The organism is Sphingomonas sp. Leaf231, from assembly GCF_001421995.1.
Lineage (GTDB): Bacteria > Pseudomonadota > Alphaproteobacteria > Sphingomonadales > Sphingomonadaceae > Sphingomonas.
The window spans coordinates 730,861-846,203 of the sequence record NZ_LMLS01000001.1; the positions used below are offsets into that span (position 1 = coordinate 730,861).

Sequence of the window (115,343 nt, forward strand, 5' to 3'; positions counted from 1 at the left end):
CGCTCCGGCCTGACCTACAGGCGCTTCAGCAAGCCTTCCACGTCGTCCATCGACACCACGCTCGATGCCTCGACGTCGGGCGCGATGCGCTTGACCATCGGGGACAGCACCTTCCCGCCGAACTCGACGAACTCGGTCACCCCCGCCTCCACCATCGCCAGCACCGATTCGCGCCACCGCACGCGCCCGGTCACCTGCTCGACCAGCAAGTGCCGGATCGCGCCCGGATCTGCCACCGCCGCCGCATCGACGTTCGCGAAGACCGGGACCAGCGGCGCGCGGAGGTCGGCCTCCGCCAGCGCACCCTCCATCACCCGCGCCGCATCTTCCATCAACGCGCAATGGAACGGCGCGGACACCGGCAGCAGCACCGCACGCTTGGCGCCCATCTCCTTGGCCAGCGCGATCGCGCGCTCCACGGCGAGCCGGTGACCTGAGATCACCACCTGCGACGGATCATTGTCGTTCGCGACAGTGCAGACCAGCGCCTTTCCACCCTCCGCCAGGATCGAATCGACCGCCGCGCCCGCGATCGCCAGCGCCTTGTCGACGTCCGCGCCCAGCAACGCCGCCATCGCGCCTTCGCCGACCGGCACCGCCGCCTGCATCGCCCGGCCGCGCGTCTTCAGCAGCCGCGCGGTGGTCCCGAGGTCCAGCGCCTCGGCGGCGCACAGCGCGCTATATTCGCCCAGCGAGTGCCCCGCGACGAAATCGGCCTTCTCCGCCAGCCGCACGCCCCCCTCGCCGGTCAGCACGCGCAGGGTCGCGATCGCATTGGCCATGATCGCGGGCTGCGCATTCTCGGTCAGCACCAGTTCGTCGGCCGGACCTTCGGCCATCAGCCGCCGCAGGTTCTGCCCCAGTGCCTCGTCGACCTCGCCGAACACCTCGCGTGCGATCGCGGAGGCATCGGCAAGCGCCGCACCCATACCTACCGCCTGGCTGCCCTGACCCGGAAAGATGAACGCGCGCATGATGGCCTCCTTTGTCTCGCCGCGCTGCTAGGCCGCACGCCCTGTGGCGGTCAACCACGCTGGCCAATTCCGGTGATTTCCGGTATGTTCTTCCTATGTTTGCACAACTCATTTTCAGGAACGAGGTGAACCCGGTCGCCACGGGGCAATCCGGAGCGTGACGTGGTGTGAGCTTTGTCAACTTCCGCGCGCGCGCCACGCCGTGCTTGCGCCGCGAACCGTTCTGCGCCATAGCGGCCGGGCTTCGGGCGGAAGGGGTTCACCCTTGCCGCCCTTTGACGTTGGAACGACAGCCGGAGGGGCGTTGCGCATGGGGCGTACGTCAGCGATCGGCCAACATGAAGGTACATGCATGGCTCTGTACGAGCATGTGTTCCTTGCGCGCCAGGATCTGGCACAGGCGCAGGTGGACACGCTGGCGGAAACCGCCACGAAGATCGTCGAGGAACGCGGCGGCAAGGTCGTCAAGACCGAGACCTGGGGTCTGCGTTCGCTGGCTTACCGCATCGCGAAGAACCGCAAGGCGCATTACGTGATGCTCGAAATCGACGCGCCCGGCGACACCGTCGCCGAACTGGAGCGTCAGACGAGCATCAACGAGGACGTGATCCGCTACATGACCGTCCGCGTGGACGAGCATGAAGCCGGCCCGACCGTGATGATGCGCAAGCAGGAGCGCGATCGTGAGCGCCGCGGCGACCGCGAAGGTGGCCGTGGTGAGCGTAGCGATCGTGGAGACCGCGGTGATCGTGGCCCCCGTCGTGACCGTGAAGAGGAGGCCGCATAATGGCGCGTCCGTTTTTCCGCCGCCGCAAGTCGTGCCCGTTCAGCGCCAAGGATGCGCCCCGGATCGATTATAAGGACGTCCGGCTGCTGCAGGGCTTCGTGTCCGAGCGTGGCAAGATCGTCCCGTCGCGCATCACCTCGGTGAGCGCGAAGAAGCAGCGCGAGCTGGCGCAGGCGATCAAGCGCGCGCGTCACCTGGGCCTGCTGCCCTACGTCGTGAAGTAAGGAGAAGGGCAGATGGATATCATCCTGCTTGAGCGCGTCGAGAAGCTCGGCGGCATCGGCGACGTGGTGAAGGTAAAGGACGGCTTTGCCCGTAACTACCTGCTCCCGAACAAGAAGGCGCTGCGCGCCAATGAGGCCAACCGCAAGGTGTTCGAGGCCAACCGCGCCCGCATCGAGTCCGACAACGCTTCGCGTCGCACCGACGCGGAGAAGGAAGCCGGTTCGTTCAAGGACGCGCAGATCACGCTGATCCGTCAGTCGTCGAACACCGGCCAGCTGTATGGCTCGGTCGCGGTGCGCGATCTGATCGAGGCGCTGCAGGCCGATGGTCATAAGGTGACCAAGAGCCAGGTGGTGCTGGATCGCCCGATCAAGTCGATCGGCCTGTACGACGTGCGCGTGCAGCTGCATCCGGAAGTGGTCGTAACCGTCAAGGTCAATGTCGCCCGCTCGCCGGAAGAAGCCGAGATGCAGACGCAGGGCGTCGACGTCATGGCAGCGGTGTTCGAGGAAGGTCGCGATCAGGGCGGCTTCACCGAGGATTACGATCCGAATGCGGAACCCGGCGCAACCGCCGAGACGCAGTCGGAAGACGAACAGGGCTGACGCCCCGATCCGACGCAACCTGCGCCGAATAAAGAAAGGCCCGCCCGGATCGCTCCGGGCGGGCCTTTCCGTGTGACGATACCGCAGGGGGAACGGCATCGTCTTCGGGGGGGAGATCATGGCTCAGTGAGTGGCGAAGACCGCGCCGACGACAGCAGCCAGCGGCAACAATGCTATGGCCACGGGCATGAGGTGCTTGAACATGGCGGCCCTCCCGGCCTTTGTCGACGATGCTGCCTCAATCATCACCAACTCCAAAGGTTTCGCCGGGCTGACCGAATTCGTCGGACACCCGGCCTCCCCTTGCGACGAAACGCGCCCGTGTCGCCGGAACATGGCAGTCGGCCGAAGGTTGTTTTATCACAGTCCGTCAGGGTGTTCCGGACTAGTAAACATATGGGATCGAATCGTGCAGGCCAGCGAGCGGGAGCGGCAGGAAAAAATGGCGGCCTTGGGAGCTGCGTTACGTAACAGCGTTCGTGTCCCGACCGACACCTATATCACCGGCGACATCCCCACCTTGATGACGCGACTGGGTCAGGTGCCTGCGGTGCCCAGGCCCAAATCTCGCTAGCGCCGGTTGAGGCGGCCGGGCGCATACATCTCCACGTCGAGCCCGGTCGGCACGGCGCCGCCCAGCAGCAGGGCGGCGCCGAGGGCGGCGGCGGCGGGCGCGGTCTGGATACCGAAACCGCCCTGCCCCGCGAACCAGAAAAAGCCCGGTTCCGCCATGCCGTATACTGGCAGCCGGTCCGGCGCGAACGACCTTAGTCCTGCCCAGCGGCGTTCGACGCGAACGACCTGCCAGTCGACCGCCTGCTGCAACCGGTCGATCGCGATCGCCACGTCCAGCTCCTCTGCGGCCACATCGTGCGCCGGGACGGGATGCTCGTCATGGGGGCTAAGCCACAGCCGCCCGCCTGTCTCCGGCTTGAAGTAGAAGCCGCCCCGCACGTCGATCACAAACGGCAGGTCGGCGGGTGCGGGCGGATCGGTCAGGAGCTGCACCATCGTCCGGCGATACGGCGTGATGCCCGAACGGGCGACACCGCTGCGCCCCGCCACCTCGTCGGCCCAGCCGCCCGCGGCATTGACGATCGTCGCCGCCGTGAAAGTGCGCCCGTCCTCGGTCGCGATGCGCCAGCCGCCCGCCTGCCGCGTCGCCTCCGCCAGCCGCGCCCGGCTCTCCACCACCGCGCCACCGCGTCGCGCCGCGGCCAGATAGTCGTCGTGCAAGCGCGCCACGTCGATGTAGGAACAGGTCGGCTCGCTGACGCCGAGCGTCCAGTCCGGTCGGAGTCCGGGGATCGCGGCGCGCGGATCGACCTCGGCCAGCGCGACCGGCGTCCCCGCGAACTCCGCCAGCAGCGCCGCGACCGCCGGCTCGTCGGCCGCACGCCCGATATGCACCGCCCCGAGCGGATCGAGATAGCCACCGTCACGCAGCGCCGCGCCGGACGCCGTGGTCAGCGGCTGCACGCCGGGGCCGCCATAGGTCTCCGACCAGAAGGCTGCCGATCGCCCGGTCGCGTGATAGCCCGGCCGGTCTTCTCCCTCCAGCAGCAGCACCCGCGCCCGGTCGCCGATCGCCGCCGCCAGGCTGGCCCCTGCGATCCCCGCGCCGATGATGGCAATGTCGTATGTCATGCCGCGTGTCGTGCCAGGAAATCGTCGATCGCCGCCATGGCGCGACCACGCACCGGATCGGCCTCACGCAGCAATTCGTGCGCCGCCCCTTTGCCGAACTGCACCAGCGTGGCGTCGGGCAGCCGTCCCGCAACCTGCGCCGCCGCTCGCGGGTCGACGAGTCGGTCGTCCTCGGCGACCAGCATCAGCACCGGCGTGGTGAGCGTCGCCAGCGCGGGGTCTGCACGAAGCCGCGCGGTGGCCACGAACGCTTCGTCCAGCCACGCCCAGCTTGGCGGGCCGAGTCGCAGCACGGGGTTCGCGTCCAGCCACCACGCCTCGTCGGCGTAACGCGCGTCATCCGCGGTCAGCAACGCCTGCCGCGCCAGCCTGCCGGGGCGCTCGTGACTCTTCCATGCCGGTCGCGCCGGATCGCCATGCCGCCGCATCGTTCGCGCCACGCGTCCGCCGACCCACGCGCCGACCGGCGAGCGCAGCCCAAGCATCGGCGCCACCAGCACCACGGCATCGGCGCGGATGACGCCGTCGAGCAACGCCCGCAGCGCCAGATAGCCGCCCATCGAATGGCCGACGATCACGTGCGGGCCATCGTGCCTGGCGGTCCACGCCCGCCACACGCCGGCGAGATCGTCGATCCACGGCGCGAAATCGTCACAGTGGCCGACATGCGGGTCCGCGCAAAGCCGCCCCGATCCGCCCTGCCCACGCCAGTCGAAGGCGGTCACCGCCCAGCCGCGATCGTGCCAGTCGCCAAGCGCCTCGAGATACTTCTCGAACACGTCGCCACGCCCGCCTTGGAACATCAAGGCACCACGGCCGGCGCCTGCCCGGGAGAAGCGACGCAGCGGCCAGCCGTCGCTCGCCGCGGGATCGAACGTGATCCGTGCGTCGGCAGGCAGGGTGCGTCGCCTCGCGGCAGGATCGGTCGTCGGCATCGGGGGCATGGTTACGGTTTCTCAAACCATTTCGTCTACCGCCAAGCACCATGGTGTGGGGAATTCTTGGCTGGCTGTTGCCGGGTGTCATGGGCGGGCTGCTGCTGTCGGCAGGCATCCAGGACGTGCGTACCCGCGAGATCGCCAATGCCAAGAATGCGGCGATCGCGCTGCTCGCGCCCTTGTGGTGGCTGGCGATCGGGCTCGATCCGTGGCCCGGCATGGCGATCCAACTGGCGGTGGCGGCGATGGTGTTCGCGCTGTTCGTCGGCGCGTTCGCCCTGGGCCAGATGGGCGGCGGCGACGTCAAGCTGATTGGGGCGCTGTCGCTGTGGCTCGCCCCGCTTCACTTGCTGGACATGTTGCTGGCCATGGCGGTGATCGGCGGCGCGTTGACGTTGACGATGCTCGCGGAGCGTCGTCTCCGCCGCAGCGAGGCGCCGATCGAGGTGCCGTACGGCGTGGCGATCGCGATCGCCGGGCTGCTCGCGCTTCGCGAACCGCTCCTTAACCAATTTACCCAATAACGGCAGTCATATCGGACGCCGGTCGCGTCCACTGGACAAGGTCACTCATGGACAGTCGCAAGCTCATCATGCTGGTCGGGGCGCTCTTCGTGGCGGCGCTCACCGCGTTTGCCGCGCGCTCGATGCTGGCCGGCTCGCCCGCCCCCGAGGCGCAGGCTGCGCCGGTCGCGAAGATCGACGGCCCCGAGGTCCTCGTGGCCACCCGTGCGCTGCCGGTCGGCACGATCCTCGACGCCAGCGCGCTGAAGTTCCAGCCGTGGCCAAAGGATCTGGTCGAGAACGCGTATTATCTGCGTGAGGCGACCGACATGTCGAAGCTGATCGGTACGGTGGTGCGCCTGCCGGTCACCGCCGGTCAGCCGCTGACGCAAGGTCAGGTGGTCAAGCCGGGCGACCGTGGCTTCCTGGCCGCCGCCCTGGGCGCAGGGATGCGCGCGGTGACGGTGCCGGTGTCGGCGCAGACCAGCGTGGCCGGCTTCGTATTTCCGGGCGACCACATCGACCTGATCCTGACCCAATCGGTCGAGGGCGACGGACCGCCGTTGCGCGCCAGCGAGACGGTGATGCGCAACCTGCGCGTTCTGGCCACCGATCAGCGCACCACCGACCAGAAGGACGATCAGGGCAACACGATCGTCCAGACCTTCTCGACGATCACGGTCGAGGCGACGCCGAAGATCGCCGAGCAGATCGCGGTCGCGCAGACGATCGGCACGCTGTCGCTGTCACTGCGCTCGCTGGCGGACAATGCATCCGAGCTCGACCGGGCGATCGCATCCGGCGCGGTCAGCGTCGGCGACGGCAAGGATGCCAAGGCCGAGGAAGCGATGCTCGATCGCCTCGCCAACACGCCGCAGACCGGCAACACCACCTTCGCCGTCGGCGCCGACGTGTCCCGTTTCCAGCGTCGCACGGCCCCGGCGGCGCGATCGCAACAGCCGGCCCCGGCCAATGTCACCACCGCCACCGGCCCGGCAACGTCCGTCATGTCCGGATCGAGGGTTCGCGTCACACGCGGCAATGCCGTCACCGAAGTCTCCGTCGCAGGAAAGAACTGAGATGCGCCCCAATTTTTCACTGGTGCATGGCGCGGCGTTGGCCGTGGCGCTGGCCGCGCTGCCGTCGATCCCGGTCGATGCGGCACCGCGCGCCGCCGGTCGCGGCACGTCCGCCGCACCCCGCGCCCCCGCGCGCCTCGGCATGCCCCCGGTCGGCGTCACCAGGCCGGCGGTCGAGAAATGGCTGTCGGTCGGCGAAGGCGAACTCATCACGCTCCCGGCATCGGTGAACGAGGTCTGGACGTCGAACGCGGAGACGGCCGACGTCTATGTGGCCAATCCGCGCCAGATTCATCTGTTCGGCAAGGCGAATGGCGAAGCGACGATCTTCGCCACCAACCGCGCCGGCGCCGTGATCTATTCCGCGACCGTTCGCGTGGCGCAAAATGCAACGCAGATCGACCGCATGCTTCAGGCCGCGTTGCCGGGCACCGACTTCCGCGTGACCATGGTCGGACAGATCGCGGTCATCAACGGCAACGCCGCCGCTCCCGCCGATGCCGAACAGGCACAACGGCTGGTCACCGGCCTGCTCAACCCCGGCATGGATGCCTCGGCCGAGAACGCGACACTCAAGATCGCCGTAATCAACCGCATCCGCGTCGCCACGCCATTGCAGGTGAACCTGCAGGTCAGGTTCGCCGAGGTCAGCCGGACGTTCCTGAAGAACATCGGCAACAACATCACCACACGGACCCGCGGCAGCAGCAATCCGCTGCTCGGGCTGGGGTTCGGCCGGCAGGGGTCGATCACGAGTGTACCCGCCGGGTCCGACCCGAACCTGCCGACGGGCGGCACCAGTTTCACGCTGCCGGGCGTGACCAGCGGCGGTGGCACGTTCAGCCTGTTCGGGCGGATGCTCGGCACCGACTTCATCAACGCGCTCGACCTGGGCGAAACGCTGGGTCAGGTATCGACGCTGGCCAGCCCGAACCTTACCGCGCTATCGGGCGAAACCGGCACCTTTCTGGCCGGCGGCGAAATCCCGATTCCGATCGCGCAGGCGCTCGGCACCAATTCGATCGAGTATAAGCAGTTCGGCGTCAGCCTCGCCTACACCCCGACCGTGCTGTCCGACGGGCGCATATCGCTGCGCGTCAAGCCCGAGGTGTCGCAGCTGGATTATGGCAACGCCGTATCGGTCGGCAGCGCGCGGGTTCCGGCGCTCACCACCCGTCGTGCCGAAACGACAGTGGAGCTGGGGTCCGGGCAAAGCTTCATGATCGCCGGGCTGATGCAGAACACGCATAACAACAGCTTCACCAAAACGCCCGGTGTCGGCGATATCCCGATCCTCGGCGCGCTGTTCCGTTCCAACGGTTTTCAACGCAACGAAACCGAACTGGTTATCGTCATCACCCCATACCTGGTGCGGCCGGTCAATCCGGCCGACATCAAGCTGCCGACCGACGGGTACAAGGCACCGACCGATCTGGAGCGCGTCTTCCTCGGCAAGCTGGAAAGCGGTGAGCGAGGCGTGGATCGTCCGAAGCCGCAGCTGGCCGCCCCGCCTCCCGCTGCCCCGACACCCGCGGAGGGCCGCAACGCGACGCCGGCTCCCGGCTTTTCGAATTGAGGATGCTCACCATGACCATGCGTCCGCTTCTGTTGACCGCCCTTGCGCTGTCCGTGCCGCTGGCCGGCTGCGGAGAATATCGTGGACTTGAAACCGCACACCAGCCGGTGATTGCGCAGACCGACTATACGCTCGACCTGATCGCCGGTCCCGATGGGCTGGCGGGCGGAGAGGCACAGCGATTGCACGGATGGCTCGACGTGCTAGCCGCCCCCCCCGGCACGACTATCGCGATCGACGACCCCGCTGCGCAGGCAGTCGCCCGCAGCGACATCGCCACGATTGCCGGCGAACATCACCTGCGGCTCGGCGCGACGTTACCGGCCGGTGCCCCGTCGCCGGTTCCCGGCACGCTGCGCGTGGTCGTGACCCGCGCGACGGCGTCGGTGCCTTCCTGCCAGACGCCCGGCCCACGCGACGCTCTGGTCAACTTCGACGCGCATACCAGCAACACGTTCGGCTGCGCGACCAGCGGCAATCTCGCGGCGATGGTGGCGGATCCGCTCGATCTGCTCCGCGGCAAAGTCGATGACGGACGCAACGCGTCGGCAACCGCTGCCAAGGCGATCGGCGCGTGGCGCAAAGCCGTGCCGACCGGTACCGGCGGCACAGTCCTCAAGAGCGAAACGACGGGAGGCCGCTGACGTGAACGCGCCATGGAAAGTCGCCGGCAACGCCGCCCGCGCCCCCTTTCTCGCCTTCTGCTGCGACGATGCCTCGGCTGACACGATGCGCTCCGTCGTCGACGATCTCGGCTGGCCGCAGGAGAACGTCTACAAGGGCGGCCTGCGCGAAGCAGTGCAGACGCTGGCGGTCAGCTCCAGCCCGCAGCTGTTGTTCGTCGATCTCAGCGAAGCCAGCGATCCGCTTGGCGACATCAACGGCCTGGCCGAAGTATGCGAGCCCGGCACGATCGTGATCGCCGCCGGGCAGGTCAACGACGTGCGCCTGTATCGCGACCTGCTCGCCAGCGGCATCCACGATTACCTGCTCAAACCATTGGGCACGAGCGCGGTCCGCGATGCGTTCGCCGCCGCGCAGACGATGCTCAACGCGCCCCGCTTCACCGATACCGCGGCCGAGCAGCCTCATGCCGCCGTGGCGGTGATCGGGTGCCGCGGCGGCGTCGGCGCGTCGACGGTCGCCACCTCGCTCGCCTGGCAGATGAGCGACGTCGGGAAGCGATCGACCGCGTTGCTCGACCTCGACGTCCATTTCGGCACCAATGCGCTGGCGCTGGATCTGGAGCCGGGACGCGGGCTGATCGATGCGATCGACAATCCCAGCCGGATCGACGGCCTGTTCCTCGAACGCGCGCTGGTCCGCGCCTCCGACAAATTGTCGGTCCTGTCGGCAGAGGCACCGATCAGCCATCCGATCGTCACCGACGGCGGCGCCTATTACCAGCTTCAGGAAGAGCTGCGCGGTACGTTCGAGATCAGCATCATGGACCTGCCACGGGCGATGCTGATCCAGCATCCGCACCTGATGGCCGAGGTGAACGCGGTGGTGTTGGTGACCGACCTGACGCTGGCGGCGGCGCGCGACACGATCCGGTTGCTGTCATGGCTGCGCACCAATGCGCCGCAGGCGCAGCTGTGCGTAGTGGCCAATCGTGTCCAGCCGGGCGCGCAGCAGGAGGTGTTGCGAAAAGACTTCGAGGGGTCGATCGAACGCAAGGTGGACGTGGTGATATCCTACGACCACAAGCTGGCGACCCAAGCGGCCAAGCTGGGCAGGCCACTGACCGCCGCGGGCAAGGGATCGAAGACGGTCGCGCCGCTGGTCGAACTTGCGGATCGCCTTTTGGCCGCGACCGGCGAGCACCCCGTGCCGCTGAATGGTGCCGGGTCGAAGGGCGGATCGCTGCTGGCGCGCTTCACCGAGTTCATGGCCAAGAAGCCGGCGCAGAAATGACTATCGCCCCGCCTCTTCGTCCGGAGCCGCCATGTCACCGATGATCCTGCTGTTCATGGCCGCGGCGATGACGCTGGGACTGCTCGTCCTCGCCTTTGCCGGGCCGTCCACGCAAAAGGCCACGGCACGCCGGCTCGCGTCGGTGCGCGAACGACATGTCGTGGTACTTGGCAACACCATCGAGGCGCAGATGCGCCGCATCACCGGGCGCCGCGACACGCGCACCGATCAGGCTATGATGCGTATCCTGCCCAACGAAGTCGAACTGAAGAAGCGACTGGCGATGTCCGGCACGTCTTGGACGGTCGGCCAATACGGTCTTGGGGCCGCGGGTGTCGTCGCCGTCGTGTTCCTCCTGCTGCTCATCAAGGGCTTGCCCGTACTGCTCGCCTTGCCGCTCGGGGTGGTGTCCGGGCTGGCGATCCCGCATCTCACGGTAAAACGCCTTATCAAGCGCCGGCTGGCGGCGTTCACCGCGAAGTTTCCGGACGCGATCGAGTTGCTGGTGCGCGGGCTGCGTTCCGGACTTCCGATTTCCGAGACGATGCAGGTCGTTGGTGCCGAGGTTCCGGGTCCGGTGGGCGAGGAGTTCCGCGCGGTGTCCGACAAGATGCGCATCGGGCGTACGATGGACGTCGCGCTTCAGGAGACCGCCGACCGCTTGTTGACGCCCGAGTTCCAGTTCTTCGTCATCACCATATCGATCCAGCGCGAGACGGGCGGCAATCTGGCCGAAACACTCCAGAACCTTGCCACCGTCTTGCGCCAGCGTGGCCAGATGAAGCTGAAGATCCGGGCGATGTCGTCCGAATCGAAGGCCTCGGCCTATATCATCGGTTCGCTGCCCTTTATCGTCTTCGGGCTGATCTACATGATCAATCCACCATATATGCTGACATTCTTCAGCGACCTTCGGCTGATGATCACCGCCGGTGGCGGGCTGGTCTGGATGGCGATCGGCGCCTTCATCATGTCCCGTATGGTGAGCTTCGAGATCTGATATGCCCATGATCTTCGGTTTCGACCTCCTCACCGTCGCCATTGTCCTGCCGATCTTCGGCGTGGCGGTGCTTCTTGGCCTCTATGCAACGCGGGGGCTGCGTGATCCGATGACGCGCCGGGTGCGTGCGCTCAACGATCGGCGCGAGCAGTTGAAGGCGGGCATCACCGCGTCCACCGCCAAGCGCCGGACCAAACTGGTCCACCAGAGCAACACCGCCGACCGGGTCCGCAATCTACTGTCGTCGCTACGGGTGCTGCAGGACGAGCAGTTGAAGGATGCACAGCGCAAGTTGCTGCAGGCCGGCATCCGCAACAAGGAATGGGCCGTCGCGGTTATCTTTGGCCGGCTCGTCCTTCCGATCGTGTTCGGCGGTTTGATGGTCATCTGGGTCTATCTGCTCGATGCGTTTCCCGAATGGGGGGCGCTGAAGCGTTATGCCTTGGTCGCGTGTACCTTCGTGCTGGCGTACAAGGCACCGGACATTTTTCTGAAGAACAAGATCAGCAAGCGCAGCGACGCGATCCGCAAGGGGCTGCCCGACGCGCTCGATCTGCTGGTGATCTGCGCGGAGGCCGGGTTGACGGTGGACGCCGCCTTCCACCGCGTCTCGCGCGAACTGGGCAAGGCTTATGCGGAACTGGGTGAAGAATTCGCGCTGACCGCGATCGAACTGGGGTTCCTCACCGACCGGCGGCAGGCCTTCGAGAACCTGGCCACGCGCGTCGACCTCGACGCGGTACGCGGTGTCGTGACGACGATGATCCAGACCGAGAAATACGGCACGCCGCTCGCCAGCGCCCTGCGCGTGCTGTCGGCGGAGTTCCGGAACGAGCGGATGATGCGCGCGGAGGAGAAGGCCGCGCGCTTGCCCGCGATCATGACCGTGCCGCTGATCCTGTTCATTCTGCCGGTGCTGTTCGTGGTCATCCTGGGTCCAGCGGCCTGTTCGCTCAACGACTCGTTCATCAATGCCAAGCCGTAGGAACAGCCGCGTCGTCCCGTCGTTCACATGCGAAACGACCGGAGGATCGTCATGCTGTTCAACACGACAACGCAATATATCGCCCTGGCGGTCGCTCTGATCGCCGGTTGGCTGTTCGGGCTGGCGAGCCATCCGGGAGGGCGCAAGTGGAAGACGCGCTACGCCGCCGAGCGGGATGCGCATGCCACCACGGCCAAACGCGTGAGCGAACTGGAGCGCGATCACGACGTCGCGACGAAGCGCACGGTCGAACTGGAGCGCGAACATGGCGTATCGGGCACCCGCGTCGCGGAGCTGGAGCGCGAACGCGACGTCGCCACCCAGCGGGCGGTGGAGCTGGAGCGTCGTGTCGACGACCTGACGCGCGAGAATGACCGGCTCGCCTCCTCTTCCCGCCCGGTGATCGACGACCGGCGCATCCATGACGATCGACCGTTCGGAAACGACCGCTATGTCGAGGACGATCGCCTGCCGCCGGGCCAGCCCCGCGACCGCGGCTTCATCTGACCCGTGCCGCGCCGCCGTCCGTCACCGGCGGCGCGGGCGTGATGTCAGTTCGCCAGCGCTGCGCGGCGCCGCCGTTGTGAAACGCCGACTACCCCGAAGCCGAGCAGCAGCAGCATCCACGTCGCCGGTTCCGGCACGGTCCGCAATGCGAAGCTGTACTGGCTCGACAAGCCGCTTCTGACACCGGCGGGGGCGACCGGCGCAAATGTGTCGTCGATGCGCAATTCGTAACTGCCGGGATCGAGCAGCAATTGCGCCGAGCCGCTTGCCCCGTCACCCAGATCATCGAACCGCAACAACGTGTCGAACGCGCCGCGCAGACCCAGCGACAGCCCTTGCGACGGCGCGCCGCCGCTGGAGGTGATGCCGTAAGCCGCCACACCCCAGTTGACGTCGAACGCGGTCGGCGCGTCGGCGGTAAAGAAATAACGATACCCGGCACTGCTGGACAGGATTGCCGCGCCGTCGCCGACGGTGCCCGGCGCGAGCGTCCGCCGGAACGTCACCCGGCCGCGTTCGGGGCTGGTCAGCGTCGCGATCACGGAGGAACTGCCACGCACCGCCGTTCCGCTGCCGACGCCCGTCACGACTTGCGCCGCCGCGGTGATCGTCCCCGCACGGGACCCGGCATCGCTACCCTCCGACGCCGCGGGGCTATCGTTGATGGTGCCGGTCAATCGCGTGTCGACGATTTGCGTCCCGATCGTCACCGCCGCGTGGGCGGACGTGGCGGCGAACGTCGCGGTGCCGAGCAGCGCGGTCGCGAGGAAGCGGATCATGAGCGGGCCTGCAGCGCAGCCTGCGCCGCCGCCAGTCGCGCAATCGGCACGCGGTACGGAGAGGCGGAGACGTAATCGAGCCCGACCCGCTCGCAAAAGGCAATCGACGCCGGATCGCCGCCATGTTCGCCGCAGATGCCCAGCTTGATATCCGGCCGGGTCTTGCGCCCACGCTCGGCGGCGATCTCGACCAGTTCACCGACGCCCTCGACATCCAGGCTGACGAACGGATCGCGCGCGTAGATGCCCTTTTCGACATAGGCGCTCAGGAATCGGCTGGCATCGTCGCGGCTGACGCCCAGCGTCGTCTGCGTCAGATCGTTGGTGCCGAACGAGAAGAACTCGCCTGCTTCCGCGATCTCACCGGCCCGCAGCGCGGCACGCGGCAATTCGATCATCGTGCCGACCAGATACTCGATCGTCCGCCCGCGCTCGGCGAAAACCGCCTGCGCCGCGGTGTCGACCACCGCCTTCATCAACTCCAGCTCACGCCGGGTGCCGACCAGCGGGATCATCACCTCCGGGATCGGTGCCTCACCCGATTTTTCCGCGACGTCGATCGCCGCCTCGAAAATCGCACGCGCCTGCGTTTCGTAGATCTCGGGATAGGTCACCCCCAGCCGGCATCCGCGATGGCCGAGCATGGGATTGAATTCGTGCAGTTCCGCCGCCCGGCGCTTCAGCTGCTCGATCGCGATCCCGGTTGCGGCGGCGACTTCGGCGAACTCATTCTCCTCGTGCGGCAGGAACTCGTGCAGCGGCGGATCGAGCAAACGCACCGTCACCGGCAGGCCGGCCATCACCTCGAAGATCGCGGTGAAATCGGCGCGCTGTTCGGGCAGCAGCTTGGCCAGCGCCGCGCGACGACCGCCCTCGTCCTCGGCCAGGATCATCTGGCGCACCGCGGTGATGCGGGCGGCGTCGAAGAACATATGCTCGGTGCGGCACAGGCCGACGCCCTCCGCTCCGAATTCGCGCGCGACGCGGCAATCCGCGGGCGTCTCCGCGTTGGCGCGCACCCTCAACCTGCGCACGTCGTCGGCCCAGGCCATCAACGTCCCGAAATCGCCAGCCAATTCGGGCATGATCGTCGCGACCTCGCCCACCATCACCTCGCCGGTCGCGCCGTCGATGGTCAGCATGTCACCCTCGCGAATCTCCCGCCCGGCGACCCGCATCACCTTGTCCTTCGCCGAGATCGACAGCGATCCCGCGCCGGACACGCACGGCCGCCCCATGCCGCGCGCCACCACCGCCGCGTGGCTGGTCATCCCGCCCCGCGCGGTGAGGATACCCTTGGCCGCGTGCATCCCGTGGATGTCCTCCGGGCTGGTTTCGGTGCGGACCAGGATCACCGCCTTGCCATCGGCCGCCGCCCGCTCCGCCGCATCGGCGTCGAACACGACGAAACCGCTCGCCGCGCCGGGCGAGGCGGGCAGCCCCTTGGTCAGCACGTCGCGCGGTGCATCGGGGTCCAGCGTCGGGTGCAGCAACTGGTCGAGCGCTTGCGGGTCGACGCGGGTGATCGCCTCCTCGCGTGAGATCAGCCCCTCGTCCGCCATGTCGACCGCGATCTTCAGCGCCGCCTTCGCGGTGCGCTTGCCCGAACGCGTCTGGAGCATCCACAGCTTGCCGCGCTCGACGGTGAACTCGATGTCCTGCATATCGCGATAATGGGTCTCGAGCCGGTCGAACACCGCCGCCAGTTCGACATAGACCTCCGGCAGCGCCTCTTCCATCGACAGTGGCTTCGCCCCCGCTTCCTCGCGGGCGGCCTTGGTCAGATATTGCGGAGTGCGGATGCCGGCGACGACGTCCTCGCCCTGCGCATTGATCAGGAACTCGCCGTAATACGCGCGGTCGCCCTTGGCGGGATCGCGGGTGAAGGCGACGCCGGTGGCGGAGGTGTCGCCCATGTTGCCGAACACCATCGCCTGCACGTTGACCGCGGTGCCCCAGTCGCCCGAGATGTTATTGAGCCGGCGGTAGACCTTGGCGCGCTCCGACTGCCACGATCCGAACACCGCGCCGACCGCGCCCCATAACTGGTCGTGCACGTCCTGCGGGAACGGCTTGCCCCATTCCTTCTCGACGATCTGTTTGTACTCGGCGACCAGCGCCTGCCAGTCGGCCGCCGACAATTCGGTATCGAGCGTATAGCCGCGATCTTCCTTGGCGATCTCCAGCGCCTCTTCGAACGCGCCGTGATCCAGTTCCAGCACCACGTCCGAATACATTTGCACGAAGCGGCGATAGCTGTCCCAGGCGAACCGCTCGTCACCGCTCGCCGCGGCCAGCCCCGCGACCGTTTCGTCATTGAGGCCGAGGTTCAGGACGGTGTCCATCATGCCCGGCATCGACACCCGCGCCCCGGAGCGGACCGAAACCAGCAAAGGATCGGCGGCGTCGCCGAACCGCTTGCCGGTCACCGCCTCGATATGCGCAAGCCCTTCCGCGACTTCGGCGCGCAGCGAGTCCGGGAAGCTTTCGCCCTCCTCGTAATAGCGCGTGCACATCGCGGTGGAGATGGTGAAGCCGGGCGGCACCGGCAGGTCGATCGACGCCATTTCGGCGAGGTTCGCGCCCTTGCCACCCAACAGGTTCCGATCACCCTTGCCCCCGTCGGAGACGCCGCCACCGAAGCGATAGACGTAACGTTGGGTCATGATTCCAGGTCCCTGATTTCGCAGTGTTTAAAATGACGAATGTTGCGAATGTTGAGACACTGGCGTGCTGCTCTCAACCTTCGATCTTCGAGAAGTCCGCAACATTGTGCACTGCGGCGCGAACGCGCGCCAGTAGGTTAAGACGTGCTTCACGCTTGTTCGGGTCAGCGTCATTTACGATAACGCTATCAAAGAACGTGTCGATCGGGGCGCGCAGCGATGCCAAGGCGGACATCGCCGCGCCGAAATCCTCACGCGCGATCGCATCGGTGGCGGCGGGTTCTGCGGCGTCGAGCGCGGCGACCAGCGCAGCTTCGCTCGGTTCGGGCGTGTAGGACAGCGGTTTCGTCTGCGTCGCCACGGTGGACGCTGCGGCATCGTGCAACCCGCGCCCCGTTTCCACGCCGTAATTGCCCCCGTCCGGCGCGCCGACGCCTTCCTTCTTCAGGATGTTCGCGGCACGCTTGTACCCGGCCAGCAGGTTCGCGCCATCCTCGGTGCCGACGAACGACTGGAGTGCACGAACGCGGGCGAGCAGGCGGACGAGATCGTCCTCGCCGCCGAGCGCGAACACTGCGTCGATCAGGTCGTGGCGGATGCCGGCTTCGCGTTGCTGGACCTTGAGGCGGTCGGCGAAGAAGTCGAGGATCGACGTTGGCACGCTCTCGAAGCCGCCTTCAGCATCGAACGCCCACTTTCCGTTTATCGCATTCTCAACGGCGCAATACGTCGCAGAAAATAGCGGGAGTCGCAGCTGAGACTGCTCGACAAGGCTGATGACCGCCAGCGCGGCCCGTCGAAGCGCAAAGGGATCTTTCGAACCAGTCGGCTTCTCACCAATAGCGAAGAACGTCGAGATTGTATCCAGCTTGTCCGCCAGCGACACCGCCACCGTCACCGGATCGGTGGGCACCTCGTCGCCCTGCCCGACCGGCTTGTAGTGATCGCGCACCGCGTTCGCGACGGCTTCGTCCTCGCCCTGCGCGGCGGCGTAATAGCCGCCGATCAGCCCCTGCAATTCCGGGAACTCGCCGACCATGCCGGTGACCAGATCGGCCTTGGCGAGGCGGGCCGCACGCTCCGCCTGATCGGCCTGCGCCGGCGTGCCGACAATCCCTTCCTCGACCAGCCAGCGCGCCAGCTTTGCGACGCGTTCGACCTTGTCCGCGACGGTACCGAGCTTCTCGTGGAAGACGATCCGGTCGAGCTTCTTGGCCTGCTCCTCCAGCGGCACCTTCAGGTCGGTGTCGTAGAAGAAGCGGGCGTCGCTCAGCCGCGCGGCGAGCACCTTCCGGTTGCCCTCGACGATCTTCGCGCCGCCGTCGTGCGCGACGATGTTAGCGGTACAAACGAAAGCGTTGGCCAGCTTCCCCGTCCCATCGCGGCACACGAAATATTTCTGATTCACGCGCGCGGTCAGCTGGATCACTTCGGGCGGGACCGAAAGGAAGTCGGCGTCGAAACGGCCGAGCAGCGGCACCGGCCATTCGGTCAGCCCGGCATTCTCGGCGACCAGTCCTTCGTCCTCGACCAGCACCAGTCCGGCCTCGGCGGCGAGCGCGGCGGCACGATCGCGGATGATCCCGGCACGCTCGTCCTGGTCGACGATCACGTGGCAGGCGCGCAGCTTCTCTTCGTAGTCCGCCGCCGATCCGATCGTGATCGTGCCGGGGTGATGGAAGCGGTGACCCAGCGTCGCCGCGCCGCTTTCGACGCCGGCGATCGTCGTCGGCACGATCATCTCGCCGAACAGCGCGACGATGCCGTGCAGCGGGCGCACCCAGCGCAGCGACTCGGTCGAGCGCGAGGCGTCGCCCCAGCGCATCGACTTGGGCCAGGGGAATGCCCGGATGACGGCGGGGATCGCCTCGGCCAGCACCTCCGCGGTCTGGCGGCCGGGACGTTCGGTGACGGCGTAGAGCACGCCGTCGCGCTCGACCAGCTGCTCGCGGGTCAGCCCGGTCTTGCGCAGGAAGCCGTCCAGCGCCTGCGGCGGGGCGACGGCGCGCGGTCCCTTCACTTCCTCCGCCACCGCCTGCGTGGCGTCGGGCAGGTCGCGCAGGATCAGCGTCAGGCGGCGCGGCGTGGCATAGGTGACGGCCGAAGCGGCAGTCAGCCCCGCCTTCGCCAGTTCGGCCGCGAACAGCCGCGCCAGATCCTCGCGCGCCTTGGCCTGCATCCGCGCCGGAATTTCTTCGGAGCGCAGTTCGAGAAGGAAGTCGGTCACGCGGCCCACCCGTTCTTTTCCATATATGCCGCGCAGGCGGCCTTCGCGAGATCGCGGACGCGGCCGATGTACGCCTGCCGCTCGGCCACCGAGATCACGCCGCGCGCCTGCAACAGGTTGAAGGTATGGCTGGCCTTGATCGCCTGCTCATAGGCGGGGATCGGCAGCTTCGCGGCGAGGCTGCGCTCGCATTCCGCGGCCGATTTGCGGAACAGGTCGAACAGTGCGTCGGTGTCGGCGACCTCGAAGTTCCACGTCGACATCTGCCGCTCGTTTTCGAGGAACACGTCGCCGTAGGATACGCCCGCGTCGTTGAAGGCGAGATCGTAGACGTTGTCGACGTTCTGGATGTACATCGCCAGCCGTTCCAGCCCGTAGGTCAGCTCGCCCGCGACCGGCTTCATGTCGAAACCGCCCATCTGCTGGAAATAGGTGAATTGCGTCACCTCCATCCCGTCGCACCACACTTCCCAGCCGAGCCCCCACGCACCCAGCGTCGGGCTTTCCCAATCGTCCTCGACGAAGCGGATGTCGTGCAGCCCGGTATCGACGCCGATCGCCGCGAGGCTGCCGAGGTACAATTCCTGCAGATCGGGCGGGCTGGGCTTCAGGATCACCTGATATTGGTAATAATGCTGGAGCCGGTTGGGGTTCTCGCCATAGCGGCCGTCGGTGGGGCGGCGGCACGGCTGGACGTAGGCGGCGTTCCACGTGTCCGGCCCCAGCGCGCGCAGCGTGGTGGCGGGGTGGAACGTGCCCGCCCCCATTTCCATGTCATAGGGCTGAAGGATCGCACAGCCGCGCTCCGACCAATATTGGTGGAGCCGCAGGATCATCGCCTGAAAGCTGAGCGGGCGGGGAGCGCTGATGTCGGTCACGGTCGCGGTCTGTGGCGCATGGGCGGCGCGGAATCAACAAAGCCGTCGCCCCTTCCCTTCGCACGCGCGGCTCGTCATGGAGCAGGCATGAAGATCGCCGCCACCGCGCTCGCCCTGTTGCTCGCCCTGCCGGCCTGCGCGCAACAGGCCCCCGCCCCCGCCACCGCACAGGATGCCGATCCGGCGTTGTGGGTGGTGAAGGATCGCGACACGACCATCTATCTCTTCGGCACGGTGCACGTCCTGAAGCCGGGACTGTCGTGGTTCGACGAAGCGGTGAAGACGGCGTTCGACCAGTCACAGACGCTGGTGCTGGAGATGGTGGAGCCCGACGCGGCGACGCAGCAGAAGGTGGTGGCGGCCACCGCCTTCGATCCCGCCGGCACGCCGCTGACCCAGCGACTGCCGCCGAACTATCGCGGCGCCTTCGCCAGGGCGATGAACGACGGCGGCGTGCCCGCGGCGGCATATGACCGGATGCGCCCGTGGTTCGCGGCGGTCACCCTGTCGCTGCTGCCGATCCAGAAGCTGGGCTACGACCCCGCCAACGGCCCCGAGAAGGTGCTGGGCGCGGCGGCGAAGGCGGCTGGCAAGCCGGTGGTCGGGCTTGAGACGTTCGAGGGGCAGCTCGGCGTGTTCGGCGGCCTGTCGCAGAACGCACAGATGGCGTTGCTGGAAAGCACGCTGGACGAACTGCCAAAGGTGGATGCGACGTTCGGCACGCTGGTCGACGCCTGGGCAACGGGAAATCCCGCCGGGGTGGCGAAGGAGATGAACGAGTCGCTGAAGGACTCGCCGGAAGTGGCCAAGGCGCTGCTCACCGATCGCAACAAGCAATGGGCGGGGTGGATCGCGAAGCGGATGACGCAACCGGGAACGGTGTTCGTCGCGGTCGGTGCCGGGCATCTGGCGGGCGTGGGCAGCGTTCAGGATCAGCTGGGCGCGTACCGGCTGAAGGCGGTGCGCGTGAAATATTGAGCGCCGCGCGCGCCGTCGGAACATCGGCGAATACGGCGGCGGCGCACATCGTGGCTGTCGCGATGCTGCCGCCACGCACCTTGCCATTCGCGCCTCCGTCCGCTAAGCGCGCCGGCTTCCCGTCATGGTCATCCCTGGAGGCGTGTCGGGAAACGTATCACCAGTTTTCGGAGCATATCAGATGAGCGACACCATCACGCTCGCAGCCGAGACGCGTGACCGGGTTGGCAAGGGAGCCTCCCGTGCACTCCGTCGCGACGGCCGCGTCCCCGCCGTGATCTACGGCCAGAACAAGGAACCCGTCTCGCTCCATCTGGAGGAGAAGGCGCTGGTCAAGGCGCTGATGACGGGTCATTTCATGAACTCGGTCATCATGGTCGCCGGACAGCGCACGTTGGCCAAGGACGTGGCGTTCCACCCGGTCACCGATCGCCCGATGCACGTCGATTTCCTGCGCATCGGCGAGCATGAGTCGGTGACGATCGCGGTGCCGGTCGTGTTCGTGGACGAGGACGACGCCCCCGGCATCAAGCGCGGCAACGGCGTGCTGAACATCACGATGCACGACATCGAACTGGTCGTCGACGCCGCCGACATCCCCAGCGAGATCACCATCTCGCTCAAGGGCATGGAAATCGGCGACTCGATCCACATCGCCGACGTGAAGCTGCCCAAGGGCGCGACGCCGGCGCTGGAAGGCGACTTCGCGATCGCGACGATCGTGCCGCCGACGGTGCCGACCGCCGCCGACGATCAGCTCGACGCCGAAGTGGCAGAGGCGCAGTCGGCCGAGGCCGAGGCTGCCGCCGCCGAGCCGAACGACGACGACAACGACGACGACAAGGTGTCGGTCCAGAAGAAGGACTGATGCCGGCTCCATCGCCCGAGCGGCGGTGGGTCGTATACGGGGGGCAGGGCAGCGGCGACGCTCCCCTGCCCCTTCGCATGTAAAGGAACGGCGCGATGCAGCTGTGGGTCGGTCTCGGCAATCCGGGCGCGCAATATGCGATGCACCGCCACAACGTCGGCTTCATGGCCATCGACGCGATCGCCGCGGTCCATGGCTTCGCGGCCCCGTCGAAGAAATTTCAGGGCTGGTTGCAGGAAGGTCGCGTCGGCGGCGCGAAGGTGCTGTTGCTGAAGCCCGCGACCTTCATGAACGACAGCGGGCGCTCGGTCGGCGAGGCGCTGCGCTTCTACAAGCTGGACGTCGATGCGCTGACCGTGTTCCACGACGAACTCGATCTGGCCGCGATGAAGCTGAAGGTGAAGCAGGGCGGCGGCACCGCGGGTCACAACGGGCTGCGTTCGATCGACCAGCATCTGGGGCCGGACTTTCGCCGCGTGCGGATCGGGATCGGCCACCCCGGGCACAAGGATCGGGTGACCGGGCATGTGCTGGGCAATTACGCAAAGGTGGAGATCGAGCCGCTGAGCGACCTGCTCGGCGCGATCGCCGCGGAAGCCGACTGGCTGGCCCAAGGCGACAGCGAGCGATTCATGAACGACGTGGCGCTGCGGCTGGGATAGCGGGGGCTGCCGGTGGCGGTCGGCGCAACGTGGAGTGCGACGGGGCTTGTGTCCGGCCGACCGGGCTTCCATGCGACGGCAGCTTCCGGACAGCGCGGGGGCGACAGGACCGCGAACCATGCCCAGCCGCCAGCTATTCCCGACGATGTTCTACGAAGCCGATCTCGCCGACGCGGCGTTGCTCGACGACCTCGACCAATCGTGCCGCGCGCTGGCGGCGGACGACATCGCCGGCAAGCGGTGGTCGAAGGCGCACGGCTATCGCGGCTACACCAGCTATGCCTCGCTCAACGACCTGCCGATGCGCGATCCAGCGTTCGCCGACCTGAAGCGATTGCTCGACCGGCATGTCGCCGCCTTCGCAACGGAGGCCGGCTTCGATCTCGGCGGACGGCGAATGAAGCTCGACAGCCTGTGGGTGAACGTCATGAAGCCCGGCGGCACCCATTCCGGCCATCTCCATCCGCACAGCGCTGTTTCCGGCACCTTCTACGTCGCGGTGCCCGAAGGATCGGGCGCGCTGAAGCTGGAGGACCCGCGCCTGCCGATGCTGATGGCTGCGCCGCCGCGCGACGGCACGTTCGTGTACGCCGAACCGCGCGCCGGTTCGCTGTTCCTCTGGGAAAGCTGGCTGCGCCACGAAGTCATGCCGAGCAGCGCGAAGGCGGAGCGGATCAGCGTCAGCTTCAACTATCGCTGGTAGCGTCCGGATAATCGGCGCCCAGCGCCGCAGCGCGCAGCCCCTCGATCTCCTCGATCCGTGCGCGCAGCCGCGCGACGACCGCGTCATGGCCCCATTTGCCGAGCACGAGATGACGCGGAGGGGAGGCATGTTCGACCGCCGCGATCATCGCCTCGCCCGCGCGGACCGGATCGCCGGGCTGGTTGCCCGAATAGCCCCTGGTCGACGCCATCCGCGCCGCCGCCGTATCCGCATAGGCCGCGATCCGGCTCCCGGTCTGGCGCAGCGATCGCCCCGCCCAATCGGTGCGGAACGGTCCGGGTTCGACGCACGTCACCGAGATGCCCAGCGGTTCGACCTCCGCCACCAGCGCATCGGAAAAGCCCTCCACCGCATGCTTGGACGCCGCATAATAACCGGATGACGGAAAACCGACGAGCCCCGCGACCGACGTGATGTTGACGATCGCGCCCAGCCCGCGCTCGCGCATGCCCGGCAGAACCGCGCGGGTCATCGCGAAAAGGCCGAAGACGTTGGCATCGAATTGCGCGCGGATCTCGCCATCCTCGCCTTCCTCGATGCTCGACTGATAGCCGTAGCCGGCATTGTTGACGAGGACGTCGATCCGCCCGAACTTCTCCTCCGCCGCGCGCACCGCTCCGGCGATCGCGCCCGTATCGGTCACGTCGAGCGCCAGCGGGAGTACCCGCCCCTCATGCCCGTCCGCCAGATCGGCAACGCGCGACGCATCCCGCGCCGTCGCCACGACGCGCCAGCCGCGTTCCACGACCAGTTTCGCCAGCTCGCGCCCGAAGCCTGTCGAGCAACCGGTGATGAACCACACCGGATCGGCGGGAAGTGTCATGCAGAATTTCCTGATTTTACAGCTGGTCCCACGAACGCGCCGTTATGGGACCGCGTTCCCGCTGGCAATTTTCCGAAGAAAGGTCCATGTGGCAAACTTCATGGACTTCCCGAATCTCCCCCCCGCGCTCGCCAGCGCGCTCGCAACGCGTGGTTATGCCGCGCTCACCCCCGTTCAGGCCGAGGTGACGGCCGAGGCCGCGCACGGCCGAGACCTCCTCGTTTCCGCACAGACCGGCTCCGGCAAAACCGTCGCATTCGGTCTTGCGATGGCCGAACAGCTGCTGACCGACGACGGCGAACTGCCGCCCGCCGCCGCGCCGCTGTCGCTGGTAATCGCCCCGACCCGCGAACTCGCGTTGCAGGTCGCCAAGGAATTGATGTGGCTGTACGCCGGGGCGCGTATCGCCACCTGCGTCGGCGGCATGGATGCCAGCCGCGAACGACGCACACTGGCGCAGGGCGCGCACATCGTCGTCGGCACCCCCGGCCGCTTGCGCGACCATGCCGAACGCGGCGCGCTGAAGTTGGCGCAAATCCGCGCCGCGGTGCTCGACGAAGCCGACGAGATGCTCGACATGGGCTTCCGCGACGATCTGGAGGCATTGCTCGACCAGACGCCGAAGGAGCGGCGCACGTTGCTGTTCTCCGCCACCTTGCCGCGCCCGATCGTGGCGCTGGCCAAGGCATATCAGCGCGACGCACTGCGCATCTCGACGGTCAGCGAACAGCGCGGTCACGGCGACATCACCTATCGTGCGATCACCGTGTCACCGTCCGAAATCGAACATGCGGTCATCAACCTGCTGCGCTTCTACGAGGCGGAGACCGCGATGCTGTTCTGCGCGACGCGCGACAACGTGCGTCACCTGCACGCCGGATTGGTCGAGCGTGGCTTTGCCGCGGTCGCCTTGTCGGGCGAGCATTCGCAGAATGAGCGCAACCATGCCTTGCAGGCGTTGCGGGATCGCCGCGCGCGGGTTTGCGTCGCCACCGACGTCGCGGCGCGCGGCATCGATCTGCCGACGCTCAGCCTGGTGATCCACGTTGAAATGCCGCGCGATGCCGAGGTATTGCAGCACCGTTCGGGCCGTACCGGGCGCGCCGGGAAGAAGGGCACGGCGGTGCTGATCGTGCCGTATCCGCGCCGTCGCCGCGTCGAGATGATGCTGCGCGGCGCGCGCATCGCCACCGAATGGGGCGATGTGCCGACCGCCGAGGCGATCCGTGCCAAGGATCGCGAGCGGTTGCTGGAACGGTTGCTCGCGCCCGTCGAGGTCGAGGACGAGGACAAGGCGCTGGCCGCCGAGTTGCTGGCGCAGCGCACGCCCGAGGAGATCGCCGGCGCGTTCGTTGCCGCGCAGCGTGCCGCGCTGCCCGCGCCGGAGGAGCTCGCCGATCGCAGCGAGATGACCGAACGCCAGCAGAAGGGCCATCGCGACGGCTTCGACGACGTGGTGTGGTTCCACATGAACGTCGGTCGCCGCCAGAACGCCGATCCGCGCTGGGTGCTGCCGCTGCTGTGCCGTCGCGGTCACGTGACCAAGGCGGAGATCGGTGCGATCCGCATCGGGCCTTCCGAGACGCAGTTCCAGGTGCCCAGCGCGCTCGCCGGGCGCTTCGCAGCGGCGGTGAAGGCCAGCGCGAACGCCGATGGCGAGGACGAGAGCGGCATCCGCATCGAGCCGATGCCGAACGGCGCCGCGCCGATCCGCAGCGCCGCCGGCGGCCCCCCGCAGCGTCGCCACGGTGCCGGAGCAAGCGGTGGCGCGCCACGCGGCGGACCACGCGGGCCGCGACGCTGATCGAATGCGCGGTTAGCGCGTGAGGCGGCGACGCCGCCCCGCCGACCCGCCGGCCGGTGGGGCGGTAAATCCGTCCACGCCGACGCGCCGCAACGGCATCGATGAAAACGTTCGATCGACCGTCGCACCGCCGCCGGCCTGCCGCGGGGATTCCACCACCGCCGCTGCCAACGAATAGCGAACCCGAGGTCAAGACGGCGAGAGCGCACCCCTGACCCGCGGGGAGCACCGCCATGCAAGGCCGGTCGACATACGGGTGTGACGTGCCGAAACCGAGGTTTGCAGGCTGTCAGCGCCGAATATCGACCGGCTTCGGCACGTTACAGTCCGACGACGCCGCCATCTGCCTTGGTGATGACGACCGTGGCAGAGCGCGGGCGGCTGCCCGTCGCTGCGCCGGCCTGCGACGCGGGCCAGTTCGACGTGACCTTCGCTGCATCGCCGTCGCCGCCGGGATGCTGGACGTTGACGAACAGCGAGCGTCCGTCCGGGGTCGAACTGATACCGGTGATCTCGCATTCCACCGGGCCGACCAGGAAACGCTTCAGCTTCGTGCCGGGCGCGGCGCCGACCCGCGTCGTCACGGTACGGCTGGCGCCGCCGCCGGTGCTGGTCACCTGACGCGTGCCGCCATCGCCGACGCGCCCGGGCATGCCGACCAGCATCTGGTTGTTGGTGACGTCGGTGAACGCCCCGTCATCGGTCTGCAGCCACATCAGCGGCGCGACCTGTCCGCTGGCGTTGGTCGGCAGGCCGAACCACAGGCCGTCGGGCGAGGAGAAGTCGTTGGTGGCGTCCAGCGCGGACAGGTTGATGTTGGTCGGGTCGAGGTCGGAGCCGGCACCGAAGGCATAGATGTCCCAGGTGAAGGTCGTCGCGTCGCTGCGATCGCCGGTTTCGCGCAGGCGGATGACATGGCCGTTGCGGTTGCTGACCGAGGTCGATGGCGGATCGACATAGGCGCGCGGGTTGCTCGGATCGACGCGCGCGACCGTCCGCGAGCCATTATTGGTCAGCGTGCAGTACATCTCGCCGTTGACCGGGTTCACCGCGGTCCATTCCGGACGGTCCATCGGCGTCGCACCGAGCGCGTCGGCGGCGAGGCGGGTGTTGATGACGACGTCGGCCTGATCGGCGAAGGCATAGGCGGGATAACCGGTCGGGGTCAGCGGCCCCTGCCCGAAGACCAGCGGCAGCCACGTCCCCGTGCCGTCGTCCGCGAACTTCGCCACGTACAAGGTGCCGGCATCCAGATACTTGTCGCCGATGGCGAGTCGATCGGTCGCGGTGGCATCGGCATCGGCCCACGCCGCGTCGGACACGAACTTGTAGATATATTCGTTCTGCGCATCGTCGCCCATGTAAAAGGCCGGGCGGATGCCCGCGACAGTGCGGCCGGGCTGACAACCTTCGTGGTTCATCCGTCCCAGCGCGGTGCGCTTGCGGGGCAGCGATTGCGGGTTGTACGGATCGATCTCGACCACCCAGCCGAACGTGAACGGCTCGTTGCGGAAATCCTGCGTACCGTCCGCCGCGGCGTCGGCGAGGATGCTGGCGTTCCAGCGCGAGAAGGTCGTGCTGCTCGCATCCGCGGGGGTCACGGTGGTCCAGCGATAATTGCCGGTACGACCCTGCCCGATGCCATAGCGGCGCAACGAGGCGTTCTCCTTCTGGACCCCGGCGGCGGTGCGCAACGCCTCGTCACCGGCGGCGCGGGTGAAATAGCCCGCCCAGTTTTCCTCGCACGTCGCGTACGTGTTCCACGGCATGTGGCCGTTGGCGCAATTGTTGATCGTGCCGTTGCTGCGCGTGCCGTCGTTCGACACGCGGGTGCGCAGCGCGGCGCTGCCGCGCGCCGGGCCGGTGAACTGCATCGGCGTGTTGGGCGTGATGCGGCGGTTCAGCGTGCTGGCCTGGACGTAGCTCCACGCGCCGGTGTTGCCCGCGCGGGTGACCTCGACCACCGATACGCCGTGCGCCTCGATCTCCTTGATCGCCTCGGCTTCCGGACGGACGCCGGACGACGTCAAGCCGGTCGGGCCGTTGGGGTGCAGATAACCCTCGGTGATGTTCTCGTGGTTCATCACCAGGATGCCGCGCACATTGCCGGCGAGATCCGGCGTGGTGCCGGTAGCGGCCAACCCGAAATAGCTCATGCCGTCATGATGGTCGCCGGCGCGCTGCGCGAAATTGGCGTCGGTGCCGTTGTTGGCATAGGCGGAAACCCCTGCGGCGATCGGATCGCCCAGCCGGTACAGCACGGTGACGTTGTAGTTCGACGGCACGGTGACGACGTCGTTCCTGTTCTTCGCCACCGCCGTAAAATCCAGTGTGGCCGGCACGACGTTGACGGTCGAGCGTGCGCTGCTGGTGCCGCTGCGCCCGCTGGCACTGAATTCGAACACCAGCGCGGTCGCCTGTGCCACGTTCGGCGCGATGAAGGTGATCGAATTGCCGCTTGCCACGACCGGCACGGTCGGGCCGGCGACCTGCGTGAAGGTGGTGGTGCTGGCATTGTCGCTGGCGGTCGCGCTGAGCGTCACGACGCGTCCGCCCTGCGCCTGGACGGTGGTGCCGTCGGACACGGTGATGACGTCCCGGTCGTCGTCGCCACACCCCGTCAGCAGCGCGCCGCCGAACACGGCAGTGGTCATCGCGCTCATCCCGCCCATCAACGAGCGACGCGAATAACGGCGCGATACCAGCTCGTTGAGGTGGGTGGTGGTCGAAAGATTGGTGTCGATGTCACCGTCGTCGTAGCCGACGGTCTCGATCAGGCATTGTCCGGTCATGATATTCCCCGCTTCGTCTGGCGCTCCTTTGGCGGCGTGGTGCGGCAGCGCGATTGCAGTTCGACGACGACCGCATGACAAAGCGATGGCAGTGGCGTGACATACGGCGAAACGCTTGACCTGAGCGCTCCATACGCTATTGGACCGCCCGCGCGTCGTATGCCTTCGGGCAGCGACGCTCCGTCCGAGACAGCGGGTGACCCACACGGGTCTTAATTCCCCGCCGAGGCGGGGACAGGATCGATGCCACCTGCGTCGCGCTTCAATCGCGTGCGCCGCGGCTCCGGTCATTCCCCATCGCTGGACTATGCCGCCCGTTGCGAAAGCGCGTGGCGGTTCGTACCCGGAAGGGTCGCGCATCCGCGCGATCTTTCCCAATGTGGAGAATGGCATGGATCGTAGTCAGAAGACCGCGGCCGTCGCCGAGCTCAACCGTAACTTCTCCGAGGTTGCCGTGGTGGTCGTCACCCGCAACCTGGGGATGACGGTGGCGCAGTCGACCGACTTGCGCAACCGGATGCGGGACGCCGGCGCGACCTACAAGGTCTCGAAGAACAAGCTTGCCAGAATCGCGCTGGACGGCACCGACTATGGCTCGATCGGCGACATGCTGACCGGCCCCGTCGGCCTTGCGACCTCGACCGATCCGGTCGCGGCTGCCAAGGTTGCCGCCGAGTTCGCCAAGACGACCGACAAGTTCGAGATCGTCGGCGGCGCGATGGGCACGACCCCGCTCGATGTGGCGGGCGTGCAGGCACTGGCCACGCTGCCGTCGCTTGACGAGCTGCGTGCGAAGATCGTCGGCCTGATCGTGGCACCCGCCACGAAGCTGGCAACGATCACCCAGGCACCGGCCGCGCAGATCGCGCGCGTGCTGTCGGCTTATTCGGAGAAGGAGGCGGCCTGATTTCGGGCGGCATCCTTTTGAATTGTTGAACCGGTATTGAACCGCGGGGCACCTGTCCCCGTCTGAAGGAAGAACATCATGGCAGACCTGAACGCGCTGGTTGACCAGCTGAGCGAGCTGACCGTCCTCGAAGCAGCCGAGCTGTCGAAGCTCCTCGAAGAGAAGTGGGGCGTTTCGGCCGCAGCGGCGGTCGCAGCACCGGCCGCCGGCGGCGGCGCAGCGGCCCCGGCCGCCGAAGAGAAGACCGAGTTCGACGTGATCCTGACCGGCGACGGTGGCAAGAAGATCAACGTCATCAAGGAAGTCCGCGCGATCACCGGCCTGGGCCTGACCGAAGCGAAGGCTCTCGTCGAGGGCGCGCCGAAGCCGGTCAAGGAAGGCGTGAACAAGGACGAGGCCGAGAAGGTCAAGAAGCAGCTGGAAGAAGCCGGCGCGACCGTCGAGCTGAAGTAAGCCGCAGCGTAAGGGGCGGGCCGACGAGCCCGTCCCCACGCACGGCCGGCCGACGAACGGCCCAAGCCCGTTCGTTAGACGCCATGGGGTTCGCCCCCATGACGGCAGCCAGCAAAAGGGGCGACACCCGTCACGGGTGCCGCCCCTTTTTCGCGCCCGCCGCCACGGCAGCGTCCTTCACCGGGTATTGCCTTGCCCGGGTCGCAACGACCATGACGGCAACGGGTTTGACACACACCCCCCGCCCGCTTATATCCGCATCATCACCACAGCTTCCGGGAAACGGCACGCCTTGCGCAGCGCGTCGATCGGATTGGGAAGTTTTGGTTCCGGACGCTGAAAGCCGACGCATCTGATTGCGATCGGCTTTTGTGCGTTCGATCATGCGCCTGCATTTTGACGGCTGACGAGGCAAAAAGCTTTTATGGCGACCAATCCGATCGACGCGGGCACCGCGCGGACCGACAAGGGCGGGACGCGCAAGCGCCGCATCCGCAAGGTGTTCGGCAACATCCACGAAGTCGTGCAGATGCCGAACCTGATCGAGGTTCAGCGCGAGAGCTACGAACAATTCCTGCGTTCCGATGCGTCGATCGGCTATGTCTCCGGTCTGGAAAAGACGCTGCGCAGCGTGTTCCCGATCCGCGACTTCGCCGGCACTGCCGAGCTGGACTTCGTCAATTACGAGCTGGAGCCGCCGAAGTTCGACGTCGAGGAATGCCGTCAGCGCGGCATCACTTACGCGGCCCCGATGCGCGTTACGTTGCGCCTGATCGTGTTCGAGGTGGATCCCGATACGGAAACCCGCTCGGTGCTCGATATCAAGGAGCAGGACGTGTACATGGGCGACATGCCGCTCATGACCGAGAACGGCACGTTCTTCATCAACGGGACCGAGCGCGTCATCGTGTCGCAGATGCACCGCTCGCCGGGCGTGCTGTTCGACCATGATCGTGGCAAGACCCACGCGTCGGGCAAGTATCTCTTCGCCGCGCGCGTCATCCCCTATCGTGGCTCGTGGCTCGATTTCGAGTTCGACGCCAAGGACATCGTCAACGTCCGTATCGATCGCAAGCGCAAGCTGCCGGTCACGGCGCTGCTGTACGCGCTGGGGATGACCGGCGAGGAGATCCTCAACCACTTCTACAACCGCGTCGTGTTCGTGCGCGGCCAGGGTGGCTGGCAGATTCCGTTCGTGGTCGAGAGCTGGCGCGGCGTAAAGCCGACGTTCGACATCGTCGATGCCAAGTCGGGCGAAGTGATCTTCCCCGCAGGCACCAAGATCACGCCGCGTGCGTCGAACAAGGCCGGAAAGGATGGCCTCGAGACGCTGCTGATCCCGACCGACGAGATCTACGGCCGTTTCTCGGCCTATGACCTCATCAACACTTCGACCGGCGAAATCTATGTCGAGGCCGGTGACGAGATCGGGCCGGAAAACCTGGAGAAGCTCGACAAGGCGGGTATCGACCGCATCGAGTTGCTCGACATCGATTATGCGTCGACGGGTCCGTGGATTCGCAACACGCTGAAGGCGGACAAGGCCGAGGAGCGCGAGCAGGCGCTGTCGGACATCTACCGCGTGATGCGCCCTGGCGAGCCGCCGACGCTGGAGACCGCCGAGTCGCTGTTCGCTGGCCTGTTCTTCGATCCGGATCGCTACGACCTGTCGGCCGTCGGCCGCGTGAAGCTGAACATGCGCCTCGACCTCGATGCAGAGGACACGGTGACGACGCTGCGCAGCGAGGACATCCTCGCCGTCATCAAGACGCTGGTCGGCCTGAAGGACGGCAAGGGCGAGATCGACGACATCGACAACCTCGGCAACCGCCGCGTGCGTTCGGTGGGCGAGCTGCTGGAAAACCAGTATCGCGTCGGCCTGTTGCGCATGGAGCGAGCGGTCAAGGAGCGCATGTCGTCGGTGGACGTGTCCACCGTGATGCCGAACGACCTGATCAACGCCAAGCCGGCGGTGGCCGCGGTGCGTGAGTTCTTCGGTTCGTCGCAGCTGTCGCAGTTCATGGATCAGACCAATCCGCTGTCCGAAGTCACCCACAAGCGTCGTGTCTCGGCGCTCGGACCGGGCGGTCTGACGCGTGAGCGTGCGGGCTTCGAAGTTCGCGACGTTCACCCGACGCACTATGGCCGCATCTGCCCGATCGAGACGCCGGAAGGCCCGAACATCGGCCTGATCAACTCGCTGTCCACCTTCGCGCGGGTCAACAAATATGGCTTCATCGAGACGCCGTACCGCAAGATCATCGACGGCAAGGTGACCGGTGATGTCGTCTATCTGTCGGCGATGGAGGAGCAGAAACACACCGTCGCACAGGCGTCGGCCGAGCTGAACGAGGATGGCTCGTTTGCGGAGGAGCTGGTTTCCGCGCGGCAGGCGGGCGAGTTCCTGATGGCGCTGCCGGAAACGGTGACGCTGATGGACGTCAGCCCCAAGCAGCTGGTGTCGGTCGCGGCGTCGCTGATCCCGTTCCTGGAAAACGATGACGCGAACCGCGCGCTCATGGGTTCGAACATGCAGCGTCAGGCCGTGCCGCTGGTGCGGGCCGAGGCGCCGTTTGTCGGCACCGGCATGGAGGAGACCGTGGCGCGCGATTCGGGCGCAGCGATCTCGGCGAAGCGTGCGGGCATCGTCGATCAGGTCGACGCGGCACGTATCGTGGTGCGCGCCACCGGTGAGATCGACTCCGCCAAGTCGGGCGTCGACATCTACACGCTGATGAAGTTCCAGCGTTCCAACCAGTCGACCTGCATCAACCAGCGCCCGCTGGTGAAGGTGGGCGACGTGGTGAACGCCGGAGACGTCATCGCCGACGGCCCGTCGACCGAGTTCGGCGAGCTGGCGCTGGGGCGCAATGCGCTGGTCGCGTTCATGCCGTGGAATGGCTACAACTACGAGGATTCGATCCTCATCTCCGAGCGGATCGTGAAGGACGACGTGTTCACGTCGATCCACATCGACGAGTTCGAGGTGATGGCTCGCGATACGAAGCTGGGGCCGGAGGACATCACCCGCGACATCCCGAACGTCGGCGAGGAAGCATTGCGCAACCTCGACGAGGCGGGGATCGTCTACGTCGGTGCCGAGGTCGAGCCGGGCGACATTCTGGTCGGCAAGATCACGCCGAAGGGCGAAAGCCCGATGACGCCGGAGGAGAAGCTGCTCCGCGCCATCTTCGGCGAAAAGGCCTCGGACGTTCGCGACACCTCGCTTCGCCTGCCGCCGGGCGTCGCCGGCACGATCGTCGACGTGCGCGTCTTCAATCGTCACGGCATCGACAAGGACGAGCGCGCGATGGCGATCGAGCGCGAGGAGATCGAGCGCCTGAAGAAGGACTCGGACGACGAGCGTACGATCCTGAACCGTGCGACGTGGAGCCGGCTGCGTGAAATGCTGCTGGATCAGGTCGCGACCGGCGCGCCGAAGGGCGTGAAGAAGGGCATCACCATCGACATGGAAGTGCTCGACAGCGTCGAGCGCCACGAATGGTGGAAGTTCGCGGTGCAGGATGATGCCGTGCAGGCGAACCTGGAAGCGGTGAAGGGCCAGTACGACGAGGCTGCCAAGCGGATCCGCGACAAGTTCGAGGATCGCCGCGAGAAGCTGGAGCGTGGCGACGAACTGCCGCCGGGCGTGCTGAAGATGGTCAAGGTGTTCGTGGCGGTGAAGCGCAAGCTGCAGCCGGGCGACAAGATGGCCGGCCGTCACGGCAACAAGGGCGTCATCAGCCGCATCCTGCCGGCGGAGGACATGCCGTTCCTCGCCGACGGGACGCCGGTCGATCTCGTGCTCAACCCGTTGGGCGTGCCGAGCCGCATGAACGTCGGGCAGATCTTCGAGACGCACCTCGGCTGGGCGGCGCGTGGCCTTGGCCAGCAGATCAAGCATGCGCTCGAAGACTGGCGCGAAGCCAACCCTGACGCCAAGCCGGGCGACATGCCCGACGCGGTCAAGGACCGGCTGCGCACCGTCTATGGCGAGCATTATCTCGACGACATCGACTCGCGCGATGCCAGCGAGATCATCGAGCTGGCGCAGAACCTGACGCCTGGCGTTCCGATGGGCACCCCGGTGTTCGACGGCGCGGTCGAGAAGGACGTGTCCGACATGCTGGAGCTGGCGGGTCTCGACACGTCGGGCCAGTCGGACCTGTTCGACGGACGTACCGGCGACAAGTTCGACCGCCAGGTAACGGTGGGCATCATCTACATGCTGAAGCTGCACCACCTGGTGGACGACAAGATCCACGCCCGGTCGATCGGGCCGTACAGCCTCGTCACCCAGCAGCCGCTGGGCGGCAAGGCGCAGTTCGGCGGCCAGCGCTTCGGCGAGATGGAGGTCTGGGCGCTTCAGGCGTACGGTGCCGCCTATACCTTGCAGGAAATGCTGACGGTGAAATCGGACGATGTGGTCGGCCGCACCAAGGTCTACGAGGCGATCGTCAAGGGTGACGACACGTTCGAGGCCGGCATTCCGGAGAGCTTCAACGTGCTCGTCAAGGAAATGCGCTCGCTGGGCCTCAACGTCGACCTGCGGTCGATGGAAGAAGCCAAGGACGATGACGGCATCGCCATCGCGGCGGAATAGAGTGACCTTGCCCCTCCCTTCCGGGGGAGGGGTCGGGGGAGGGCCGGACAGGCGCTAACCCTTCCCGACAGATTTACGCCCTCCCCTACCCCCTCCCGCACGCGGGAAGGGAATTGGAGCGAAACATGAACGAACTGACCAATTTCGCCAATCCGCTCGCCAAGCCGGAGACGTTCGACCAGATCCAGATCGGAATCGCGTCCCCGGACAAGATCCGCAGCTGGTCCTTCGGCGAGATCAAGAAGCCCGAGACCATCAACTACCGCACGTTCAAGCCCGAGCGCGACGGCCTGTTCTGCGCGCGCATCTTCGGTCCGATCAAGGATTACGAATGCCTGTGCGGCAAGTACAAGCGCATGAAGTACAAGGGCATCGTCTGCGAGAAGTGCGGCGTCGAGGTCACCGTCTCGAAGGTGCGCCGTGAGCGGATGGGCCACATCGAACTGGCCGCGCCGGTCGCGCACATCTGGTTCCTGAAGTCGCTGCCGAGCCGCATCGGCCTGTTGCTCGACATGCAGCTGAAGCAGCTGGAGCGCGTGCTGTATTTCGAGGCGTATATCGTCATCGAGCCCGGCTTGACGCCGCTGGAGAAGTTCCAGCTGCTGACCGAGGACGAGCTGCTGTCCGCGCAGGACGAATATGGTGAGGACGCCTTTTCCGCCGGCATTGGCGCAGAAGCCGTGCGCATCATGCTCGAAAGCCTCGACCTCGAAGGCGAGAAGGTCGCGCTGCTCGAAGAGCTGGCGACGACCAAGTCGGAGCTGAAGCCCAAGAAGATCATCAAGCGGCTGAAGGTCGTCGAGAGCTTCCTGGAATCGGGCAACCGTCCGGAATGGATGATCCTCGAGGTCGTGCCGGTCATCCCGCCCGAGTTGCGCCCGCTGGTGCCGCTGGACGGCGGCCGCTTCGCGACGTCGGATCTCAACGACCTGTACCGCCGCGTCATCAACCGCAACAACCGCCTGAAGCGGCTGATGGAGTTGCGCGCGCCGGACATCATCGTCCGCAACGAGAAGCGCATGTTGCAGGAAGCGGTCGACGCCTTGTTCGACAACGGTCGCCGCGGGCGGACGATCACCGGCGCGAACAAGCGTCCGCTGAAGTCGCTGTCCGACATGCTGAAGGGCAAGCAGGGCCGCTTCCGCCAGAATCTTCTGGGCAAGCGCGTCGATTATTCGGGCCGCTCGGTCATCGTGACCGGGCCGGAACTGAAGCTGCACCAGTGCGGCCTGCCCAAGAAGATGGCGCTCGAGCTGTTCAAGCCGTTCATCTACGCGCGTCTGGATGCCAAGGGTCTGTCGATGACCCTGAAGCAGGCCAAGAAGTGGGTCGAGAAGGAGCGCAAGGAAGTCTGGGACATCCTGGACGAGGTGATCCGCGAGCACCCCGTTCTGCTGAACCGGGCACCGACGCTTCACCGTCTTGGCATCCAGGCGTTCGAGCCGGTGCTGATCGAGGGCAAGGCGATTCAGCTGCACCCGCTGGTCTGCTCGGCGTTCAATGCCGACTTCGACGGCGATCAGATGGCCGTTCACGTTCCGCTGAGCCTTGAGGCGCAGTTGGAAGCACGCGTCCTGATGATGTCGACCAACAACATCCTGTCGCCCGCGAACGGCAAGCCGATCATCGTGCCGTCGCAGGACATGGTGTTGGGCCTCTACTATCTCTCGATGGAGAAGCAGAACGAGCCGGGTCAGGGCATGATGATCTCCGACATGGCGGAGGTGCATCAGGCGCTGAACGCCGGTGCGGTGACGCTGCATACCAAGATCGTCAGCCGCGTTCCGCAGACCGACGAAAGCGGCAAGCAGTACCTCAAGCGCTTCGAGACGACGCCGGGCCGCATGCTGTTGGGCGAAACGCTGCCCAAGAGCCACAAGGTGCCGTTCGACACCGTCAACCGCCTGCTGACGAAGAAGGACGTCGGCGACGTGATCGACGAGGTCTATCGTCACACCGGCCAGAAGGAAACCGTGCTGTTCGCCGACGCGATCATGTCGCTCGGCTTCCGCCACGCGTTCCGCGCCGGCATCTCGTTCGGCAAGGACGACATGCTCGTGGCGCCCGACAAGGACAAGCTGGTCGACGAGACGCGCGACCAGGTGAAGGACTATGAGCAGCAATATCAGGACGGCCTGATCACGCAGCAGGAGAAGTACAACAAGGTCATCGACGCCTGGAGCCGTTGCGGCGATCAGGTCGCGAACTCGATGATGAACGAGATCAAGGCGGTTCGGCATTACGAGGACGGCGAGCATGCCGGTCGCGAGATGCCGATCAACTCGATCTACATGATGGCGCACTCCGGTGCGCGTGGCTCGCAGGCGCAGATCAAGCAGCTGGCGGGGATGCGCGGGCTGATGGCCAAGCCGTCGGGCGAGATCATCGAGACGCCGATCATCTCGAACTTCAAGGAAGGGCTGACCGTCCTCGAATATTTCAACTCCACCCACGGCGCGCGCAAGGGCCTGGCGGATACGGCGTTGAAGACCGCCAACTCGGGCTACCTCACCCGCCGTCTGGTCGACGTGTCGCAGGATTGCACCATCGTCGAACTGGATTGCGGCACCGAGCGCGCGCTGGAGATGAAGGCGATCGTGCAGGGCGGATCGACCATCGCTTCGCTGGGCGAGCGCATCCTGGGCCGCACCACGGCCGAGGACGTGGTCGACACCAAGAGCGGCAAGGTGATCATCCCCACCGGCACGCTGCTGGACGAGCCGATGGTCGCGCAGATCGAGGCGCTGGGCGTGCTTGCCATGAAGATCCGCTCCCCGCTGGTGTGCGAATCGAAGGTCGGCGTGTGCGGCAAATGCTATGGTCGTGACCTTGCCCGCGGTACACCGGTCAATATCGGCGAAGCGGTCGGCGTGATCGCGGCGCAGTCGATCGGCGAGCCGGGCACGCAGCTGACGATGCGGACGTTCCACATCGGCGGCGCGGCGCAGCTGAACGAGCAGTCGAACCTGGAGGCGCCGGTCGACGGCACCATCGAGTTCCGCGACCTGCGCGTGATCGAGGACCAGCGCGGGCGTCGCGTGGTGCTCAGCCGGTCGAGCGAGATCGCAATCGTCGACATGGACGGGCGCGAACTGGCGGTGCACAAGATTCCGTACGGTGCGCACGTCATGTTCGACGACGGCCATATCGTCAGCAAGGGCGACCGGATGGCCGAATGGGATCCGTTCACCATGCCGGTGATCACGGAAACCGGCGGTACCGTGAAGTTCCAGGATCTGATCGAGGGCAAGACCCTGACCGAGCAGGTCGACGAGGCGACCGGTATCGCGCAGCGCGTTGTGATCGAATATCGCGCGACGACCAAGTCGAAGGAGGATCTGCGTCCGCGCATGACCCTGCTCGACGAAGGTTCGGGCGAGGCGGCGCGTTACCTGCTGGCCCCCGGTGCGGTGCTGTCGGTCGAGGACAATTCGACCGTGCAGGCCGGCGACGTGCTGGCGCGTGTCGCTCGGGAATCGGCCAAGACACGCGACATCACCGGCGGTCTGCCGCGGGTCGCGGAGTTGTTCGAGGCGCGCATCCCCAAGGAAGCGGCGATCATCGCCAAGGTTTCCGGCCGGGTGGTGTTCGGCAAGGATTACAAGGCGAAGCGCAAGATCGGCATCCAGCCCGAGGATGGCGGCGAGGTCGTCGAGTATCTGGTGCCCAAGTCGAAGGTGATCGACGTCCAGGAGGGCGACTACGTCAAGCGCGGCGACAATCTGATCGGTGGTTCGCCGAACCCGCACGACATTCTGGAAACGATGGGCATCGAGCCGCTGGCGGAATATCTCGTCAGCGAAATTCAGGAAGTCTATCGACTGCAGGGCGTGAAGATCAACGACAAGCACATCGAGACGATCGTTCGTCAGATGCTGCAGAAGGTCGAGATCATCGAGTCGGGCGAAACCACCTTGCTGGTGGGCGAGCAGGTCGATCGCGAGGAAATGGACGCGATTAACGACAAGCTGGAGGATGGCCAGCCACGCGCAGCGGGCAAGCCGGTCCTGCTCGGCATCACCAAGGCGTCGCTGCAGACCCGCAGCTTCATCTCGGCGGCGTCGTTCCAGGAAACCACCCGCGTCCTCACCGAGGCGGCGGTCCAAGGCAAGCAGGACACGCTGATGGGCCTGAAGGAGAATGTCATCGTCGGCCGCCTGATCCCGGCAGGCACCGGCGCGGGCATGAACCGCCTGCGTGTCGCGGCTTCGTCGCGCGACGTCGTGCTTCGTGCGCAGCAGCGCAAGTTGCAGGAGGCGATGGTGGCGGCCGGTGCGGCGGCTACCGCCGCGAAGACCCGTGCGGCCGAGGAAGCACGCACAGCGCGCGAGAACGCGGGCACCGGCAGCGATCCGCTGGCCAGTGTGGTGCCCTCGGGCACCGGCACCGATGCCGATGCTGGCGAGTATCTGAACAAGGAGTAATCCTTGCTCAGGCCGGCCTGAGCCAAGAAAGCCGCCGTCCGGATCGTCCGGGCGGCGGCTTTTTTCATGGTCCTGCGTGGGCGGGTCGCGCATCGCTCCACCATCAGGCTGCCGACCAGCGTCGGTGGATCAGTGCGACAACTGCACGCGCGATCGCACACGTTGCAATTGCCGCGACACCCTTCCTTCACCAGATCCACGGCAAGCGCTGCACCGCAGCAAGCAACAATCAGCGAGGCCGTGATGCTCTATTTGATCTACATGATCGTGTCGTACCGCAACGAAGCCCGTGCGCGCGCCATTGCCGCGAACGACACCGATTATCGGCAGGCCGCCTGAAGGTCGCCGACGCGGGCGTTACTTCACGCCCGCGCGGACGTACGGCGTGAAGTCACTCAGTAGCAGCGCTGCTCGCGGGATCGTCGAGCCACGATTGAGTGGGCGGACGCGATCGTTGCGGCACAATTGCCCACCGTAGATTTCGGTGATGAGAATATCGTCGTCGTTCAGCGTCTCGGCCCGGGCGCGTAGCCGGTTGACGTAAAGCCGCTGTCCGACGCGCCAGACGATCGCTCTGCCGGAGATGATCCGCGGCGTTTCGTTCTGCGAAACCGTGATGCACCGCACCGGCTGCTGCGCGACCCGGCCCTTGAGCAGGTTGGCAAGCTGGGCGTCCGGGCCGGAGCGTGCGGCTCCGGCGGGAACGGCGAACGCGGCGGCCAGCGCCGCGATGACGATAGAGCCTTTCATGGTCGTCCTCCTACAGGCATCGCACCGAACCTGCACTGACGCGGGTTGATCTGTATCGACATGGTTGTGCCGGAACGCGGGTGCGCGCCGGCCCGTTCGAGTGGCATATGAAAGCTGCCCGCTGATGCCCGCCTCCCATGTCGCCACCCCTGCGTTGTCGGTGGCTGAACACGCCGCCATGCTGGCCGAGCAACTGGTCGATGGCGACCTGATCGTCGCCGTTGCGGATGACACCCGCGCAGGGGCACTGACCGATGCGTTGCAGGCGGCGATGCCTGCCGCGGCGGTCCTGTTCTCCCCCGGCAGCGACGCGTTGCCGGGCGAGGATGCTCCTCCCTCACCGGCCAACGTCGGGTTGCGGGTTTCGGCACTGCGTCGTGTCCGCGCGCTGGTGGAGAAGAATGGGCGTGCGCCGATCGCGCTGATCACCACCGGCGAGGCGCTGGCGCGTGGCTACCCCGTACCGGATGCCTTCGATGTCGTGCCGCCGACCGTCAGGCTCGACGCGCCGCTCGATCTCGCCGCTCTGTTCGCCGAGCTGGCCGAGCTTGGCTATGTCAACGACGAGCGGGTCGACGAACCCGGCGAAATCGCGCTGCGCGGACAGGTGCTCGACGTGTTCCCCGCCGACGCCTCGCTGCCGCTGCGCATCGAGGTGGCGGATGGACGCGTCGTCGCCCTGCGCTCCTACGATCCCGGCGACCAGCGGTCGATCGAGGATGTGGCGGAACGCGAGCTGGGCCGCGTGGCCGAGCCCGCCGACGGCGACGTCCGGTCGACCTTGCTGGATCATCTGCCCGGCGCGCGGATCGTTATCGACGATGCCGCGGACGAACGTCGGCGGCGGTTCCTGACGCTGGTCGCCGATGCCACCCGCCGCGCACCGAAGCGCGCGATGCGCGACGTGATCGACGACAAGGCGTGGGGCAGTGCGTTGGGCAAGCGAGAGCGGTTGACGCTGGTTCGTGACGGCGAAGCACCGCCACGGTTTGCCGAGCACAAGGCCCCGCTCCGCGCCTTCGCCACCCTCGCCCGCACTGCACGTGCCGATGGCGAGCGGCTGGTATTGCTGGGCAGCGCGCGCGACCTGCGCTTCCTGCGCGCACGTGTTGCCAAGGTGCTGAAGGAAGAGCCCGTCGCCGTCGCGGATTGGCAGGAGATCGTGACGGCGCAGCCAGGCGCGTTGCTGATGCTGGAGATGGCGGCCGATCGCGGTTTCCGCCGTGACGGCATATTGGCGATCGCCGCCGCCGACCTGCTCGGCAGCCGCGCCGAGCGCGAAGAGCGACCGGGCGGCGCGGCGGACGCAAGCTTGTTCGACATGGGCGAGATTCGCGTCGGGGACGTGGTGGTGCATGAGGATCACGGCATCGGCGTCGTCGCCGGGCTGGAGCGGTTGCCTGACGAGGATGGCGGCGACGCGATCAAGCTGACCTATGCCGACAACGGCGTGCGGCTGGTCCCGGTCGGCGAGGCCGATCGCATCTGGCGCTATGGCGCAGAGGCGGATGCGGTGACGCTCGACCGGCTCGACGGATCGAGCTGGCAGAAGCGGCGCGGCGAGATCGACGCCGCCATCGCGCAAAGCGCGCGCGATCTGACCGCACTCGCCGCCGAGCGGGCGGAACGCGATGCGCCAGCGCTCGACCCCGATCCCGCCGCCTACGAGCGCTTCGCGGCCGGTTTCGCCTTCACCGAGACGGCCGATCAGGCCAAGGCGATCGCGGCGGTTCGCACCGACCTCGCCAGCGGTCGCCCGATGGACCGGCTGGTGATCGGCGACGTCGGTTACGGCAAGACCGAGGTCGCGTTGCGCGCGGCGGCCATCGCCGCGCTCGCGGGGAGGCAGGTCGCGATCGCCGCACCGACGACGGTGCTGGCGCGCCAGCATCTGGAAACCTTCGTCGCCCGCTTCGAAGCCAGCGGCATCGCCGTTGCCGGTCTGTCGCGGCTGTCAAGCGCCGCCGAGAAAAAGCGCGTGAAGGCCGGATTGGCCGATGGCAGCGTGCAGATCGTCGTCGGCACCGGCGCGGTCGCCGGCAAGGGCGTGACCTACAAGGATCTTGCGCTGGTCGTGATCGATGAGGAACAGCGCTTCGGGGCGGCCGACAAGGACAAGCTGCGCGGCCTGTCGGCGGGCCACGTCCTGACGCTGTCCGCAACGCCGATCCCGCGCACCCTGCAATCGGCGCTGGTCGGATTACAGCAATTGTCGATCATTGCGACCCCGCCGGCCCGCCGCCAGCCGATCCGCACCGCTGTCGGGGCGTTCGCGCCAGAAACGCTGCGCGCCGCGCTGCTGCGTGAAAAGAGCCGCGGCGGGCAAAGCTTCGTCGTCGTGCCGCGTATCACCGACATGGCCACGCTTGCCGAACAGCTTGGCATGCTGATCCCCGAACTGGAAGTGTTGCAGGCGCACGGGAAGCTGCCCGCCGAAGAGATCGACGCCGCGATGGTCCGCTTCGGGCGCGGCGACGGCGACGTGCTGCTGGCCACGAACATCATCGAGGCCGGGCTGGACGTGCCGCGCGCCAATACGATGGTCATCGCGCATGCCGACCGCTTCGGACTGTCGCAGCTTCACCAGCTACGCGGGCGCGTCGGACGTGGCAGCCGCCGCGGGCAGGTGCTGCTGTTCACCGACCCGGATCATGAGATCGCGCCGCGCACGCTGAAGCGGCTGCGGACGCTGGAGGCGTTCGACCGGCTTGGTGCGGGTTTCGCGATCAGCGCGCGCGACCTCGACATGCGCGGCGCGGGCGACCTGCTGGGCGAGACGCAGGCCGGGCATATGAAGCTGATCGGGATCGACCTGTACCAGCAGTTGCTCGAAGGCGCGTTGCGGCGCGCACGCGGCGAAGAGGTGGAGCGGTGGACGCCGGAACTGCACCTCGGGATCGAAGGACGACTGCCGGAGACGTGGATTCCCGACGAGGAGTTGCGCGTCACGATCTACGCCCGGCTGGCGCGGATCACCGACGCGGTCATGCTCGACGCGTTGGAGGACGAACTCGCCGATCGCTTCGGTGCGATGCCCGATGCGGCGCGGACCCTGCTGGCGACCGCGCGGCTGCGTGTCGATGCGCGGACCGCCGGGATCGCGAAGGTCAGCGCCGGCCCGGCGGCGGTGGCGCTGGAGCCGCACAACGGCACCCGCATCGACGCCGCGACCTTCGGGCTGGAGGTTAAGGACCGCCGTTTCCTGCTGCGCGAACGGATCGAGGATCCGTTCGCCCGGCTGGAGCGCGCCGGTGAGCTGGTGCGCGAGATGGCGGAAGCCTGACGGCCCTGCCCCGGCCGCGCCGGGGGCAGGCCGGTCCGTTCAGAACCGCACGCGTGCGCCCAGCGACAGGATCACCGCGCGCGCGTCGGTCAGCGTGCCGTCGATCGCGATCGGCGTCTGTACCGGCGTCCCGGCATAGGCGGCGGTCGGGCGGTCGATCGTCGAATCGGCGAAGTCGACGTAGTTCGCCGCCGCATCCAGCGAGATTTTCGGCGTCACATCGAACGATGCACCCAGCGCGTAATTCCACCGGTTCGAATCCGGCACGCGTGCGTCGCGATCGCCGTCGCGGGTCGGGGTTAGCGCGCGCTGCACGCCACCGCGCACCGTCAGCCGCGGCGACACCGCATAGTCCACACCGCCGGCATAGCTCCACGTATTGCGATAGTTCTGCGGCAGTGCGGTGTTCAGCGGCGCGCCCAGCCGGATCGCGTCGAACTGGTCCCAGGTGTAACGGATCGTCTGCGCATTCAGCGTCAGGGCGTCGGTGACGCGGAAACGTCCGCCGACCATGACCTGCGCCGGCGTGTAGAAGCGTGCGCTCACATCCTCGACCGTCCCGTTCTGCGCGGCGAGCGGACCCAGCAGCCCGCCGATGGCCACCTTGCCGTTCAGCGTGTGTTCGATCGCCGATTTATAGCTGATGCCCACCGTGGCGCGATCGTTGTGCAACTGCACGCCCGCTGTCCAGCCCAGGTCCCAGCCTTCGCCTTCCAGCTTCTGGCCACCATCGGGCAGTGCTGCGGACAGATTGGGCAACGCGTTGGAAAAGCTGGATTCGACATATTCGATGTTGGCGGCCGCGCCGACTCGCAGCCAGTCGGTCACCGCCACCGCGACCGAAGGCTGGATGTCGAACGTGCGCAGGTAGGTGCGATCGGCGCTATACCGTACCCAGCTGTCACCGTCGTAATCGGTGGTGAAGCTGTACGGCGACGTCACCGCCAGCCCGACTGCGAGCCGATCGCCGAGCGGCACCGCCACGGCACCGGACGGCAACACACCGTTGTTGATCGGATCGCGCGATGCCGCCGACCCGCCGATCGCAGCGAACGCACCGCCGGGGCGGCGGATCGCGGTGCCGTTGTCGGTCACATCGCCCTTCGGCAGGATCACCGACGCGCTGATCGTCGCCTCGGCTTCGGGAATGCCCGCGATCGCGGCCGGATTCCACCATAGCGACGCCGCGCCGGTATCTGCAGTCTCGCCGGAGAACGCCCGGCCCGCGGCGCGTGCCGCCTGTTCCTGCAGATAGAATGCCTGCGCGTGCGCCTGACCAGCGGCGGCGAGTCCGCCGATGCCGGTGGCGACCGTCAGCGCCGCAAGGTTACGAAAAGACATGACGCGATCCTCTTATGGTTTTGTTTTCCCCTGCATCTGTCGTCAGTGAACGCAAGAGCAATCGATCCTCACCCGCACCCGACGAGGATCGATCCGGTCAATTGCGCAGCGGCTTGCCGGTCATCAGCATGCTTTCGACCCGGGCATGGGTCCGTTCGTCATGCGCACTCTCGATGAACGCCGCACGTTCGAGATCGAGCAGTTGCTGTTCGGTGACGGTATCCACCACATCGGCGTCACCGCCGGTCAGCACATTCGCCAACCGCCCGGCGACCACCTCGTCATAGGCAGTGGCGACGCCCTTGCGCCGGAAGTCAGCGACCGCACCGGCCAGACCGACACGCCCGCTTTCGCCCGGCAACCGGAACGTCGGTGGCTCCGGCGGCGTGTAGCCGTCGACCAGCGCCAACGCCTTCGCCTTCGCATCGGCGAGCAGGCGGTCGCGATTCATCGTGATGCCGTCACCGGCGCGCAGGAACGCCATTTCCCTGGCCTGTGCGGCGGAGCGCGACACCTGTGCGGTGGAAATCAGTTCGAACGCCTTCATCACCGCAGGCATCGGCCCCCCAGGCATCATCGGCAGCCTGACCAGCCGGTCGAGCAACTCGCCGTGCCCGCCCCACCCCGGCACCAGCCCGACCCCGGCCTCGACCAGCCCGACATAGCTTTCGGCATGCGCCTGCACCGCATCGGAATGGAGCAACACTTCGCAGCCCCCGCCCAGCGCCATGCCGGCCGGCGCGCTCACGACGGGGAACGGTGCGTATTTCAGCGCCTTGAACGCCTGTTGCCCGGCAACGATCAGCTTCTCGATCTCACCCCACGCCCCCGCCTTCACGGCGAACAGCGCAAGGCCCAGATTGGCCCCGGCCGAGAAGTTGCTGCCTTCGTTATAGATCACCAGCGCCTTGAACCGCTCCTGCACCAGCGGGATCGCCTGCTGGATCAGCGCGGCGACCTCGCCGTCGAGCGCGTTCATCTTGGCGGTGAATTCCAGGCAGAGCACGCCGTCGCCGATGTCCCACAATGCCGCCGACGCGCTGGTCGCCACCGGCTGCGACCGGCGCTTCACGTCCTCCAGCAACAGCACGCCTTCTGCGCGCACAACGTCGTGATAGTCGCCGTCGTGGCCGAGATGCTGCCGCACGCCCTGCTCGACGCGGTAGAACGCCCGCTCGCCAGCCACATCCAGGATGGCGGGAACGGCGCGCCCCTCGGCACGCAAGCGCGCGGCCAGTTTGCCCGACCCCAGCCGATCGATCAGTTCGAACGGCCCGAACTTCCAGTTGTAGCCGAGCTTCATCGCGTCGTCGATCGCGACGATATCGTCGGCGGCCTCACCGACGAGCATCGCGGCGTAGCTCAGGACATGGCCAAGGATCGTCCAGGCATAATCGCCGACCTTGCCGGGAACGGCGACCAGCGCGGCAAGATCCTTCTCTACGGCCGGGGGCAGCGCGGCGGGCTTCGCCTCGGCACGATACTCGCCCGTCGCCAGATCGATCGCCAGCCTGGTCCGCGCGCCGTCCGCGCCCTTTTCCAGTCGGTAGAAGCCGCCCTTGCCCTTACGCCCGGTGAACCCCTCCGCGATCATGCGATCGACCAACGGCAACGGCCGCACGGTATCGAAATAGGGATCGCCTTGCGGCAAGGTGTCGGACAGGCTTTTCGCCAGCAGCGGCATCAAGTCGACGCCGACCAGATCGATCAGTGCGAAGATGCCGGTTTTGGGCACCCCCATGGGCCGCCCGCCGATCTGGTCCGCCTCCTCGACGGTCAATCCCTGGTCGATCGCCGCATTCACCGCCACCGCCAGCCAATAGGTGCCGATGCGATTGGCGATGAACCCGGGCGTATCCTTTGCGCGTACGATACGCTTGCCCATGAAACGATCGACGAACGCTTCGACCTTGCCGGCCACACCGACATCGGTCGTGGTGCCGCGAACTATCTCCACCAGCCGCATGTAGCGGGGTGGATTGAAGAAATGGGTAATCAGGAAATCGCGGCGGAACTGCTCGGAACGCCCTTCCACCAATCGCTCCAGCGGGATGGTCGAGGTGTTCGACGATACCGCCGTACCGGAGCGCTTCGACGCCTCCAGCCGCGCGTACAGCGATTGCTTGATATCCAGCCGCTCGACGATCGCCTCGACGATCCAGTCGCATTCGGCGACACGATCCAAATGGTCGTCGATGTTGCCGGTCTCGATCAACTTCGCCGCGGCGGCCGACATGAAGGGCGCTGGCTCGGTCTTCAGCATCTTCGCGACCGCGGCCTTCGCCACCGCATCGCGATCCGCGCCGTCCTTCGCGGCCACGTCGAGCAGCAGCACCGGCACGCCCGCATTGGCGACCTGCGCTGCGATCCCGGCGCCCATCACGCCCGCCCCGATCACGCAGACCTTTTTGACGATGTCGTCCATCACACGCGCTCCAGCACGGTCGCGATGCCCTGCCCGCCGCCGATACATTGCGTCGCCAGCGCGTAGCGTCCGCCCTCACGCGCCAGCAGCGCAGCAGCCTTGCCGACGATCCGCGCACCGGTCGCGCCCAGCGGATGGCCGATCGCGATCGCACCGCCGTCGATGTTGATCGTATCGTCCCTCAGCCCGAGATCGCGGATGCAGGCGATCGCCTGGCTGGCGAACGCCTCGTTGATCTCGACCACGTCGAGGTCGTTCGTGCCTATCCCGGCCCGCTCCAGCGCCTTGCGCGATGCGCCGATCGGCCCCAGCCCCATCGTCTCCGGCTCGCAACCCGACACGCCGATCGCCTTGATCCGCGCGAGGATCGTCAACCCGTGCCGCCGCGCGAACGCCTCCGACGTCACCAGCACCGCACTGGCCCCGTCAGTCAACGGCGAGGAGGTGCCGGCGGTGACCGAACCGTCCTGAGAGAAGGCCGGCTTCAGGGCGCCCAGTGCCTCGACACTGGTATCCGGTCGCAGCGTGCCGTCCCGCGTCACCGAGCCCGCCTTCGTCGCGATCGGAACGATTTCTTCGCCGAGCCGGCCATCCGCGCGCGCGGATGCGGCCTTCTGCTGGCTCCTGACGGCGAACGCATCCTGTTCGGCGCGAGTGATCTGGTATTTCTGCGCAACGTTCTCGGCGGTCTGCCCCATGCCCATATAGGCACCGGCACTTTTGGCGGCGAGCTGCGGGTTGGGCATCGGATTATACCCACCCATCGGGATGCGGCTCATCGATTCCAGCCCGGCGCAGATATACGCCTCGCCAGCGCCGACCGCGATCTGACCCATGGCGATGTGGATCGCGCTCATCGACGATCCGCAGAACCGATTGACGGTCATGCCCCCTACCGACAGCGGCAGATCGGCGAGCAGCCCTATCATCCGCGCGACGTTCAGCCCCTGCTCGCCCTCCGGAAAGGCGCAGCCCAGCACGATATCCTCGATCAGCGCGGCATCGACGCCGGTTTTGTCGATCAATCCACGGATCGTCTGCGCGGCGAGATCGTCCGGCCGCACCCGCGCCAGTTCGCCTTTGCCGGCGAGGTGGAAGGGCGAACGGGCGTAGCCGGCAATCACGACGTCGGTCATCGAAAACCTCTTGGTTGGTTGACTACCGTTTACGTCAACGTCATCCAGGGCTCAAGATGCAAATGCTGGCCGATCCAGGTAGCTGCCGGACAATATCGTTCGGTGAAGCGAGCGCTGACCGTCAAAGGCCCAGCGATATGCGCGCCGCCAGCCGATCGCCCGCATGTTCACGCACCGCAAACGGCGAGAGATCGCGAACGTCCGCGACGTCCGTTCCGGTATATTCCAGCGCCACCGTAAGCGGGCCGGTGACGTGCTGCACCCCGACCGCCCAGTCGTTGTAGGCGCCGCCCGGCCGCAGCCGCGCGGCGCGGATCGGATCGTCGACGCTGCCCGACGATCGCCCGGCATGCGCGGTCACGGTGAACGGCGTCGCCGGAATGCCGGCACGTCCCCGAACCGCGAGATACAAATTGTCCCCGCCGATCGCGTCCTGCGCGGGGGCGTAGCGTGCTTCGACGCCCGCCTCGACCGGCCCCAGCGAATAGCTGACGCCGGCGCCGACCTCCCCATAGTCCATCTTGCCACGAGCACCGGTGAACAGGTGCGCGGTGGCGAACCCGTCGAGCCGGAACCCGCCGAAATCGGTCGAATATCCCAGCGTCGGCTCCGCCACGCCGTCCGCCCCGCCATGACGCGGGTCACCGCGGGTGGCGAGAATGCGTGCACCCAGATCGAACCCGGCGGGCAGATCGATGCGCGCATAGGCCGAAGGCGCGGCCTTGCCCTCGCTCCAGCTCAAACCGCGGCGACGCTCGTCCGTGGCGAGTTCGACGCCCGCCTGCACCTGCGCCGTCGCCGGAAGGGCCGCCACGCCCGACAGCGCGGCGGCGATAACGATCGCGATCCTCACCTAGCCACGCACCCGGTCGTGTGCGGAGTCGAGTTCGGCAACCAGCGATTCCTGATCGCGCTCCGCGACGGCGAGCAAATGGTCGCGAACCTTCCCGCTGCGCGCGGCGACGTCCTGCGCGATCGCGTCGCGCTGCGTATCGCACCAGCCCGGGCGGCTGCCGGTCAGCGGCTTTTCAGCGCTGATGGTGCGCGACATCACGTGCCCGGCGGCGTGACGCGCTTCCCGGTGAATGTCGACCGAGGCGGTCCAGGCACAGCGCATCGCGCTCGGGCGGCCGGGTGCGCCCACGGCACCAACCTGCTTGTGGCTGACGTCGACCGCGCTGCGGTACGTCACGTCGACGCGCTGGCCACGGTGATCCATCTGCACGCGGTGCGCTTCTTCGGCAATGGGTGAGCCGAGCAGCAGCCCGGCGACGATCGAGACGATCATGGCGTTTCTCCTTGCGGTGTCCCGGACCATGTTGCCCGGTGACCCCTTCGAGATACGTACGCTTCGCCGCACTTCAACGATCCGGTCACAGACGTAACAATTTGTCATCCACCGTGTCGATGACGGCAATGGTTGTCCTGCGTGCGGGGACGCGGCAGAAGGCGGCGACATGCCGTATTCGCCCGCCCTTCCCACCATCGCCGAGGCGATCCAGGCGTCGCTCAGCCCCGTGTTCGTGCTGGCCGGCATCGGTGCGCTCCTCAACGTGCTTACCGGACGGCTGTCGCGCGTGATCGACCGCGTCCGCGCGCTGGAGGAACGTCACGGAGGCATCGACATGGTGGAGCGCGAACGGCTGGTGTGGGAATTGCGGCGGCTGGCCAAGCGGATGAGGGTCATCAACGCCGCCCTGTTCCTCGCGGTGGCCAGTGCGGTGGCGACGTGCGTCGTCGTCGCGATGTTGTTTCTGGGTGCCCTTACGCGCAGCCATATCGGGCATTATGTGGCGTTCAGCTTCATCCTGTCCATGTCGTTGCTGATCGCGTCGTTCATCGCGTTCATGGTCGAGGTGCGGCTGTCGAGTCGTACGATCCGCGTGCGCGACGACCTGTTGCACTGAATCTGCCGGCGTAGCGGGGAGCGATGACCATCACCGACGAAATCGGGTTGCGGCCGGGCCGCCGCCAGTTGCTGCGCGCTGGTGGGGCGCTGGCCACCGCGGCGTGGCTGCCGGCATGGGCGCAACCCCTGTCGACGGGTCTGCTACCGTCGGCGGAACTGTCGGGTGAGGATATCCACCTGCGCATCGCGCACCGGATGCTGACGATCGACGGACGGGCCAGCCACGCCGTCGCGGTCAACGGCACCGTGCCCGCGCCGCTGATCCGGCTGCGCGAGGGGCAGAACGTCCGACTGCACGTCGAAAACGCGCTGGACGAGGAAAGCTCGATCCACTGGCACGGATTGCTGGTGCCGTTCCATATGGACGGCGTGCCCGGCATCAGTTTTCCGGGCATCAAGCCGCGCAGCACCTTCACCTATGAATTTCCGATCCGCCAGGCGGGCACCTATTGGTATCACAGCCATTCCGGATTGCAGGAGCAGATGGGGCTGTACGGCCCGATCGTGATCGAACCGGCGGAGATCGATCCGGTCGCGGCGACGCGCGAACATGTAATCGTCCTGTCGGATCACAGTCCGATCCACCCGCACGCCATTTTCCGCAAGCTGAAGCAGCAGGGCGGCTATTTCAACTACCAGAAGCAGACGCTGGCCGGGCTGCTCGCCGGTCGCGACCAGCGCGAGGCTGAACGACTGTCGTGGGGCGCGATGCGGATGGACCCCGCCGACGTCGCCGACGTGACCGGGGCGACCTATACCTATCTCGTCAACGGCCATGGCCCCCGCGACAACTGGACCGGGCTGTTCGTCCCCGGAGAGCGCGTGCGGCTGCGCATCGTCAACGCGTCGGCGATGACCACCTTCAACCTGCGTATTCCAGGCCTGACGATGACGGTGATCGCCGCCGACGGGCTGCCGGTTCGCCCGGTGAGCGTCGACGAGATGCAGGTCGCGGTCGCCGAGACGTATGACGTGATCGTCGAGCCGCGCGATGATCGCGCCTATGCCCTGGTCGGCGAAAGCGTCGACCGTTCGGGCATGGCGCTGGCGACGCTCGCTCCGCGCGCGGGCATGCGCGCCACCCCGCCGGCACTGCGCGCCCGTCCGCTGGCGACGATGAAGGACATGGGCATGGGCGCGATGGGCGGCACGGCCACCCCCGCCGCCGCCTGCGCGCCCGAACACGCCGCGATGGGGCATTGCGCCGCCTCGGCCGGTGGCGGGCACGACATGGCGGCCATGGACCACTCGATGCGCGATTTCGCCAACGCGCCCGAGGTGAAGCGCACGCCCACCGTCCAGACGATCGCGCCGATGCCGGTCGACCGCACCGGCGAGCCGGGACAGGGGCTGGCCGATGTCGGCCACCGCGTGCTCACATACCGCGATCTGGTCGCCACCACCCGCAATCCCGACGTGCGCGCGCCCGACCGTGCGCTGCGCATCCACCTGACCGGCAACATGGAACGGTATATGTGGGCGTTCGACGGCGAGAAGCTGAACGAGGTCACCGCGCCGTTCGCCTTTCTGAAGGACGAACGCGTGCGCGTCACGCTGGTCAACGATACGATGATGGGTCACCCGATCCACATCCACGGCCACTTCTTCGAACTGGTCACCGGTCACGGCGATCACGCGCCGCGCAAGCACACGGTGCAGGTCCAGCCCGGCGGCACCGTCACCTTCGACATCACCGCCGATGCGGTCGGCGACTGGGCATTCCACTGCCATATGCTCTATCATATGCATGCCGGCATGATGCAGGTCGTCAGCGTCCGCCCGCGCGACGAGGTACCGGCATGAGCATCGCGCTCGCCATCGCGCTGGCGGTTCAGATGCAGGGAATGGATCATTCGGGGCACATGCCCGGCATGAAGATGTCCAGGCCCGCGCCCAATCCAGCGCCCAGGTCTGTGGCCAAGCCTCGCGCCAGGGCGAAACCCGCCGCAAGACCGACGACGCACGCCAGATCGCACCATCCCGGCACGGCGAAGCCGGCGGCCATGGACTGCTCGCCCGAACATGCCGCGATGGGCCATTGCCGGTTACCCGTATCCGCGCGGCCGGCTCCGGCCCCACCCGCGCCGGCCAGCGCCACCTCCTGCCCGCCCGAGCACGAGGCGATGGGACATTGCACCCCGGATTCGCCACCGGCCGCCATGCCGGCTGCCCCGCCCGCCTGCCCGCCCGAACATGCCGCGATGGGGCATTGCGGTGCGGACCCTTCCGGCCCCACCCTGCCCGCTGCCCTGTCCACTGGCACGGCCCTGCCCGCCGGCAACGCCCCCGCGCCTGCCGCGCCGACGCCGCGTTATGCCGATCGCGTCTGGGGAGCCGCGGCGATGGCGGCGGCGCGGGCGCAGATGCGGCGTGAACATGGCGGCATGAAGTTCGATCAGCTGATGCTCAACATCGCCGAACTGCAACCGCAACGCGGGCGCGACGGCTATCGCTGGGATGGCGAGTGGTGGTTCGGTGGCGACATCGACCGGCTGGTCATCAAGAGCGAGGGCGAAGGCCGCTTCGGTCGCCGCGCCGAGGGGGAAGTGCAGGCGCTCTACAGCCGCGCGGTCGGCCCCTATTTCAACGTCCAGGGCGGGGTGCGTCAGGACATCGGCAACGACCGGCGCTATGGGGTCGCCGGGATCGAGGGGCTGGCCCCATATTGGTTCGACGTCGAGGCCACCGCCTTCCTCTCCGATCGCGGCGACCTGCTGGCGCGGATAGAAGGCTATTACGACCAGCGCATCACGCAACGGCTGATCGTCCAGCCGCGCGCCGAGCTGAACCTGTCGGCGCAGGACGTGCCGCGCGACCGCATCGGGGCCGGGCTGGTCGAGGCCGAGGTCGGCCTGCGTATGCGATACGAGATCCGGCGCGAATTCGCCCCCTATGTCGGCGTGTCATGGGAACGTTCGTTCGGTGACACCCGCCGCCTGCGCGGTCGCGACGGCGGCGTGGCGCTCGCACTCGGGATAAGGGCGTGGTTCTGATCCGGTGCGATGCCGCGGACGGCGTCACCTCCAGCCGCTCGATCACATCCGGGTACAGGTCGGCTTGGGCGATGCTTCCGGCGGGCCGCGACGACGAGGACGCCGGGCGGTTCGTCATGGCGCGCAGCCGATAAGCCGGACCCTCGGACCAGCCCGTTTCGCCGCCAGATGTCGCCTAGCCTGCGCCGCCGATCGCACCGGGCGTCAGGATGAGCGCCAGAAGGACCAGCGCCACCGCGACATAGGCCCAGCGGCCCATGCCCGACCACGCGGCCTCGCGCTTGAGCAACGTGCCACGTGCCTCTTTGGCAAGGCGCTGGCTGTAGATCAGCACGCCCGTCACCGCCATCGCGGTCAGCATTGCGCCGAAGGCGAACCAGATCGCCTTGGTCGCCAACCCGCCGAACGTGCCGAAATGCAGTGGATCGGCCATTTCGGCGATGCGCTGGTGCAGGTTCAGGTCGCGACCATCGAACACCGCGGTCACTCGCCCGGTCGACGGATCGATGGCGACGCCGTTGACCCGGTCGCGTACCAGCCACGCGCGGTCCTGCCCGAGGAAGACGACGCCGTTCTCTCCGGTGAACCGGACCTCGTAGATCTTCAGCGCCGGGCGGGCGCGGCGCGCCATCGCCGCCAGCCGGTCAAGTTCGGCGCCCACCGGCGGCGGCGCCTGCGCCACGACTGCCGGCAGCTTCGCCACCGGTGCCTGACCGCCCAGCGTCTCGACCAGATACCACAGCCCGGTGACGGCGATCAGCGCCACGAACCACAGGCTCCACAATCCGCCCAGCCGGTGGAGATCGCCGGTCAGCCGGCGCGCGTCGCCGCCGCGCGGCCGCCTGAAGAAGCCGCGCCACCATTTCTTGTAGGTGACGATCCCCGACACCAGCGACGCGAGCAGCAGCAACGCGAGCGAGCAGACGATCGGGATGCCGATCTTCGTCGGCAACATCAGGTGGCGATGCACCTGCCGCAGGAAGCGGTGGACGTTCGCCCAGCCATGCTGTCCGGTGACCTCAGCCGCCCACGGATCGATGTAGACGCGACGGGGCGCCTTTTTGCCGTGTTGCATCAGCGCTTCCGCCGCGAACCACGGATCGATCGGCGCATAGATCGTCTGAAGCCTGCCCGACGGGTCGGCCCGCGCAGCGGCGGCGGCCAGCCGGCCCCAGGATGCGGGTGGCGCATCACGTGGCTGTACGCGCATGGCCGGGGTCACCAGCCAGTCGATCTCGTGTGCGAATACCGCCAGCGTGCCGGTGAGAAGGATGAAGCCGAGGAAGATCGACAGCTTCAGCCCTGCCCAGCTGTGGATGCTCCACCACAACGAGCGTCGCCGCCGGGGTTGCTGGACCGCCACGGTCAGAAGCGCAGGCGAAGCTCGGCCAGCGCGCTGCGCGGCTCGCCGGGGAAATGCCCGCTCTGCGACGAGAAGCCGGAGGCGGCGTATCGCCGGTCGAAGATGTTGTCGACGCGCAGGAGCAGTTCGACGATCCCGAGACTCTTGGTGAGCGAGGCGTCGAAGATCGTGTACGGCTGCACCTGCTGCCCCGACAGGCTGATCCGCCGTGACACATGTTCCGCACCGAAGCCGATGGCCGTCCCGATCGGCGCGAACTGATAGCGGGTCCAGAAACCGAGCTTGTGCCGGGGCGCGTTGGCGAAGCGATCGCCGACCGCATTGGTCACCGCCTGACCGGCGGTCGTCTCCGTGATCCGCGCGTCGTTATAGCCGTAATTGGCCATCAGCACCCAGTCCGGCGTGATGTCCGTCGCCAGATCGATCTCGAAGCCTTTGCTCGTGACCTCGCCGATCGGCCTCAGTTGGTCCTGTCCATTGATCGGCGGCAGCGCGGCGTCGACCTGCAGGATGTTGCGCCGCACGATGCGATAGCCGGCGAGATTTGCCTGTAGCCGGCCGTCGAACAAAGCGGTCTTGATGCCGCCCTCGACCTGCCCGCCGGTGACCGGAGCGAAGGGGCCGCCGGCATCGGTGCTCTGGCTCGCCGCCGTCTGTGGTTCGAAGCTGCCCGACCAGCTGACGTATAACGAGGCGTCGGGTCGCGGCTTGTAGATCGCACCGGCGCGAAAGGTCACCTTGCCGTCGTCGTAGGCGGATCGCGCCGTCACGCGATCGCCCGTGCCGGTGGTGACGCCGTCATCGAACTTGTCGTAACGCACGCCGCCCACCAGCAGCACGGCCTTGCTGATGTTGATCTGGTCCTGAAGATAGGCACCCTGCCGCTTCGTGCGGGTGTCGGTGGTCGTGAACGGCAGCGCAGAAACGCGTGCGACGTCGCGTGCGGAGGTCGTGTAGACCGGATTGCTCAGGCTGAGCGGGGTCACGCCAGCGCGCAGGATGCGGGAATGAAGCACGCTGGTTTCGTCATACCAGTCGCCCCCCGCCTGGAATTTGTGGTCCGTACCGAGCAAGGCGACGCGCGCGGTCGCATTGGCCATGAACGACAGGCCGTCGACGTCGCGGATCTGATCGCGAAACTCCCGTGCGACCAGATCGCGGTTGCCCGCGACCAATCCACGCGGCTCGTGATATTGCTGCGTCTCGGTCGACGCGAAATAGCGCACGCCCGCATCGAAGGTGACAGCGCCGCCGATGTCCGTCGCATAGCGCGCCTGGTACGCGCGGGAAGCCAGATGCAGGAAATCAGTCGGCTCGTTGGCATTCCAGCGGATGTCGGCAAGAAACTTGCCCGCATCGTCGGTCAGGACGCCGCGCAGGCGATTGCCCGGCAAGTCGTTGTCGTAGATCGTCGCCTGCACCGTCAGCTTGCCGCCGGTGTTGGTCTTGATCGACAATCCGCCGTCGCCGATCAGCGACTTTGATCGGGTGTTGCGCCGGTACGGGGTCATCGCCTCGTAGAAGCCCCCGAGGCGATAGGTCACCACCCCTGCCCTGTCGATCGGTCCGGTCGCCTCGGACGAGATGCCGATCCGTTCGTAGGTACCCGCGGTCGCCACCGTGCGCAGCGATGGTTTGTCCGCCGGCGTCTTCGATACGTAGTTGATGATCCCGCCCGGCGATCCCGGCCCGAAGAAAAGCCCGGACGGACCCTTCAGAACCTCCACGCGACTGATGTTGAACAATTGCGGCACCGAGAAACCGATGAAGGGATTGCCGCGCTGGCCGTCGTAGAACGACTGGTCCTGACGAAATCCACGAAAGGTCACGCCGGCGTAGCTGAAGAAGCTGACGCCGCTGATGTTGCGATAGATATCGGTGGCGTCGCGCGCGCCCTGATCGGTGAACAGGTCGGAGTTGATGACCTGGAGCGCCTGCGGGATGTCGAGCGGGTTCTGGGCCGCTTTTCCGACGGTGGTGGTGTCCGCACGGTACAGGCGCTGCGCGCGACCGGTCACGATGATGTCGCCGTCGGGCTGGCCGCCGTCCTCGGCCGGACCGGATTTTCGTTCCTGCGCGGAAGCGCCGGCCGGAACCGCTACAGCCAACAACGCGCACGGCATAACAAAATGGCGCTTCAACCCAACCCCCTGCTAACGATAATCGCTCGCAGCTAGCTTCGTGGATCGGGTTGTGCAAGCCACCTGTCGGGACGGAGAACCACCCACCTCTGTTCGACCGGATCGGTCATCTCGACCCGCCCCGTCCAGTTCGGCCGCAACGTCATCCAAACACCTCAGTGATTTCAGCGGGTAACTTCGGTCACCCTCGCCCGACGCTGGTTCCGCTCGACGGATGCGACGCTGTGAAGCGGATGCGATCTTGCTGAAACGGTTGGCGCGTCGTGCGTTGAAGCGCCTTGATAAGGAGGTACCATGCCGTTCGATTCTCCATACGTCGCCTCGCCTGCCCGCTATGACGGCGACATGACCTATCGCCGCACGGGCAGGAGCGGGTTGAGGCTCCCGGCGATCAGCCTCGGCCTGTGGCAGAATTTCGGCGGGAGCGACGTGTTCGAGACGGGACGGTCCATCCTGCGCCGGGCGTTCGATCGTGGCGTGACCCACTTCGATCTGGCCAACAATTACGGCCCACCGTACGGATCGGCCGAAGAGAATTTCGGCCGCGTGCTGGCGACCGACTTCGTCCACCATCGCGACGAGCTCATCATTTCGACCAAGGCCGGCTGGGACATGTGGCCCGGCCCATATGGAGATATCGGCTCGTCCAAGAAGTATCTGATTGCGAGTTGCGACCAGAGCCTCAAGCGGATGGGCCTCGACTATGTCGACATCTTCTATTCGCACCGGGTGGACCCGGCGACCCCGCTCGAAGAGACGATGGGTGCGCTCGTTCAACTGCACCGGCAAGGCAAGGCGCTTTACGTCGGCATCTCTTCCTACGAGCCGGGGCTGACCCGCCGTGCGGCCGAGATCCTGGCTGCGGAAAGGGTGCCGCTGTTCATCCACCAGCCCAGCTATTCGATCCTGAACCGCTGGATCGAAAACGAACTGCTCGCCACCCTGGAAGACCTCGGCACCGGCTGCATCGCGTTTTCACCGCTCGCGCAGGGCATGCTGACGAACAAGTATCTGCACGGCGTGCCGCAGGATGCGCGCGCCAACCGTGGCGGTTCACTGTCGCAGACCTTGCTCACGGATCGGAACCTCGCCGCCATCCGTACCCTGAACGACATCGCTTCGGAACGGGGGCAAACGCTGGCCCAGATGGCGATCGCATGGGTGCTGCGCGATCCGCGCGTCACCTCGGCGCTGATCGGCGCGCGCACGGTCGAACAACTCGACGACTCGCTCGATTCGGTGAAAAGGCTCGCCTTCTCGACCGATGAACTCGCCGCCATCGACAAGGCTGCCGCGGACGGCGGAATCAATCTATGGGCGGAATCGTCCGCCATTGCGACGCTGCCCGCTGCTCAGGGGGTCACGGCATCGTGAGCGCCGGCCTCGCATACGCACGGCGGGCAGACCGGCGACGGAACTTCCCCGATCAGCTACAGCAATGCTTGAACTTTTTCCCCGACCCGCAAACACACGGGTCGTTGCGCCCGACTTTCGCAGCGGCCCCCTTCTCCGCCGCAACCGGCGCGATTCCGCCTAGGCGCGGCCGCGCACCGTACAGAAGCTGAACGACTTCGATAAGTTCGGCCGCCGCATGGTCTTCGCGGGCATCAAGCTCCATGCTGTCGAGATCGCTCTCGTTCCGGGCGATCGCGATCAGCGTCGTCATTCGCGACCATGCGGCCATATTCCCCGGATCGTCGGCCAGCGCCTGCCATGCCGCCGGGCGCAGCGCGACCGCCTCCGCGAAGCCGTCGATCCAATATTCCCAGAGAACCTCGCCATCACGCTCGTCGACATCGAGGATCGGCTGCAGCTTGCCACGGGCAAGGTCGCGCACGATCTCATCGCGCCGGGACGCGACCGCTTTGGCGAACCATTGCACATCCAGCGGATCTTCGAAGGGCGGGACGCCGGCGGCATCGGCACCCCATACGATCGTCATCCACTCGTCCGGCGAGATCGCCTCGGGGCAGACCACCAACCCGGTCAGAAAGCCGTCGAGTTCGGTCAGCAGCATCGGCTCCTCGACCGGCAGATCGGCCAATGCGCCGTCAAGCCGCCGGAAGCGCGATGGCAGTTTTCTCACAGGCTAAGGTTTCGCCGGCGCATCTCGGCCTCCGCCATTTCGCGCAGCGGCGTCGGGTCGCCCTCGACAAAGATGTCGGCGAAATCGAGCAAGTCGTCATCGCGGAGCGCGGACACGGCGGCCTCTACCGCGGCAAGCCGTTCGAGCGCGCGCGCGGTCTCCGCCACAAGGCGCCTGTTGCGTATTTTAAGCATGGAGGACTGCTAGCAGGATCGATCAGGAATGGCAGCGCCCGATTGCCTCCCAACATCGCGGCGACGTCTCTTTTTAGGTACATCGCGCCTGGCGGGAACGCGATGATGGCGCGCCCGTACCGTCACCCCGGCCCATGCGGCGGTTTCCAGACCAGGCACCCGGTCGCCGATGCACTCGACCGGGCCGGCAGCGGCCCCGTTCAGGCGGGTGGAGCCCGCGCGATAACGGCTTGGGCCAGACGGAGGCGAGCCTTCCATATCTTCACCGATGGATGTCCTGCGGCCAGTCCGGCAAGGCGTCCTTCGATCTGCGCGGCTTCCCGCCTCGCCCCGTCAAGCTCGGCTGGTGTCGGCGGAGGCTGGATATTGGCGCGGGCATGTGCGCCGGTGCGTCCCTTGCTTTTCGTCATGATCCATCGATGGTCCCGGATGCCCGCCCGGGTCAATGCGGACGACATCGACATGTCTGCCTTTACGGCGGCGGACGGCGGCGGACGACCGCAGTCGCCATCGCGACGACCGGCGTCGGCGGGACGTTCAGGCCCGCCCGCACGACGACGGAAACACGTCTGGACGCTCTCGCCGCTGGTCCATGCCCGTATCCGCGTCGTCTTCGAAGACGACACGATTTCGCCCCATCGCCTTGGCCTTGTACAAGGCGCGATCGGCCTGACCGTATAGTTCCGCGAACGGTCCGCTGCCGGCGCCTACTGCAACACCGATGCTGACGGTCACTTCAGGATGACATGATCCGGCCTCGCCTTTGCTGGCACGAAGGTCTTCACGTACGCGGTCGGCAAATTGCCGTAGTTGCCGGAGCGGCATTCCGCTGACGCCGAGCAAAAACTCCTCTCCGCCCAGCCGGCCGGCAAGGCAGGCGTGACGCCTCTCCAGCGCACGCAGGCAGTCGCTCAATACGACCAGCACGGCATCGCCGGCTTCGTGCCCGTATCGATCGTTGATCGTCTTGAAGCGATCGACATCGATCAACAGCAAGCCGAACGGCTCCTGCCGTAAGTCGCCGAAGGCCTGTTCGCACCGGCGAACGAAGCCTCGCCTGTTGAGCAGGCCGGTCAATGCGTCGCGTTCGGCCACTTCCGCCAGGGCCATTTCGGACGCGATCGCGGCATCGCGTTCCAGCCGTAAACCGCGCAGCCGACGTGTTTCCAGCGCCGACAGGCAGATGGCCTGAAAGGCGGAGCCGAACAGCAGCGCGATCTGCTCCCCGCCGCCGAACAGGCTGGTATCGAAATCGATCACCTGCGTCGTCGCCAGAACCAACATCGGCACGATCCACGCGACCAGAAGCGCGCGCGCACCGGGTGCCCTTTGCCGATAGCCAATGACGAGGCCCCCGCCGATGGCGGCGAGAATCGCCAGGATGAGGGTGGCGAGCCCGTTGCCGATCATCCCCAGATGACTGCCCGGCACGGCCGCCCAGCCACCGAGAACGAGCATGCCTGAGGACGCACACGATAACGCGCGACGCACCCCCAGAGGCAACACGTTCTGCAAGACGATGACCGCACTGCGCGTGGCGAACATGACGGCCACACACGCCATGACGGTCATTAACTGACTGGACGTCGTTCCGGCGATCCGCGGCCACACGAACAGGACGCATTGCGACCAGACCAGGCCCCAGCACACCATCATGGCGGCCCACATGCCATGCCACAGGAACAGGCGCTGGCGCACCGCGACCGCCATGGCGAAACTGTGCAGCGCCGTGACGGCCAAGAGGGAGATCGCCGCACCGATCAGCGCCGCGCACAACTCGAATTGTCGTGACACGACGCTGACCCGAACCACCCGTATGCGCAGCAACTCATAGCGCTGCAGACGATCGATCCTCAGCCAGATCGCGGTGAGGGGTTCGGACCGCGGGCGCGGCTGAAACGAGATTTGACCCCCGATGTGCCAATGATCCCCGAAGGCTCCGCGATGCACCGTCTGTATTTCGCTGCCTCCACCGGCGAACGTGAAAAGCACTTTCAGGCGGTCGAATCTGGTCAGGTGAACGAGCAGCGCAACATCACCGTCGGACAGGCTTCTTTCCGGCAACCGCAGCCACAGCGCAGCATTCTCGTATCCGGCGGGCTTGCCGCGGCAGTCCACCGACCAAGGCACACGATCCCCGGAGGCGGGGGCGCGCACGGTGAAGCAGGTACCCGCCGGCGGCAGGGCGAACGCCGGGCCGGATATCGCGCCGATCGCCACGCATGCCAGCACCAGCCGCACGATCTGCCCGATGGCGCGTTCAAATATCGGGCAGGTCACAGGCAACGATATCGATCCTAATGCTGCACCAGCCGTGGCACACGCAGCCCTCGCCATCAACTCCCGCGACCTGTTCGGCCGTATGCGGAAGGATGTCGACAAGAAATCGACGCGCCGTTCGCTTACGATTTTGAAGCGACAACGACCACGCGACTGGCGTCGACCATCCGCCATAGCCGGCGCCGGATCAATCAGCTATCCGCAACTTAGCCCTTGATATTCAAGGATTGCTTGACGGCAAGCGCATCATCAACGGTTTATGATGAACACTCCGCGATCCCGTCTCGCAACCCAGATACGCCTCGGCTGCTTCCTTCGACAAGAATACGTCCGAGTATAGCGGATCATGGGAGCTTTTCGTCTGGTGCTTACGAACCGAGTCCCGCACGACGACCGCCACCCGATCATCCCTCCGGTAGAGGACGGGCAGCACCCGTTCGATATGAGCGGCGACTTCGGGTGGATGCGCGATCGCGGCACGGAGGTCGATCATGAGGCGCACGCCGCTGCCGCTCCGCCGCGCCGCGAGCAGCAACGATGAAAGGTCGCGGAAATGGTCCTGTGCTTCGGCAAGGGTGGCAAGGCCGTCGCCGTGAACGAGGATATAGTCGCCCCGCTCCTCGATCCGCAGCGACATTAGAACGCCGCCCAGTCTTCCTGCTGCGTTTGCCGCAGCGCCGCTACCGTACGCGCCGGCCGCAAAGCGCGCGGGGCATGATGGCCAAGGCTTGCCGCCGTCCCGCGCCGCGCCGGCCGTTCGTCGTCATGCCCGGCCAGAACGAAGCGCGCGACCTCCTGGGCCAGCCGCTCGGCTTCCGATGCAAGGCTGCGGGTCGCGGCGGTCGCCTGCTCCACCATGGCGGCATTCTGCTGCGTCACGCCGTCCATTTCAGAGACGGCGGTGTTCACCTGTTGCAGGCCGACCGCCTGCTGCTTGGCCGACGACGCGATGGTGGCGACGATCCCCTGGATCTCTTCGACCCGGACGATGATCCCGCGCAACGCTGCTCCGGTGGCGCTGACCAGTTCGACACCGGCCTCGACCTGCTCGGTCGATGCGGCGACCCGCGCCTTGACGTCCTTGGCCGCATCGGCGGAGCGCTGGGCAAGGGCGCGCACCTCAGATGCGACGACGGCGAAACCCCGGCCGGCATCGCCCGCCCGCGCCGCTTCCACGCCGGCGTTGAGCGCCAGAAGGTTCGTTTGAAAGGCGATGCCGTCGATCACGCTGATGATGTCCGAGATTTCGGCCGAGGTGCGCTCGATACCGCCCATCGCCGCTACCGCGCGCTCGACGACCTCACCCGAGGCCTGCGCCTCGCGCTGCGCCTGCAGCACCAGCGTGTTCGCGGTCGTCGCACCTTCCGCCGTCTGACGGACGGTGGAGGTGATCTCGTCCATCGCCGCGGCGGTTTCCTCCAGCGCGGCCGCCTGTTGTTCGGTACGGCGCGACAGGTCGTCGGAGGCTTCGCGAATGTCGCTGCTGCCGCTGTTGATGCCCTCGGCGACGGCCGACACCCTGGTCAGCGTGGATGCCATGGACCCCATCGCCGCGTTGAAATCGCGCCGGACGGTCTCGAACTGCTGCGCCAGCGGTGTGTCGATCTGCATCGTCAGGTCACCCGCGGCGAGCCGGCTCAGCCCGGCGCCCAGCGCCGCCACCATGGCTTCGGCCTCTGCGTTCGAGCGCCTGATCGTCTCGGCATTGTTCTGGAATACCTGCATCGCACGGGTCATCCGGCCCACGCAGTCGCGATGATCGGAGAACAGAATGTCGCTGTCGAGATCGCCTGCCGCCAGCCCCTCCATCCGAACGACCGTCGTGACATAGGGATCGCTGATCAGCTTGCCGCTGTACCAGGTGAGCAGCACCGGCAGACACGCCAACCCCGCGCCGCCGAGCATGATGCTCCATGTCGCCGTGGGTGGCGATATCGCAGCCAGATAGATCAAGCTCAGGCTCAGCGCCGCAACCACGACCTGGAAAGCGACGACGATCCGGAATTTGCGACGTATCGGGGCATGATTTCTGAACCAGGTGATCATCGGTATACTCCTACTGGAGCCAAGAACTACCTTTGCTACGTAAACGATCCCCGACGCACGCAATCGATAAACATCTCACAGTCATCGATCGCATCGATCTACATTGTCTTAACATATTCGCCCATACATTTACTATAATTTGTAAAGATCGCGCCCTATGCGGGAAGCAGATATCTCCGCCCTTCCGTCTCGTCGTACTTTCGATTAATCATATGCCGCTTGTTAACGACGTTCGATCGACGAACCAAAATGCACGATGTTAAATCAAAGCTAATGGCCGCCAGCAAAATCGCCCTGAAAAGCGCTCGACATGAAGCCTGTCGTCAAGGCGATCAGCCGACCCGATGCGTGCTTGGCGAAGCCGGCGCCTCCCTCGCGATGTTCCACGCGCCGTCGCTTGCGCCGCTGCCTTTGACGTGATTAGGCCGCCACGCCCGCGCGCGCAGCGCAAGTGCCTGACGAAAGGGACGAAAGTGCATCTGATGTTTGCCGCCGCGCTGGCGGCTTCGGGACCGGCGGTCCCCGCACGGCCACAAACGGTTCCGGCCGGCGCAGCCACCGGCAGCCTGAACGCGCGATTGTCCGGCGACGTGATGCCGGTCCATGATCCCGTCATCATCCGGGAAGGCAGCACGTACCACGTCTTTTCGACCGGCATCGGCGAAGGCGGCCAGCGTATACTTTCGGTGCGCACGTCCCGCGACCTGGTTACGTGGAAGCGCGGCCGCGCCCCGTTCGATCGGCTGCCCGACTGGGCGGTGAAGGCGATCCCCGGCGCCAGCAACATGTGGGCACCCGACATCAGTTACGTGAACGGTCGCTACAGGCTATACTATGCGGTATCGACGTTCGGATCCAATCGTTCCGCGATCGGACTGGCGACCAGCGCGACCCTCGACCCGGCCGCCCCCGGTTATGGCTGGCGCGACGAAGGCATGGTGGTGATGTCCCGGCCGGAGGACGACTTCAACGCGATCGACGCGGCCTTTGTCGCCGATGCGCAGGGACGGCACTGGCTGTCGCTGGGCAGCTTCTGGACCGGCCTCAAACTTTTCCGGCTCGATCCGGCGACCGGCAAGCGCCTGAACCCGGGGGAGCCGCCGCGCGCCATCGCTTCCAGGACCGTACCCGCGGGCGCGCCGTCGATCGTGGAGGCGCCGTACATCTTCGCGCACGGTGGCTATTACTGGCTGCTCGCCTCTTATGATTACTGCTGCAAGGGGGTGAACAGCACCTATTACACCGTCGCCGGTCGCGCCAAGTCGGTGGAGGGGCCGTACCTGGGCAAGGACGGCAGCGCGCTGCTGAAGGGTGGCGGCACGATCCTGCTGCGCGCCGACCTGGCGGAGAAGCAACGCTTCCGCGGCCCCGGCCATGCCGGCCACTTCCGTGACAAGGACGGCACCGACTACATCGTCTATCACGCCTATGACCGCGACAGGAACGGTGCGCCGACCCTGCGCATCGCTCCGCTACGGTGGGACGCGGACGGATGGCCGGTGGCACCCGAACAATAGGTGCCCGGCGCGGGACAACCAGTAATGGCACCTACAATCAAGCCCGCAGGCCCAGTCTGAACTGGCAGCGTAGCAGGCGGCGGCGACTATTTGCCGTCTTTTCTCGCTGCCCCGTTCATTTGATCGTGCTGTGCTTTTCCATGGCCTCGGCGCAACGACAACGGTTCTAGAAGCATAGCAGGTGGGGACGCGCTCCCTGCCACTGCCGTCTTTTGACCGTGATCATCGATGCCTGCTCCTAAACAGCTAGCTCTATAGAGTTCTTCATCGTCAGGCTGGCCGTGCGGAACAGCTTCCCGGTTCCGCCTCCCCCCCACCTCCGATCCCCGTGCTCGCCTCGATCGCCCGGGAACACATGACCAGCGAGCTTTCAACACCCTTCCGCCTGCACGCTACGAATTAGGCGAGATGAACATGAAACGGTTTTCGACGCGAACCGATAAGCTACGAATTACAAAGATAGAATTGCCACCCTTGCTCTATTCGATGAGTTTGTCTTTTTCTTGATCAATATAGACAAGAAAATAATAGCCTTGATTCAGCGCAGCTTATGAGAATTAGCCAATCGTTACAATGTAACCGTATTGCGTATCTCTCGCACCATACTATTCATGTCCTGGAGGTTCGGCGCAGATCGAAACCCGAATAGGAGAGGAGTTTATATATGGCGCGTTGCCAAACGGAACACCCGCGTGTGGACCGTCGCTGTGCATTGAAGCTGACTGTCGGCACCGCCGTAGGCGCAAGCTTCCTCGGGCAGATACCTTCGGCTCGCGCGCAGACGACCGCGGATGTCGCCGCGCTTAACTTCATGCTGAACATCGAATATCTGCTGGCGCAGTTCACGAGCGTCGTGGTCGGCGAAACCGTGAATCCTGCCCGCATCACCGGTGGTGGCATCGCCGGCGTTCCACCGATCCCGGGCCGGAAGGTGACGTTCACCGATACCTTGTTGCAAACGATCGTTCGTGAAATGGCCGCCGACAATCGCGCCCACTTGGTGCCGATGCGGGTAGTTACAGGCGCTTCCGCCATCCATCAGCCACTTATCGATCTTTCCGCCACGGCGACGGCCCCATTCACCGTGGCTATGCGGCGCGCCGGCGTCGTCGGGGCAGAAGCCACGTTCGATCCCTACGCGTCGGAAGAAAACCTGCTTTATGCGCTTTTTTATCTGAAGAGCGTCAGCGTCGCCGCCTATCGCGGCCTTGCGGCGGGCATCACCAACCAGGTCGTCCTTCAAAACTTCGCCGGGCTGCTGGGCACGGAGTCCATCCATGCGGCGACCATACGCAGCTATCTCCACACGCGCGGCGCAACTGCGGCACGGCTCAGGACCAACGCCGACGCGATCGCAGCCTTCCAGCGCAGCCTCAACGGCGGAACAGTGTTCCAGGGGATCTCGCCGTCCGACCTGGCTGTTGCCGGAGGCACCGTGCGGGTGGCGAATGGGGCTCCGGTTCAGTTGACCGGTGACGTCGGGGGCAGGTCCGCCGCGCAAATCCTCAACCAACTATACCTCACCGACGCTGCGGTGACGTCCGGCGGCTTCTTCCCCAACGGGGTCAATGGAGCCATCCGCGCCAGCGCAGCCGCCTGACCGCCCCGCTCCTGAGCACGCCCCGCTCCTAAGGAAGAGAGACATGACAGATATTCCGTCCCCGGATTTCCGGGTTGCCGCCCCGCGCCCGGCGGAGACCGCCAGCCGTCGCGAGCTCTTCAGTGGAGCGACCCGGCTGGGCGCCGTTGGCAGCCTGCTGGCGATCGCGGCGTGCGAAAGCGAGGAGTCACCGCTCGCGAATACGCCGACGCCCACCCCCAGCGGCTCGCCGACGCCCGCGCCCACGCCGACCGAAACGCCGAGCATCATCTCCGTGTCGAGCGCCGATACGCTCGCGCTGATGCTGCAACTTCATTACCTCCAGGGTGAATTCTATTCCCGCGCGGTCCTGGACACGCCGTTACCCGCAGCCATGATTGGCGGCAGCGGCACGCCGGGGGAGGTTACCGGCCCGCGGCGGGTTTCGTTCAAGGACCCGTTACTGGGCGAATTGATGCGTGAGATCGCCGCCGAGAAGATTGGCCAGATCATCCGGCTGCGCGCGGCGCTTGGCCCCGCCGTCGTGGCACGGCCGGCCCTCAACCTTGCCGTGGACGATGCCGGGGCATTTACCCGGTTCGGGCGCGATGCCAAGGACGTGCCAGCAGCTGCGGCTGGCGCGGCACAGAGCCGCTACGACGTCTATGCCGATCAGGAACGACTGCTGCTTGGCGCCTTCATTCTTGAGGACGCGGTGATGACCGCATGGCGCGGCATCATCGCGCAGCTGACCGCCAGTGCCGAAGTCGATGTGGCGGTCGGGCTGCTTGCGACCTGCGCTCATCATGTCGGCCTGATCCGCACGCAATTGTTCCTGCGCGGTGCGATCACCGGAAGCACGCTGCACCCATCGGCCAACCGACTGAGCGACCTTCGGGACAGCTATTCGGCAGAGGACGACGATCAGGGAGTGGCGGTCGGTTCCGGGGCAAGTGTTCGCGCCAACATCGCCGCCACCGATGCGGATGGGGAGATATTTGGCCGGCGACCGCAAATGACCATCAACGTCTTCTACATGACGCGGAAGGTGGCCACCTCCGGCGGATTTTTCCCGGCCGGCCTTAACGGAGCGTTGCGGACCAGCACCGCCACCTGAGCCGGCGCGAAATCGGCACGTTCGCTGGTCGAGACGGAAACACAGGGCACGGTGCGGTGCCGGGATCTTACAATCTGGGGGGAAGAAAGATGAGCCGCAAGCAATTGCTCATTTGCGCATCGACGTTGGCGTTGATCGCGATCGTACCGATGAACCGGGCACGGGCGTCGAATGGTGGGGAATACGGGCCGAATCTGAACGATCGACCCGCCGCGTCGGGGGATGATGGGCCGGGACAAACCGCCGCGAAGGATCGCGCCCGAAAGGCGGCGCAGGCCGCGTCGACGCCGAACACGCGCGATGACACAGCTCAGGCCGCAAGCGGCGGTGGCGATATCGTCGTCCGCGGGATCCGCACCAGCCTTGCCAAGGCACGCGACACAAAGCGCAAGTCCAAGACCATCGTCGACGTAGTCGAGGCGGAGGACATCGGCAAGCTGCCAAACAACACGCTGGCCGACGTCATCGCGTCGATCCCGGGTGTATCGGTTACCCGTGAGGAGGGCGAAGTCGAGGGCCTTCAGTTGCGCGGGCTCGGCGATGTTCAGACGACGATCGGCGGAACTCCGGTCGCGAGCGGGGTCGGCAGGACATCATCCATCCAGAACCTCCCGGCCGATCTGGTCGCCAGCGTCGAGGTCTACAAGACACGGTCGCCCGATCAGGTCGAGGGTTCGGGTGCGGGAACCATCAACGTCGTGCTGCGCAAGCCCGTCGACTTCAAGCCCGGTTTCACCTTTACCGGCAACGCCAGCGGCCGCTACAATTCGCAGGCACGGCGCTGGAACCAGACCTACACCGCCATCACGAATTATCGCAAGGAGACCGCAATCGGCGATGTAGGAGCGATGCTGGGAGTCACGCTCAATACCAATCCTGTTCTTGAATCGTCAGCCTGGAACTACGCGCTTGGCACGGTTCTGCCACGGCAGGCGGTGGGCGCGCAGATCCTGCCGCAGCCAACCTTCGCGCCGGCCGGCATCGCATTACGCTACAATGACGGAACGCGAACCTCGCCCGCCATCAATGTCGCGTTGCAATGGGCACCCGATGAGGACACCAGCATCGCACTGGAAGGCAATTACAACAACGCGAAATTCGACTTTTCCACCAACTGGCTGGAACTGCCAGTGCTGAGCGGCGACACCCCCAATACGTCGCCCGCGTTAAGCAAGATCGTGCTCGTACCCGGCACCAATCGGATGGCGTCCGTCACCGTGTCGCCTGCCTCGCAACTCGGCCCCCGCAACTTCAATCAACGGATGAACAACAGCAACACGCTCCTGAAACTTTCCGCCAGCCGCACGACCGAACAAGTCGATCTATCGAGCGAAGTCGCATACTCCTCCGGAAAGTGGGACTTCAACGAAGTCACCCTCTTCAATCGTTTCGTCAACAGACCGATCTACGACGTCGCATTCGCCAGTGACCGTTTCCGATATCCGATGATGGACGTAAAACTTCGCGACCTGGACCTCCTGGATCCCAATCAATATCGCTTTCACGGCGCGTCGCAGCTACGCTTCGACTGGAGAAACCATTCCGTGGCCACCCGATCCGACGTCACGCTACGGACGTTCTGGAATCCGATCGAGTTCCTGAAATTCGGCTTCCGTTTCGCCGACAGTTACAACTCACGGCGGCAGGGCGGACGGAACTATATGGGTCTGGAACTCCGTTCCGATCAGATGCCGGACGGCTTCAACAAACTGGTTCCGATTTCCGAGGGCTTTGCAGGCACCGGCGTCCAGAACAACGTGCGATGGCTGACGTATGAACGCCATGCCGTACGGGACAATCTGGAGAACCTGCGCAAGATGCTCGCGACCTATTCACCGCGATTTGCAAATGAGGAAATTCCCGGCGACGAGGGGCTGAAATTCAATGGTCGCGAGCGATCTGTCGCCGCCTATACCACAATCGGCTACAAAACCGAATTGCTGCTACCAATCGACGGCATCATCGGTGCCCGCGTCACCAACACGATACTTGATAACAAGCAACTGGTTCTGTCGGTTCAGCGGCAGGTTGTTAAGGGGGTCAGCGAGGAGATCGCCACTCGCAAGGTGGAACATGGCAGGGGCAATTACGTCAACGTCGAGCCAACTGCGACGATGGTCATCCACTTCACGCCGAAACTGCAAACGCGCTTGTCCTACAACGTCGGCATCCGGCGGCCTGGCATCGACCAACTTCGCTCGTTGACCGTCAACAACGAGGCCGTCGGCTTCGCGGAAGGCGGCAATCCCAATCTCAAGCCGGAGACGACCACCCGCTACGACAGCATCATCGAATATTATTTCGACCAGACCGGCTTGATAACCGTCAACCCGTTCTACTGGAAAACGAAAGGGGCTTTCACCGATTTCTGGACCCTCGAAACGCTCGATACGAACACGGGTGTGCAGGTGCCGGTCAGGCGGCCTTACAATGCCGGCGACGGCTACAGGCGGGGCGTGGAGGTACAAGCGCAGCTGTTCTTCCGCTTCCTGCCAGGCATTCTCAGGAACTTCGGCGTGGCCGCCAATTACACCTATACTGAGGGCGAGCTGAAATTTTCCAAGATCCCCAACGCAACGACGGAGGCACCTGCCACCCTGCCACTGGTCGGCGTGTCCAGGAATACGTATAACGTCACCGGCATGTTTGAGCGCGGCACGTTGAACGCCCGCGTAATCTACAACTACAACGACCGGATCTTGCTGAATACGATCACCCCCCTGCGCAATTCGCTCTATCTTGCGCCACGCGGCTGGATGGACGTTGCCGTCAACTATAGCGTTCCGGACGGCCCATTGCGCAATCTCGGCTTTTCATTGCAGGTGCAAAACGCCTTGGCCAGTGTTCGCCGGGCATATTACGGATTTCCCGATCAGCCGGAAGGCGTCACGTACATGGCCCGAACCTATGGCGGAACGATACGTTACCGGTTCTAAATGGCGGATGCAGTGACGGGCAGCGGCAAGGCGCTTCGGCGCAAGGCGGTCGGCTAGCGGGTGGCGAGGCGATGTCATACAGACGACGCTATGCGATGGCGTTGCCGTAGGACAGCGGGGATGCTGGCGGCAGACACGCAACCGGCGTAAGGCCGAGCGGCTTACCGGGGCACCTGTTCAAACGAGGTGCCTCGTTCGGTCACGTCCGACTTGAACGAAGGTTCCGCTCGGACGCAAGGCCGAACATCGCGCGGTTCCGGGACGGGGGCGACGTGCCGGTGTACAGAATGGCGTCCCTTCGATCCGCCCGAGGAACCACCCATGCATTTCGCCCCCGACGTCTTCGCCTTTCTGGTCGCGGTGGGGTTCGTCGCGGGCGCGATCGATGCGCTGGCGGGTGGCGGCGGGCTACTGACCATCCCCGCGCTGCTCGCCGCCGGGGTGCCGCCCGTGGCAGCACTGGCCACCAACAAGCTGCAAAGCGCGGTCGGGACTGGCTCGGCGTTCCTCGCCTTCTGGCGTGCGGGCCATGTCGATCTGCGTCGCTTCGCGCTGCCGGCGGCGGGGGCGTTCGCGGGATCGGTGGCCGGCGCGGTCGTCGTCCAGCATGTCGATCCGCGGTTCCTCGCCGCATTCGTGCCCGTCCTGCTGATCGCGATGGCATGCTACTTCCTGCTGGCGCCGCCGATGAGCGAGGTGGACCGCCACGCGCGCGTCGGCCGGGCTGGCCTGACGGTCGCCACCACGCTGCTCGGCTTCTACGACGGTTTCTTCGGCCCGGGCACCGGATCGTTCCTGACCACCGCATTGGTCGCGCTCGGCGGACTGGGTCTGGTGCGCGCGATCGCCAATACCAAGTTCCTCAATCTCGCCACCAACGTCGCCGCGCTGGCCGCGATGATCGCGGGCGGCAAGGTGTTCTGGCTGCTCGGCGGTGCGATGGCGGTGGCGAACGTCGCGGGTAATCAATGCGGCGCGTGGGCGGCGATGCGCTTCGGCGGGAAGGGCGTACGCCCGCTGCTGGTCGTCATGTCGGTGGCGCTGACCGTCAAGCTGCTGGCCGACCCGGCCAATCCATTATGGGTTTGGCTGGGTTACTGAGCAGTCAGCGGCTGGCATAATCCCTGGCGCGGGCGATCTGCTCGCTGTCGCCGTTCGGCAGGTATGCGCCTGCGACATAGGCGGTGTCGGTCACCTCCACCGTCGCGCCCAATTGCGTGGCATCGAACAGCTTTTTGGCGAAAGCGGTCGGCAGGCGAATGCAGCCGTGCGATGCGGGGAAGCCGGGATTGCGCCCGGCGTGCATCGCCACCCCGTCCCATGTCAGCCGCTGCATGAACGGCATCGGCGCATCGTCATACAGATTGGAGCGGTGAGCCTGCTTCTTCTGGAGGATGGTGAACGTACCCAAGGGGGTCGGGCGATCGTCCGAACCGGTCGACACCGAAGAGGCCGCCACCAACCGCTCGCCCCGGAACACATAGGCGCGCTGATCCGATACCGAAATCAGCACGCTGACCCGCCCCGGCTCGTCCGCCGTCGGCGTCCACAGGAAGCGATTCGGCGGCAAAACCGCTGCCGCCTCGGTGATCGCCAGTTCGTCCATCGCCCCCGCCGACGCGGGCGTCACGACCCCGGCCGAAAGCAGCGCGGCGAGCAGAATGGGAGCGATTCGGCGCATAACGGCGGCTTTCCGACTTTCAAACCCGGACCGTCCGGGTCGTCATGATCAGCCAACGCGCGGCGATCGCATCGGTGCCGGGCGACGAAGCGTTCGGCATCTGCGGCAAATGCGCGGCAACCTAACTCAAACCGCCGTAAACGTTGACCATGTTTAACCTGTTCCGTGGTACATCACGGGTGTTGAAGCGGGGATTAGCGTTACTCATGACCATGCCGCAGGATCCGGTGCCGTCGCGTCGTGCTTTGCTGAAGACCGGTGGATTGTTCGCCGGCGCCTTGATGATACCGGGAGCCGTATCGGCCGGGGTGCGCGACCATGCGCGCCGCAATGCGCCTGAATCGTTGCTGCCGGACGGCTTCTTCCACCCCTCGCACACGCCGGTCACCCAGCCGGCGGTCGCCAGTGCGACGGTGCAGCCGCCGATCGTCGCCCCCGGCGTCAACCCGCGCCTGCTCAAGCGCGCGCTCGCCGCGCTCGAACAGCATGGCAGCCGCATCGCCAAGCGCGACCGGATCGCCGTCGCGGATTTCACGACCGGGTCGAGCCTGCCGCGCTTCCACCTCATCAACCTCGAAGACGGGCGCACCGTGTCAAAGCTGGTTTCGCACGGCAGCGGATCGGATCCGGCGCATACCGGCTATCTCCAGCATTTCTCCAACCGCAACGGCTCCAATGCGTCGTGCGAAGGTGCATTCGCGACCGCAGATTATTACGTCGGCAAGCACGGCCGTTCGCAACGGCTGCTGGGGCTGGACGAAACCAACAACAATGCGCTGGACCGCGCGATCGTCGTCCATTCAGCATGGTACGCCAATCCCGACATGATCCGGGAGCGCGGCATGCTGGGGCGTAGCCAGGGCTGTTTCGCGGTGGGTGAGAATGAATTGACCGAGGTGTTCAATCGCCTCGGGCCGGGTCGGATGATCTACGCCGCGAAGGTATGAACGCGGCGGCAATTCTCGCGCCGGACCTGAGTCAGCGGCAGTATCAAGGTCATCGCGCGAACGGAGCCCTACGGCCGATGCCGCTCCGCCGTCAGCGCGCGTCGAACGCCGCCAGTTCGTAGGCGATCGACGCCTCCACCAGCGTCTCCCAGATCTCGTCGACCGCCGCGACCGGCACCCCGATCCGCGCAGCCTCGTCACGGGCCTGCGCGATCACCTGCGCCTTGCGCGCCTCGTCACGCACCGCGCCGCGCGCCGGCTTGATACGCGCGGCCGCATCCATATAGTCGAAGCGGCGGCGCAGCAGCGCGACCAGTTCGCGATCCAGCGTATCGACGCCGGCGCGAACCTCGGCCATATTGGTGCAACGCTCGCCGGGCAGGATCTCGCTCATGGCGTGCTGCTTGGCGCGGTGCGGCGCTCCTGTCCAGCTTGACTTGCGCGCGCACCCCGGCTAGGCGCGCCGCTTCGCAATCGCCCCCGCACCCCGGTGAAGCGGCGGGCCTGCACCTTGCTTCATAAGGTGCGGCGCGAGACCGGGACCAACGCCGCTCTCCCTTTCCCGGATCGGAAGGCGGCATACGTCGTTCGCATTTTGCCAAGGAACTATCATGTCGAAGCGCCATAGCGCCAAGTACAAGCTCGATCGCCGTCTCGGCGAGAACATCTGGGGCCGCCCCAAGAGCCCGGTCAACAAGCGTGAGTACGGCCCCGGCCAGCACGGTCAGCGCCGCAAGGGCAAGGTGTCGGACTTCGGCATCCAGCTGCGCGCCAAGCAGAAGCTGAAGGGCTATTACGGCGACGTGACCGAGAAGCAGTTCCGTCACGCCTATGACGAAGCGTCGCGCATGAAGGGCGATACCTCGCAGAACCTGATCGGCCTGCTCGAGCGTCGCCTGGACGCGATCGTCTATCGTGCGAAATATGCACCGACGATCTGGGCCGCGCGCCAGCTGGTCAGCCACGGCCACATCCGTGTCAACGGCGTGAAGTGCAACATCGCGTCGCGTCGCTGCAACGTCGGTGACGAGATCTCGCTGGGCGGCAAGGCGCAGGAAATGGCGCTGGTCCTCGAGGCACAGCAGCTCGCCGAGCGCGAAGTGCCCGATTACGTCGCGCAGGACGGCAACGTGAAGGTCACGCTGGTCCGCGTTCCGACGCTGGACGAAGTGCCCTATCCCGTGAAGATGGAGCCGAATCTGGTCGTCGAGTTCTACTCGCGCTGATCGGCGGACCAGCCGGCGCGTTGTCGTCGACCAGTCGCAACGAACAAAGGGCGGTCCCATCCGGGGCCGCCCTTTTTCGTGGTGGGCGCGCGGCACGAAAATGCAGAGGCCTGTTGAAAGCCCGCGCGTAATCATGTGACGATTTGGCAGCGCGGTCACGCATCACGGTGCGACCGGACGGACGGTGGTGGATCACGGCGCCGGCACATCGGCCAACCCCGGCCCCGTCGCGCGCCGCCTCCGCCGCGGACTTCGCCCCACCCACATGGTTCGCCGCTGGCCTTGCCGGAACCCCGCGCCTTCGAGGAAGATGCGGTCAGGGATCGAGGCAGCGCGAGATCGCGCGCGGCCTGTTAACCGGATCTCAGCAAGCATTTGTCATAGGCGAGCTACACGCGGCTCGCGTGCGGGCTCTAAATAACGAAGTCCCAGCCACAGCGGCCGCTCACCCCCATGCGGTAAAGGAGGTTCTCGATGACGTCACGCGCCCTTTCGGCATGGTTCGCGCTCGGATGCAGCCTGCTCGCGATCCTCGTCGCGGTCGATCGCCCGCATTTGTTCGGCTTGTCGCCCGCCCCTGTCGTCAAAACCGAGCGGACGTCGGCTGACCCCACTACCGCGAAGCGCGCGGCACCCTGGCTCATCAGGCGCGCAGCTGCCGCCACCCGCTGACCCCGGCGCGGCCGGCATGGGCGATATCGTGCCAAAACCGGATCTTAACCACGTCGCACCATAAGGCTGACTTGCATCTCGCGATCGGAGTGTCCGTATGATCGTCGTCGCAGGTTATGCCATCGGCTCGTTGTTCACGCTGGTGGCGGTTGCCGACATCTGTCGCTCCCGCTCCCCGGCCCGCGTTCGACAAAGGGTGGACCCGCGCTGATCGAGCGCCGCTCGGGGCCAGCAAGGCACTTCCTGCCGGCCCCTCCGGAACGTCGTCGACCCCGCGCTAGCTGGCCGGTTTCATCCAGCCATGCATGGTCATCCAGCTGGTGAAGGCGTTGAACCAGCCGGTACTGGTGGTCGTCTTCGGATACATGCCGAAACCGTGTCCGCCTTGTTCGTAAAGGTGGAACTCGACCGGCTTCCTTGCCGCCTTCCATGCATCGATCAGGCCGAACCCGCCGTTGGCGAAAAACGGGTCATCGGCCGCCAACGCGACGAAGAGCGGCGGCGCGCCGGCCGGAACGGTGACGCTGGCCACCGGGCCGTAGATGTTGGCGATGAACGCCGGCTTCGCATCCTGCCCGACCATGGCGGTGGCCATGGTGAGCATCGCGCCGGCCGAGAAGCCGACCATGCCAATGCGGTTCGGATCGACGTGCCACTCGTTGGCGCGGCGACGGATCAGCGCGAAGGCGGCCCGCGCATCGGCGATCTGCGGCGTCAGCCCCGCCATCATCCTGTCCGGCGCGGGTCGGGGCGGGCGCGCCGCGGTGGTCGAGAACATTTCCGCCATCGAACGCTCGAAAGCAGGCATGTCGGACGGCGTCTGGTTCAGGCGATATTTCAGCACGAAAGCGGCGACACCCCTCGCCGCCAACGCCTTCGCCACGTCCCAGCCCTCGTTCTCCATCGACAGTGTGCGGAACCCGCCGCCGGGCGCGACCACGACGGCGGTGCCGTTCGCCTTCGCCGGATCGGGAAGGAAGGGCGTCACCGTCGCCACCCGCACGTTGCGCGCGAAGACGCTGCCATATTGGCTATGCCACGATTCCGGGGTGTCAGCGCCCGGAAGCGGTCCGGTGTCGAGTTCGATCGCACCGGGTTGCGCCGGGACGGCGATCGGCCGCATCTTGTCCTCCTGCGCATGCGCGGGGACCGTCAGGGCGCAAGCGAGCGCCGCCCCGATGATGGCGAGGCGCCTGCCGGGGAAAGCGCGGATCCGCCGTCCCGCTTGCGAACCGTTTCTGTTCAACATTTTACCTCTCCTGTCGTTAAGCCCGGTCCTTGTTGAGCCTGGGCGGGATCGTCGGTCATTTCGCTGCGCCGGCCAGCCGCGCACCGGCACTCGCGAGTGCGATGTACATGGCGCCTTCCGGGACGACATATTCGTTCTCGCCCCAGAAGAAGGGCCAGTCGTCGCGGTTCTCTGGATAATCCGGCTTGAGCAGCAGGACGCCGGGCACGACGCCGCCGGGAATGAAGGAGAAGTCGGCGCGATTGCTGCCATAGGCGACCTCCTTCGAAACCGCGCCCACGCCGGAGACGAACGAGCGATCCGACGCAGGATGGTGGCCGTGCAGGAAATCGAGCGCACGCGTGACCGGTGCGGCGTCGACGATACCGGGGAACGCCTGATGCAGTGCGAAGGCGGTGAGGCCGAAGTTCAGCACCGCGCCGCTGCCGGCCCAGCCACCGGTGGTGATCGGCACGCCGAACGGATTGTCCTTAAGGAACGCCTGCGCCTTGATCGCCCATTCGCGCGCGGCCGGCTCTATCCCGGTTCGATAGCTTGCCGGCATGTACGGCATCGCCTTGGCGACCGTCGTCGCGGTGGCGGCGAAGCTGCGCAGCATCGCCGGTGTCAGCGCCTGCACGCGGTCGGCATAGCGCCGGTCGCGGGTGGAGACGAGCAGCTCGACCGCGGCGGTGAACTCCTCCACCTCAAGCGGCCCGCCGGTGGTGTTGCCGTGCCGGAACAGGTCGGGCGCGTGGCCATGCTCATCCGTCCAGATCTTCTGCGCGAGATCGAGGCAGCGCCTCGCGAACGCCGGGTCGCGATCCTTCCAGGCACGATATGTCGCGGCGAGCGCGGCGGCCGAACCATAGTCGAGCGCCGACGCCTTGCTGGTGAAGGCCCAGCGATCGTCCGGGATCCCGCTGCGCCCGCCCTGCCCGTCATAGCGTCGCTCGAACGGCTTCAGGCGCGGGTCGTAGATCAGTCCGTCGGTCTTGCTGGCCGCATCGCCGAGGTGGGTATATTGCCCGACATCCGGTTCGACGATGCCGTGGATGGCATGGCCCGTCGCAGCATATTGCGCGAGCAACTGCATGCTGCCGTGGCGAATCTGTTGCAGGATGTCCGGCGTGCCGTCGGGCACGTGGATCTCGACCCGCCGCGCAGTCCAGTCGACCGACACGGTGTCGCGGTCGATACCGAACGTCTCCCACGCATCCACCAGCTGGCGCACCACCTGATATTGGGTCTGCGTGCGGACGTCGAAGTCGCCGGCATCAAGCCAGCCGCCGACCGCCAGCCCGGGGATCGTCTCGCCCGGCTTGAAGCGTGTGTCGGTGGTCGGCCCCTGCCGGTACAGGTCGATATGTTCGTGATCGAGCGGCGCTTGCCGGGCGTCGTCGCGATGGGGGTCGCCGTGCCAGACGCGATATGCTTCGTTTACCGCGACATGATCCATCGCGATCGGAAGATAGACGTCACTGGTCAAATTCCAGACGTTGCGCAGCACGGCGGAATCGATCGGGAAAGGAGCGGTGCGCGTCCCGTCATACTCGATGGCGTAGGTGCCCGGCGTCGTTACCTTGCTGAAATCCAGCTGTAGGTAGCGGTACCGAAGATACTTGCCCCATGCGCGCGCCGGAGCGGTGCCGACCGGTACGAAACGGCCTGCGCCGTCCAGCCGGAGCAGACGCGGCTGCAACGTACGTCGATCGTCGCGGTCGAGTTCGATCGACGCGATCTTGGGCCCGGCCGGCGTATAGCCGATCTGCGAATGCCCGATCACGGGCGGCCTCAGCCACCCCGGCACGCTGTTGGCATCCAGCGTCCACTCGACGACGCGCCCGGTACGGCCGCCCGGCAGCAACTGACGCACCACGAACCAGCCGTTCTGCGCCTGATTACGCCCGTCGAACAGCGACAACGCCCCTTCCCGCGTGGCGATGCTGACCCGGCGTGCGGGATCTTCGGGGGCGAGGTTCAGCATGCGTCCGGTCGCGAACGGCACCGGCTCCGCTCCCGGCCCGTCGCTGCGGCCGCTCGCCGGATTGCGCTCCGGCGTCAACGTCATCGCATCCGCGGGGTAGCGCGGGAACAAACCGGACCTGCCGTCGGCGCTGTAGCTGTGGCGAAAATAGGCCGACGGCACGAACTCCAGGTTCAGCCCGGCCTTGCCGACCTGCGATGCAGGCAGCGGCTTGTCCAGCAGCACCGACAAAACGATGCTTGCCCCGCGCCGTTCGGCCCGGACGGTGTAGGTGAAGTCGGGGTATTTCATGACCGCTTCGATCACGCCCGCCGCCTTGTCGACGCGCCGGCTGACGAACGCTGCGGCGGGATCCCACTGGCCGGGCGTGGCGGCCAGCCGGACATCGCCGTTGGTCGCCGTGCGGACACCCTGCTGGATCAATTCGACGCCGCTGATCTTGGCGTCGGCGAACAATCCCTCGTTGACGTTCGAGAACACGAGCCAGTTCACACCCGGTGCCTCGAAATAATCCGACCGGTCCAGCCGCAGCGTGGTTTGTGCGAAACCCGGCACGGCCATCGACAGAAGCGCGGCGGCGACCACGGCCTTACGATGCAGCGGCATCGGCTATCCTCCCTGAACTTTTTTCGTTTGTGAGCGGTAACATAGCCGCCATTTTCGCGCTGGCAACGGCTTGGTTCGGGTGGGATGGTCGATGCCGCATTTCGATGTCGCTGACGTGTGTTGCGCGGCGACGCCGCCCATGGGTCGTGCCGATCAAGTCGCGGTGTTCGAGGACGTGATGGCCGGCAGGACCGCCGCCCATGCAACGGTGCGCAGGTTGCACGACCGGCGTGCACCCCGCGCTTCGTGGCCCTGCCAGTGAGTCGGTCGGTACCGGCGCGCGCTGCGCAGGGCACGCTTGTCGAGGTCCGGTACGCGGGCGTCTACGGCCACGCTCGCCTGGCTCCGGCGGCACTGTACCCACGCCCACAACGAAGCGCACGAGATCGGAACCGGCGATGGAATATGCTGGTCGGTCAGCCGGGATCAGATCGCCGACGACCGGTTACGCACACCCCCCCGGTGATGCCCGACGCATATGGCTCGCGATCAGAGGACGGGAGTTTGTGCTGCCAACGCGATGGGTTGGTAAGGGACGAATGGTGGAGCCGAGGGGGATCGAACCCCTGACCTTCGCAATGCCATTGCGACGCTCTCCCAGCTGAGCTACGGCCCCATCGTCCGGGAGGCAGCCCACTAACCGGGGGCTGCCGGCTTGGCAAGCGGCTATTTGCCGCTCGCCTCACCTTTATACCAAATCAGTTGTTTTCGTCGTCTTCGTTGCTGGTCTCGACGCCCAGATCGTCGTCGCCGCCGAGATCGACCTCGTCATCGGCGGAGGGCTCTTCATCCTCGCCGGTGTCCAGATCCTCATCGTCGCCGGCCAGATCGGAATCCGCCTTTTCCTTGTCGGGCTTGGCGGCCTCGAACGGCATCGGTTGCTTGGACTTCAGGATCGGTTCCGGCTCCCATGCATAACCGCAGTTGATGCAGGTGACGGGATCGTCCTTCTCGAGGTCGTAGAAACGCGTCGCGCATTTCGGGCACGTACGCTTCGTGCCCCATTCCGGCTGGATCATGCCGTGAAAAGCCTTTCGGATGGGTGGTTCGAACAGGATAGTCCTGTGAAGTGGAGCGCGCCTTGCCATAGCGCAAGCCGGCTGGCAAGGCGCGGTGCGCATGGCGCATTCCCCTTCCCCCGCTCCGTACACCGTCCCCGCCCCGGCACGGCTGGCTGGCCGCATCCGCGTGCCCGGCGACAAATCGATCAGCCATCGATCGCTGATGCTGTCCGCACTGGCGGTCGGCGAAAGTCGCGTCGAAGGGCTTCTGGAGGGTGAGGACGTGCTCGCCACCGCCGCGGCGATGCGCGCGATGGGTGCGCGGATCGAACGCGGCGATGACGGCATCTGGCGCATCCACGGCGTCGGGGTCGGCGGGCTGCTCCAGCCGCGACAGGCGTTGGACATGGGCAATTCCGGCACCTCCACCCGGCTGCTGATGGGGCTGGTCGCCAGCCATCCGATCACCGCCACCTTCACCGGCGACGCGTCGCTGTCGTCTCGCCCGATGGCTCGGGTGACCGTGCCGCTGACGCAGATGGGCGCGTCGATCGAATCGTCGCCGGGCACGCGCCTGCCGCTGATGATGCGCGGCGCGTGTCCGGCGTTGCCGATCGAATACGAATTGCCCGTCGCCTCCGCGCAGGTGAAGTCGGCGGTGCTGCTCGCTGCGCTGAACACGCCGGGCATCACCCGCGTGATCGAACCGGTGCCGACCCGCGATCATAGCGAGCGGATGCTGGCCGGCTTCGGCGCGAAACTGACCGTTGAACACGGCCCGCGCGGACGCGTCATCTCACTGGTCGGCGAGGCGGAGTTGAAGCCGCAGTCGATCGTCGTGCCGGGCGACCCGTCCTCCGCCGCCTTCTGGATGGTCGCCGCTTCGATCGTGCCGGGCAGCGACGTGGTGATCGAGAACGTCGGGCTGAACCCGACCCGCGCCGGATTGCTGACCGCGCTGCGCATGATGGGCGCGGACATCGAAGAACTGGACGCGCGCGTCGTCGGTGGCGAGCCGGTCGCCGACCTGCGCGTGCGCCACGCCGCGCTGGCCGGGATCGTCGTGCCGCACGATCTGGCGCCATCGATGATCGACGAATATCCGGCGCTGTTCGTCGCCGCCGCCTTTGCCGAGGGCGAGACGGTGGCGCGCGGCGCGGACGAATTGCGCGTGAAGGAAAGCGACCGTATCGCAGCGATGCGCGCCGCGCTGGAGGGTAACGGCGTCACGCTGCGCGAGCATGAGGACGGATTGACCATCCGCGGTTCGGGTGGCGAGAAGATCGCGGGCGGCGGCACCGTTTCCACCAGCCTGGATCACCGGATCGCGATGAGCATGACCGTCGCCGGCCTTCACGCCCGCGCGCCGATCACGATCGACGACGTCGCGCCGGTCGCCACAAGCTATCCCGCATTCTACGATCAACTCGCCGCATTGTCGGGAACGACGGCATGATCATCGCCGTCGACGGACCCGCCGCATCGGGCAAGGGCACGATCGCGCGCGCACTCGCGCGACATTACGCCATCCCGCACCTCGACACCGGACTGCTGTACCGCGCGGTCGCGGCACAGGTGCGGCATCTGGATCTGGACCCGGCGATCGAGGCGGATGCCGTCGCGGCTTGCGATTTCGACGACCGGCTGCTGACCGAGCCATCGTTGCGCGACGACGCGGTCGGGCAGGTCGCGTCGATCGTCTCCGCGCATCCGCTGGTGCGCGCCGCGTTGCTCCAGCGACAGAAGCGGTTCGCGCACCAGCCCGGCGGGGCGGTGCTCGACGGGCGCGACATCGGCACCGTCATCGCGCCGGATGCCGAGGCCAAGCTGTTCGTGCGCGCCACGCCGCCGATCCGTGCGCGCCGTCGCCACGACGAACTGCGCAAGAACGGCTCCGCGATCAGCTACGATCAGGTGCTGGCCGATATCCGCACCCGCGACGATCGCGACAGCTCGCGCTCCACCGCCCCGCTGGTCGCCGCGTCGGATGCGATGGAACTCGATACCAGCTTCCTGTCGGTCGATGCCGCCGTCGCCCGCGCCATCGCGCTGGTGGAAACGCGCGTCGGGGCGTAGCGGAGCTTAACCGCCGATCGGCCGCAAACGATTGCCCGCGCAGGCCGCGCCCGGAGCCGGATCGCGAGTCGTTCATGATGGCCACCGGTGACACGCCTTACCCGCTGGCAAGGCTGCCCAACCTTGCTTCGGGAGCGCTTTTCGGCTAGGGCGCGACGGTCCGGCGGGCTGGGGCTCGCGGAGGCGTGGCGCGACAGGAGGTTCTGTCGTGCCTTTTCGCACATTCGCGAATGGCCCACCGCGCCCCCGATCCGTCTGATGTCGCGCACGGCACGGGGCCGGCGCGACGGTGATGGCCAAGACCGGCGGATCCAACCGCCTGGCCGGAAAACGACATAGGACAGTTTCTTTTATGGCCTCAGTGGCATCTCCCTCGCGTGACGAATTCGCGGCAATGCTCGATGACATGTTCGGCGGCGCCGACAGCTTCGAGGGCCGCGTGGTGCTGGGCACCGTCACCGCGATCGAAAACGACCTGGTCGTCATCGACGTCGGCCTGAAGAGCGAAGGCCGCGTGCCGCTGCGCGAGTTCGCGCCCGCACCGGGCCAGAAGGCCGATCTGAAGGTCGGTGACGAGGTCGAGGTGTACGTCGACCGCGTCGAGAACATGCATGGCGAAGCGATGCTCAGCCGCGACCGCGCGCGCCGCGAAGCCGCCTGGGACAAGCTGGAGCTGGAGTTCGCCAAGACCGCACGGGTTGAGGGCGTGATCTTCGGTCGCGTGAAGGGTGGCTTCACCGTCGACCTGAACGGGGCCGTGGCGTTCCTGCCGGGTTCGCAGGTCGATATCCGCCCGGTGCGCGACGTCACCCCGCTGATGGACATTCCGCAGCCGTTCCAGATCCTGAAGATGGACCGCAAGCGCGGCAACATCGTCGTCAGCCGCCGCGCCGTGCTGGAAGAGACCCGCGCCGAGCAGCGTTCGGGCCTGATCCAGTCGCTGCACGAGGGGCAGATCATCGACGGCGTGGTCAAGAACATCACCGATTACGGTGCGTTCGTTGATCTCGGCGGCATCGATGGCCTGCTGCACGTCACCGACCTCAGCTACAAGCGCGTCGGCCATCCGAGCGAGATGATCAACATCGGCGACACCGTGAAGGTGCAGATCATCCGCATCAACAAGGACACGCAGCGCATCTCGCTGGGCATGAAGCAGCTCGAGAGCGATCCGTGGGATGGCGCCGCCGCCAAGTATCCGGTCGGTGCCAAGCTGTCGGGCCGCGTCACGAACATCACCGAATATGGTGCGTTCGTCGAGCTGGAAGCCGGCATCGAGGGCCTGGTCCACGTGTCCGAAATGTCCTGGACCAAGAAGAACGTCCATCCGGGCAAGATCGTCTCGACCTCGCAGGAAGTCGAAGTCGTCGTGCTCGAGGTCGACGAGGACAAGCGCCGCATCTCGCTGGGCCTGAAGCAGGCGCAGAACAACCCGTGGGAGGCTTTCGCCGCCGCGCACCCGATCGGCTCGACCGTCGAGGGCGAGGTCAAGAACGCTACCGAATTCGGCCTGTTCATCGGTCTGGACAACGACGTCGACGGCATGGTCCACATGTCCGACATCGCATGGGGCGTTTCGGGTGAGGACGCGCTGAACCTCCACCGCAAGGGTGAGACGGTGCAGGCCGTCGTGCTCGACATCGATCCGGAGAAGGAGCGTATCTCGCTCGGCATGAAGCAGCTGGAGCGTGGCGGTCCGGTCGCGGCGGGTGCGGGCGATCGCCTGGGCAAGAACCAGGTCATCACCGTCACCGTCCTCGAAGTCCGCGATGCCGGGCTCGAAGTGCAGGCGGGCGACGATGGCGCGACCGGCTTCATCAAGCGCACCGATCTTGGCCGCGATCGCGACGAGCAGCGTCCGGAGCGTTTCCAGGTCGGGCAGAAGTTCGATGCGATGGTGACCGGCTTCGATCGGTCGAAGAAGCCGACCTTCTCGGTCAAGGCGATGCAGATCGCCGAGGAGAAGCAGGCCGTGGCGCAATATGGTTCGTCGGATTCGGGTGCATCGCTTGGTGACATCCTGGGCGAGGCCCTGAAGGCGCGCGACACTCGCAAGTAAGCGGTACCGCTAACAACAACGAAGGGGGGGATCGGCCAGCGGGCCGGTCCCCCCTTTTCGTTTCAACACAGCGGGATAGTGACCCAATTTGCGCAATCGTTGTCATTTCGGCGCTACCGTGGTCCGAAACTTACCTGTATCAGGTCGCAATGAACCTAACGCATTCGTCAAGGGACAACATGCAATGATACGGTCGGAATTGGTGCTGGGCCTGCTGAAGGATAATCCCGGCCTTTCCCAAAGGGATGTCGAGACAATCGTAGCGACGTTCTTCGACGAGATCGTTGCACGGCTGGCCGACAACGGGCGGGTCGAACTACGCGGTTTCGGTGCTTTCTCCACCCGTGCGCGCGATGCCCGCGTGGGTCGCAACCCACGCACCGGCGAGACCGTCGATGTCGATGCCAAGCGGGTGCCGTTCTTCAAACCCGGCAAGGAAATGCGCGTCCGCCTCAACGTCGCCTGACACGACGGCGGCGCGCAACGGCTTGACGCGGGGCGCTGCAACGGCTTCGTGCCCCGGCATGCGCGGGCGTGGCGGAATCGGTAGACGCTGGGGACTTAAAATCCTCTGCCATTGGCGTGCGGGTTCGAGTCCCGCCGCCCGCACCAGCATCATCCGGCTGACGGCCGCTCTCACGCTGACGCTGCTTGGCGCCGCCTGCGGACGCCGGGCGGATGTCGGGCCGGTGGTCGTCAGCGTCATCGGTGTCGAGCCGACGCTGGCCGGGCGTAATCGCGCTGCCTTGTCCACCGGCGACCGCTTGCTGACCGACTCGCTGGCCGAGGGGCTGGTCCGTTTCGATGCCGCGGGGCAGATCGAGGCCGGCGTGGCGGAGCGCTGGACGGTTATCGACGATGGCCGCAGCTACATCTTCCGGCTGCGCGCGGCGCAATGGAGCGACGGCGCTCCGGTGCGCGCCGCCGACATCGTGCCGCTGCTTCGCCGCCAGATCGCGCGCACCTCCGGCAACCGCATCGCGCCTTACCTGACCGCGATCGATTCGATCGTCGAGATGACGCCGGAGGTAATCGAGATCGAACTCGCGCGACCCCGTCCGGACCTGCTGAAGCTGTTCGCACAGCCCGAACTGGCGCTGGTTCGCGCGCGGGCCGACGGTGGCGCAGGACCTTTCCGCCGCCGTACCGTATCGGGCCGCGCCGCGCTGCTGACCCCCGCGCCCGATCCGAACCGCGACCCAGAGGAAGAACGCCCGACACCCGAACAGGATGTGCGACTGCGCGGCGAACGCGCCGCACTGGCGATCCTGCGCTTCGTGGAGCGGCATTCCGACCTGGTCAGCGGCGGAACGCTGGCCGACTGGCCGATCCTTCAGGCCGCCAACCCCGCCCCCGCCAATGTGCGAATCGATCCGGCAGCGGGGCTGTTCGGGCTGGCGATCGTCCATCGCGACGGGTTCCTGGCCGATGCCGCCAACCGCGCCGCGATCGCACAGGCGTTCGATCGCGCCGGACTGACCACCGCGACCTCGCCCGAATGGACCCCGCGTGAGACGATCCTGCCGGAACAGATCGACGCCGCTGCCCCGCCGGCCATTCCCGAATGGGCCAACGTCCCCGCCGAGCAGCGTCAGGCGAGCGCGCGGCGGCAGGTGGCGGCGTGGCGCGCCGCGAACGAACTGCCCGTCCTGCGGCTCGCGCTGCCGGGCGGGCCGGGCGGCACCTTGCTGTGGGCACGGCTGGCGCGCGACCTGTACGCGATCGGCGTGCGCCCGCAACGCACCGCGCTGGACGATCCCGCCGCCGACCTGCGCCTGATCGACGAGGTCGCGCCCTATGACAATGCCCGCTGGTATCTCGCGGAGGCATGCGTCACCTGCTCAGCGGAGGCGGCGGCAGCGATCGAGGCGGCGCGGCTCGCCGACACGCTCGCCCAGCGTGCGGAGGCGACCACGCTGGCCGATCGCCTGTTGACGCAGGACGTCGCCTTCGTTCCGCTGGCGCGACCTTTCCGCTGGTCATTGGTCGCGCTGCGGCTGCGGCAATGGCAGCCGAATCCGCGCGCGTGGCATCCATTGAACCGGCTGCGTCCCGACCCCAATTGAGAACGATGGTCGCACGCCCCACCCCGCTCGAAACGCCGTTTCTCGCTACCCTGCCGGTCGGGCGCGATCCCGCTGCGGTGCGCCGTCGGGTGGAGGCGGTCGAGCGACTGCTCGAAGGCATGTACGTCGTGCCCGGCATCAACCGCCGCGTCGGGCTGGACGCGATCGTCGGATTGGTGCCGGTCGTCGGCGACGTCCTCGCCGGGGCGATGGGCATGTGGCTGGTGTGGGAGGCGCGCAACCTGGGCATGGGGCGCATGGCGCTGGCGGGCATGACCGCGCGCGTCGGGTTCGATACCTTGCTGGGCATGGTGCCGTTCGTCGGCGACGCGGCCGACTTCTTCTATCGCTCGAACACGCGCAATCTGAAGCGGATCAAGAAACACCTCGATCGTCACCACCCCGCGACCGTGACGGTCCAGCGATAGGCCGGACGAAGGCTCAGCGCGGGCGGAACACCGTCCCGCCCGCCATCGGCCGCGGAACCCCGGTGGTGCCGGGAAAACTGATCGGCAGCCCGTCCAGCGTGCGCACCGCCATATAGGCGAAGCCCTCCGCTTCCAGCCCGTCGCCGTGCCAGCCGAGTTCGTCGACCGGTTGCGGCACCAACCCGGTGCGCGCCGCGATCATCCGTAACAAGGTCGGATTGTGCCGCCCGCCGCCTGCGACGAGCAAGCGCTGCGGCGTACGTGGCAACGACGCCAGTCCCTCTGCAACGCTGGCGGCGGTGAAGGCGGTCAACGTCGCCGCGCCGTCCGCCGCCGCCAGTCCGCGCGCCGGCTGGATGGTGAAATCGTTGCGATCAAGCGACTTCGGATAAGGCGCCGCAAAGAACGGATGATCGAGCATGGCGGTCAGCACCGTCTCGTCGATCCGTCCCGCCGCCGCCAGCGCGCCGTCACGGTCGAAGCGCGCACCGCTTTCCTGCTCCACCCAACTGTCGATCAATCCGTTCGCCGGGCCGGTATCGAACGCGGCGACCGCCTCGCCCTCCTCGACCAGCGTCACATTGGCGACGCCACCCAGGTTCAGGATCGCCACCGGTCCATCCAGTCCGGCGGCCAGGGCGGCGTGGTATACCGGGATCAGCGGCGCCCCCTGCCCCCCCGCCGCGACGTCGGCGCTACGGAAATCGGCGACGGTGTTGATTCCGGTGACATCGGCCAGCACCTGTCCGTCACCGATCTGCCACGTCCAGCGGCGATCGGGGCGATGCGCCACCGTCTGCCCGTGGAAACCGATCACACCCACCTCGCCCGCGACCGCTCCGGCATCGCGCAGCAGCTTTTGCACCGCCAGCGCGTGCGTCCGCGTGATGAGCTCGCCGGCCGCCACCAACGGCGGGCTGGCGCGTGGCCGCGGATAAGTGAGCGCAAGCGTGGTCGCCTCCGCCAGTTGCGCGCGCGCGGCGTCCGAATAGGGTTCGCCGCGAAAGGCGATGTGGCGCACCGCGCGACGCCCGTCGGTTTCGATCAGCGCGGCATCGATCCCGTCAAGGGAGGTGCCCGACATCAATCCGATCGCCAGCATCACCGCGCGCCCCCGTTCTCGACTAAATGCCCGCTATTGCCCGCATCGCCGCCACTGGCAAATCCGCCCGACCCGCATTATGTGCGGACGATCCCATGGCAACGCAAATCCCCTCTCCGCCCCGCGTGGGTATGGTCTCGCTCGGCTGTCCCAAGAACCTTGTCGACAGCGAACGGATCCTGACCCAGCTTCGCGCCGACGGCTACCAGATGTCGGCCGATTATTCCGGCGCGGATGTCGTGCTGGTCAACACATGCGGCTTCCTCGATTCGGCGAAGGAGGAAAGCCTCGACGCGATCGGCGAGGCGATCGCCGAGAACGGGCGCGTCATCGTCACCGGGTGCATGGGCAAGGAGGCCGAGGCGATCCGCGCGCGCTTCCCCGGCGTGCTGGCGATCACCGGCGCACACGAATACGAACAGGTGGTGGAGGCCGTGCACGCCGCCGCGCCTGCCGCGCTCAGCCCGTATGTCGACCTGATCCCCGACGCCGGTCTGAAGCTGACGCCGCGTCACTACAGCTATCTGAAGATCTCCGAGGGCTGCAACCACCGCTGCTCGTTCTGCATCATCCCGTCGCTGCGCGGCGATCTGGTCAGCCGCCGTCCCGATGCGATCCTGCGCGAGGCGGAGAAGCTGGTCGCCGCGGGAACGAAGGAATTGCTGGTCATCAGCCAGGATACCTCCGCCTACGGCATCGACATCCGCGACCAATCGCGCATGTGGAAGGGTAGCGAGGTGCGCCCGCACATGACCGACCTGGCACGCGAGCTGGGGCGCATCGCGCCATGGGTGCGGCTGCATTACGTCTATCCCTACCCGCACGTCGATCAGGTCATCCCGCTCATGGCCGACGGCCTGGTGCTGCCCTATCTGGACATCCCGTTCCAGCACGCCGCACCATCGGTCCTGCGCCGCATGAAGCGTCCTGCCAATGACGCCAAGGTGCTGGGCCGCATCAAGGCGTGGCGGGAGATCTGCCCGGATATCGCGATCCGCTCGACTTTCGTGGTCGGCTTCCCCGGTGAAACCGAGGAGGATTTCCAGTACCTGCTCGACTGGCTGGACGAGGCGCAGCTCGACCGGGTCGGCGCGTTCCGTTTCGAGCCTGTGGAAGGTGCGTCGGCGAACGCGCTGCCCGATCCGGTACCCGAAGAGGTGAAGGAAGAACGCTACGCGCGGATCATGTCGAAGACCGCCGCGATCTCCACCGCGAAGCTTGCCGCGAAGGTCGGCCGGACGCTGGACGTGATCGTCGATGCGGTCGATCTCGACAGCGGCGGTGCGTCGGGCCGCTCGATGGCTGATGCGCCGGAGATCGACGGCGAGGTGCACCTGCGCGACGCAGGTCATTTGTCGCCGGGTGACATCGTCCGCGCCGTGATCGAGGATGCCGACGAACACGACCTGTTCGGGGCGCCCGTTTGATCGGGCAAGTCGCTGGCCGCACCGGATAATATGCCCGTGTCTCATCATTGGTTAACTCCCCGTCCGTAAGGCGGGTGGATTACCGATGGAGACACCATGCCGCGCCGGATACGGTCCCTGCTGTCGTTGCTGAGTGCCGAGGTCGCTGCCCATGCCGATCGATCGGAAGCGATCGCCGGCCAGACCCGGCTGCTGGCGCTGAACGCCGCGATCGAAGCGGCACGTTCGGGCGAGGCCGGGCGCGGCTTCGGCGTGGTGGCGCAGGAAGTGAAGACGCTGGCGGCCCAGGCCAGCAATTCGTCGCGGGCGTTCCGGGAGGAATTGATCGGCCGCCTGGATCACGGCAGCGAGATCGCCGGCGATCTGGTGCGCGAACTCGAAGGCGGGCGGCTTGGCGAACTGGCACAGTCGATCGCCGACGCATTGTCCCGCACGCTGTTCGATCGCACGATCGACGTCCGCGTCCTCGCCAGCGACCATGCGGTGCGTGAAAGCCTGTTGCTGCCCGACGACCGGCGCGCCGCTACCCGCGCCCTTGAACGGATGCGCTCGCTGCTCGGCTTCTCGCCATACTTCCTCAATGCGTTCGTGGTCGGGTCCGATGGCGTGGTCGGCGTATGCGCGCATGAAAATGCCACGGTGCGTACGGTCCGGTTCGACAATTATACCCAGTTCCAGACGGTGATGAATGAACCGCTGCCCGCGGGCTGGTCCACCGACGAGGTCTGGATCAATCCCTGGTCACAGGATCGCAAGGTGCTGATCTTCGTGGCGCCTGTCGTTGTCGAAGGCGTAAAGGTCGGCGTCTGCTACCTCGAATATGATTTCGAGGGGCAGGTCGCGCAGCTGATCGACGTCATGAACCGCTCTTCGCGTCGCGCGACGATCTCGATCGTCGATCCGCTCGACCGCATCGTGGCGACAACCGGCACGCGGCGCTTCCACGAACGGCATCCGCATGCCGTGGCGGGCGCGACGCGCATTCAGTCGCTCGACGGGCTGGTGGTGGCGCAGGCGCGGGTACCGAGCGATCACGGCGTATCCGGCCTCGCATTCCGCTGCGTGATTGAGGATCATGTCGCCAGTGACAGTGAGATCGTCGCGGCGATGTCTGCCATCGCGGCCTGAGGCGCCGTACGCGGACGGCGCAGCCGGCACCGCTAACCTGATGATGCACCGGCGCGCGGCGACGCTGGCGGTGGCCGCGACTGCGCGGGCCATGCCCCCGCGTGCTGTGGTGCAGGCGGCTTGCGGGATCTGCCGAACATGACCGAAAACACACCACGAACGCTGGTAGCGGAGGAGGGACTTGAACCCCCGACACGCGGATTATGATTCCGCTGCTCTAACCAGCTGAGCTACTCCGCCCCGTTTCGCGGGGGGAACCAGCGTTCGTGAGGCGCGGGCTATAGCAGCCGAACCGTGGCGGTCAAGCCGCGAACATATGCTTCGACAGCATTTCCCACGGCCCGCCGCGATACCACCACGCCGCCAGCCCCGCGATCACCACCGGACGCGGCCGAAAGCCGTCGCGCAGCGTCGCCAGCAGCGCCTTCGCCACCGCCGGCTCGACCTTGTTCTGCACCGTGACGTGCGCGCGCCAGCCGCCCGCATCCTGCGGCGTCAGCAGGCCGGCGAACGCATCCGCCAACTCTGCGCGGACCGCCTCCAGTTCCGGGCTGTCGATACGATAGGCTACGCCGCGCCCCAGCGAGATCACATCGGCGATCCGCGCCGCCGGTGCAGGCACCGCCCGCGTCGCCGCCACCAGCCGCTGGCGCAGCTCCGGCGCCAGTGTCGGGGGCAGGTGGTGGAACATCGTCAGATGCGCGGCGAGCTGGTTGCGCTCGGGCGGGAAATGCGCCCGCCGCTCCGCATCGAAGTACGCCTGATCCGCTCCGCCGAACAATGCGGTCACGATGATCGGAGCAAGGGAGCCCGGCTCGGTCAAATCTCGATCTGACTGCCCAGCTCGACCACGCGGTTGGTGGGCAGGCGAAAGAACTCCATCGCGCTTTCGGCGTTGCGCAGCATCCAGCTGAACAGCTTCTCGCGCCAGATCGCCATGCCCGGCCGATCGGACGCGAGCAACGTCTGCCGGCTGAGGAAGAAGCTGGTGTCCATCATCCGGAATGCCGCGCCGCATGCGTCGAACGTATTGAGATGCGCCGGCACGTCCGGCTCCTCCATGAAGCCGTAGCGCAGGATGACGCGGTGGAAGCCCTGCCCCAGATCCTCGTGGAGGAAGCGATCCTCCTCGGGAAAATACGGCATGTCGGTGACGCGCACCGTCAACAGGATGACGCGGTCGTGCAGCACGCGATTGTGCTTCAGATTGTGCAGCAAGGCATGCGGCACGCCCTCCGGCGTCGACGTCATGAACACCGCCGTTCCCGACACGCGCGTCGCGGAGGTCGCCGCCGAATCGATGAAGATCCGGATCGGCATCGCCGCCTCGCGCATGCGCTCGATCATCAGCTTGCGCCCTTCCGACCAGGTGGTCAGCAGCACGAAGACGATCACGGCGACCAGCAGCGGGAACCACCCGCCATCGGGCACCTTCGTCAGGTTCGACGCGAAATACAGCCCGTCGATCGACAGGAACACGATTTCGAACAGCGCGGTCGCCCATAGCGGCCAATGCCACACCCGGCGGATCAACACCCCGACCATGCAGGTCGAGATGAACATCGTGCCGGTCACCGCGATCCCGTAAGCAGCGGCCAGATTGGACGATTCACCAAAGCCGAACACCAACAGCAGCACCATCACCATCAGCGCCCAATTGGCGGCGGGGATGTAGATCTGCCCGGCCTCGGATGCGCTGGTGTGGGTGATGCGGATGCGGGGCATCAGGCCCAGCTGCACCGCCTGCTGCACCACCGAATAGGCACCGGTGATGACCGCCTGGCTGGCGATCACCGTCGCCATCGTGGCCAGGATCACCAGCGGCAGGCGCCATGCCTCCGGCGCCATCAGGAAGAACGGGTTCTGCGCCGCTTCCGGCTGTTCCAGCAACAGCGCGCCCTGCCCGAGATAATTGAGCATCAGCGCCGGCAACACGAACACCAGCCATGCCGATGCGATCGGCCGCCGCCCGAAATGCCCCATGTCGGCATAGAGCGCCTCGGCCCCGGTCACCGCCAGCACGACCGAGCCGAGCGCCAGGAACGCCAGGCCGCCATCGTTCATCGCGAACCGTACCGCGTACAGCGGATTGAGCGCGAACAGGATGTCGGGGCGCTGGATGATGTGCGACACGCCCATAACCGCCAGCACGACGAAATAGACGAGCATGATCGGACCGAACAACCGCCCGACCCGCTCCGTCCCGATCGATTGCATGTAGAACAGCGCGATCAGGATCGTCACTGCGATCGGCAATACGAACGAGTCGAAACCCTGCTCGACCGTCGCCAGCCCCTCGACCGCCGACAGCACCGAGATCGCCGGCGTGATCATGCAGTCGCCGAAGAACAACGCGCTGGCGAGCACGCCGAGGATCACGAGGCTGGGACCCCATTTCTTCCCCGCGCCGGACCGCCGCTGGATCAGCGCGAGCAGCGCCAGGCTGCCGCCCTCGCCGTTGTTGTCGGCGCGCAGCACGATCAGCACGTATTTGAACGTCACGATCAGCATCAGCGACCAGAAGACAAGGCTGATCACGCCGAAGATATGCAACGGGTCCACCGCGAGCGGATGGTGCCCGACGAACACTTCCTTCAACGCGTAGAGCGGGCTGGTGCCGATGTCGCCATAGACCACGCCGATCGCACCAAGCGCCAGCTTGGCAAGGCTGCCACCACTACCCTGATGGTGATGGCCGCCGCCCCCGGCGTGCCCCCGCAGCGCAGGGTCGACGGTGTTGACGCTCATGCGCCGGCCACCGCTGTCGAAACGTCATGCGTATGCGTGGCCATAAGCGGCGCGCCTAGCATGCGCCCGATGCGCCCGCAACGCGGAACAGGCAGCGAACAGAGATGTTATGTCCGATGAAAGGACCATCCGATCATGACCGATACCCACAACCCCAAGAGCGAGCCGTTCTCCAATGCGGAGAAGGACCCGGACGACTGGACGACCGGTGACGAGGCGATGACCGGCGCGCAGGCCAGTTACCTGAAGACCTTGAGCGAAGAGGCAGGCGAGCCGTTCGACGAGTCGCTGACGAAAGGCGACGCATCGAAGCGGATCGACGCGCTGCAGGAAAAGACCGGCCGCGGCAAATAGCTCTGGGACGCCCGGATGGGGCGGGGGCGATCCGGATCGCCGCCACCTCGTTTGCTTACCGTGCGAAGGGCGTCACGGTCGAAACCCGACGCCCCTTAGCACGTCTCGACAGACCGCCTCATCATACCCACGGCCCACGCGTCTGGCGCGTCACCGCGATCCCGGCATCGCCATCAGCCGTTCGAGCAGCGCCAGCCGCCGCGCGATCTCCGCCCGGTACGGCGTCCCTTCCGGTGACAGCGCCGCCGCGCGCGCCCACAGCGTCCGCGTCTTCGCCAGATCGCCCGCTTCCAGATAGGCGAAGCCGAGGTAATAGGGCGGCGCGGGATGCTCGGGCGCCAGCTGCGCCGCGCGACGGAACGCCAGCAGCGCTGGCGGCGACACGCGGTGTCCGGCCTCTGCGGTCAGCGTCACGCCCGCCCATGTCCACAGCATGAAACTCTGCGGCAATTTCGACAGCCCGCCCAGGATCACGCGAGCCGCGGCATCGTCGTTCCCGCTGCGCGTCATCGCATCGGCGGCGACCAGATACGCGGTGTCGGCGGTGAACCGCCCGAACATGCTGTCGCGCAGCTGGATCTCCTCGATGTCGATCGGCGCGGTCGTAGCGGCGTGGCGCGGCGCGGCGGCGGGCAACATCGGCCGCCCCTGCCACGCATAGCCCACACCGCCGAGGCACAGCGCCGCGCCGACCATCGACCAGAGCAGTCGGTCTACCCGCAGCAGGAACGCCATCGCGGCGAACGCCAGCCCCGCCAGCAACAGGAGCACGACGAAGCCCATCAGCTCACTCGCCCTCCAGCGTGCGCGTCTCGTGCATTTTGCCGGCCATTTGCGGGGGCATATATTTCTCGTCGTGCTTGGCGAGCAGATTGGCGGCCACGAACGAACCGTCGGGGCGGAAATGCCCCTCGGCGACCACGCCCGATCCTTCGCGGAACAGGTCGGGCGCGATGCCGCTGAACCGCACCGGCGTCGTCGCGCGCCCGTCGGTCACCACGAAATCGATCGACACGCCATCGGGCGCGCGGCGCACCGATCCGCGCGCGACCATCCCGCCCAGCCGGACCGCCTTGTCGGGTGGCGGCAGCGCGCCGGCCACGTCACCGGGCGCATAGAAGAACGCCGCCTGATCGCGCAGCCCCGACAGCGCCAGCAATGCCGCCACGCCGATCGCCGCCAGCGCGAGCAGGACGAGCATCAGCCGCTGGTTCTTGCGCGTCACTTCTCGGCATCCCGCATCGAGCGCCAGCTCCACCAGCCAAGCACCGCCGCCGCGATCAGCGTCAGCGCATAGGCGGCGGTCACGAACGGCCACGGGTTCATGCGCGCGCCCGCCGGCGCAACCGCGCCTCGGCCTTTTCGCGCGCCAGCATCGTGCGCATCCGCATCAACACGATGGCTGCGAAGAAGAAGGTGAATCCTGCCAGCATGATCGGCAGCGGCCAGAGCAGCGACCGATCGATGCTCGACCCGGTCAACCCGATGCTCGGCCCCTGATGCAGCGTATTCCACCACACCACCGAATAGCGGATCACCGGCAACAGTACGGTGCCCGCGATCCCGTACAGCGCCGGGATGCGCCCGTCGCCATCACGCTCGCGATCGGCCTGCGCCAGCGCGATGAAGCCGAGGTAGACGAACAGCAACAGCAGCATGGAGGTCAGCCGCCCGTCCCATTGCCACCAGGTGCCCCATGTCGGCCGTCCCCAGATCGCACCGGTGACGAGGCACAGCCCGGCGAAGATCGCACCCGGCACCGCGATCGCGCGGGCAGCGATCGCGGCCAGCGGATGCCGCCACACCAGGAAGACGATGCTGGAGATCGCGATGCCGCTCCACCCGCCCATCCCTAGCCATGCGGCGGGAACGTGGATGTAGAGGATGCGCACGGTTTCGCCCTGAAGGTAATCGGCCGGCGTCTGCGTGAGTCCCGCCCAGCACCCGATCGCGATCAACGCCACGCCCACCCACCACAGGATCGGAGTGAGCGGACGCGCGATCTTCAGGAAACGCGCAGGATTGGCAAAGGCATGAAGCGCTGGCACGGCACCCGCGATAAGCGAAGCGGACGCGGTCGTCACCCCCGCAGAAAGCGGAAGGCCGACATCACCGCGCGACCTTCCGGAATCGTCCGCCGCGTGGCGATCAGCGGCCGATCAACCGCCGGGCGATCCGGTCCGCCACGTCCGCGGTGGGGTCACCGGTGGCCGCGGCTTCGTCCCACACCTGATCGAGCCGGCCGGGAATCTGCGCGATCCGGGCCATCACCTCGGCCTCGTCGCCATGACCGAGATATTCCAGCCCCACGTTGATGATCCCGCCGGCGTTGATGACGTAGTCGGGTGCATAGACGATGCCGGCATCGTGCAGCCGCTGCCCGTCGGCGCGTGTTTCCAGCTGGTTGTTCGCCCCGCCCGCGACGATCCGGGCCTTCAGCGTCGGGATCGACCGCTCGGTCAGGATCGCGCCCAGCGCATTCGGGCTGACGATGTCGACGTCGGCCGACAGGATCGCGTCGGGCGCAACCATGTTCGCCCCCAGTTCGGCCGCCATCCGCTCGCACCGCGCCTGATCGACGTCGGCCAGCGTCAGGACCGCGCCGTCCCTGGCGAGCAGTCGCGCCAGCCCGCCCCCGACCGAGCCGAGCCCCTGCACCGCGACGCGCACGCCGCGCACGTCGTCGCTGCCCAGCCCGCGCTTCGCCGCCGCGCGCACGCCCAGGTACACGCCGTGCGCGGTGTACGGGCCGGGATCGCCGCCCGCCGCGCCCTGCGCCACCGGCAGGCCGGAGACGTAGCGCGTTTCGCCCGCGATCACCTTCATCCGCGCTTCGGACATGCCGACGTCCTCGGCGGTGACGTAGCGCCCACCGAGCGATTCGACCGCGCGGCCGAACGCCACCAGTTGCGCCTCGGTGATCGTCGCGCCCGGCTTGTCCGCCAGCACCACGCCCTTGCCGCCGCCCAGGTCGAGCCCGGCCATCGCATTCTTGTAGCTCATGCCGCGCGACAGCCGCAGCGCATCGATGATCGCGCGCGAATCGTCCGCATAATGCCAGAAGCGCACACCACCCGCCGCCGGCCCCAGCCTGGCGGAATGCACCGCGATCACGGCCTTCAGCCCCGATGCGGGATCGGTGAACAGGTGCAGCCCTTCATGGCTGTCGAAATCGGGATAGTCCCAGACCGAGGTCATCGTCTCTCCATCGCGCACGGCATTTAATTTCCGAGCGACGCAATATTCTTGTCGGCAGAAAAATGCCAGCAAGAAACGGGAGATGTGGGAAGATGGGGCGACCGACGGGACTTGAACCCGCGACCCTCGGTACCACAAACCGATGCTCTAACCAACTGAGCTACGATCGCCGCGAAGGCCGTGCCCCTAGCGGCGCCATGCACCGTTCGTCAAGCGATTCAGAACCGTCCCTCGACCGTCAGCGTCCGTCCCGCGCCATTTACCGCGAAGCCGGCCCCTTCCAGCCGCGTTGCGATCGCCGGATCGGTGGGGATCAGCGTCAGCTCGGCGCGGTACCGGCCGTCGGGCCACAGTCGCAGGTTCACGCCCTCGCCCGCACCGCTCGCCAGCGGCAGCAGCAACGCGCCACCGTCGCACCGCGCCCCGCCGCTCAGCGCGCCGGGCAAGACCTGCCCGACGAACGCCCCCGCCAGCGTCGCGCGCACGCGCCCCTCGGCCGCCTCGCACGCGCCGTCGACGAAGCGCACCGTCACGCCGTCCAGATTGAGCGCGGTCACCGGCAAGGGCGCGAAGGCGTTGCCGGGCGACAGCGGTCCGGTCGCACCGATCACCGCGGCGCGATTGCGCCCGATTTCGACCACGCCCGACAGCCGCTGCGCCGGATCGTCCGCTTCGCCCGCCAGCGCGATCCGTGCCCGCCCGATCAGCAGCGCCAGCGGCGACAACCCCGCATCGAGATCACCCAGCGCGATGTCGCCGAATCGCGCCTCGACCAGCCGGCCCGACCACAGGCTGCCGGTCACCTCACGCGCGGTGAAGCCCTGCCCGTCCAACCCGCCCCAGCCCAGCGCCAGCCGCAGCGGCAGGAACACCGCCATCGCCGCCGCGAACAGGGCGAGGAACAGCGTCCGGCGTCCCGTGGTCAAAGGAATACGCATCTACGCCCCCCGCGTCCGCAGCGTCATCGTGGCGGTGACGCTGCCCGCGCCGTTGCCCGATACGCTCAGCGCGTCGACCAGCACGCCTTCGCCCTCCAGCCCGGCGATCCACTGCATCAACGCCCCGGCGCGCGCGGTAGCGATCGAGGTACGCACCCGCCCCGGTGCCTCGACATCCAGGCTGGCGAGCGCGAACCCCGCGGCATCCGCCCGCGCGCGCACGACATCGGCCAGCGGTGCGGACAGCGGCGTCGCGCGGCGTTGCAGCGCCTTGACCTGCACCAGCCCTGCCTGAGCGCTGCCCAGCCGCACCACCGCATCGGTGTAGCGCTCACGCGACGACGACAGGCCGTTGCGCACCGGCCGGATCACCGCGCCCCACACCAGCGTCACCGCCGCCAGCGCGATCATCACCAGCAACAGCCGCCGCTCACGCAGCGACCGTCCGTCGAACCACGCCTTCAACGCGTTCATGGCCGCACCGTCATATCGCCGGTCAATCGCCCGGCGGCTTGCTGGAACACGCTCGATTCGACCGCGAACCCCGCCGCGGTCAGCCGGGACTTGACGGTGTTCGCCTGCGCCTCGCCCGCCAGCGACAGCGACACGCGCAAGCTGCCATCGGGTTCGAACTGCAACGCCGTCACCTCGCTCTCGGGCACTGCTTCGACCACCGCATAGACCGCTGCGGCGGTGCGGGTGAAGCCCTGTCCCGGACCGCGCAGCTGCGACAATCGCTCACCCAGCATCCGCGCCGCATCGCCCTCTCCGGTGCCGCGCGGCAGCCCCTGTCGCGCCACCCCGGCGGCACGCTGTTCGATCGTGTCCGCTCCGAACGAATATCGCATGATCCGCACCACATCGATCGCCAGCGTCGCCAGCAGGGCCAGCCCGCCGAGCACCGCCAGCCGCCGCACCAGCACCCAGTCGATCGCGGTGCGCCGCCGCCGCCGTGCGAAAATGCCCTGTCGCAGGTCGATCGCCGGTTCCGCCACCGCGCCCGCCGCCGCCGCGCGCAACGCCGCCGGATCCAGCAGCCGCGGCTCCTCGCCACGCGTCACCAGTGCGGTCAGCACCGGTTCGTCCGCCCAGCCGGTCGTCCGCCCGCGCACCACCGCCTGCCCGGCGAGGTCGGCGCGCACATAGCCCTCGTCGGGTTCGGGCAGCAGCAGCGGCGCGGGCACGATCGCGGCAGGATCGACCCCGCGCTGCGCCATCGCCGCCAGCCAACCCGCCATCCGCGCCGGGGCGACGACCGCGATCGCCCGCTCGCCGTCCTTCTCGCGCCCGACCGCGACATGCAGGTCGTGCGCGGGCTCGGCGGTCGCATCGCTCACCACCACCCGCGCCGCGGCCAGCGCCTGCGCCGGGGATCGCGCCGGCAGCGCCGCCCAGTGCAGCGTCACCGCGTCGGCGGGCGCGACCGCGACCACGCGCTCCTGATCGTCGGGACCGGGCAGTCCCTCGCCCTCATCCTCCACCGCATCGTCGCGGATCCGCCACCATCGCCACGGCTGCGAATCATCGGAGGGCAGGAAAAGGAGCGTCGCAGCGGTCATGGTACATCCCCCCATTGCCGCGTCACGAGCCGCACGGGAAGGGTCCGCGCGTCGATCAGCCCCTCCTCGTGCAATTCCGCGCCGCCGTTCGCGACGTCGATGCGCAGCGCGAACCATTTGGTCGTCACGCCGGTCTGCGATTGCGCGCCGATGTCGGTCGTTCCGCCCGCGCTCGCCAGCTGCGCCCAGAACTGCCCGGCCTGCGCATAGCCGTCGGGGGGCCGGCGCAGCAGCGCCGCCTGCGCCTGCGCCACGCCCATCGTGTCGGGCAGCAGCATGGCCAGCAACGGTGCCTGCTCCGGCAACAGCGTGTTCACGTTCAGCACCGACGGCGTCGCCACCGGCAAGGTGCACAGATAGGGGCGCAACGTCCGGTACACTTCGGGTGTCACGCCGTTCACCGCGCGCCATTCGCTGACGTCGGCCATCAACGTGCCGGCGGTGCGATACCCGCGATACGCCGGATTTTCCGCCCCGCCGGGCAGCGCATCGTCGTCGCTGTCCAGCCAGTCGACGGTGGCCGCCGCCACCGCATCGCCGTCGGGCACGCGCAACAATCGTAACAGTCGCTGGAAACGCACCAGCGACTGCTGATTGACCAGATACGCATCACCGAACCCGAACGTCACCAGCCCGTTGAGGTTGAAGCAATTGCCGCCATCGATCACCCGTGCCGTCGCGGTGCCGCCGGGGATCGGCAGGCCGAACGGTCGCCCGCTCCAGCCGCCGGTCAACGCCACCCGGTCGCGCGCCTGCTGCATCAACGCGGTGACGCGGCGCGTCGCCAGCGTCTCCGCGGCATAGGCATAGCCGCGCGCCGCATCCAGTGCGACGGCATTGGCGGCCAGCCGCGTCGACAGGCGCAGGCGTTCCAGCGCGGTCGCCGCCATCACCGCGATCACCGCGACCAGCAGCAGGACGGTCAGCAACGCCGCCCCGCGCTCGCCCCCCCGGTGCGATCTAGCGCGACGCATCGATCGCCCCCTGCGGGGTCTCGGGTCCGCGCCCGGGCTGGTTCGCGCCGGTGTCCTCGGGCGAACGCGGCGCGCCGGTGCCCACCAGGAACAGCAGCCGCAACGATTGCCCGCCGCCGCGCACGATCGTCAATTCCATCGCCTGCGGCAACGATGCGCGCTGGTCGCCCTGCCAGGTGTCGCTCCATGCCCCCGCATAACGGAACCGCAATCGCACTTCCTGCACGCGGTCCAGCAGCAGCGCGCCCGGCAGCGGCGCAGCCCCGTCCAGCGCGGGGAAGCCGACCCGCTCGATCCCCTCACCGGTCAGGCGATATTCCACCTTCTGCAACGTCGCGCGCGGTGCCTGATCGGGATTGGCCCAGCCGCCGCGCACGAAGCGCAGGATCGGCTGCGTCGCACGATCGCCCGAAAACGCCGGGACCAACACGCCGTTCGCCTCGCGCGTCGGCCTGTCCTGCGCCTGCGCCAGATCGGCGGTCAGGATCGACACCAGCCGGTTGAGCGCGGCATTGTCGTCCAGCGCCGCCGCGGTTCCCGCCTGCGCGCGGACGCTGAACGCCAGCAACCCGACCCCCGCGGCGGCGATCATGCCGAAGATCATCAGCGCGATCATCACCTCGACCAGCGTGAAGCCCGCCTCGGCACGCGCGGGCCGCATCATCGCGGCTCGACCCGCAACCGGATCGATGCAGGTGATCGGCGACGCCGCCCCGCTCACGCCACCATCGGCGCGGCTGAGACACGACAACCCGATGTCGCGGCTCCGACCCGCACCACCTGGGTCGGCGACACCCATGCACGCCGGAAGACGCCTCACCGTCCCAAGCCCGTGTGAACCGGCACGAGCAGCGGGCGGACGGCCGACGGCGACGTTTGGACCGCGCCGCGTCCGAACATCGCATCGATGGGTACGGCGCCGCCCGCCCACTCGTGGTGGCGAACGCATCATCGCTCCCCCGCGCCCGCGCCGGCACGAGCGTCGTGCCGGTAGCAAGCTCCCGACGCTCGGCCGGACCCATCTTCCGGGCAGGCACCGGGTCGGCATGGGCAGGATGCCGAGCGCCTCACGGCCCCACCCGCGTCTGGATCGGGGCGGGCGGCGGACGGACCATCGTCGCGCGTCCCAGCACCGATCCGCCTTCATCGCTGACCGCGACGTCGATGCGTTGCACGTCGCCGTCGCCCAGCGGCTGCACATCGCGCGCCCACGTCCAGCTGCGCCCGCCGGCCTGTTCGACGCCGGTGGCACGGCCGCGCGTCGGCGGCTCCGCATCGGTCACCGCCTCGATGGCGACGTTGCGCGCGACGATCTGCGCCAGCAGCGTCGCGGAGACGATCCCGGTGGAACGGATCGTCTGTCCCTCCAGCCGGATCAGCGCCAGCGCGGCCAGACTGAACACCACCAGTGCGACCATGATCTCGACCAGCGTAAAGCCGCGCTGGCCGCTCCGCCGGGCAGCAACGGCCCCTTCGCGCGCATTTGCGACGAATGCCGCCTCGTTCGTGCAGGAGCAGTCCCTTCGGGTCGTCGCCCCGGACGTGACGGGAGGTCGGCATGCTCCACTGGCCTGCGAGGCGCGCGGCCCGAGAAATCCGGTGGGGGACGTCGACACCGGTGATCGCGGCACGTCGATGCTGGCCAAATCATCACAGCCGTCGACGCCGGCGCGGCGATGAGCGGCGCACATCGCCGCCATGCCCTGTTTCATACCCTCATCGTGACCCAGGCAATGCTGACGATCTTGGGCCGGCTGAACTCGCATAAACGTCAATAAGGTCGTCTGGCTCGTCGAGCGACTCGTGCTGACGTACCAGTACCGCGACCTTGGCCGCGCATTCGCCCGATCCCGGCGAAGACATCGGCCCGACCTTTGGCGATGCCCCACCGCCAGCGCCCCGACGCCGACATGCCAGCGCCCCGCGCCGCGCCGCGCCGATCGCCACTCACCCCGCGACACGGACATCGCCATTGGCCTCGACCACCACATCGGTGCGCATCCCCTCGCGGGTCAACGTCACGGTCATCGCGCGATCGGCCAGACCGGTGGTATCGAAGGTCAGCCGCTCGCGCGCCACGCCCGCAGCGGCAGTGCCCGGCTTCCACCGCTCCACCTTCAGCGCGCCGTCCATCGGTGTCCACGCGCCGCCGCGCCACTGGTCGTAGCCATAGCCGCCGGGCGTCACCCACAGGCTGACCGGGCGCGCCTCCACGATCGCCGCGTCGTGCGCCGCGCGGGTGCGCACCGCGAAGCGCGCCGCCTCGTCCATCAACCGCCCGCGTGAATCCGGCATCATCAGCACCGCCGCGGCCGACGCCAGCCCGATGACGGTGATGACCACCATCAACTCGACCAGCGTGAAGCCGCCGTCCTGCGCCCGGGACGGTCCGGCCGCGTTACTGCCAGGATCCGATGTCGGCATCGATCCCCTGCCCGCCATCCTTGCCGTCCGCGCCCAACGTCCAGATATCCGCGGCGCCATGCTGCCCCGGCGAGGCATATAGGTACGGCCGGTTCCACGGGTCCTGCGGCAATCGCTTGATATAGCCGCCCGCCTGATAACGCGCCGCGTCGGTGCCCGCCGGCGCGGTGACCAGCGCCTGCAACCCCTGCGTCGTCGTGGGATAGCTGCCCAGTTGCAGCCGGTACAGTTCCAGTCCCTGCTCGATCGTCGCGATATCGGCCTTGGCCTTCTGGATGCGCGCGGTGTCGCCCGAGGGCAGCACGTTGAGCGCGACGATCGTCGCCAGAAGACCGATGATGACGATCACCACCATAAGCTCGACGAGCGTGAAGCCGTGTTCGGCGGAGCGCCGCCGGGGCGTGAAGCCGTGTTCGACGGCGCGCCGTGGGAACATGACGCCGCGTTCCATGGAATGCGGCAATGACGTCAAACCGTTGCGCTTCGTTCGGGTCTTCTTCTCGATCGACATAGCCATTCTCATTGTCCGGCCAGCGTGTTCAGCTGAAGGATGGGGAGCAGGATCGATAGCACGATCGTCGCGACGATCGCGCCCATGATGACGATGATGAGCGGCTCCAGCAGCGACATGGCCGTAGCGGTGAAGCGGTCGAATTCCCGCTCCAGGTAGTCGGCGGCGCGCTCCAGCATTTCGTCCAGCCGGCCCGCCGCCTCGCCGCTCGCCGCCAGATAGACCAGCAACGGCGGGAACACGCCTGCGCGACGCATCGCCGCCGACAGGCTGCCGCCGCCACGGATCGATTCGGTGATTTCGTCGGACGCCACCTTCAACCGGCGATTGTGGATCGTTCCAGCAGTCAGGTTCAGCCCCTCCAGCAACGGCAGCCTGCTCGCCACCATCGTCGATAGCGTGCGCGCCATCCGCGCCGCGTGCAGGTCGCGCAGCAACCGCCCGAGTAGCGGCACCCGCAGCAACCACGTGTCGAACGCCAGCCGGAAAGGTGGTTGTCTGAGCATTGCCCATGCCCCCACACCCAGCGCGATCAGCGACAGCAACATCAGCCACCACCAGCCGACCAGTATGTCGGACAAGCCGATCACCATTCGCGTGAGCAACGGCAATTCCTGCCCCACCGTGTCGAACTGCTCCACCACCTGCGGCACCACGAAGGTCATCAGCGCCAGCACGACACCCATCGCCACCGCGGCGAGTACGGATGGATAGGCCATTGCGGTCAGCAACTTGCCACGAATTTCCGCCTGCCGTTCAAGCAATGTGGACAGCCGCTCCATGATTTCCGGCAAGGATCCCGAACTCTCCCCCGCCGCCACCATCGCGCGGTAGAGCGGCGGAAAACTCTTGGGCTCGCGCGCCATCGCATCCGCCAGCCGCCGTCCTTCGACCACCGCGGCGTGCACGGTCTGCACGATCGCGCGCACGCTGTCCTGCTCGGTCTGCCGCGTGATGGTGCGCAGCGATTCTTCCAATGGCGACACGCGGTTAAGCGTCGCCAGCTGCCGCGTGAAAAGCGTCAGCTGCTTGCCCGACATCTTGGCCCGGCCCAGTTCCAGCCCGAACAGCGGCCGGCTCCGCGCCTGCGGCGTACCGCCCGGTTCGATGCGCACGACGTACAAACGCCTGCGGTCGAGTACCTTGCGCGCCGCGTCCATGTCGGCCGCGCTGACGTGCCCGCGCGTCTCGTTCCCGCGCGTGTCGATCGCGAGATAGTCGAAGTCGGCCATCAGTGCGCCTCGGCGCTCGCCACCCCGGCGGCGTCGGCATTTTCGCTACGCGAGACGCGCACCGCCTCTTCGGCGGTCGTGCGCCCGTCCTCGACCAGCCGGCGCGCGGCGCTTGCCAGCGTGTCGCTGCCAGCGAAAGCGTGGCGGGTGATCGCATCCTCGTCGCCGCCGTCGTTGATGAGCCGGCGGATGACCGCGTCGACGCGCACCCCCTCGTACACGCCGATCCGGCCGCGGAACCCGGTGCGGTTACAGTGTTCGCATCCGACCGCCTCGTACACGGTCGACGCCGGGTCGATGCCCAGCAGCGGTGCGACCGTGTCGGCGGCGCGTACCGGGCGACGGCATTGGGTGCACAATCGCCGCACCAGCCGCTGCGCGATCACCGCGCGCAGCGTCGAGGCGAGCAGGAACGGCTCGACCTTCATGTCGCGCATCCGCGTGATCGCGCCGACCGCGTCGTTGGTGTGGACCGTCGACAGCACGAGATGCCCGGTAAGCGACGCCTGCACCGCGATGTCCGCGGTTTCACGGTCGCGAATTTCGCCGATCATCACCGTGTCCGGATCCTGCCGCAGGATCGCGCGCAGCCCCGCCGCGAACGTCAGCCCGACCTTGGCGTTCACCTGCGTCTGCCCGACACCCTCGACCGCATATTCCACCGGATCCTCGACGGTCAGGATGTTGCGGCTGCCGTCGTTCAGCAGGCGCAGCGCGGCGTAGAGCGTGGTCGTCTTGCCGCTGCCGGTCGGCCCCGTCACCAGCACGATGCCGTTCGGTTCGTCGATCGCATCGCGCAGCAGCGCGTACATCGGCGCGCTCATGCCGAGCCCGTCGAGATCCATGCCGGCGTTCTCCTTGTCCAGGATACGCAGCACCACGCGTTCGCCCGCGCGGCTGGGCAGCGTCGAGACGCGCACGTCCAGCAATTTTCCACCCAGCGTCAGCCCCATACGCCCATCCTGCGGAACGCGTCGCTCCGCGATGTCGAGCCGCGCCATCACCTTGATGCGGCTGACGACGACCGGCGCGACGTGCGGCGGCATCCTGAGCGTTTCGCGCAAGACGCCGTCGATCCGCATCCGCACGACCAGGCCGGTTTCGTACGGTTCGATATGGATATCCGACACGCCATTGCGCGCGGCGTCGGCGATGATGCCGTTGATGAGCCGGATCGCCGGCGCATCGTCCGCGGTGTCGAGCAGGTCCTCGGCGGTCGGCAGCCCCTCGGCCAGCAGATCGAGCTCGTCGCCCATCCCGACCGCCGCGGCCGCGGTCGCCTGCCCGTCCATCGCGTAATTCTCGCCCAACAGTCGGTCGAACACCGCGGGCGCGACCACCGTCACATCGAACGCCCGGCCCAGCACGCGTCGAACCTCGATCAACGCGCGCGGATCGCTGCCGTCGCGCAACGCCACGGCATCGCCATCAAGCACGACGCCGAACTTGCGTGCGAAGCCATAGGGCAGCGCGACGGGCGCGATGACCGGCACCGCACCCGTCAGCACCATCGCGCCGTCCGCTGCGGGCGGGAGCGGCGCCGCGACGGCATCGATCTCCGCGCCGGTTCGTACGATCATTGCCGCTTCTTGCTCCCGGTGATGACGGTGGTGGAGTTACGGTAGACGGGCACCGCAATGCGGGGATCCTCGATGCTGCCGGGCTGCCCGGCCGGGGGCAGCGGCGGTGCGGCACCCATATAGTCGCGCACCAGTTCGTCGATCGACGGTTCGGCGGCCGGATCCTGCAACCCCTGCTGCAATCGGAGGTAGCCGTAACGCCGCTCGGTCACGCGGCGATTTTCCTCGGCCGACCGGATCACGGTCGGGCGGATGAAGATCATCAGATTGGACTTGGAGCGCGTCTTCGCCCTGCTCTTGAAGAGATTGCCGAGCACCGGGATGTCGCCGAGGAACGGGATCTTCTCGATCGTACGCCGCTCCTCGTCGGACAACAGCCCGCCGATCACGCCGATCGCGCCGTCGTCGACGGTCAACACCGTCTCGACCTCACGCTTGTTCAGGATCAGGTCGGAGTTGTTGCTGCTGACCGGCCCGGCGATCGAGCTGACCTCCAGGTGCAGGTTCATCTTGATCGTGCCCGATGAATTGACCTGCGGGCGCACGTCCAGCCCGATGCCGACGTTCTGGCGCTGCGTCGTTCGGAAGGCGTTGTCGAAATTGTTCGACAGCGCCTCGCCGGTGGTGATCGGGATTTCCTGCCCGACCAGGGTGTGCGCTTCCTGATTATCCAGCGTCATGATCTGCGGCACCTGCAACAGGTTCGACTGCGTATCGCTTTTCACCGCATTGATGATCGCGCCGAAGATCGTGCTGCCGATCTGCCCGCCGAAGCCGCCGAAGCCGCCCTGCGACCCGATGATCGAGCTGATCGCGGATTGCGTCAGCTGGTTCGACGCGCTGTTGTTGACGTTGGTGATGGTGCGCGTGCCGTCAGGCGCGACGACGGTGGTCTGCGTGCTGCCGAGCCGCTGCGCGCCGACCGCACCCGCGATCTGGAGGATGTTCGGCGCCGAATTGCTGAACGTCGACGCCGCGAAGGCGCCGCCGTCGACATTGCCGAGCAGGAATTGCGCACCCAGCCGGTTCACGGTGTTGTCGGAAACCTCCGCGACGATCGCCTCCACCAACACCTGCTGACGACGTTGATCCAGCTTCTGGATGACGTCGGAGAGCTGGCGCTGCACATCGGCGGGCGCGGCGATCACGATCGCATTCGCACCGGCATAGCGCGTGACGACCGCCGCGGTACGCGCGCCCTCGCCGCGGATCGCCGCCTGTTGCGGCTGCCCACCGGATTGCTGCGCGATGTTCTGTTGCGGCTGGCTGCGGGTGGCCGGCTGCGGCGTCGCGCCGACGCCCGTCGAGCCGGTGCTGCTGGTGCTCAACCCGGTGCGGCTCAGCCCCTGTTCCTGAACCGCATCGGGCGCTTGCCCGACAAGTTGCTGGAGCACCGGCAGCAATTGGTTCGCGTCGGCGTTCTCCAGGAACACTACCCGGATCTCGGTGGCATTGCGCGCGCTCTGATCGAGTTCGCGCGCCAGTGACGCCAGTCGCGCCACCGTCTGCGGATCGCCGCGTAACGCCACGGCGTTGCTGCTCTCGATCGCCACCGCAGAAGCGCCCCCGGTCGCCGCGGCGGCACCGCCCTGCGCCCCCCCACCCAACAGCCCGGTCAGCGCGGTGGCGACCTCGGCAGCGCGTGCGTTCTTCAGCGCGATGATGCGTGTCGCCGAGGTATCGGCATCGATCCGCCGAACCACCTCGCGCACGCGGCGCACATTGTCGGCGAAATCGACCACTACCAGGCTGTTGCCGCCACGGTTCGCAGTGACCGACCCCTGCGCGCTGACCAGCGGACGCACCGTATCGACCGCCTGCGCAGCGTCCACTGAGCGCAGCCGGATGATCTCGGTCACCAACTGGTTGCGCTGTGATCCGGCCAGCCCGATCCGTCCCGGCTGACTGGCGGCATTGTCGATCGGCTGGACACGGAAAGCCCCGTTGGCGGTCGGCACCGCGATCAACGCGTTCGCGCGCAACGTCGAGAGAAACACCTCGAGATATTCGGTGCGCGACAGCGGGCGATCGGTGACGACGGTCACCTTTCCCTGAACGCGATTGTCGATGATGAAGGTGCGCCCGGTCACCTTTGCCGCATCGGCGATAAACGCGCGGATATCGGCGTCGCGAACGTTGAGCGTCGTTTGCGCCAGCGCCGGCTGCACGACAGCGATCAGGACGAGGGGAGAAAGGAGGGAGGCCGTGCGGTTCATCGTGCTACCGGAATGGTGAGCGGCAACGGCTGCCCGCCGCGCTCCACCGTGAGGGAAAGGGTGCCGCCCGCCGCGCGGGCGCGCGTGAGCATGTCGAGGTCGGCCGGACCGGAAATGTCACGTCCCGCTACCGAGGTGATGACGTCGCCGTCGCGCAGCCCGGCGGCGCGGAACGCCGCCCCGCCCCGCCCGCGCACGGTGACGCCGTTGATCTTGCCGCTCTCGATGCGCGGGATCGCGCTGATCTCCGAACGGAGCTGCTGCGGCGACACCGTGCCGCCACCCGACGCAGGTGCGATCGTGCTTGGCGGAGCAGGTGGCGGTGGCGGTGGCGTGCCCGGCATGAGCGGCGCGAGCGGTGCCGAAATCCCGGCCGATGAAGCGTCTGCCGCCGCGGTGCCCGCTGCCCCGGACTGGTCGAGGAACAGATCTTCACTCCGCCCGCCGCGATCAAGCGTGACATGATCGAACGCCACCGACTTCAGGACTACGCCGGGAACGACCTCCTCGCCGACCGCCACGCTTTTCTGCACGCCGTCCGGCCCCGCGATGATGGCAGCACCACGCGCCTGCGTGTTGTCCATTCGCGTGCCGAACAGCGTCAGTTGAAGCGAAGTGACGGTCGCCGGCCCCTGCGCCTGCGCGGCACCACTGACGCGGTAGAACGGATCGAAGCCGATCAATACGCCGGCCGCGTCGGCCGGCACGGTCGGTGACGCGGGCACCCAGGCGCCGAGCGGCGATACCGGCGTGAGCGCCACCCACGCCAGCCGGGCGCATTGAACCGCCAGCAACGCGATCAACGCCAATTCGGCGGCCGAGTAGATATTCACCACGGGCAACCGCCGCAGGATCGCCCGAGCGCGGGCATCGAACTTCAATCGCATCGGCCTGGCCAACTCCCCCGCGAACGGCCGCTAGGCTTAGCACATTACGACCGTATTGCGCCTTTGTGCAAAATATCTCTGCTTGGATGCTCCTTCGCGCCTGTGGCAGAAGCGTGAACATGGCCACCGATCCGATCGCCGCGCGTATCGCCATGCTTCCCGGTATTCAGCGGTTGCCCAATGCCAAGCTGACGCTGTTCGTCCGACGCGACTTCCTGGATGCCGCCACCTGCGCACGGTTGATCGACCTGATCGACCTGGGACGGCGACCGTCGACGATCGCCGACGCCAACGGCGACACCGCCTTTCGCACCAGCGAGACATGCGATCTGCCCGCCACCGACCCCGATGTCGCAGCGGTCGACGCAGCGCTGGCGGCCGCGACCGGGCTGGACCCGATGCACGGCGAACCGATGCAGGGCCAGCGCTACGCCGTCGGGCAGGAGTTCAAGGCGCATACCGACTATTTCGAGCCGAACGGCGCGGACTTCACCCGCTATTGCGGGGTGGCGGGCAACCGCACGTGGACGGCGATGATCTACCTCAACGAGCCCGAGGCGGGCGGCGCGACGCGCTTCAAGGCGGTCGACAAGACGATCCAGCCGGAAGCCGGCAAACTGGTCTGCTGGAACAACTGCCGTGCGGACGGAACGCTGAACCCGGCGACGATTCACCACGGCATGAAGGTGCGCGCCGGAGCGAAGTATATCGTCACAAAATGGTACCGGGAGCGCCCATGGCGCTGGTGAGCCGGCACCCCTGAAAGGGACGCCGGCCGACCCGGTCAGAAGCTGACGTTCGCGCCCAGCGTGAACATCCGCCCGAGGCGATAATTGTTGACGTCGACGCGATTGCCACCCTCGAAGGTCTGGAACTCCTGATAGCGTGTGCCGGTCAGGTTCCGCATCTCCGCCTTGATCTCGACCTTCTTGCCGACGAAATCGACGGTCTGCCGCGCCACGAAATCGACACGGATACCAGGCTTCTCGATGATGTCCGGCTGGAAGCCTGCACCGCCGAGCAGCGCCGGGCCGCGGTTGGTCACGCGCTCGCTGGCATAGTTGAACAGCAAGGTCGCCTGCGTGCCGTTGTCCTTGTCCTCGAACCCGACCTGAAGGTTGACGAGATGGTCGGACTGGCCGGTCAGCGGCGCACCATCGCGGAACAAGCTGACTGCCGGCGCAAAATTCGCCTGACACCCGCCCAGCGTGGTGCCCTCCAGCACCCCGGGCACGCAGGTGCGGTTGGCGGTGATCGCCGAATGCGTCCAGGTATAGTTCGCGATCAACACCGCGCGCTTGCCGGCCATCGCCTCACCGATGAAGTCGAGCGGCACGTACTTCTGCGCCTCGACCTCCACGCCGTACAGCTTGGCGCTGGGCAGGTTGGTGAACCCGGTCTGCAAGCGCGCGTCCGGGGTCGGGAAGAAGCCGACCTGCTCGATCGGATTGTCGATCCGCTTGTAGAAGCCGGCCATGGTGATGCGCTGGTCACGCGCGAAGAACCATTCGTAGCGCGCCTCCAGATTGTAGAGCTCGGAGTCTTTCAGGCGCGGATTGCCGAAGAACAGGCGATCCGATTCGAAGTCGCGAAACGCCTGCGGTGCCAGCTCGCGGAACTGCGGACGTGCGATCGTCTTCGACGCGGCGAGGCGCAGCTGCATATCCTGGGCGAAGTTCCATGTCAGCGTCGCCGCCGGCAGCAGATAATCGTTCTTCAGGCGCGTGCTGGTGGCGTTGATCGGCGTCACGCGCTGCGTCGCGGTTTCGTAGCGGACGCCGATGATCGCCCGCAGGCCATCGGTCGCTTCCGCCTCGACCTGCGCGTAGCCGGCATGAACACGCAGCAGCGCGTCATAGGCGTAGGAACCGTTCTGGCCCGCATCGAAGCGCATCTGCACTGCGGTGTCGGATGGATCGCCCGAACCCGGCACCGGGCAACCGTTCACCACATCGGGCGACAACAGGTAATCGGGGCGAAAAAGGTTGCACGGGAACGGGATCGCGCCGCCAGCCACCGTTTGATAGGTGAACGGCAGACGCGTCGAGGTGCGGTCGTTCTGCGAAAAGTAATAGCCGGCCGACAAGGTCATCGGGCGCTCGCCCGGCATTTTATAGGCGACGTCCGCCTGCCCCGAATACAGGTTCTCGTTCAATTCGCTAAAGACCACCGTCGCAAACCGGTCGAAGGCGTTGGTCGCCTGCCACAAGCCAGGACAGGTCACGCCGCGATCGCTGACCGGCGCATTGCCGAGGTCTGCGTTCAGCGACGTATTGCAGAGATAGATGAACTGCCGCTCGTAGGGCGAGTTGCGCTGCGAATTGGCGTACGCCCCGCGCACGTCGATAGAGAGATCCTGCACCGGCTTGAACTCGCCGACCAGTTGCGTTTCGATCAGCTTGCGTTCGAACCAGCTGGTGTTCTGCTGGAACAGCGGATTGCCGCTGGAATTGTTATAGACGGTCGCGGCAGAGGCGCGCCCCTGTTTCAGCGTGTCGTGGATGTAGACGTTGGTCCACCGCACGCGATTCTCGCCGAACTCCGCGCCAAACCCGAGCAGGCCGTTCACCACCGCACGATTGTCGGTGATGACGGTGCGGAAGTCGTTGCGCAACGTGCCGTCGTTGCTGACCGTGTCCTGCTGCGTCACATCGCGGGTGCGCCAGGTGTTCGACACGCCGAGGCTGCCGATCAGGCCGACACGGGTCGAGCCGAGATCGCCGGTGACGCCCAGGTCCATGCTGCCCGAATAATTGGCGGGCGTGTCGCCGTTGCGCTGAAGCAGCGTCGTACGTGCGTTTGAGAGTTGAAGCACCTGCGCGCCCGGGATGATGCCGTTGCCGGTCGGTGCCTGCTTGATGAAGTCCGGCACGTTGCGCTCGCCGCCGTCATAGCCGAGCCAGTCGGTGGTCGAGCCGAAATAGGTATAGCCCAGCTTGCCGGTCGTCTCGGTATCGATGCTGCCGGATGCGCCCACCGAGAAGAAGTTTTCGTCCGGGATCGCCTTGGTCGTCAAATTGATGACGCCGCCGCCGAACTCGCCGGGATAGTTCACCGAATAGGTTTTCTGCACCAGCGCGGAGCCGACGACCGTGGTCGGGAAGATGTCCAGCGGCACCGTGCGGCGCAGCGGTTCAGGGCTGGGCAGTGGCGAGCCGTTGAGCAGCGCCGAGGAGTAGCGGTCGCCCAGGCCGCGCACGAAGACATAGCCGTTGCCGACGACCGACAGGCCAGTGACGCGGGTTAGCGCGCCGGCGATATCGCCTTCGCCGGTCCGTGCAATGTCGGCGCTCGACAGGACGTTAACGACCTGCGCCGTCGCCCGCACCGCATTGGGGATGTTGCGGCCGACGACCACGATGTCGTCCCCCGCGCTGGCATCGACGCCCGGCGCAGAAATCTCCGCCTGATCGTCTGCGTCACCCGGCACTGCAGCGGCAGTCGCCTGCTGGTCCTGCTGCGATGAGGCATCGGTGCCGGTCGACGTGGTGCTGGTCTGCGGCGGACCCGCGGGCGTCGGGGGAGCTGGTGCGACCTGCGCGAGCGCCGCGGGGGCGACCAGCGTGGTCGTCAATAGAAGTAGCGAGGCGAGAGTGCGCTGGCGCATGGTCGAATTTCCAGTCTTGTTCGGAAAAAAGCGGACCCGGGTGGCGCGATCAGGCGCTCCCCGGGCTCCGCCGAGCTTCACGAGGGGCTAAGCGCGCCTCAGCGGCCCTGGCACTGGAAGTAGACCGAGTTGAAGGTCGGCGGCCCGACGTCCTGCAACGCTGCATCCGCCGGACGGATCGTCGTGCGCTGGGCCCCAGCCCCCGCGCTCGCTATGACGTTGACGCAGGCAGCACCCGCCGCGGTCTTCACGATACCGTTGACGAACGCGAAGTCGGCACCGCCACGCAGGCGGATCGCGGCCGGAGCCGAGTTCGTCTGGATGAAGGTGAAGTTGGCGTAGCGGCCGTAGGTGCGCGGCAGGAGATCCTCGCCACCGTTGGAGTCGATCTCGGTCGCGAACGAATCGGCGGTCGAACCACCGGCCTTCTGCGCGGCGATGATGAACTGCATGAACCCGCGCCAGCCGTTATCGACGTCGAAGCCGTCGTCGTCGGCGCCGGTCACCACGAAGTACTTCAGGTTGGTGGTGCCACCGAAGATCTCGATGCCGTCATCCGCAGAATTGTGGCTCTGGACGTGATCGATCGTCGTGCCCGAACCGGTGCCGCCAAGGGTCAGGCCCTGCAACTCGTTGCCCTCGCTGATCGCGATGCCGGTGTAGCGGATCTGGACATATTGCAGCGTGCCCGAGCTGTCGGCCTGGTTGGTGCCGCCATACAGACGGCCGGTCACGCCCTCGATCTGCTGCTGGCAGGGGTTGGCAGCGCCCGCGGAGGTGCCGTCGGCGGTGTTCGGCCCGGTACCGGTCGCGCAGACAGCGGTCGGTGCCCGGCCGAGCAGGATCACGCCACCCCACAGCCCCTGCGAGGAGTCGGAGACCCCGTTGTTGACCAGATTCTGCTGCGCCGTGAAGATGATCGGCGCTTCGGCAGTGCCGACAGCGTTCAGCTTGCTACCACGATTGACGAGCAGCATGTCGTTGGACGTTTCGGTCGAGTCCGCCGCCAGCACGACGCCGGGCTGGATCGTCAGCGTCACGTCATTCCTGCCGTCGACACCGACCTCGGTCTGGCCGCGCAGGCGATAGACGGTCCCCGGAACCTTGGCGAGCGTCAGGTCCGAGGTCATGACCAGCGGCAGGCGACAGTAACGGAAGGTGGCGGCCGTGGTGACCGCGCCGCTGCTGTTGCGGATTTCGTTCGTGCCATCATCGATCAGGCCGGTGGGGCATGACGCGGCGGCGGCGCCGGTACCGATCGATGGCACGGCGGTGCACGCCGAACTGTTCAGGAAGCTCGCGCTAGATGAATTGCAGGTCCAGCCCGAGAAGGCGTTGTCGTTCGGGCCGCTAAGCGCGCCGACGAAGCTGGTGTTCTGCAGGAACGCGCTGTTGCCCAGCACCGTCTGGGGGTTGCTGGCCGTCGCCAAAGATGCACCGCCGACCGGATAGACGCTGTTCAGCGTGGTACCGAAGCCGTTCACATTATTGTTCTGCCCCGCATTGATCAACGCGAGCTGTTCGTCGGCGGTGATCGTGACACCCGACTGCGTGGTCGCCAGCGCGAATTGCGCGGCGGTCAGCGCCGCCGGTGCGACCGGGCCGGTCGGCGTCGGCGTGGGCGCCGGCTGATTGATCGTGACGGGAACACTGCCCGCGCCCGGCGAGGCGACGTCGTCAGCCCCGCACGACGCCAGGAAGAACGCGGCACTGGATGCCAGCAGAATTTGGCTGCGGCGGCTGAAGCTGACCATGACTAACTCCCTTGATGATGTCGGGCTCGATCCCCTGAGCCCCAAAGCGATTCGGGCGCTGGTGCCCGCTCGCTTCGTCTCAAGCGCCGCTACGGGCGGGGGATGACAGCTGCATGGATGTTCAGAGACGCGGCGATGACAGGGATGTTGCCGTTGCGTTACAATCGTCCCGCGCGGAGACATGCGAAAAGCCCCGCCGATCAAAATGATCGGCGGGGCTTTTCGTGATCCGGATGGTGGGCGCGACAGGGATTGAACCTGTGACCCCACCCGTGTGAAGGGTGTGCTCTACCGCTGAGCTACGCGCCCATCCGTTGGCGGAGCGGCGCATCTACGCAAGCGCCCCTGCCCTGTCCAGTAGGAATTCGCGTCAGTTGAGCGAATCCTTCAGCACCTTGCCCGCCTTGAACTTCGGCTGGCTCGACGCCTTGATCGTCATCGGCTCGCCAGTACGCGGGTTGCGCCCCGTCGATGCCTTGCGCTTGCTGACCGCGAAAGTACCGAAACCGACCAGACGGACCTCGTCACCCTTTTTCAGGCACCCGGAAATCGTCTCGAACACAGCCTCGACCGCGCGGCTCGCCTCGTTTTTTCCCAGTCCCGCGGCTGTCGCTACCTGCGCGATCAGTTCCTGCTTGTTCATCCGCTAAATCCCGTTTGCTGCATCGTTACGTAGAAGGAATGGATTCGCGGATCGGAACCCGCATCGCTCCAGTAAGCGGCTACCTCCCCCCGGAGTCAAACAAAACCGCCGTGTCGCTGGAGCGACACGGCGGAGGCATCCGGTTCAATTACGACGGCATTTCAGTGGTGGAGTTCACCCCCCACCGGGGCGATCGGCGCGGGCGGCAAGGCGGCAAGCTCATCCGCCTCGGTCCAGTCGATCGCCTCCAGCGGACGCACCAATGCCAGGCGAAGCACCTCGTCGACATGCGCGACAGGCACGATCTTCAGCCCGTCGAGGATGTTCTGCGGGATGTCGGCCAGATCCTTCTCATTCTCCTTGGGGATCAGCACTGTCTCGATTCCGCCACGCAGTGCCGCGAGCAGCTTCTCCTTCAATCCGCCGATCGGCAGCACCCGCCCGCGCAGCGTCACCTCTCCGGTCATCGCGATCTCGCGTCGCACCGGCACGCCGGTAAGTGTCGAGACGATCGCGGTGACCAGCCCGATGCCCGCCGACGGCCCGTCCTTGGGCACCGCACCTTCGGGCAGGTGGATATGGATGTCCTTGCGATGGAACAGGCTGGGCTTGATCCCGAACGACGGCGCACGCGCCTGCACGAACGAATAAGCGGCCTGCACCGATTCCTTCATCACATCGCCCAGCTTGCCGGTGACCTTGGCCTGCCCCTTGCCGGGCACGGTAACGCTTTCGATCGTCAGCAGTTCGCCGCCGACCTCGGTCCACGCCAGACCGGTCACCGCGCCGATCTGGTCTTCGGTTTCCGACAGACCATGGCGGAACTTCAGCACGCCGGCGAACTCGGACAGATTATCCGGCGTGATCGTCACGCTGGTCGCCTTGCCTTCCAGAATGCGGCGCAACGCCTTGCGGCACAGCTTGGCGATCTCGCGTTCCAGCGTTCGCACGCCGGCCTCGCGGGTGTAGCGTTGGATCAGCGCGCGCAGACCCTCGTTGGTCAGGGTGAACTCGTCCGGCTTCAGTCCGTGCGCCTCGATCTGCTTGGCCACCAAATGACGCTCCGCGATCTCGACCTTCTCGTCCTCGGTATAGCCCTCGAGCCGGATGATCTCCATCCGGTCGAGCAGCGGCTGCGGCAGGTTCAGCGTGTTGGCGGTGCACACGAACATCACGTCGGACAGATCGATATCGATCTCCAGGTAATGGTCGTTGAACTTCGCGTTCTGCTCGGGATCGAGCACCTCCAGCAGCGCACTGGCGGGGTCACCGCGGAAATCCTGACCCAGCTTGTCGATCTCGTCGAGCAGGAACAGCGGGTTGGCGGTGCCGGCCTTCTTCAGATTGGTCACGACCTTGCCCGGCAGCGAGCCGATATAGGTCCGGCGGTGCCCGCGAATCTCGGCCTCGTCACGCACGCCGCCCAACGACTGGCGAATGAACTCGCGTCCACACGCCTTCGCGATCGACTTGCCCAGGCTGGTCTTTCCGACGCCAGGCGGGCCAACGAGGCACAGGATCGGCCCCTTCAGCTTGTTGGTGCGCGCCTGCACCGCCAGATACTCGACGATACGGTCCTTCACCTTTTCCAGCGCGTAATGATCCTCGTCCAGGATCGCCTCCGCGGCCGGAATATCCTTCTTGATCTTGCTCTTCT

At 66.7% G+C, this 115,343-nt stretch carries 97 protein-coding genes and 5 tRNA genes (2 of these 102 only partly in view); 47 read left to right on the forward strand and 55 right to left on the reverse strand.

The features are described 5' to 3' along the window. On the forward strand, positions 1–13 hold the 3' portion of the coding sequence (locus tag ASE95_RS03550; protein WP_056631519.1) for an acyltransferase family protein. The gene continues 1,274 nt to the left of window position 1, outside the view; 13 of the gene's 1,287 nt are visible here — the last part of the coding sequence; the start codon falls outside the window, past its left edge; the stop codon is at positions 11–13. A 1-nt stretch (position 14) separates the two neighbouring features. On the opposite strand, the gene fabD is transcribed toward ASE95_RS03550, so the two are convergent. Beyond that, positions 15–974, reverse strand: coding sequence for an ACP S-malonyltransferase (gene fabD / locus ASE95_RS03555; RefSeq protein WP_056631521.1), 960 nt, complete (start codon positions 972–974; stop codon positions 15–17). 352 nt (positions 975–1,326) lie between these two features. Here fabD and rpsF point away from each other — a divergent pair, with 352 nt between their 5' ends. From rpsF to ASE95_RS17535, 4 genes are all read left to right on the forward strand, one after another. Further along, positions 1,327–1,761: a 30S ribosomal protein S6 gene (rpsF, locus tag ASE95_RS03560; RefSeq protein ID WP_056631524.1), complete on the forward strand. Its 435-nt coding sequence runs from the start codon at positions 1,327–1,329 to the stop codon at positions 1,759–1,761. After that, a complete protein-coding gene (gene rpsR / locus ASE95_RS03565) occupies positions 1,761–1,985 on the forward strand; it encodes a 30S ribosomal protein S18 (RefSeq protein WP_007403456.1) in 225 nt (74 codons plus the stop codon). Before rpsF ends, rpsR begins: the two co-directional genes overlap by 1 nt. A gap of 12 nt (positions 1,986–1,997) precedes the next feature. Beyond that, a complete protein-coding gene (rplI, locus tag ASE95_RS03570; RefSeq protein WP_056631526.1) occupies positions 1,998–2,591 on the forward strand; it encodes a 50S ribosomal protein L9 in 594 nt (197 codons plus the stop codon). Between the two features lie 130 nt (positions 2,592–2,721). Beyond that, a complete protein-coding gene (locus tag ASE95_RS17535; protein WP_156347866.1) occupies positions 2,722–3,165 on the forward strand; it encodes a hypothetical protein in 444 nt (147 codons plus the stop codon). Here the strand turns inward: ASE95_RS17535 and ASE95_RS03575 are convergent. Continuing rightward, on the reverse strand, positions 3,162–4,238 hold the full coding sequence (locus ASE95_RS03575; protein ID WP_056631527.1) for an NAD(P)/FAD-dependent oxidoreductase: 1,077 nt from the start codon (positions 4,236–4,238) through the stop codon (positions 3,162–3,164). The genes ASE95_RS17535 and ASE95_RS03575 overlap by 4 nt on opposite strands. After that, positions 4,235–5,182: an alpha/beta fold hydrolase gene (locus ASE95_RS03580; RefSeq protein ID WP_056631528.1), complete on the reverse strand. Its 948-nt coding sequence runs from the start codon at positions 5,180–5,182 to the stop codon at positions 4,235–4,237. The genes ASE95_RS03575 and ASE95_RS03580 overlap by 4 nt, the downstream gene beginning before the upstream one ends. Before the next feature lie 41 nt (positions 5,183–5,223). On the opposite strand from ASE95_RS03580, the gene ASE95_RS03585 reads away from it, so the two are divergent. Genes ASE95_RS03585 through ASE95_RS17205 form a run of 8 tightly spaced genes read left to right on the forward strand, consistent with a single transcriptional unit; the run spans position 5,224 to position 12,743 of the window. Then, the gene (locus tag ASE95_RS03585; RefSeq protein WP_056631529.1) at positions 5,224–5,700 is read left to right on the forward strand and encodes an A24 family peptidase; all 477 of its coding nucleotides are present in this window, start codon (positions 5,224–5,226) and stop codon (positions 5,698–5,700) included. A gap of 47 nt (positions 5,701–5,747) precedes the next feature. Further along, positions 5,748–6,758, forward strand: coding sequence for a Flp pilus assembly protein CpaB (cpaB, locus tag ASE95_RS03590; protein WP_056631532.1), 1,011 nt, complete (start codon positions 5,748–5,750; stop codon positions 6,756–6,758). 1 nt (position 6,759) lies between these two features. Continuing rightward, positions 6,760–8,334 (forward strand): type II and III secretion system protein family protein, encoded by a 1,575-nt coding sequence (locus ASE95_RS03595; protein WP_056631535.1) that lies wholly within the window; start codon positions 6,760–6,762, stop codon positions 8,332–8,334. An 11-nt stretch (positions 8,335–8,345) separates the two neighbouring features. Further along, the gene (locus ASE95_RS03600; RefSeq protein WP_162234659.1) at positions 8,346–8,978 is read left to right on the forward strand and encodes a CpaD family pilus assembly lipoprotein; all 633 of its coding nucleotides are present in this window, start codon (positions 8,346–8,348) and stop codon (positions 8,976–8,978) included. Between the two features lies 1 nt (position 8,979). Beyond that, complete coding sequence (locus ASE95_RS03605) at positions 8,980–10,251, forward strand: AAA family ATPase (protein ID WP_056631544.1); 1,272 nt, start codon at positions 8,980–8,982, stop codon at positions 10,249–10,251. Between the two features lie 31 nt (positions 10,252–10,282). Next, on the forward strand, positions 10,283–11,251 hold the full coding sequence (locus tag ASE95_RS03610) for a type II secretion system F family protein (protein WP_056631545.1): 969 nt from the start codon (positions 10,283–10,285) through the stop codon (positions 11,249–11,251). A 1-nt stretch (position 11,252) separates the two neighbouring features. Next, entirely contained in the window at positions 11,253–12,236 is a 984-nt protein-coding gene (locus ASE95_RS03615; protein WP_200918731.1) for a type II secretion system F family protein, read from the forward strand. Between the two features lie 51 nt (positions 12,237–12,287). Further along, positions 12,288–12,743, forward strand: a complete 456-nt coding sequence (locus ASE95_RS17205; protein ID WP_082449498.1) for a hypothetical protein — start codon at positions 12,288–12,290, stop codon at positions 12,741–12,743. A gap of 44 nt (positions 12,744–12,787) precedes the next feature. Here ASE95_RS17205 and ASE95_RS03625 read toward each other — a convergent pair whose 3' ends face one another. The 4 genes from ASE95_RS03625 to ASE95_RS03640 all read right to left on the reverse strand — a co-directional run bounded on the left by ASE95_RS03625 (position 12,788) and on the right by ASE95_RS03640 (position 19,251). Further along, the gene (locus ASE95_RS03625) at positions 12,788–13,522 is read right to left on the reverse strand and encodes a PEPxxWA-CTERM sorting domain-containing protein (protein WP_056631548.1); all 735 of its coding nucleotides are present in this window, start codon (positions 13,520–13,522) and stop codon (positions 12,788–12,790) included. Next, a complete protein-coding gene (ppdK, locus tag ASE95_RS03630) occupies positions 13,519–16,188 on the reverse strand; it encodes a pyruvate, phosphate dikinase (protein WP_056631551.1) in 2,670 nt (889 codons plus the stop codon). The genes ASE95_RS03625 and ppdK overlap by 4 nt, the downstream gene beginning before the upstream one ends. Positions 16,189–16,261: 73 nt before the next feature. Beyond that, positions 16,262–18,415 carry a glycine--tRNA ligase subunit beta gene (gene glyS / locus ASE95_RS03635; protein WP_056633117.1) on the reverse strand — a complete coding sequence of 718 codons (2,154 nt, stop codon included), beginning with the start codon at positions 18,413–18,415 and terminating at the stop codon, positions 16,262–16,264. Then, positions 18,412–19,251 carry a glycine--tRNA ligase subunit alpha gene (locus ASE95_RS03640; protein WP_056633121.1) on the reverse strand — a complete coding sequence of 280 codons (840 nt, stop codon included), beginning with the start codon at positions 19,249–19,251 and terminating at the stop codon, positions 18,412–18,414. Before ASE95_RS03640 ends, glyS begins: the two co-directional genes overlap by 4 nt. A gap of 129 nt (positions 19,252–19,380) precedes the next feature. Between ASE95_RS03640 and ASE95_RS03645 the strand changes: the two genes are divergently transcribed. The 4 genes from ASE95_RS03645 (at position 19,381) to ASE95_RS03660 (ending at position 22,504) form a co-directional block, all read left to right on the forward strand. Further along, positions 19,381–20,271, forward strand: a complete 891-nt coding sequence (locus ASE95_RS03645; RefSeq protein ID WP_082449500.1) for a TraB/GumN family protein — start codon at positions 19,381–19,383, stop codon at positions 20,269–20,271. Between the two features lie 181 nt (positions 20,272–20,452). Further along, the gene (locus ASE95_RS03650) at positions 20,453–21,139 is read left to right on the forward strand and encodes a 50S ribosomal protein L25/general stress protein Ctc (protein WP_056631557.1); all 687 of its coding nucleotides are present in this window, start codon (positions 20,453–20,455) and stop codon (positions 21,137–21,139) included. Between the two features lie 95 nt (positions 21,140–21,234). Continuing rightward, entirely contained in the window at positions 21,235–21,801 is a 567-nt protein-coding gene (gene pth / locus ASE95_RS03655; RefSeq protein WP_056631559.1) for an aminoacyl-tRNA hydrolase, read from the forward strand. A 118-nt stretch (positions 21,802–21,919) separates the two neighbouring features. Beyond that, positions 21,920–22,504: a TIGR02466 family protein gene (locus tag ASE95_RS03660; RefSeq protein ID WP_056631562.1), complete on the forward strand. Its 585-nt coding sequence runs from the start codon at positions 21,920–21,922 to the stop codon at positions 22,502–22,504. Here ASE95_RS03660 and ASE95_RS03665 read toward each other — a convergent pair. Then, complete coding sequence (locus tag ASE95_RS03665; RefSeq protein ID WP_056631565.1) at positions 22,488–23,348, reverse strand: oxidoreductase; 861 nt, start codon at positions 23,346–23,348, stop codon at positions 22,488–22,490. The two genes, ASE95_RS03660 and ASE95_RS03665, sit on opposite strands and share 17 nt — an antisense overlap. Positions 23,349–23,448: 100 nt before the next feature. Here ASE95_RS03665 and ASE95_RS03670 point away from each other — a divergent pair, with 100 nt between their 5' ends. Beyond that, positions 23,449–25,152, forward strand: a complete 1,704-nt coding sequence (locus ASE95_RS03670) for a DEAD/DEAH box helicase (protein WP_056633123.1) — start codon at positions 23,449–23,451, stop codon at positions 25,150–25,152. A 320-nt stretch (positions 25,153–25,472) separates the two neighbouring features. Here ASE95_RS03670 and ASE95_RS03675 read toward each other — a convergent pair whose 3' ends face one another. Continuing rightward, positions 25,473–27,944, reverse strand: coding sequence for a PhoX family protein (locus ASE95_RS03675; RefSeq protein WP_056631567.1), 2,472 nt, complete (start codon positions 27,942–27,944; stop codon positions 25,473–25,475). A gap of 391 nt (positions 27,945–28,335) precedes the next feature. On the opposite strand from ASE95_RS03675, the gene rplJ reads away from it, so the two are divergent. The 5 genes from rplJ (at position 28,336) to ASE95_RS17540 (ending at position 38,670) form a co-directional block, all read left to right on the forward strand. Then, on the forward strand, positions 28,336–28,851 hold the full coding sequence (gene rplJ, locus ASE95_RS03680) for a 50S ribosomal protein L10 (RefSeq protein WP_056633128.1): 516 nt from the start codon (positions 28,336–28,338) through the stop codon (positions 28,849–28,851). A gap of 78 nt (positions 28,852–28,929) precedes the next feature. After that, positions 28,930–29,304, forward strand: coding sequence for a 50S ribosomal protein L7/L12 (gene rplL, locus ASE95_RS03685; protein WP_056631570.1), 375 nt, complete (start codon positions 28,930–28,932; stop codon positions 29,302–29,304). Between the two features lie 424 nt (positions 29,305–29,728). Then, positions 29,729–33,907, forward strand: a complete 4,179-nt coding sequence (gene rpoB, locus ASE95_RS03690; RefSeq protein ID WP_056631575.1) for a DNA-directed RNA polymerase subunit beta — start codon at positions 29,729–29,731, stop codon at positions 33,905–33,907. Between the two features lie 125 nt (positions 33,908–34,032). Beyond that, positions 34,033–38,331, forward strand: coding sequence for a DNA-directed RNA polymerase subunit beta' (rpoC, locus tag ASE95_RS03695; RefSeq protein ID WP_056631577.1), 4,299 nt, complete (start codon positions 34,033–34,035; stop codon positions 38,329–38,331). A gap of 66 nt (positions 38,332–38,397) precedes the next feature. Beyond that, positions 38,398–38,670: a hypothetical protein gene (locus ASE95_RS17540; RefSeq protein WP_156347867.1), complete on the forward strand. Its 273-nt coding sequence runs from the start codon at positions 38,398–38,400 to the stop codon at positions 38,668–38,670. An 18-nt stretch (positions 38,671–38,688) separates the two neighbouring features. Here the strand turns inward: ASE95_RS17540 and ASE95_RS03700 are convergent, their stop codons facing one another. After that, complete coding sequence (locus tag ASE95_RS03700) at positions 38,689–39,081, reverse strand: hypothetical protein (RefSeq protein WP_056631581.1); 393 nt, start codon at positions 39,079–39,081, stop codon at positions 38,689–38,691. A 124-nt stretch (positions 39,082–39,205) separates the two neighbouring features. Here ASE95_RS03700 and ASE95_RS03705 point away from each other — a divergent pair, with 124 nt between their 5' ends. Then, a complete protein-coding gene (locus ASE95_RS03705) occupies positions 39,206–42,364 on the forward strand; it encodes a helicase-related protein (protein ID WP_082449502.1) in 3,159 nt (1,052 codons plus the stop codon). Positions 42,365–42,403: 39 nt separating this feature from the next. Here ASE95_RS03705 and ASE95_RS03710 read toward each other — a convergent pair whose 3' ends face one another. The 5 genes from ASE95_RS03710 to ASE95_RS03730 form a co-directional block, all read right to left on the reverse strand. Further along, positions 42,404–43,705: an OmpP1/FadL family transporter gene (locus ASE95_RS03710; protein ID WP_056631592.1), complete on the reverse strand. Its 1,302-nt coding sequence runs from the start codon at positions 43,703–43,705 to the stop codon at positions 42,404–42,406. A gap of 97 nt (positions 43,706–43,802) precedes the next feature. Next, positions 43,803–46,130, reverse strand: coding sequence for a 3-hydroxyacyl-CoA dehydrogenase/enoyl-CoA hydratase family protein (locus ASE95_RS03715; RefSeq protein WP_056631593.1), 2,328 nt, complete (start codon positions 46,128–46,130; stop codon positions 43,803–43,805). Then, positions 46,130–47,266, reverse strand: coding sequence for a thiolase family protein (locus ASE95_RS03720; protein WP_056631594.1), 1,137 nt, complete (start codon positions 47,264–47,266; stop codon positions 46,130–46,132). The genes ASE95_RS03715 and ASE95_RS03720 overlap by 1 nt, the downstream gene beginning before the upstream one ends. Before the next feature lie 121 nt (positions 47,267–47,387). Beyond that, complete coding sequence (locus ASE95_RS03725) at positions 47,388–48,119, reverse strand: TorF family putative porin (RefSeq protein ID WP_082449504.1); 732 nt, start codon at positions 48,117–48,119, stop codon at positions 47,388–47,390. Next, a complete protein-coding gene (locus ASE95_RS03730; protein ID WP_056631597.1) occupies positions 48,120–48,554 on the reverse strand; it encodes a hypothetical protein in 435 nt (144 codons plus the stop codon). It lies immediately after the preceding gene. A 169-nt stretch (positions 48,555–48,723) separates the two neighbouring features. Here ASE95_RS03730 and ASE95_RS03735 point away from each other — a divergent pair, with 169 nt between their 5' ends. Continuing rightward, positions 48,724–49,173, forward strand: coding sequence for a DUF2721 domain-containing protein (locus ASE95_RS03735; RefSeq protein ID WP_056631600.1), 450 nt, complete (start codon positions 48,724–48,726; stop codon positions 49,171–49,173). A gap of 23 nt (positions 49,174–49,196) precedes the next feature. After that, on the forward strand, positions 49,197–50,978 hold the full coding sequence (locus tag ASE95_RS03740; protein ID WP_056631602.1) for a copper resistance system multicopper oxidase: 1,782 nt from the start codon (positions 49,197–49,199) through the stop codon (positions 50,976–50,978). Positions 50,979–51,024: 46 nt separating this feature from the next. Here the strand turns inward: ASE95_RS03740 and ASE95_RS18165 are convergent, their stop codons facing one another. Then, positions 51,025–51,336, reverse strand: coding sequence for a hypothetical protein (locus ASE95_RS18165; protein WP_235528164.1), 312 nt, complete (start codon positions 51,334–51,336; stop codon positions 51,025–51,027). Here ASE95_RS18165 and ASE95_RS03745 point away from each other — a divergent pair. After that, the gene (locus tag ASE95_RS03745; protein ID WP_235528165.1) at positions 51,335–52,168 is read left to right on the forward strand and encodes a copper resistance protein B; all 834 of its coding nucleotides are present in this window, start codon (positions 51,335–51,337) and stop codon (positions 52,166–52,168) included. The two genes, ASE95_RS18165 and ASE95_RS03745, sit on opposite strands and share 2 nt — an antisense overlap. Before the next feature lie 175 nt (positions 52,169–52,343). Here the strand turns inward: ASE95_RS03745 and ASE95_RS03750 are convergent, their stop codons facing one another. Then, positions 52,344–53,531: a PepSY-associated TM helix domain-containing protein gene (locus ASE95_RS03750; RefSeq protein WP_235528166.1), complete on the reverse strand. Its 1,188-nt coding sequence runs from the start codon at positions 53,529–53,531 to the stop codon at positions 52,344–52,346. A 2-nt stretch (positions 53,532–53,533) separates the two neighbouring features. Next, the gene (locus ASE95_RS03755; protein WP_235528167.1) at positions 53,534–55,639 is read right to left on the reverse strand and encodes a TonB-dependent siderophore receptor; all 2,106 of its coding nucleotides are present in this window, start codon (positions 55,637–55,639) and stop codon (positions 53,534–53,536) included. A gap of 327 nt (positions 55,640–55,966) precedes the next feature. On the opposite strand from ASE95_RS03755, the gene mgrA reads away from it, so the two are divergent. Then, complete coding sequence (mgrA, locus tag ASE95_RS03760) at positions 55,967–57,046, forward strand: L-glyceraldehyde 3-phosphate reductase (protein WP_056631605.1); 1,080 nt, start codon at positions 55,967–55,969, stop codon at positions 57,044–57,046. Between the two features lie 52 nt (positions 57,047–57,098). Here the strand turns inward: mgrA and ASE95_RS03765 are convergent, their stop codons facing one another. The 5 genes from ASE95_RS03765 to ASE95_RS03785 form a co-directional block, all read right to left on the reverse strand. Further along, on the reverse strand, positions 57,099–57,758 hold the full coding sequence (locus ASE95_RS03765; protein WP_056631606.1) for a UPF0149 family protein: 660 nt from the start codon (positions 57,756–57,758) through the stop codon (positions 57,099–57,101). Next, on the reverse strand, positions 57,755–57,925 hold the full coding sequence (locus tag ASE95_RS03770; protein ID WP_235528168.1) for a hypothetical protein: 171 nt from the start codon (positions 57,923–57,925) through the stop codon (positions 57,755–57,757). Before ASE95_RS03770 ends, ASE95_RS03765 begins: the two co-directional genes overlap by 4 nt. A 564-nt stretch (positions 57,926–58,489) precedes the next feature. Beyond that, complete coding sequence (locus tag ASE95_RS03775) at positions 58,490–60,232, reverse strand: GGDEF domain-containing protein (RefSeq protein WP_056631611.1); 1,743 nt, start codon at positions 60,230–60,232, stop codon at positions 58,490–58,492. A 220-nt stretch (positions 60,233–60,452) separates the two neighbouring features. Continuing rightward, on the reverse strand, positions 60,453–60,869 hold the full coding sequence (locus ASE95_RS03780; RefSeq protein WP_056631617.1) for a hypothetical protein: 417 nt from the start codon (positions 60,867–60,869) through the stop codon (positions 60,453–60,455). Then, positions 60,869–62,278: a methyl-accepting chemotaxis protein gene (locus ASE95_RS03785; protein WP_056631620.1), complete on the reverse strand. Its 1,410-nt coding sequence runs from the start codon at positions 62,276–62,278 to the stop codon at positions 60,869–60,871. The genes ASE95_RS03780 and ASE95_RS03785 overlap by 1 nt, the downstream gene beginning before the upstream one ends. A gap of 482 nt (positions 62,279–62,760) precedes the next feature. On the opposite strand from ASE95_RS03785, the gene ASE95_RS03790 reads away from it, so the two are divergent. From ASE95_RS03790 to ASE95_RS03810, 5 genes are all read left to right on the forward strand, one after another. Further along, positions 62,761–63,795: an arabinan endo-1,5-alpha-L-arabinosidase gene (locus ASE95_RS03790; RefSeq protein WP_056631625.1), complete on the forward strand. Its 1,035-nt coding sequence runs from the start codon at positions 62,761–62,763 to the stop codon at positions 63,793–63,795. Between the two features lie 712 nt (positions 63,796–64,507). Continuing rightward, on the forward strand, positions 64,508–65,395 hold the full coding sequence (locus ASE95_RS03795; RefSeq protein ID WP_162234661.1) for a ferritin-like domain-containing protein: 888 nt from the start codon (positions 64,508–64,510) through the stop codon (positions 65,393–65,395). A gap of 43 nt (positions 65,396–65,438) precedes the next feature. Next, entirely contained in the window at positions 65,439–66,491 is a 1,053-nt protein-coding gene (locus ASE95_RS03800) for a ferritin-like domain-containing protein (protein WP_056631634.1), read from the forward strand. Between the two features lie 89 nt (positions 66,492–66,580). Continuing rightward, a complete protein-coding gene (locus tag ASE95_RS03805) occupies positions 66,581–69,427 on the forward strand; it encodes a TonB-dependent receptor (protein WP_082449510.1) in 2,847 nt (948 codons plus the stop codon). A gap of 321 nt (positions 69,428–69,748) precedes the next feature. Then, the gene (locus ASE95_RS03810; protein WP_056631640.1) at positions 69,749–70,528 is read left to right on the forward strand and encodes a TSUP family transporter; all 780 of its coding nucleotides are present in this window, start codon (positions 69,749–69,751) and stop codon (positions 70,526–70,528) included. A 4-nt stretch (positions 70,529–70,532) separates the two neighbouring features. Here the strand turns inward: ASE95_RS03810 and ASE95_RS03815 are convergent, their stop codons facing one another. After that, a complete protein-coding gene (locus ASE95_RS03815; RefSeq protein ID WP_056631643.1) occupies positions 70,533–71,108 on the reverse strand; it encodes a L,D-transpeptidase family protein in 576 nt (191 codons plus the stop codon). Between the two features lie 206 nt (positions 71,109–71,314). Between ASE95_RS03815 and ASE95_RS03820 the strand changes: the two genes are divergently transcribed. Next, positions 71,315–72,055, forward strand: a complete 741-nt coding sequence (locus tag ASE95_RS03820) for a murein L,D-transpeptidase catalytic domain family protein (RefSeq protein ID WP_056631644.1) — start codon at positions 71,315–71,317, stop codon at positions 72,053–72,055. 91 nt (positions 72,056–72,146) lie between these two features. Here ASE95_RS03820 and ASE95_RS03825 read toward each other — a convergent pair whose 3' ends face one another. Next, entirely contained in the window at positions 72,147–72,449 is a 303-nt protein-coding gene (locus ASE95_RS03825; protein WP_056631646.1) for a chorismate mutase, read from the reverse strand. Between the two features lie 217 nt (positions 72,450–72,666). On the opposite strand from ASE95_RS03825, the gene rpsD reads away from it, so the two are divergent. Both rpsD and ASE95_RS17545 read left to right on the forward strand, forming a co-directional pair. Continuing rightward, complete coding sequence (rpsD, locus tag ASE95_RS03830) at positions 72,667–73,281, forward strand: 30S ribosomal protein S4 (RefSeq protein ID WP_056631649.1); 615 nt, start codon at positions 72,667–72,669, stop codon at positions 73,279–73,281. Between the two features lie 474 nt (positions 73,282–73,755). Next, complete coding sequence (locus ASE95_RS17545) at positions 73,756–73,953, forward strand: hypothetical protein (protein ID WP_156347868.1); 198 nt, start codon at positions 73,756–73,758, stop codon at positions 73,951–73,953. Positions 73,954–74,230: 277 nt separating this feature from the next. Here ASE95_RS17545 and ASE95_RS03840 read toward each other — a convergent pair whose 3' ends face one another. The 4 genes from ASE95_RS03840 to ASE95_RS03855 all read right to left on the reverse strand — a co-directional run bounded on the left by ASE95_RS03840 (position 74,231) and on the right by ASE95_RS03855 (position 78,793). Then, positions 74,231–75,202 (reverse strand): alpha/beta hydrolase, encoded by a 972-nt coding sequence (locus ASE95_RS03840; protein WP_056631654.1) that lies wholly within the window; start codon positions 75,200–75,202, stop codon positions 74,231–74,233. A gap of 55 nt (positions 75,203–75,257) precedes the next feature. Continuing rightward, positions 75,258–77,774, reverse strand: coding sequence for a glycoside hydrolase family 9 protein (locus tag ASE95_RS03845; protein WP_056631657.1), 2,517 nt, complete (start codon positions 77,772–77,774; stop codon positions 75,258–75,260). 540 nt (positions 77,775–78,314) lie between these two features. Next, positions 78,315–78,390: transfer RNA gene (locus ASE95_RS03850), tRNA-Ala, on the reverse strand. An 82-nt stretch (positions 78,391–78,472) separates the two neighbouring features. Beyond that, a complete protein-coding gene (locus tag ASE95_RS03855; protein ID WP_056631659.1) occupies positions 78,473–78,793 on the reverse strand; it encodes an FYDLN acid domain-containing protein in 321 nt (106 codons plus the stop codon). 100 nt (positions 78,794–78,893) lie between these two features. Between ASE95_RS03855 and aroA the strand changes: the two genes are divergently transcribed. The 7 genes from aroA (at position 78,894) to ASE95_RS03890 (ending at position 85,404) form a co-directional block, all read left to right on the forward strand. Then, complete coding sequence (gene aroA, locus ASE95_RS03860; RefSeq protein WP_056631662.1) at positions 78,894–80,231, forward strand: 3-phosphoshikimate 1-carboxyvinyltransferase; 1,338 nt, start codon at positions 78,894–78,896, stop codon at positions 80,229–80,231. Next, positions 80,228–80,851, forward strand: a complete 624-nt coding sequence (gene cmk, locus ASE95_RS03865) for a (d)CMP kinase (protein WP_056631665.1) — start codon at positions 80,228–80,230, stop codon at positions 80,849–80,851. The genes aroA and cmk overlap by 4 nt, the downstream gene beginning before the upstream one ends. Positions 80,852–81,203: 352 nt before the next feature. Next, positions 81,204–82,910 (forward strand): 30S ribosomal protein S1, encoded by a 1,707-nt coding sequence (gene rpsA, locus ASE95_RS03870; RefSeq protein WP_056631668.1) that lies wholly within the window; start codon positions 81,204–81,206, stop codon positions 82,908–82,910. A 184-nt stretch (positions 82,911–83,094) separates the two neighbouring features. Then, positions 83,095–83,376, forward strand: coding sequence for an integration host factor subunit beta (gene ihfB / locus ASE95_RS03875; protein WP_056631670.1), 282 nt, complete (start codon positions 83,095–83,097; stop codon positions 83,374–83,376). A gap of 62 nt (positions 83,377–83,438) precedes the next feature. Further along, a tRNA-Leu gene (locus tag ASE95_RS03880) sits at positions 83,439–83,522 on the forward strand. Between the two features lie 77 nt (positions 83,523–83,599). Continuing rightward, on the forward strand, positions 83,600–84,976 hold the full coding sequence (locus ASE95_RS03885; protein WP_235528169.1) for an ABC transporter substrate-binding protein: 1,377 nt from the start codon (positions 83,600–83,602) through the stop codon (positions 84,974–84,976). Positions 84,977–84,981: 5 nt separating this feature from the next. Then, a complete protein-coding gene (locus ASE95_RS03890; protein WP_056631674.1) occupies positions 84,982–85,404 on the forward strand; it encodes a DUF4112 domain-containing protein in 423 nt (140 codons plus the stop codon). 13 nt (positions 85,405–85,417) lie between these two features. Here ASE95_RS03890 and ASE95_RS03895 read toward each other — a convergent pair whose 3' ends face one another. After that, the gene (locus ASE95_RS03895) at positions 85,418–86,506 is read right to left on the reverse strand and encodes an anhydro-N-acetylmuramic acid kinase (RefSeq protein WP_082449512.1); all 1,089 of its coding nucleotides are present in this window, start codon (positions 86,504–86,506) and stop codon (positions 85,418–85,420) included. A gap of 95 nt (positions 86,507–86,601) precedes the next feature. On the opposite strand from ASE95_RS03895, the gene rimO reads away from it, so the two are divergent. Together rimO and ASE95_RS18480 are read left to right on the forward strand one after the other, a co-directional pair. Further along, positions 86,602–87,933: a 30S ribosomal protein S12 methylthiotransferase RimO gene (gene rimO, locus ASE95_RS03900; RefSeq protein WP_056631677.1), complete on the forward strand. Its 1,332-nt coding sequence runs from the start codon at positions 86,602–86,604 to the stop codon at positions 87,931–87,933. 96 nt (positions 87,934–88,029) lie between these two features. Beyond that, entirely contained in the window at positions 88,030–89,061 is a 1,032-nt protein-coding gene (locus tag ASE95_RS18480) for a methyl-accepting chemotaxis protein (protein ID WP_056631680.1), read from the forward strand. Positions 89,062–89,224: 163 nt separating this feature from the next. On the opposite strand, the gene ASE95_RS03910 is transcribed toward ASE95_RS18480, so the two are convergent. The 3 genes from ASE95_RS03910 to ASE95_RS03920 form a co-directional block, all read right to left on the reverse strand. Continuing rightward, positions 89,225–89,301, reverse strand: a tRNA-Met gene (locus ASE95_RS03910). Between the two features lie 61 nt (positions 89,302–89,362). Next, on the reverse strand, positions 89,363–89,884 hold the full coding sequence (locus tag ASE95_RS03915) for a 2'-5' RNA ligase family protein (protein ID WP_056631683.1): 522 nt from the start codon (positions 89,882–89,884) through the stop codon (positions 89,363–89,365). Next, positions 89,881–91,809 (reverse strand): potassium transporter Kup, encoded by a 1,929-nt coding sequence (locus ASE95_RS03920; RefSeq protein WP_056631686.1) that lies wholly within the window; start codon positions 91,807–91,809, stop codon positions 89,881–89,883. Before ASE95_RS03920 ends, ASE95_RS03915 begins: the two co-directional genes overlap by 4 nt. Positions 91,810–91,944: 135 nt before the next feature. Between ASE95_RS03920 and ASE95_RS03925 the strand changes: the two genes are divergently transcribed. Then, entirely contained in the window at positions 91,945–92,163 is a 219-nt protein-coding gene (locus ASE95_RS03925; protein ID WP_056631688.1) for a DUF3072 domain-containing protein, read from the forward strand. Positions 92,164–92,313: 150 nt separating this feature from the next. Here the strand turns inward: ASE95_RS03925 and ASE95_RS03930 are convergent, their stop codons facing one another. The 17 genes from ASE95_RS03930 to ASE95_RS04010 all read right to left on the reverse strand — a co-directional run bounded on the left by ASE95_RS03930 (position 92,314) and on the right by ASE95_RS04010 (position 107,682). Beyond that, positions 92,314–92,946 carry a tetratricopeptide repeat protein gene (locus ASE95_RS03930; RefSeq protein ID WP_056631692.1) on the reverse strand — a complete coding sequence of 211 codons (633 nt, stop codon included), beginning with the start codon at positions 92,944–92,946 and terminating at the stop codon, positions 92,314–92,316. A 4-nt stretch (positions 92,947–92,950) separates the two neighbouring features. Next, complete coding sequence (gene ccmE, locus ASE95_RS03935; RefSeq protein ID WP_082449515.1) at positions 92,951–93,388, reverse strand: cytochrome c maturation protein CcmE; 438 nt, start codon at positions 93,386–93,388, stop codon at positions 92,951–92,953. A gap of 97 nt (positions 93,389–93,485) precedes the next feature. Then, on the reverse strand, positions 93,486–94,211 hold the full coding sequence (ccmC, locus tag ASE95_RS03940; RefSeq protein WP_056633152.1) for a heme ABC transporter permease CcmC: 726 nt from the start codon (positions 94,209–94,211) through the stop codon (positions 93,486–93,488). Positions 94,212–94,311: 100 nt separating this feature from the next. Then, entirely contained in the window at positions 94,312–95,361 is a 1,050-nt protein-coding gene (locus tag ASE95_RS03945; protein WP_056631695.1) for a Leu/Phe/Val dehydrogenase, read from the reverse strand. Between the two features lie 93 nt (positions 95,362–95,454). Beyond that, positions 95,455–95,531: transfer RNA gene (locus tag ASE95_RS03950), tRNA-His, on the reverse strand. Positions 95,532–95,579: 48 nt separating this feature from the next. Further along, the gene (gene gspN / locus ASE95_RS03955; RefSeq protein ID WP_056631699.1) at positions 95,580–96,299 is read right to left on the reverse strand and encodes a type II secretion system protein N; all 720 of its coding nucleotides are present in this window, start codon (positions 96,297–96,299) and stop codon (positions 95,580–95,582) included. Continuing rightward, entirely contained in the window at positions 96,300–96,773 is a 474-nt protein-coding gene (gene gspM / locus ASE95_RS03960) for a type II secretion system protein GspM (protein WP_056631702.1), read from the reverse strand. Then, positions 96,770–97,858, reverse strand: a complete 1,089-nt coding sequence (gspL, locus tag ASE95_RS03965; RefSeq protein ID WP_056631706.1) for a type II secretion system protein GspL — start codon at positions 97,856–97,858, stop codon at positions 96,770–96,772. The genes gspM and gspL overlap by 4 nt, the downstream gene beginning before the upstream one ends. Further along, positions 97,855–98,832: a type II secretion system minor pseudopilin GspK gene (gene gspK / locus ASE95_RS03970; RefSeq protein WP_056631707.1), complete on the reverse strand. Its 978-nt coding sequence runs from the start codon at positions 98,830–98,832 to the stop codon at positions 97,855–97,857. The genes gspL and gspK overlap by 4 nt, the downstream gene beginning before the upstream one ends. Then, on the reverse strand, positions 98,819–99,496 hold the full coding sequence (gene gspJ, locus ASE95_RS03975) for a type II secretion system minor pseudopilin GspJ (RefSeq protein WP_235528170.1): 678 nt from the start codon (positions 99,494–99,496) through the stop codon (positions 98,819–98,821). The genes gspK and gspJ overlap by 14 nt, the downstream gene beginning before the upstream one ends. Positions 99,497–99,899: 403 nt before the next feature. Beyond that, a complete protein-coding gene (gene gspI / locus ASE95_RS18485; RefSeq protein ID WP_327196695.1) occupies positions 99,900–100,823 on the reverse strand; it encodes a type II secretion system minor pseudopilin GspI in 924 nt (307 codons plus the stop codon). Continuing rightward, positions 100,780–101,256, reverse strand: coding sequence for a GspH/FimT family pseudopilin (locus ASE95_RS03985; RefSeq protein ID WP_082449516.1), 477 nt, complete (start codon positions 101,254–101,256; stop codon positions 100,780–100,782). The genes gspI and ASE95_RS03985 overlap by 44 nt, the downstream gene beginning before the upstream one ends. Beyond that, a complete protein-coding gene (gspG, locus tag ASE95_RS03990; RefSeq protein WP_056633164.1) occupies positions 101,231–101,692 on the reverse strand; it encodes a type II secretion system major pseudopilin GspG in 462 nt (153 codons plus the stop codon). Before gspG ends, ASE95_RS03985 begins: the two co-directional genes overlap by 26 nt. Positions 101,693–101,775: 83 nt before the next feature. Beyond that, entirely contained in the window at positions 101,776–102,999 is a 1,224-nt protein-coding gene (gene gspF, locus ASE95_RS03995) for a type II secretion system inner membrane protein GspF (RefSeq protein ID WP_056631708.1), read from the reverse strand. Then, positions 102,999–104,510: a GspE/PulE family protein gene (locus ASE95_RS04000; protein ID WP_235528210.1), complete on the reverse strand. Its 1,512-nt coding sequence runs from the start codon at positions 104,508–104,510 to the stop codon at positions 102,999–103,001. Before ASE95_RS04000 ends, gspF begins: the two co-directional genes overlap by 1 nt. Before the next feature lie 65 nt (positions 104,511–104,575). Continuing rightward, positions 104,576–106,795: a type II secretion system secretin GspD gene (gspD, locus tag ASE95_RS04005; protein ID WP_056631718.1), complete on the reverse strand. Its 2,220-nt coding sequence runs from the start codon at positions 106,793–106,795 to the stop codon at positions 104,576–104,578. Further along, complete coding sequence (locus ASE95_RS04010) at positions 106,792–107,682, reverse strand: type II secretion system protein N (RefSeq protein ID WP_056631721.1); 891 nt, start codon at positions 107,680–107,682, stop codon at positions 106,792–106,794. Before ASE95_RS04010 ends, gspD begins: the two co-directional genes overlap by 4 nt. Positions 107,683–107,801: 119 nt before the next feature. Between ASE95_RS04010 and ASE95_RS04015 the strand changes: the two genes are divergently transcribed. After that, positions 107,802–108,431, forward strand: a complete 630-nt coding sequence (locus ASE95_RS04015; RefSeq protein WP_056631724.1) for a prolyl hydroxylase family protein — start codon at positions 107,802–107,804, stop codon at positions 108,429–108,431. 35 nt (positions 108,432–108,466) lie between these two features. Here ASE95_RS04015 and ASE95_RS04020 read toward each other — a convergent pair whose 3' ends face one another. From ASE95_RS04020 to lon, 5 genes are all read right to left on the reverse strand, one after another. Further along, the gene (locus ASE95_RS04020) at positions 108,467–111,289 is read right to left on the reverse strand and encodes a TonB-dependent receptor domain-containing protein (protein WP_056631727.1); all 2,823 of its coding nucleotides are present in this window, start codon (positions 111,287–111,289) and stop codon (positions 108,467–108,469) included. 98 nt (positions 111,290–111,387) lie between these two features. Continuing rightward, positions 111,388–113,043: a hypothetical protein gene (locus ASE95_RS04025; protein WP_056631730.1), complete on the reverse strand. Its 1,656-nt coding sequence runs from the start codon at positions 113,041–113,043 to the stop codon at positions 111,388–111,390. 234 nt (positions 113,044–113,277) lie between these two features. Beyond that, positions 113,278–113,352, reverse strand: a tRNA-Val gene (locus ASE95_RS04030). 61 nt (positions 113,353–113,413) lie between these two features. Next, a complete protein-coding gene (locus ASE95_RS04035) occupies positions 113,414–113,686 on the reverse strand; it encodes an HU family DNA-binding protein (protein ID WP_056631733.1) in 273 nt (90 codons plus the stop codon). 161 nt (positions 113,687–113,847) lie between these two features. Then, positions 113,848–115,343, reverse strand: partial view of an endopeptidase La gene (lon, locus tag ASE95_RS04040; RefSeq protein WP_056631735.1) — the 3' portion only. The gene runs 901 nt beyond the window's last position; only the last 1,496 of its 2,397 coding nucleotides appear in the window; its start codon lies off the right edge, out of view; the stop codon is at positions 113,848–113,850.

Coding starts and splice junctions, on each gene's coding strand:
- ASE95_RS03705 (WP_082449502.1), top strand. CDS start 39,206: ATGCCCGCCTCCCATGTCGCCACCCCTGCGTTGTCGGTGGCTGAACAC.
- ASE95_RS03625 (WP_056631548.1), bottom strand. CDS start 13,522: ATGATCCGCTTCCTCGCGACCGCGCTGCTCGGCACCGCGACGTTCGCC.
- ASE95_RS18480 (WP_056631680.1), top strand. CDS start 88,030: ATGCCGCGCCGGATACGGTCCCTGCTGTCGTTGCTGAGTGCCGAGGTC.
- ASE95_RS03720 (WP_056631594.1), bottom strand. CDS start 47,266: ATGACCGACGTCGTGATTGCCGGCTACGCCCGTTCGCCCTTCCACCTC.
- ASE95_RS03895 (WP_082449512.1), bottom strand. CDS start 86,506: ATGCTGGCGATCGGATTGATGTCGGGCACCTCCCTTGACGGGATCGAT.
- gspF (WP_056631708.1), bottom strand. CDS start 102,999: ATGGCCGACTTCGACTATCTCGCGATCGACACGCGCGGGAACGAGACG.
- fabD (WP_056631521.1), bottom strand. CDS start 974: ATGCGCGCGTTCATCTTTCCGGGTCAGGGCAGCCAGGCGGTAGGTATG.
- ASE95_RS03735 (WP_056631600.1), top strand. CDS start 48,724: ATGCCGTATTCGCCCGCCCTTCCCACCATCGCCGAGGCGATCCAGGCG.
- gspG (WP_056633164.1), bottom strand. CDS start 101,692: ATGTTCCCACGGCGCGCCGTCGAACACGGCTTCACGCCCCGGCGGCGC.
- ASE95_RS03855 (WP_056631659.1), bottom strand. CDS start 78,793: ATGATCCAGCCGGAATGGGGCACGAAGCGTACGTGCCCGAAATGCGCG.
- ASE95_RS04010 (WP_056631721.1), bottom strand. CDS start 107,682: ATGCGATTGAAGTTCGATGCCCGCGCTCGGGCGATCCTGCGGCGGTTG.
- rplJ (WP_056633128.1), top strand. CDS start 28,336: ATGGATCGTAGTCAGAAGACCGCGGCCGTCGCCGAGCTCAACCGTAAC.
- ASE95_RS18165 (WP_235528164.1), bottom strand. CDS start 51,336: ATGGCGGCCGGTGGCGAATCCGGGGTGCAATGTCCCATCGCCTCGTGC.
- ASE95_RS17540 (WP_156347867.1), top strand. CDS start 38,398: ATGGTCCTGCGTGGGCGGGTCGCGCATCGCTCCACCATCAGGCTGCCG.
- ASE95_RS03580 (WP_056631528.1), bottom strand. CDS start 5,182: ATGCCCCCGATGCCGACGACCGATCCTGCCGCGAGGCGACGCACCCTG.
- ASE95_RS03575 (WP_056631527.1), bottom strand. CDS start 4,238: ATGACATACGACATTGCCATCATCGGCGCGGGGATCGCAGGGGCCAGC.
- ASE95_RS03600 (WP_162234659.1), top strand. CDS start 8,346: ATGACCATGCGTCCGCTTCTGTTGACCGCCCTTGCGCTGTCCGTGCCG.
- cmk (WP_056631665.1), top strand. CDS start 80,228: ATGATCATCGCCGTCGACGGACCCGCCGCATCGGGCAAGGGCACGATC.
- ASE95_RS03745 (WP_235528165.1), top strand. CDS start 51,335: ATGCCGGCTGCCCCGCCCGCCTGCCCGCCCGAACATGCCGCGATGGGG.
- ASE95_RS04000 (WP_235528210.1), bottom strand. CDS start 104,510: ATGGTGCTGACGGGTGCGGTGCCGGTCATCGCGCCCGTCGCGCTGCCC.
- ASE95_RS03740 (WP_056631602.1), top strand. CDS start 49,197: ATGACCATCACCGACGAAATCGGGTTGCGGCCGGGCCGCCGCCAGTTG.
- gspL (WP_056631706.1), bottom strand. CDS start 97,858: ATGACCGCTGCGACGCTCCTTTTCCTGCCCTCCGATGATTCGCAGCCG.
- ASE95_RS03785 (WP_056631620.1), bottom strand. CDS start 62,278: ATGATCACCTGGTTCAGAAATCATGCCCCGATACGTCGCAAATTCCGG.
- ASE95_RS03925 (WP_056631688.1), top strand. CDS start 91,945: ATGACCGATACCCACAACCCCAAGAGCGAGCCGTTCTCCAATGCGGAG.
- rplI (WP_056631526.1), top strand. CDS start 1,998: ATGGATATCATCCTGCTTGAGCGCGTCGAGAAGCTCGGCGGCATCGGC.
- ASE95_RS03730 (WP_056631597.1), bottom strand. CDS start 48,554: ATGATCGTCTCGATCGTCGCCGGGCTGCTGCTCGGCTCACCCATTGCC.
- ASE95_RS03985 (WP_082449516.1), bottom strand. CDS start 101,256: ATGCCGACATCGGATCCTGGCAGTAACGCGGCCGGACCGTCCCGGGCG.
- rpoC (WP_056631577.1), top strand. CDS start 34,033: ATGAACGAACTGACCAATTTCGCCAATCCGCTCGCCAAGCCGGAGACG.
- ASE95_RS03650 (WP_056631557.1), top strand. CDS start 20,453: ATGAGCGACACCATCACGCTCGCAGCCGAGACGCGTGACCGGGTTGGC.
- ASE95_RS03710 (WP_056631592.1), bottom strand. CDS start 43,705: ATGTCTTTTCGTAACCTTGCGGCGCTGACGGTCGCCACCGGCATCGGC.
- gspD (WP_056631718.1), bottom strand. CDS start 106,795: ATGAACCGCACGGCCTCCCTCCTTTCTCCCCTCGTCCTGATCGCTGTC.
- rpsR (WP_007403456.1), top strand. CDS start 1,761: ATGGCGCGTCCGTTTTTCCGCCGCCGCAAGTCGTGCCCGTTCAGCGCC.
- ASE95_RS03615 (WP_200918731.1), top strand. CDS start 11,253: ATGCCCATGATCTTCGGTTTCGACCTCCTCACCGTCGCCATTGTCCTG.
- aroA (WP_056631662.1), top strand. CDS start 78,894: ATGGCGCATTCCCCTTCCCCCGCTCCGTACACCGTCCCCGCCCCGGCA.
- ASE95_RS03820 (WP_056631644.1), top strand. CDS start 71,315: ATGACCATGCCGCAGGATCCGGTGCCGTCGCGTCGTGCTTTGCTGAAG.
- ASE95_RS03930 (WP_056631692.1), bottom strand. CDS start 92,946: ATGGGCTTCGTCGTGCTCCTGTTGCTGGCGGGGCTGGCGTTCGCCGCG.
- ASE95_RS03610 (WP_056631545.1), top strand. CDS start 10,283: ATGTCACCGATGATCCTGCTGTTCATGGCCGCGGCGATGACGCTGGGA.
- ASE95_RS03810 (WP_056631640.1), top strand. CDS start 69,749: ATGCATTTCGCCCCCGACGTCTTCGCCTTTCTGGTCGCGGTGGGGTTC.
- ASE95_RS03715 (WP_056631593.1), bottom strand. CDS start 46,130: ATGGACGACATCGTCAAAAAGGTCTGCGTGATCGGGGCGGGCGTGATG.
- ASE95_RS03825 (WP_056631646.1), bottom strand. CDS start 72,449: ATGAGCGAGATCCTGCCCGGCGAGCGTTGCACCAATATGGCCGAGGTT.
- ASE95_RS03640 (WP_056633121.1), bottom strand. CDS start 19,251: ATGATCCTGCGGCTCCACCAATATTGGTCGGAGCGCGGCTGTGCGATC.
- rpoB (WP_056631575.1), top strand. CDS start 29,729: ATGGCGACCAATCCGATCGACGCGGGCACCGCGCGGACCGACAAGGGC.
- ASE95_RS17205 (WP_082449498.1), top strand. CDS start 12,288: ATGCTGTTCAACACGACAACGCAATATATCGCCCTGGCGGTCGCTCTG.
- ASE95_RS03800 (WP_056631634.1), top strand. CDS start 65,439: ATGACAGATATTCCGTCCCCGGATTTCCGGGTTGCCGCCCCGCGCCCG.
- rpsF (WP_056631524.1), top strand. CDS start 1,327: ATGGCTCTGTACGAGCATGTGTTCCTTGCGCGCCAGGATCTGGCACAG.
- gspK (WP_056631707.1), bottom strand. CDS start 98,832: ATGCGTCGCGCTAGATCGCACCGGGGGGGCGAGCGCGGGGCGGCGTTG.
- ASE95_RS03890 (WP_056631674.1), top strand. CDS start 84,982: ATGGTCGCACGCCCCACCCCGCTCGAAACGCCGTTTCTCGCTACCCTG.
- rpsD (WP_056631649.1), top strand. CDS start 72,667: ATGTCGAAGCGCCATAGCGCCAAGTACAAGCTCGATCGCCGTCTCGGC.
- pth (WP_056631559.1), top strand. CDS start 21,235: ATGCAGCTGTGGGTCGGTCTCGGCAATCCGGGCGCGCAATATGCGATG.
- rimO (WP_056631677.1), top strand. CDS start 86,602: ATGGCAACGCAAATCCCCTCTCCGCCCCGCGTGGGTATGGTCTCGCTC.
- ASE95_RS03700 (WP_056631581.1), bottom strand. CDS start 39,081: ATGAAAGGCTCTATCGTCATCGCGGCGCTGGCCGCCGCGTTCGCCGTT.
- ASE95_RS03665 (WP_056631565.1), bottom strand. CDS start 23,348: ATGACACTTCCCGCCGATCCGGTGTGGTTCATCACCGGTTGCTCGACA.
- ASE95_RS03585 (WP_056631529.1), top strand. CDS start 5,224: ATGGTGTGGGGAATTCTTGGCTGGCTGTTGCCGGGTGTCATGGGCGGG.
- ASE95_RS03595 (WP_056631535.1), top strand. CDS start 6,760: ATGCGCCCCAATTTTTCACTGGTGCATGGCGCGGCGTTGGCCGTGGCG.
- ASE95_RS03840 (WP_056631654.1), bottom strand. CDS start 75,202: ATGTTGAACAGAAACGGTTCGCAAGCGGGACGGCGGATCCGCGCTTTC.
- ppdK (WP_056631551.1), bottom strand. CDS start 16,188: ATGACCCAACGTTACGTCTATCGCTTCGGTGGCGGCGTCTCCGACGGG.
- gspJ (WP_235528170.1), bottom strand. CDS start 99,496: ATGATGCGGCCCGCGCGTGCCGAGGCGGGCTTCACGCTGGTCGAGGTG.
- ASE95_RS03660 (WP_056631562.1), top strand. CDS start 21,920: ATGCCCAGCCGCCAGCTATTCCCGACGATGTTCTACGAAGCCGATCTC.
- ASE95_RS03790 (WP_056631625.1), top strand. CDS start 62,761: ATGTTTGCCGCCGCGCTGGCGGCTTCGGGACCGGCGGTCCCCGCACGG.
- ASE95_RS04020 (WP_056631727.1), bottom strand. CDS start 111,289: ATGCGCCAGCGCACTCTCGCCTCGCTACTTCTATTGACGACCACGCTG.
- ASE95_RS04035 (WP_056631733.1), bottom strand. CDS start 113,686: ATGAACAAGCAGGAACTGATCGCGCAGGTAGCGACAGCCGCGGGACTG.
- ASE95_RS03645 (WP_082449500.1), top strand. CDS start 19,381: ATGAAGATCGCCGCCACCGCGCTCGCCCTGTTGCTCGCCCTGCCGGCC.
- rplL (WP_056631570.1), top strand. CDS start 28,930: ATGGCAGACCTGAACGCGCTGGTTGACCAGCTGAGCGAGCTGACCGTC.
- ASE95_RS03945 (WP_056631695.1), bottom strand. CDS start 95,361: ATGACCTCGGTCTGGGACTATCCCGATTTCGACAGCCATGAAGGGCTG.
- mgrA (WP_056631605.1), top strand. CDS start 55,967: ATGCCGTTCGATTCTCCATACGTCGCCTCGCCTGCCCGCTATGACGGC.
- ASE95_RS04015 (WP_056631724.1), top strand. CDS start 107,802: ATGGCCACCGATCCGATCGCCGCGCGTATCGCCATGCTTCCCGGTATT.
- ASE95_RS03670 (WP_056633123.1), top strand. CDS start 23,449: ATGGACTTCCCGAATCTCCCCCCCGCGCTCGCCAGCGCGCTCGCAACG.
- ASE95_RS04025 (WP_056631730.1), bottom strand. CDS start 113,043: ATGGTCAGCTTCAGCCGCCGCAGCCAAATTCTGCTGGCATCCAGTGCC.
- ihfB (WP_056631670.1), top strand. CDS start 83,095: ATGATACGGTCGGAATTGGTGCTGGGCCTGCTGAAGGATAATCCCGGC.
- ASE95_RS03815 (WP_056631643.1), bottom strand. CDS start 71,108: ATGCGCCGAATCGCTCCCATTCTGCTCGCCGCGCTGCTTTCGGCCGGG.
- ASE95_RS03845 (WP_056631657.1), bottom strand. CDS start 77,774: ATGCCGCTGCATCGTAAGGCCGTGGTCGCCGCCGCGCTTCTGTCGATG.
- rpsA (WP_056631668.1), top strand. CDS start 81,204: ATGGCCTCAGTGGCATCTCCCTCGCGTGACGAATTCGCGGCAATGCTC.
- ASE95_RS17545 (WP_156347868.1), top strand. CDS start 73,756: ATGACGTCACGCGCCCTTTCGGCATGGTTCGCGCTCGGATGCAGCCTG.
- gspN (WP_056631699.1), bottom strand. CDS start 96,299: ATGCGTATTCCTTTGACCACGGGACGCCGGACGCTGTTCCTCGCCCTG.
- gspI (WP_327196695.1), bottom strand. CDS start 100,823: ATGTGGTGGTCGAGGCCAATGGCGATGTCCGTGTCGCGGGGTGAGTGG.
- ASE95_RS03780 (WP_056631617.1), bottom strand. CDS start 60,869: ATGTCGCTGCGGATCGAGGAGCGGGGCGACTATATCCTCGTTCACGGC.
- gspM (WP_056631702.1), bottom strand. CDS start 96,773: ATGAACGCGTTGAAGGCGTGGTTCGACGGACGGTCGCTGCGTGAGCGG.
- cpaB (WP_056631532.1), top strand. CDS start 5,748: ATGGACAGTCGCAAGCTCATCATGCTGGTCGGGGCGCTCTTCGTGGCG.
- ASE95_RS03675 (WP_056631567.1), bottom strand. CDS start 27,944: ATGACCGGACAATGCCTGATCGAGACCGTCGGCTACGACGACGGTGAC.
- ASE95_RS03805 (WP_082449510.1), top strand. CDS start 66,581: ATGAGCCGCAAGCAATTGCTCATTTGCGCATCGACGTTGGCGTTGATC.
- ASE95_RS03920 (WP_056631686.1), bottom strand. CDS start 91,809: ATGAGCGTCAACACCGTCGACCCTGCGCTGCGGGGGCACGCCGGGGGC.